111 protein-coding genes (2 of these 111 cut by a window edge) are annotated in these 113,738 nt (G+C 60.6%); 37 read left to right on the top strand and 74 right to left on the bottom strand.

Annotated elements, in window-relative coordinates:
- The 3 genes from ABNT42_RS06965 to ABNT42_RS06955 all read right to left on the bottom strand — a co-directional run.
- Positions 1-945: the start of a YDG domain-containing protein gene (locus ABNT42_RS06965; protein ID WP_348695773.1), read on the bottom strand. The gene continues 6,000 nt to the left of window position 1, outside the view; 945 of the gene's 6,945 nt are visible here — the first part of the coding sequence; the start codon lies at positions 943-945; its stop codon lies off the left edge, out of view.
- Between the two features lie 197 nt (positions 946-1,142).
- On the bottom strand, positions 1,143-3,413 hold the full coding sequence (locus ABNT42_RS06960) for an adenylate/guanylate cyclase domain-containing protein (protein ID WP_348695771.1): 2,271 nt from the start codon (positions 3,411-3,413) through the stop codon (positions 1,143-1,145).
- A 17-nt stretch (positions 3,414-3,430) separates the two neighbouring features.
- Complete coding sequence (locus ABNT42_RS06955; RefSeq protein WP_348695768.1) at positions 3,431-5,050, bottom strand: HD domain-containing phosphohydrolase; 1,620 nt, start codon at positions 5,048-5,050, stop codon at positions 3,431-3,433.
- Positions 5,051-5,251: 201 nt separating this feature from the next.
- On the opposite strand from ABNT42_RS06955, the gene ABNT42_RS06950 reads away from it, so the two are divergent.
- Positions 5,252-6,148 carry an MBL fold metallo-hydrolase gene (locus ABNT42_RS06950; protein WP_348695766.1) on the top strand — a complete coding sequence of 299 codons (897 nt, stop codon included), beginning with the start codon at positions 5,252-5,254 and terminating at the stop codon, positions 6,146-6,148.
- 8 nt (positions 6,149-6,156) lie between these two features.
- Here ABNT42_RS06950 and ABNT42_RS06945 read toward each other — a convergent pair whose 3' ends face one another.
- From ABNT42_RS06945 to ABNT42_RS06905, 9 genes are all read right to left on the bottom strand, one after another.
- Positions 6,157-7,008, bottom strand: coding sequence for a metallophosphoesterase (locus tag ABNT42_RS06945; protein WP_348695764.1), 852 nt, complete (start codon positions 7,006-7,008; stop codon positions 6,157-6,159).
- A gap of 148 nt (positions 7,009-7,156) precedes the next feature.
- Positions 7,157-8,167, bottom strand: a complete 1,011-nt coding sequence (locus tag ABNT42_RS06940) for an inorganic phosphate transporter (RefSeq protein WP_348695762.1) — start codon at positions 8,165-8,167, stop codon at positions 7,157-7,159.
- 37 nt (positions 8,168-8,204) lie between these two features.
- Positions 8,205-8,831 (bottom strand): DUF47 domain-containing protein, encoded by a 627-nt coding sequence (locus ABNT42_RS06935; protein ID WP_155433399.1) that lies wholly within the window; start codon positions 8,829-8,831, stop codon positions 8,205-8,207.
- A gap of 63 nt (positions 8,832-8,894) precedes the next feature.
- Positions 8,895-10,280, bottom strand: coding sequence for a replicative DNA helicase (locus ABNT42_RS06930; protein ID WP_155433398.1), 1,386 nt, complete (start codon positions 10,278-10,280; stop codon positions 8,895-8,897).
- Between the two features lie 122 nt (positions 10,281-10,402).
- A complete protein-coding gene (gene rplI, locus ABNT42_RS06925; protein WP_155433397.1) occupies positions 10,403-10,855 on the bottom strand; it encodes a 50S ribosomal protein L9 in 453 nt (150 codons plus the stop codon).
- A 34-nt stretch (positions 10,856-10,889) separates the two neighbouring features.
- Positions 10,890-11,180: a 30S ribosomal protein S18 gene (gene rpsR, locus ABNT42_RS06920; protein ID WP_155433396.1), complete on the bottom strand. Its 291-nt coding sequence runs from the start codon at positions 11,178-11,180 to the stop codon at positions 10,890-10,892.
- Positions 11,181-11,195: 15 nt separating this feature from the next.
- Complete coding sequence (priB, locus tag ABNT42_RS06915) at positions 11,196-11,501, bottom strand: primosomal replication protein N (RefSeq protein ID WP_161041067.1); 306 nt, start codon at positions 11,499-11,501, stop codon at positions 11,196-11,198.
- Between the two features lie 17 nt (positions 11,502-11,518).
- Entirely contained in the window at positions 11,519-11,905 is a 387-nt protein-coding gene (gene rpsF, locus ABNT42_RS06910) for a 30S ribosomal protein S6 (protein ID WP_348695757.1), read from the bottom strand.
- Positions 11,906-12,109: 204 nt separating this feature from the next.
- A complete protein-coding gene (locus tag ABNT42_RS06905) occupies positions 12,110-13,342 on the bottom strand; it encodes a DUF4214 domain-containing protein (RefSeq protein ID WP_348695754.1) in 1,233 nt (410 codons plus the stop codon).
- Positions 13,343-13,808: 466 nt separating this feature from the next.
- On the opposite strand from ABNT42_RS06905, the gene lexA reads away from it, so the two are divergent.
- Positions 13,809-14,447, top strand: coding sequence for a transcriptional repressor LexA (gene lexA / locus ABNT42_RS06900; protein ID WP_348695752.1), 639 nt, complete (start codon positions 13,809-13,811; stop codon positions 14,445-14,447).
- A gap of 79 nt (positions 14,448-14,526) precedes the next feature.
- Here the strand turns inward: lexA and ABNT42_RS06895 are convergent, their stop codons facing one another.
- From ABNT42_RS06895 to ABNT42_RS06800, 20 genes are all read right to left on the bottom strand, one after another.
- The gene (locus ABNT42_RS06895; RefSeq protein WP_348695750.1) at positions 14,527-15,771 is read right to left on the bottom strand and encodes a cystathionine gamma-synthase family protein; all 1,245 of its coding nucleotides are present in this window, start codon (positions 15,769-15,771) and stop codon (positions 14,527-14,529) included.
- Positions 15,772-15,821: 50 nt separating this feature from the next.
- A complete protein-coding gene (gene purF / locus ABNT42_RS06890; protein WP_348695748.1) occupies positions 15,822-17,345 on the bottom strand; it encodes an amidophosphoribosyltransferase in 1,524 nt (507 codons plus the stop codon).
- Positions 17,346-17,386: 41 nt separating this feature from the next.
- A complete protein-coding gene (locus ABNT42_RS06885) occupies positions 17,387-17,875 on the bottom strand; it encodes a CvpA family protein (RefSeq protein WP_348695746.1) in 489 nt (162 codons plus the stop codon).
- Between the two features lie 24 nt (positions 17,876-17,899).
- Positions 17,900-18,979, bottom strand: coding sequence for an SPOR domain-containing protein (locus ABNT42_RS06880; RefSeq protein WP_348695743.1), 1,080 nt, complete (start codon positions 18,977-18,979; stop codon positions 17,900-17,902).
- A gap of 22 nt (positions 18,980-19,001) precedes the next feature.
- On the bottom strand, positions 19,002-20,324 hold the full coding sequence (gene folC, locus ABNT42_RS06875) for a bifunctional tetrahydrofolate synthase/dihydrofolate synthase (protein WP_348695741.1): 1,323 nt from the start codon (positions 20,322-20,324) through the stop codon (positions 19,002-19,004).
- An 89-nt stretch (positions 20,325-20,413) separates the two neighbouring features.
- On the bottom strand, positions 20,414-21,286 hold the full coding sequence (accD, locus tag ABNT42_RS06870; protein ID WP_348695739.1) for an acetyl-CoA carboxylase, carboxyltransferase subunit beta: 873 nt from the start codon (positions 21,284-21,286) through the stop codon (positions 20,414-20,416).
- 135 nt (positions 21,287-21,421) lie between these two features.
- Complete coding sequence (locus ABNT42_RS06865) at positions 21,422-21,658, bottom strand: hypothetical protein (RefSeq protein WP_348695736.1); 237 nt, start codon at positions 21,656-21,658, stop codon at positions 21,422-21,424.
- Positions 21,659-21,660: 2 nt separating this feature from the next.
- Entirely contained in the window at positions 21,661-21,936 is a 276-nt protein-coding gene (locus ABNT42_RS06860; protein WP_348695734.1) for a BrnT family toxin, read from the bottom strand.
- A gap of 104 nt (positions 21,937-22,040) precedes the next feature.
- Positions 22,041-22,838: a tryptophan synthase subunit alpha gene (gene trpA, locus ABNT42_RS06855; protein WP_348695732.1), complete on the bottom strand. Its 798-nt coding sequence runs from the start codon at positions 22,836-22,838 to the stop codon at positions 22,041-22,043.
- Positions 22,839-22,847: 9 nt separating this feature from the next.
- Positions 22,848-24,080: a tryptophan synthase subunit beta gene (gene trpB, locus ABNT42_RS06850; RefSeq protein WP_348695730.1), complete on the bottom strand. Its 1,233-nt coding sequence runs from the start codon at positions 24,078-24,080 to the stop codon at positions 22,848-22,850.
- Positions 24,046-24,756 (bottom strand): phosphoribosylanthranilate isomerase, encoded by a 711-nt coding sequence (locus tag ABNT42_RS06845; protein WP_348695727.1) that lies wholly within the window; start codon positions 24,754-24,756, stop codon positions 24,046-24,048. Before ABNT42_RS06845 ends, trpB begins: the two co-directional genes overlap by 35 nt.
- 10 nt (positions 24,757-24,766) lie before the next feature.
- On the bottom strand, positions 24,767-25,570 hold the full coding sequence (truA, locus tag ABNT42_RS06840; protein ID WP_348695724.1) for a tRNA pseudouridine(38-40) synthase TruA: 804 nt from the start codon (positions 25,568-25,570) through the stop codon (positions 24,767-24,769).
- An 88-nt stretch (positions 25,571-25,658) separates the two neighbouring features.
- A complete protein-coding gene (locus ABNT42_RS06835; RefSeq protein WP_348695722.1) occupies positions 25,659-28,307 on the bottom strand; it encodes a FimV/HubP family polar landmark protein in 2,649 nt (882 codons plus the stop codon).
- A 235-nt stretch (positions 28,308-28,542) separates the two neighbouring features.
- Positions 28,543-29,670 carry an aspartate-semialdehyde dehydrogenase gene (gene asd / locus ABNT42_RS06830; protein ID WP_348695719.1) on the bottom strand — a complete coding sequence of 376 codons (1,128 nt, stop codon included), beginning with the start codon at positions 29,668-29,670 and terminating at the stop codon, positions 28,543-28,545.
- A gap of 108 nt (positions 29,671-29,778) precedes the next feature.
- Entirely contained in the window at positions 29,779-30,849 is a 1,071-nt protein-coding gene (gene leuB / locus ABNT42_RS06825; RefSeq protein WP_348695717.1) for a 3-isopropylmalate dehydrogenase, read from the bottom strand.
- A gap of 20 nt (positions 30,850-30,869) precedes the next feature.
- Positions 30,870-31,517: a 3-isopropylmalate dehydratase small subunit gene (leuD, locus tag ABNT42_RS06820; RefSeq protein ID WP_348695715.1), complete on the bottom strand. Its 648-nt coding sequence runs from the start codon at positions 31,515-31,517 to the stop codon at positions 30,870-30,872.
- A gap of 59 nt (positions 31,518-31,576) precedes the next feature.
- Positions 31,577-31,708 carry an entericidin A/B family lipoprotein gene (locus tag ABNT42_RS06815; RefSeq protein WP_155433379.1) on the bottom strand — a complete coding sequence of 44 codons (132 nt, stop codon included), beginning with the start codon at positions 31,706-31,708 and terminating at the stop codon, positions 31,577-31,579.
- Between the two features lie 30 nt (positions 31,709-31,738).
- Positions 31,739-33,142 carry a 3-isopropylmalate dehydratase large subunit gene (gene leuC, locus ABNT42_RS06810; RefSeq protein ID WP_348695711.1) on the bottom strand — a complete coding sequence of 468 codons (1,404 nt, stop codon included), beginning with the start codon at positions 33,140-33,142 and terminating at the stop codon, positions 31,739-31,741.
- Between the two features lie 214 nt (positions 33,143-33,356).
- On the bottom strand, positions 33,357-35,318 hold the full coding sequence (locus ABNT42_RS06805; RefSeq protein WP_348695709.1) for a chemotaxis protein CheA: 1,962 nt from the start codon (positions 35,316-35,318) through the stop codon (positions 33,357-33,359).
- On the bottom strand, positions 35,318-36,139 hold the full coding sequence (locus tag ABNT42_RS06800) for a protein phosphatase CheZ (protein ID WP_348695706.1): 822 nt from the start codon (positions 36,137-36,139) through the stop codon (positions 35,318-35,320). The genes ABNT42_RS06805 and ABNT42_RS06800 overlap by 1 nt, the downstream gene beginning before the upstream one ends.
- A gap of 391 nt (positions 36,140-36,530) precedes the next feature.
- Here ABNT42_RS06800 and ABNT42_RS06795 point away from each other — a divergent pair, with 391 nt between their 5' ends.
- From ABNT42_RS06795 to ABNT42_RS06770, 6 genes are all read left to right on the top strand, one after another.
- Positions 36,531-36,998: a universal stress protein gene (locus ABNT42_RS06795; protein WP_348695704.1), complete on the top strand. Its 468-nt coding sequence runs from the start codon at positions 36,531-36,533 to the stop codon at positions 36,996-36,998.
- Positions 36,999-37,074: 76 nt separating this feature from the next.
- The gene (locus tag ABNT42_RS06790; RefSeq protein WP_155433374.1) at positions 37,075-37,719 is read left to right on the top strand and encodes a response regulator transcription factor; all 645 of its coding nucleotides are present in this window, start codon (positions 37,075-37,077) and stop codon (positions 37,717-37,719) included.
- A gap of 201 nt (positions 37,720-37,920) precedes the next feature.
- The gene (locus tag ABNT42_RS06785) at positions 37,921-38,703 is read left to right on the top strand and encodes a helix-turn-helix domain-containing protein (RefSeq protein WP_348696106.1); all 783 of its coding nucleotides are present in this window, start codon (positions 37,921-37,923) and stop codon (positions 38,701-38,703) included.
- Positions 38,704-38,859: 156 nt separating this feature from the next.
- Positions 38,860-39,075, top strand: coding sequence for a hemin uptake protein HemP (locus ABNT42_RS06780; protein WP_348695702.1), 216 nt, complete (start codon positions 38,860-38,862; stop codon positions 39,073-39,075).
- Positions 39,076-39,154: 79 nt separating this feature from the next.
- Entirely contained in the window at positions 39,155-39,484 is a 330-nt protein-coding gene (locus tag ABNT42_RS06775) for a hypothetical protein (RefSeq protein ID WP_348695701.1), read from the top strand.
- Between the two features lie 8 nt (positions 39,485-39,492).
- Positions 39,493-40,692 (top strand): DUF2325 domain-containing protein, encoded by a 1,200-nt coding sequence (locus ABNT42_RS06770; protein ID WP_348695698.1) that lies wholly within the window; start codon positions 39,493-39,495, stop codon positions 40,690-40,692.
- A 12-nt stretch (positions 40,693-40,704) separates the two neighbouring features.
- Here ABNT42_RS06770 and ABNT42_RS06765 read toward each other — a convergent pair whose 3' ends face one another.
- The 8 genes from ABNT42_RS06765 to ABNT42_RS06730 form a co-directional block, all read right to left on the bottom strand.
- On the bottom strand, positions 40,705-42,099 hold the full coding sequence (locus ABNT42_RS06765; RefSeq protein WP_348695696.1) for a sulfite reductase subunit alpha: 1,395 nt from the start codon (positions 42,097-42,099) through the stop codon (positions 40,705-40,707).
- Positions 42,096-43,121 carry an FAD:protein FMN transferase gene (locus ABNT42_RS06760; RefSeq protein WP_348695694.1) on the bottom strand — a complete coding sequence of 342 codons (1,026 nt, stop codon included), beginning with the start codon at positions 43,119-43,121 and terminating at the stop codon, positions 42,096-42,098. Before ABNT42_RS06760 ends, ABNT42_RS06765 begins: the two co-directional genes overlap by 4 nt.
- A gap of 6 nt (positions 43,122-43,127) precedes the next feature.
- Complete coding sequence (locus tag ABNT42_RS06755) at positions 43,128-43,961, bottom strand: DUF4198 domain-containing protein (protein WP_348695692.1); 834 nt, start codon at positions 43,959-43,961, stop codon at positions 43,128-43,130.
- Between the two features lie 9 nt (positions 43,962-43,970).
- Positions 43,971-44,486, bottom strand: a complete 516-nt coding sequence (locus ABNT42_RS06750) for a DUF2271 domain-containing protein (RefSeq protein ID WP_348695689.1) — start codon at positions 44,484-44,486, stop codon at positions 43,971-43,973.
- 28 nt (positions 44,487-44,514) lie between these two features.
- On the bottom strand, positions 44,515-45,162 hold the full coding sequence (locus tag ABNT42_RS06745) for a PepSY-associated TM helix domain-containing protein (protein ID WP_348695685.1): 648 nt from the start codon (positions 45,160-45,162) through the stop codon (positions 44,515-44,517).
- 177 nt (positions 45,163-45,339) lie between these two features.
- Positions 45,340-45,750, bottom strand: a complete 411-nt coding sequence (locus ABNT42_RS06740) for a KGG domain-containing protein (protein ID WP_348695683.1) — start codon at positions 45,748-45,750, stop codon at positions 45,340-45,342.
- A 137-nt stretch (positions 45,751-45,887) separates the two neighbouring features.
- On the bottom strand, positions 45,888-46,088 hold the full coding sequence (locus ABNT42_RS06735) for a hypothetical protein (RefSeq protein WP_348695681.1): 201 nt from the start codon (positions 46,086-46,088) through the stop codon (positions 45,888-45,890).
- A 134-nt stretch (positions 46,089-46,222) separates the two neighbouring features.
- On the bottom strand, positions 46,223-46,678 hold the full coding sequence (locus tag ABNT42_RS06730; protein ID WP_348695679.1) for a VOC family protein: 456 nt from the start codon (positions 46,676-46,678) through the stop codon (positions 46,223-46,225).
- A gap of 176 nt (positions 46,679-46,854) precedes the next feature.
- Between ABNT42_RS06730 and mutS the strand changes: the two genes are divergently transcribed.
- Both mutS and ABNT42_RS06720 read left to right on the top strand, forming a co-directional pair.
- Entirely contained in the window at positions 46,855-49,491 is a 2,637-nt protein-coding gene (gene mutS, locus ABNT42_RS06725) for a DNA mismatch repair protein MutS (RefSeq protein WP_348695676.1), read from the top strand.
- 44 nt (positions 49,492-49,535) lie between these two features.
- Positions 49,536-50,456 (top strand): hypothetical protein, encoded by a 921-nt coding sequence (locus ABNT42_RS06720; protein WP_348695675.1) that lies wholly within the window; start codon positions 49,536-49,538, stop codon positions 50,454-50,456.
- 75 nt (positions 50,457-50,531) lie between these two features.
- Here ABNT42_RS06720 and ABNT42_RS06715 read toward each other — a convergent pair whose 3' ends face one another.
- Positions 50,532-51,074 (bottom strand): peptidylprolyl isomerase, encoded by a 543-nt coding sequence (locus ABNT42_RS06715; protein WP_348695673.1) that lies wholly within the window; start codon positions 51,072-51,074, stop codon positions 50,532-50,534.
- A 98-nt stretch (positions 51,075-51,172) separates the two neighbouring features.
- Between ABNT42_RS06715 and ABNT42_RS06710 the strand changes: the two genes are divergently transcribed.
- From ABNT42_RS06710 to ABNT42_RS06700, 3 genes are all read left to right on the top strand, one after another.
- Positions 51,173-52,294 (top strand): cupin domain-containing protein, encoded by a 1,122-nt coding sequence (locus ABNT42_RS06710; protein ID WP_348695671.1) that lies wholly within the window; start codon positions 51,173-51,175, stop codon positions 52,292-52,294.
- Positions 52,295-52,303: 9 nt separating this feature from the next.
- Positions 52,304-52,780, top strand: a complete 477-nt coding sequence (locus ABNT42_RS06705) for a hypothetical protein (RefSeq protein WP_348695669.1) — start codon at positions 52,304-52,306, stop codon at positions 52,778-52,780.
- A 294-nt stretch (positions 52,781-53,074) separates the two neighbouring features.
- Positions 53,075-53,311 carry a hypothetical protein gene (locus tag ABNT42_RS06700; RefSeq protein WP_155433359.1) on the top strand — a complete coding sequence of 79 codons (237 nt, stop codon included), beginning with the start codon at positions 53,075-53,077 and terminating at the stop codon, positions 53,309-53,311.
- A 148-nt stretch (positions 53,312-53,459) separates the two neighbouring features.
- Here the strand turns inward: ABNT42_RS06700 and bamC are convergent, their stop codons facing one another.
- The 9 genes from bamC to ABNT42_RS06655 all read right to left on the bottom strand — a co-directional run bounded on the left by bamC (position 53,460) and on the right by ABNT42_RS06655 (position 61,704).
- Positions 53,460-54,572: an outer membrane protein assembly factor BamC gene (gene bamC / locus ABNT42_RS06695; RefSeq protein WP_348696105.1), complete on the bottom strand. Its 1,113-nt coding sequence runs from the start codon at positions 54,570-54,572 to the stop codon at positions 53,460-53,462.
- A gap of 140 nt (positions 54,573-54,712) precedes the next feature.
- Positions 54,713-55,588 carry a 4-hydroxy-tetrahydrodipicolinate synthase gene (dapA, locus tag ABNT42_RS06690; protein WP_348695665.1) on the bottom strand — a complete coding sequence of 292 codons (876 nt, stop codon included), beginning with the start codon at positions 55,586-55,588 and terminating at the stop codon, positions 54,713-54,715.
- Positions 55,589-55,672: 84 nt separating this feature from the next.
- Positions 55,673-56,230, bottom strand: coding sequence for a methyltransferase domain-containing protein (locus tag ABNT42_RS06685; protein WP_348695663.1), 558 nt, complete (start codon positions 56,228-56,230; stop codon positions 55,673-55,675).
- Positions 56,227-57,429: a tryptophan--tRNA ligase gene (locus tag ABNT42_RS06680; protein ID WP_348695661.1), complete on the bottom strand. Its 1,203-nt coding sequence runs from the start codon at positions 57,427-57,429 to the stop codon at positions 56,227-56,229. The genes ABNT42_RS06685 and ABNT42_RS06680 overlap by 4 nt, the downstream gene beginning before the upstream one ends.
- Before the next feature lie 7 nt (positions 57,430-57,436).
- Complete coding sequence (locus ABNT42_RS06675) at positions 57,437-58,114, bottom strand: site-2 protease family protein (protein WP_348695658.1); 678 nt, start codon at positions 58,112-58,114, stop codon at positions 57,437-57,439.
- A gap of 149 nt (positions 58,115-58,263) precedes the next feature.
- A complete protein-coding gene (locus ABNT42_RS06670; protein ID WP_155433354.1) occupies positions 58,264-58,887 on the bottom strand; it encodes an L-threonylcarbamoyladenylate synthase in 624 nt (207 codons plus the stop codon).
- Between the two features lie 33 nt (positions 58,888-58,920).
- Positions 58,921-59,805: a protease HtpX gene (gene htpX, locus ABNT42_RS06665; RefSeq protein WP_348695654.1), complete on the bottom strand. Its 885-nt coding sequence runs from the start codon at positions 59,803-59,805 to the stop codon at positions 58,921-58,923.
- 94 nt (positions 59,806-59,899) lie between these two features.
- Complete coding sequence (locus tag ABNT42_RS06660) at positions 59,900-60,733, bottom strand: 3',5'-nucleoside bisphosphate phosphatase (protein ID WP_348696104.1); 834 nt, start codon at positions 60,731-60,733, stop codon at positions 59,900-59,902.
- Positions 60,734-60,819: 86 nt separating this feature from the next.
- Entirely contained in the window at positions 60,820-61,704 is an 885-nt protein-coding gene (locus tag ABNT42_RS06655) for an alpha/beta hydrolase (protein ID WP_348695652.1), read from the bottom strand.
- A 185-nt stretch (positions 61,705-61,889) separates the two neighbouring features.
- Here ABNT42_RS06655 and ABNT42_RS06650 point away from each other — a divergent pair, with 185 nt between their 5' ends.
- Together ABNT42_RS06650 and hslO are read left to right on the top strand one after the other, a co-directional pair.
- Positions 61,890-62,420, top strand: coding sequence for a gamma carbonic anhydrase family protein (locus ABNT42_RS06650; RefSeq protein WP_348695649.1), 531 nt, complete (start codon positions 61,890-61,892; stop codon positions 62,418-62,420).
- Positions 62,417-63,361 (top strand): Hsp33 family molecular chaperone HslO, encoded by a 945-nt coding sequence (hslO, locus tag ABNT42_RS06645; RefSeq protein ID WP_348695647.1) that lies wholly within the window; start codon positions 62,417-62,419, stop codon positions 63,359-63,361. The genes ABNT42_RS06650 and hslO overlap by 4 nt, the downstream gene beginning before the upstream one ends.
- A gap of 54 nt (positions 63,362-63,415) precedes the next feature.
- Here the strand turns inward: hslO and ABNT42_RS06640 are convergent, their stop codons facing one another.
- A complete protein-coding gene (locus ABNT42_RS06640; protein ID WP_348695644.1) occupies positions 63,416-63,757 on the bottom strand; it encodes a hypothetical protein in 342 nt (113 codons plus the stop codon).
- Between the two features lie 128 nt (positions 63,758-63,885).
- Between ABNT42_RS06640 and ABNT42_RS06635 the strand changes: the two genes are divergently transcribed.
- Both ABNT42_RS06635 and ABNT42_RS06630 read left to right on the top strand, forming a co-directional pair.
- Positions 63,886-66,357 (top strand): TonB-dependent receptor plug domain-containing protein, encoded by a 2,472-nt coding sequence (locus ABNT42_RS06635; protein WP_348695642.1) that lies wholly within the window; start codon positions 63,886-63,888, stop codon positions 66,355-66,357.
- Positions 66,357-67,487 (top strand): glycerophosphodiester phosphodiesterase, encoded by a 1,131-nt coding sequence (locus ABNT42_RS06630; protein ID WP_348695639.1) that lies wholly within the window; start codon positions 66,357-66,359, stop codon positions 67,485-67,487. The genes ABNT42_RS06635 and ABNT42_RS06630 overlap by 1 nt, the downstream gene beginning before the upstream one ends.
- Before the next feature lie 6 nt (positions 67,488-67,493).
- Here the strand turns inward: ABNT42_RS06630 and ABNT42_RS06625 are convergent, their stop codons facing one another.
- The 7 genes from ABNT42_RS06625 to ABNT42_RS06595 all read right to left on the bottom strand — a co-directional run bounded on the left by ABNT42_RS06625 (position 67,494) and on the right by ABNT42_RS06595 (position 73,848).
- Positions 67,494-68,039, bottom strand: a complete 546-nt coding sequence (locus ABNT42_RS06625; RefSeq protein ID WP_348695637.1) for a gamma carbonic anhydrase family protein — start codon at positions 68,037-68,039, stop codon at positions 67,494-67,496.
- Positions 68,040-68,041: 2 nt separating this feature from the next.
- Positions 68,042-68,680, bottom strand: coding sequence for a glutathione S-transferase (locus ABNT42_RS06620; protein WP_348695635.1), 639 nt, complete (start codon positions 68,678-68,680; stop codon positions 68,042-68,044).
- A gap of 79 nt (positions 68,681-68,759) precedes the next feature.
- The gene (locus ABNT42_RS06615; RefSeq protein ID WP_348695632.1) at positions 68,760-69,557 is read right to left on the bottom strand and encodes a transporter substrate-binding domain-containing protein; all 798 of its coding nucleotides are present in this window, start codon (positions 69,555-69,557) and stop codon (positions 68,760-68,762) included.
- A 13-nt stretch (positions 69,558-69,570) separates the two neighbouring features.
- Positions 69,571-69,891, bottom strand: coding sequence for a cell division protein FtsB (ftsB, locus tag ABNT42_RS06610; RefSeq protein ID WP_348695630.1), 321 nt, complete (start codon positions 69,889-69,891; stop codon positions 69,571-69,573).
- Positions 69,892-69,933: 42 nt separating this feature from the next.
- The gene (gene eno / locus ABNT42_RS06605) at positions 69,934-71,217 is read right to left on the bottom strand and encodes a phosphopyruvate hydratase (protein ID WP_348695628.1); all 1,284 of its coding nucleotides are present in this window, start codon (positions 71,215-71,217) and stop codon (positions 69,934-69,936) included.
- Between the two features lie 118 nt (positions 71,218-71,335).
- Entirely contained in the window at positions 71,336-72,190 is an 855-nt protein-coding gene (gene kdsA / locus ABNT42_RS06600) for a 3-deoxy-8-phosphooctulonate synthase (RefSeq protein ID WP_348695626.1), read from the bottom strand.
- The gene (locus ABNT42_RS06595) at positions 72,187-73,848 is read right to left on the bottom strand and encodes a CTP synthase (RefSeq protein WP_155433339.1); all 1,662 of its coding nucleotides are present in this window, start codon (positions 73,846-73,848) and stop codon (positions 72,187-72,189) included. The genes kdsA and ABNT42_RS06595 overlap by 4 nt, the downstream gene beginning before the upstream one ends.
- Before the next feature lie 193 nt (positions 73,849-74,041).
- On the opposite strand from ABNT42_RS06595, the gene ABNT42_RS06590 reads away from it, so the two are divergent.
- The gene (locus ABNT42_RS06590; RefSeq protein WP_348695622.1) at positions 74,042-74,389 is read left to right on the top strand and encodes a type II toxin-antitoxin system RelE/ParE family toxin; all 348 of its coding nucleotides are present in this window, start codon (positions 74,042-74,044) and stop codon (positions 74,387-74,389) included.
- Positions 74,386-74,718, top strand: coding sequence for a helix-turn-helix transcriptional regulator (locus tag ABNT42_RS06585; protein ID WP_348695619.1), 333 nt, complete (start codon positions 74,386-74,388; stop codon positions 74,716-74,718). Before ABNT42_RS06590 ends, ABNT42_RS06585 begins: the two co-directional genes overlap by 4 nt.
- Positions 74,719-74,784: 66 nt before the next feature.
- On the opposite strand, the gene ABNT42_RS06580 is transcribed toward ABNT42_RS06585, so the two are convergent.
- Entirely contained in the window at positions 74,785-78,093 is a 3,309-nt protein-coding gene (locus ABNT42_RS06580) for an error-prone DNA polymerase (protein WP_348695616.1), read from the bottom strand.
- A 71-nt stretch (positions 78,094-78,164) separates the two neighbouring features.
- Positions 78,165-78,959, bottom strand: coding sequence for an alpha/beta hydrolase family protein (locus tag ABNT42_RS06575; RefSeq protein WP_348695613.1), 795 nt, complete (start codon positions 78,957-78,959; stop codon positions 78,165-78,167).
- A 112-nt stretch (positions 78,960-79,071) separates the two neighbouring features.
- Between ABNT42_RS06575 and ABNT42_RS06570 the strand changes: the two genes are divergently transcribed.
- Both ABNT42_RS06570 and ABNT42_RS06565 read left to right on the top strand, forming a co-directional pair.
- A complete protein-coding gene (locus ABNT42_RS06570; RefSeq protein WP_348695611.1) occupies positions 79,072-79,854 on the top strand; it encodes a PhzF family phenazine biosynthesis protein in 783 nt (260 codons plus the stop codon).
- 83 nt (positions 79,855-79,937) lie between these two features.
- Positions 79,938-80,414, top strand: a complete 477-nt coding sequence (locus ABNT42_RS06565) for a DUF2844 domain-containing protein (RefSeq protein WP_348695608.1) — start codon at positions 79,938-79,940, stop codon at positions 80,412-80,414.
- Positions 80,415-80,434: 20 nt separating this feature from the next.
- On the opposite strand, the gene coaD is transcribed toward ABNT42_RS06565, so the two are convergent.
- The 5 genes from coaD to ABNT42_RS06540 form a co-directional block, all read right to left on the bottom strand.
- Positions 80,435-81,583, bottom strand: coding sequence for a pantetheine-phosphate adenylyltransferase (gene coaD, locus ABNT42_RS06560; RefSeq protein WP_348695605.1), 1,149 nt, complete (start codon positions 81,581-81,583; stop codon positions 80,435-80,437).
- Between the two features lie 32 nt (positions 81,584-81,615).
- The gene (locus tag ABNT42_RS06555) at positions 81,616-83,016 is read right to left on the bottom strand and encodes an ATP-binding protein (protein ID WP_348695604.1); all 1,401 of its coding nucleotides are present in this window, start codon (positions 83,014-83,016) and stop codon (positions 81,616-81,618) included.
- A complete protein-coding gene (locus ABNT42_RS06550; RefSeq protein ID WP_348695602.1) occupies positions 83,013-83,672 on the bottom strand; it encodes a response regulator transcription factor in 660 nt (219 codons plus the stop codon). The genes ABNT42_RS06555 and ABNT42_RS06550 overlap by 4 nt, the downstream gene beginning before the upstream one ends.
- 69 nt (positions 83,673-83,741) lie before the next feature.
- Positions 83,742-85,238, bottom strand: coding sequence for a DegQ family serine endoprotease (locus ABNT42_RS06545; protein ID WP_348695599.1), 1,497 nt, complete (start codon positions 85,236-85,238; stop codon positions 83,742-83,744).
- 244 nt (positions 85,239-85,482) lie between these two features.
- The gene (locus ABNT42_RS06540) at positions 85,483-85,941 is read right to left on the bottom strand and encodes an Hsp20 family protein (protein WP_348695596.1); all 459 of its coding nucleotides are present in this window, start codon (positions 85,939-85,941) and stop codon (positions 85,483-85,485) included.
- A gap of 243 nt (positions 85,942-86,184) precedes the next feature.
- On the opposite strand from ABNT42_RS06540, the gene ABNT42_RS06535 reads away from it, so the two are divergent.
- Together ABNT42_RS06535 and ABNT42_RS06530 are read left to right on the top strand one after the other, a co-directional pair.
- Positions 86,185-88,065, top strand: coding sequence for a peptidase M61 (locus ABNT42_RS06535; protein WP_348695593.1), 1,881 nt, complete (start codon positions 86,185-86,187; stop codon positions 88,063-88,065).
- A gap of 75 nt (positions 88,066-88,140) precedes the next feature.
- Positions 88,141-88,485 carry a hypothetical protein gene (locus tag ABNT42_RS06530; protein WP_348695590.1) on the top strand — a complete coding sequence of 115 codons (345 nt, stop codon included), beginning with the start codon at positions 88,141-88,143 and terminating at the stop codon, positions 88,483-88,485.
- 43 nt (positions 88,486-88,528) lie between these two features.
- Here ABNT42_RS06530 and ABNT42_RS06525 read toward each other — a convergent pair whose 3' ends face one another.
- The 4 genes from ABNT42_RS06525 to ABNT42_RS06510 all read right to left on the bottom strand — a co-directional run bounded on the left by ABNT42_RS06525 (position 88,529) and on the right by ABNT42_RS06510 (position 91,351).
- Complete coding sequence (locus ABNT42_RS06525) at positions 88,529-90,007, bottom strand: DNA polymerase Y family protein (RefSeq protein WP_348695587.1); 1,479 nt, start codon at positions 90,005-90,007, stop codon at positions 88,529-88,531.
- Complete coding sequence (imuA, locus tag ABNT42_RS06520) at positions 89,937-90,647, bottom strand: translesion DNA synthesis-associated protein ImuA (protein ID WP_348695584.1); 711 nt, start codon at positions 90,645-90,647, stop codon at positions 89,937-89,939. Before imuA ends, ABNT42_RS06525 begins: the two co-directional genes overlap by 71 nt.
- Before the next feature lie 105 nt (positions 90,648-90,752).
- Positions 90,753-91,082 (bottom strand): type II toxin-antitoxin system RelE/ParE family toxin, encoded by a 330-nt coding sequence (locus tag ABNT42_RS06515; RefSeq protein ID WP_348695581.1) that lies wholly within the window; start codon positions 91,080-91,082, stop codon positions 90,753-90,755.
- On the bottom strand, positions 91,079-91,351 hold the full coding sequence (locus ABNT42_RS06510) for a type II toxin-antitoxin system Phd/YefM family antitoxin (RefSeq protein WP_348695579.1): 273 nt from the start codon (positions 91,349-91,351) through the stop codon (positions 91,079-91,081). Before ABNT42_RS06510 ends, ABNT42_RS06515 begins: the two co-directional genes overlap by 4 nt.
- Before the next feature lie 148 nt (positions 91,352-91,499).
- Here ABNT42_RS06510 and ABNT42_RS06505 point away from each other — a divergent pair, with 148 nt between their 5' ends.
- Complete coding sequence (locus tag ABNT42_RS06505; protein ID WP_348695576.1) at positions 91,500-92,744, top strand: putative Na+/H+ antiporter; 1,245 nt, start codon at positions 91,500-91,502, stop codon at positions 92,742-92,744.
- Between the two features lie 74 nt (positions 92,745-92,818).
- Here ABNT42_RS06505 and hrpA read toward each other — a convergent pair whose 3' ends face one another.
- Entirely contained in the window at positions 92,819-96,970 is a 4,152-nt protein-coding gene (gene hrpA / locus ABNT42_RS06500) for an ATP-dependent RNA helicase HrpA (protein WP_348695573.1), read from the bottom strand.
- Positions 96,971-97,025: 55 nt separating this feature from the next.
- Here hrpA and argA point away from each other — a divergent pair, with 55 nt between their 5' ends.
- Positions 97,026-98,336, top strand: coding sequence for an amino-acid N-acetyltransferase (gene argA / locus ABNT42_RS06495; protein WP_348695570.1), 1,311 nt, complete (start codon positions 97,026-97,028; stop codon positions 98,334-98,336).
- Positions 98,337-98,370: 34 nt separating this feature from the next.
- Positions 98,371-98,643, top strand: a complete 273-nt coding sequence (locus ABNT42_RS06490) for an oxidative damage protection protein (protein WP_155433315.1) — start codon at positions 98,371-98,373, stop codon at positions 98,641-98,643.
- A gap of 84 nt (positions 98,644-98,727) precedes the next feature.
- Here ABNT42_RS06490 and rpiA read toward each other — a convergent pair whose 3' ends face one another.
- On the bottom strand, positions 98,728-99,405 hold the full coding sequence (gene rpiA / locus ABNT42_RS06485; protein ID WP_348695568.1) for a ribose-5-phosphate isomerase RpiA: 678 nt from the start codon (positions 99,403-99,405) through the stop codon (positions 98,728-98,730).
- Positions 99,406-99,618: 213 nt separating this feature from the next.
- Here rpiA and ABNT42_RS06480 point away from each other — a divergent pair, with 213 nt between their 5' ends.
- Genes ABNT42_RS06480 through ABNT42_RS06465 form a run of 4 tightly spaced genes read left to right on the top strand, consistent with a single transcriptional unit; the run spans position 99,619 to position 103,037 of the window.
- A complete protein-coding gene (locus ABNT42_RS06480) occupies positions 99,619-99,990 on the top strand; it encodes a response regulator (protein ID WP_348695565.1) in 372 nt (123 codons plus the stop codon).
- A 2-nt stretch (positions 99,991-99,992) separates the two neighbouring features.
- Positions 99,993-100,619, top strand: a complete 627-nt coding sequence (locus ABNT42_RS06475; protein WP_348695563.1) for a chemotaxis protein CheC — start codon at positions 99,993-99,995, stop codon at positions 100,617-100,619.
- Between the two features lie 10 nt (positions 100,620-100,629).
- Positions 100,630-101,595: a diguanylate cyclase gene (locus ABNT42_RS06470; RefSeq protein ID WP_348695560.1), complete on the top strand. Its 966-nt coding sequence runs from the start codon at positions 100,630-100,632 to the stop codon at positions 101,593-101,595.
- An 8-nt stretch (positions 101,596-101,603) separates the two neighbouring features.
- On the top strand, positions 101,604-103,037 hold the full coding sequence (locus tag ABNT42_RS06465; protein WP_348695556.1) for a cytochrome P450: 1,434 nt from the start codon (positions 101,604-101,606) through the stop codon (positions 103,035-103,037).
- A 1-nt stretch (position 103,038) separates the two neighbouring features.
- On the opposite strand, the gene ABNT42_RS06460 is transcribed toward ABNT42_RS06465, so the two are convergent.
- The gene (locus ABNT42_RS06460) at positions 103,039-103,815 is read right to left on the bottom strand and encodes an NAD(P)H-dependent oxidoreductase (protein WP_348695553.1); all 777 of its coding nucleotides are present in this window, start codon (positions 103,813-103,815) and stop codon (positions 103,039-103,041) included.
- 90 nt (positions 103,816-103,905) lie between these two features.
- On the opposite strand from ABNT42_RS06460, the gene ABNT42_RS06455 reads away from it, so the two are divergent.
- Both ABNT42_RS06455 and ABNT42_RS06450 read left to right on the top strand, forming a co-directional pair.
- Positions 103,906-104,802, top strand: a complete 897-nt coding sequence (locus ABNT42_RS06455) for a LysR family transcriptional regulator (protein WP_348695550.1) — start codon at positions 103,906-103,908, stop codon at positions 104,800-104,802.
- Positions 104,803-104,884: 82 nt separating this feature from the next.
- The gene (locus ABNT42_RS06450; RefSeq protein ID WP_348695547.1) at positions 104,885-105,400 is read left to right on the top strand and encodes a hypothetical protein; all 516 of its coding nucleotides are present in this window, start codon (positions 104,885-104,887) and stop codon (positions 105,398-105,400) included.
- A gap of 191 nt (positions 105,401-105,591) precedes the next feature.
- Here the strand turns inward: ABNT42_RS06450 and eda are convergent, their stop codons facing one another.
- Positions 105,592-106,221 carry a bifunctional 4-hydroxy-2-oxoglutarate aldolase/2-dehydro-3-deoxy-phosphogluconate aldolase gene (eda, locus tag ABNT42_RS06445; protein ID WP_348695544.1) on the bottom strand — a complete coding sequence of 210 codons (630 nt, stop codon included), beginning with the start codon at positions 106,219-106,221 and terminating at the stop codon, positions 105,592-105,594.
- Positions 106,222-106,223: 2 nt separating this feature from the next.
- Complete coding sequence (gene edd / locus ABNT42_RS06440) at positions 106,224-108,146, bottom strand: phosphogluconate dehydratase (RefSeq protein WP_348695542.1); 1,923 nt, start codon at positions 108,144-108,146, stop codon at positions 106,224-106,226.
- A gap of 267 nt (positions 108,147-108,413) precedes the next feature.
- Between edd and pgi the strand changes: the two genes are divergently transcribed.
- The 5 genes from pgi to tal all read left to right on the top strand — a co-directional run.
- Positions 108,414-110,063, top strand: coding sequence for a glucose-6-phosphate isomerase (pgi, locus tag ABNT42_RS06435; protein WP_348695539.1), 1,650 nt, complete (start codon positions 108,414-108,416; stop codon positions 110,061-110,063).
- A complete protein-coding gene (locus tag ABNT42_RS06430; protein ID WP_348695537.1) occupies positions 110,060-110,968 on the top strand; it encodes an SMP-30/gluconolactonase/LRE family protein in 909 nt (302 codons plus the stop codon). Before pgi ends, ABNT42_RS06430 begins: the two co-directional genes overlap by 4 nt.
- A 157-nt stretch (positions 110,969-111,125) precedes the next feature.
- Complete coding sequence (gene zwf / locus ABNT42_RS06425; RefSeq protein ID WP_348695535.1) at positions 111,126-112,598, top strand: glucose-6-phosphate dehydrogenase; 1,473 nt, start codon at positions 111,126-111,128, stop codon at positions 112,596-112,598.
- Positions 112,599-112,604: 6 nt separating this feature from the next.
- Positions 112,605-113,459, top strand: coding sequence for an SIS domain-containing protein (locus tag ABNT42_RS06420; RefSeq protein ID WP_155433302.1), 855 nt, complete (start codon positions 112,605-112,607; stop codon positions 113,457-113,459).
- Positions 113,460-113,591: 132 nt separating this feature from the next.
- On the top strand, positions 113,592-113,738 hold the 5' portion of the coding sequence (gene tal, locus ABNT42_RS06415) for a transaldolase (protein WP_348695531.1). It continues 789 nt past the right edge of the window; only the first 147 of its 936 coding nucleotides appear in the window; its start codon is at positions 113,592-113,594; its stop codon lies beyond the right edge, outside the window.

Genomic DNA, 113,738 nt, shown 5'->3' with positions numbered 1-113,738 from the left:
GCCACCGGCAGCGCCGCTGGCATCGACCAAGGCATCCCCCGTCAGCCCCACTTGCGGCCCCAGCACGACGATGTCGCCACCCACGTTCAGATTGCTGCCCACTGCCGTGGTACTACTGCCCTGCTCGAGCAGCGTGGTAGCACTCGACTTGAGTACGATCTTGCCGTTGGCGCCACGCACTGCGCTGTCGGCGCTGATGCGGCCGCGCTGATTAACCAGTGCACCATACACGCCGATACGCCCGCCCTGCGCCACGATCTGGCCCAGATTCAGCGCCTGATCGGCGGCCGACGACACCACCACCTGCACATTCGGATCGCTGGCCTCGAACAGCTGCACGCTATGGCCGGCAGCCAGTATCACTTCCCCGTTGGGCGCCGAAATGATGCCGCGGTTTTCTACCGCCGGCGCAATCAGGAACACCTGTCCACCGGCCGGCGTACGGATGCTGCCGGCATTGCTGACGGCACCGGCCGTTGCAGGGCCGGCGAAATTATTTTTACCAGCCAGAAAATCGTTATTCGACAGCGCCAGACTGGAGGCCACCAGACCGTTCACATCCACCTGCGCACTGGCGCCGAACAGCACGCCGTTCGGGTTAATCAGAAAGACTTTACCGTTGGACTGGATCGCGCCGAGGATGGCACTGGGATCCTGCCCGCCGATGCGGTTCAGCACCCGGCTATCGGCGCTCTGCTGGACGAAGCGTGCAATCTCGTCGGTCGCCAGCGAAAAGCCCTGCCAGTTAAGAATGGCATTCGGCGTATTGGTGATGGTATAGGTCTTGCCTTGCTGGCCGAAACTGGCCTGTCCGGCCACCACAACGGGCGCCTGCAAACCCGCATGGGCCGTGCTGTAACAAGCTGCCACCAGTACCGCGATGAGTTTGCGCCGCATCGGTTTGCGCTGGACGGTGCTGGGTTTGCGTGCATACTCGGTCTTCATGACACCATCCTTGAAACGGGCCACTACGAAACAACCATCCGGCACACGGGCCAGTGTGCTGCGGGCGGGCAGCGCGGCGCGGCGCGCGACTATTCCGGCAGGAACTATTTGCTGCTAGCCATTATATGCTCAAAAAACAGTCAACTAGCTGTTGAAACAACAATTAACTTAGCCCTGAATCAACTATGCGACACTCGCTACTTGGTCTCGAAGGTGGTCACACCATCCCACTCGGCACCGGGCGGGTGCTCAAGGTAATAAGCGATACGCTGGCGATACAGGGTGTACAGGGGTGACTCGGCCGGTAGCGTCTGCAGGCCGGCCGTGGCCGCGTCCCAGCGCTGCGCCCGCACATCGGCCAGCACGTGCTGCCAGCGGGCCAGTTCTTCCTGCTGGGCAGCAGTCTGTTCGCTGAGCAGGCCGAGCGGTTCGAAGATGGCCACCGGCTCGTGCTTGCCTTTGACGCGCACCAGATCCAGCTCGCGATAGGCAAATTCGGCCGCGGCGGCGCGCGTGACGGCGCCCACGGCGATACCGACGCCATACACTTTGGTAATGCCTTCCAGCCGCGAGGCCAGATTCACCGCGTCGCCCATCACCGTGTAGGCGCGGCGGATGCTGGAGCCCATGTCGCCCACATGCATCAGGCCGGAATTCACGCCGATGCCGATTTTCAGCGCCGGCCAGCCACGCGCCAGAAAATCCTGATTCAGCCGGGCTGCGCTGGCCTGCATCAGCAGCGCCGTGGCCACGGCCCGGCTGGCATGGTCCTCAAACGCCACCGGTGCGCCCCAGAACGCCATCACGGCATCACCGATATACTTGTCGAGCGTGCCGCGGTGGCTGCTGCGGATATCTTCCGACATGGCCGTCAGATACAGATTGATGTACTCGCGCAACTGCTTGGGCGTGAGTCCTTCGGAAATCGTGGTGAAGCCGCGCACGTCGACGAACATCACGCTCAGTTCGCGGCTCTCGCCATCCATATTGTATTTTTCCGGATCTTCCGCCATCTCCGCCACCAGTTCCGGCGCCACGTACTCGCCGAAGCGCGACACCAGCGCCTGCCCTTTGCGCACCTCGAAGAAATAGCCCCATGCCACGTTCAGCACAAACACGGCAAACAATACGATGATCAGCATGGCCGAGTTGAACATCAGGTCGTGCGCGTGATACAGGTAGAGGTTGAGGCCGACACTGGCAGCGATCGCCGCTATGCCCAGCAGAATCGAGCGCAGCGGCGACAGCGTCGCCAGTGCCAGCCCCAGTCCCAGACCAAATAGCAGGATCTGGCCCGCTTCCAGCACGAAGGCCATGTAGTGGCGCGATTTGAAGCGCTGGTCGAGGATGGACTTGATAATGTTGGCATGGATTTCCACCCCCGGATATTCGGGATTGACGGGAGTGGCGCGCAAGTCCACCAGTCCCGGCGCAGTCGTGCCGATCAGCACGATGGTCTCTTGCAGCAGTTGCTGCGGCGCCCGCCCCGTCAGCACATCGGCCGCCGAGACGTAGCGGAAAGCACCGCCGGCCGGACCGCCGCGGCCACGGAACTGTACCACCGTGCTCATGGCTTCGCCGACGGGAATCAGGCGCTGCTTGCGCCCCGGCAGCAGGATGGTCAGCGCATCGTAGCCGCCACTATCGAGCTGGCTCTGCGACAGCTGGTCGACCGACTCCGTCAGCAGCGGCTTGACGGCCAGCGCATCCAGATACAGCATGCTGGTGGCCACCGCCAGCGAGGGGTAATAATTGTCGCCCACCTGCTGGATCAGATAGGCATTGCGCACCACCCCGTCCAGATCGGTCACCACGGAAAAACTGCCGGCGCCGGCCGCCGCCTGCTGCAGCACCGGCACATTGGCTTCGTAGCCGGCCGCATTGTAGGCCAGCAGTTCGCGCCCGTTCAGATCGGCCTCGCTGAACAGCGGCGGCGGCAGCGCGCCCTTGACCTGATCCGGCGACAGATTGAAGCCGAGGATCACGGGCTGGCCCCTGAGCGCCGTGGCAAACAGGCCATCGTAATCGAGCGAGCTCTTGAGCGACTGCAGCTTGTCTTTCAGTTGCGGCACATCGCGCAATTCACGCGCCGAGAGTTTTTCCAGCACCCCGTAGCCGGAGCTGGTATCGGGCTCGGGGAAGGAAATATCGTAGCCCACGGCTTTCACCTGATAATGGCCCGTCAGCTGGCGGATCAGCTGGGCCTGCACATTGCGGCTCCACGGAAAACGGCCGAATTCTGTCAGCGCCTTGCCATCGATATCGACGATGACGATGCGGGGATCGAGCACGGGCGCTTCCAGCTTCATGCGCTCGCCGGCCAGCAGATTATCCAGCCGCACCACCGCATCACTCTGCCAGAAGTTCAGCGCATACAGCACGCCGACGGCGGTGACCAGCGCACTGAGCAGCCAGCGCAAGCCGTATTTCGACAGGGTTTTACTCCAGCGGGCAGGCAGGCGCATCATCGGGCTCAGGCTGTGGTTCAGGGCGTGTAGCCGGGGATGCGACTTTCGTCGATGGCATCGATCTGTTTTTCATCCATGTTCTTGCGGGCAAACTCCAGATAGATTTTGCTGCGGATGAAGATGTCGAACAAATCGGGATCGATATGGCCGTTGAGCGAGAAATTGCCGAGGATGTACAGCGCTTCCGACAACATCTTGCCCTTCTTGTAGGGCCGGTCGGCCGCCGTCAGCGCTTCGAAGATATCGGCAATCGCCATCAGCCGCGCCTGTACCGACATCTGCTCCTTGGTCAGCCCGCGCGGATAGCCCTTGCCATCCATGCGTTCGTGATGGCCACCCGCATATTCCGGCACATTCTTCAGATGCTTGGGCCACGGCAGGGCTTCCAGCATCTTGATGGTCATAGAAATGTGGTTGTTGATCTGCTTGCGTTCGTCTTCCGTCAGGGTGCCGTACTTGATGGTCAGGTTCTGCACTTCGTTGTCGCTGAGGAAGCCCTGCTCCTGTCCGTCCGGCCCCGTCCAGCGCCGCTGGGCGATGCTGCGCACCCGCTCCTGATCGGCCGCCGCCATGGCTTCGCCACCCACATTGGCCACGCGGATAAAATCGCGCTCGGCGCGCAGGGCCGCCTGCTCGGCCGCCAGTGCCGCATCGATGGCCACCGCATCGGCGCCCGCTGCCAGCTTGCGTTTCAGCGCGGCGATTTCGGCATCGCGCAACAGCACTTCGAAACGGGTATCGACCGTGGCAATCCGGTCGTAAATGGTTTCCAGCTTGCTAGCCTTATCCACCACGTGTACGGGCGTGGTGATCTTGCCGCAGTCATGCAGCAGACCGGCCAGCCACAGTTCCTTGCGATCGCCATCGCTCATGCGGAAGCCGGCCATGGGCCCCGTTTCCGTGTTGTGCACGGCCTCGGCCAGCATCATGGTCAGTTCCGGCACGAACTGGCAATGCCGTCCCGTGTAGGGCGATTTTTCATCGATGCCGATGTTGATCAGATTGACCAGCGCTTCCAGCAGGTTTTCCAACTGGGCAATCAGACGCTGATTGGTCAGGGCCACAGCGGCCTGCGCTGCCAGCGCTTCGATGAAGCGCTGATCGGTCTGGCTGAAGGCGCGGATTTGCCCCGTCTCGCTATCGATCGCATTGATCAGCTGCAGCACGCCCACCAGCTCGCCTTCGTGATCGCTCAGCGGCACCGTCAGGAAGGATTGCGAGTGATAGCCATTCATCTGGTCGAACTTGACCATGCCGGAGAAGTTGAACACGTCGGCTTTATACACATCCTCGATGTTCACCGACAGGCCGAAGTGGGCCGCATACGCTGCCACCGCGGCCAGATTGCGCTCGCCGGCCGCATCGTACAGAGGCACGCCGGGCGCCGTCACGGGCTGGCCGCTCACGCCGCCCTGATGGATGTTCAGGGTCTTATTGAACAGGATGGCGAATTCCAGCGTGCGCCCATCTTCGCTGGGACGGTACAGGGTGCCACCATCGGCATGGGTCATGCCGCGTGCGACCAGCAGGATACGCTCGAGCAATGCATCGGTATCGTGGCGCTTGCCCAGTTCGACACTAAGTTCGATTAACTGTTCCAGGCGCTGGGCAATCTGGGTCTGATTCAGCTCTTGCATGGCATTTCGTGTCACGGCAGATGAATAGAGGCGCGCACGGCGCAGTCGATATCAGGAGTGTATCTGCGGTGCAAGCTGTTGTATAGGAAGAAATGATTGGCATCATAAATTCGTTGCAAACGTTGTCAGTTTTTCCCTATAGTCTGAAAAAAAAGCTATCATCGCCCGCAGCAACCAGCAAAAAAAATCAGGGAAAGACACATGAAATTCACATTCTGGGGAGTTCGCGGTTCCATCCCCTCGCCCGGCCCGCGTACCGCGCGCTACGGCGGCAACACCACCTGTATCGAAGTGCGCAGCGATGACAACACCCTGATCATCCTCGACGGCGGTACCGGTATCTTTTTGCTGGCGCAATCCCTGCTACAGAATAAAAACGGCCCTATCCACGCGAATATCTTCATCACCCACAGCCACTGGGACCACATCCACGGTCTGCCCTTCTTCACGCCCCTGTTCGTCAAGGATAGCCGGGTGCGCCTGCATGGTGCCACCGACCCCGACACGGGCAACGGCATCGAGCACGTGATGGGCGTGCAACTGCAGAATAGCTACTTCCCCGTCAGCGAAACCCAGATGGATGCCACCATCGAATATCAGACGCTGGAAATCGAGCAGCCGTATGCGCTGGGCGACGCGGTAGTGCGCAATGTGGTGATGAACCACCCGGCCACGGATCTGGGCTACCGCATCGAATCGGGCGGCAAGTCGCTATTCTTCACGGGCGACCACGAACCGCTGTACAACATCTATCCGGAAGGCCATAGCGAACATGCGGCCTATGCACGCTGGATGGCCGAGCGCAATGCCGCCATCGACGCTACCGTACAAGGCGTGGATGCGCTGATTGCCGACTGTTCCTACACGCGCGCCGAATATCCGGCCAAACAGGGCTGGGGCCACGGCACCTTCGATACGGCACTGGCCATGGCGCTGCGCTGCGGCGTCAAGGCACTGTACTGCACCCACCACGAACCGACCCGTAGCGACGATGAACTGGAAGCGGTGTTTGCCGAAGTGATGGCGCGCCACGCCGGCCAGCTGGGTGATCTGAAAGTCTATCTGGCCTACGAAGGCATGACGGTAGAACTGAGCTAAGTACCCTGCTACTGCAGGGTACAGATCACCAGTTCCGGATCGGCATTCAGGCGCACGGGTATGGTGCTGCAGCCGACCCCGCGCGTGACAATCAGGTCGCCATTGCCGGCCACGCCGTAGCGGCCGTGGTATAGCTGGCGCGACAGCGGCCCTTTCGGCCACACCAGCGGGCGGCCATTGCGACGGGCGATCTGGCCGCCATGGGTGTGGCCAGCGAAAGCGATGTGGTAGCGCTGGCCCGAGAGCGTGAGCAGACCGTCGGGCGCATGCACCAGAAAAATCCGCACGGCACCGGCACGGGCAAACGTCATGCGGGGATTCGGTTCGCCCGTCCACGGATCATCCATGCCGCACACCGACACCTGCTGGAACGGCGCGGCCAGACCGACCGCACGGTTGACCAGCATCTGCACCCCGGCGGCGGCAAACATGGCAGCGATGTGACCATCGTCGGTGGCCAGATCATGGTTGCCAAACACCCCGAACTTGCCCAGCGGCGGCTGGCAGGCAGCCAGCCCTGCGCACAGCTGGGCCGCGTGATGGGCAGGGCCGGCCACATAATCACCGCCCAGCAGCAGCAGATCGGGCTGCTCTTGCTGCAGGCGGGCAAACAGCTGATCGAAGATGGCCGGATGGGTGGAAGGTCCTGCATGCAGGTCGGAAGCAAAGGCGATTTTCAGCGGCCGTGCCAGCCGTAGGCGTGGCGGCAGGCTGACATGGTGCGTGCTCACCCCGAGCCGGCCATGCAGACCCAGCCGGTAGCTGACCTGGCGCACCAGTCCGCCCAGCAGCAGCGCATGGCGGCACGATTGCAGCAACTGCCTGCGGCGAGTGTAGAGTTTGCTTCGGGGGATGAACATCGGAATCGGAACAGGTGCCGGCCAGCTGCCATGATAGTGCAAAGCTGGCGGCACCGCTGCGGGCGACTGCCCGCGGCAAGAATGCCGCCGGCCGCTTACCGGCACTTGCGGCCAGCGCAAGCGGTGGTAAGGGGCCGGCGGCAGGCTATTACATGATGTGCTGACCTACCCACCATGCCAGCGCCGCCACGAAGGCCGATGCCGGAATGGTGAATACCCAGGCCCAGACGATGTTACCGGCCACGCCCCAGCGCACGGCCGACATTTTCTGCGACGAGCCCACGCCGACGATGGCGCCGGTAATCGTGTGAGTGGTCGAGACCGGCACACCGAAGTGGCTGGCGATCAGCAGCGTGATGGCGCCACCGGTTTCGGCGCAGAAGCCGCCCACCGGTTTCAGCTTGGTGATTTTCTGGCCCATGGTCTTGACGATACGCCAGCCACCGAACAGGGTACCGACCGAAATCGCGGTGTAGCAGGCCACCACGACCCACAGCGGCGGTTCGGCCGCAGTGGCCGGCACCTGACCGACGGCGATCAGCAGCATCCAGATGATCCCGATGGTTTTCTGCGCATCGTTACCGCCGTGACCGAGGCTATACGAAGCGGCCGACACCAGTTGCAGACGGCGGAACCAGCTATCTACCCGGCGCGGGGTGGAGCGCACAAAGATCCACGACACCACCAGCATGATCAGCGAGCCGAACACGAAGCCCATCAGGGGCGAAATCACGATCCATTTCACGGTCTTCAGCAGGCCGTCGCCGACCAGCGCGCTGGTACCGGACTTGGCCACGGCAGCGCCCACCAGACCGCCGATCAGGGCGTGCGAGGAGGACGATGGAATACCGTAGTACCAGGTGAAGATGTTCCAGACGATGGCGCCCACCAGTGCGCCGAAGATGACGTACTGGTCGACCACACCGGGATCGATGGTGCCCTTGCCCACCGTGCCGGCCACGTGCAGGCCGACCACGAAGATCGCCGTGAAGTTGAACAGCGCCGCCATGGCGACGGCCGCCTGCGGCTTCAGCACGCCGGTCGAAACCACCGTGGCAATCGCATTGGCGGCATCATGGAAGCCGTTCATGAAGTCGAACACCAGTGCCAGGGCAATCAGCAGGCCCAGCACATAGATGCTGATTTGTAGGGTATGCATATTGGACTATTCTTTTGTAGTAGTTATGCGTTGTGCATTATGCGTTTTCAACGATGATGCCTTCGATGATGTTGGCCACATCTTCGCAACGGTCGGTCACGGTTTCCAGAATTTCGTAGATGGCTTTCATCTTGATCAGGTTACGCACGTCCGGTTCGTCGCGGAACAGTTTCGACATGGCGGCGCGCATCACGTGGTCGGCGTCCGATTCCAGACGGTCGATTTCTTCGCAGATCGCCACGATCTGTTTCGAGTTGTCCATGTTGTGCAGCAGAGCGACGGCATCGCGCACTTTTTCCGAGCAGGCCAGCACCAGTTCGGCCAGACGCTTGGCTTCCGGGGTCACCGAATGCAGGTCGTACAGCGACACGGTCTGGGCGGCATCTTCCAGCAGGTCCAGAATGTCGTCCATCTTGGTGACCAGCTTGTGGATGTCATCACGGTCGATCGGGGTGATGAAAGTCTTGTGCAACAGGTCGACCGTTGCGTAAGTGATTTTGTCAGCCTGTTTCTCGATGCTTTCGATCGCGTGCACGCGATTTTCCAGATCATCGAAATTGGACATCAGGCCCAGCATCTCTTTTGCACCTTTGACGCACAGGTCGGCGTGCTGGTTAAACAGGTCAAAAAATTTGCCCTCGGTGGGCATCAAACGTCCAAACATGTGTATTCTCCGTTCATTAAGTACTGCAGATCGTCGCCCCAGGGATACGGGGCTACGTAAAGATTAATCACCCTGATACAGGGCCAGGTTACCGACGTAATTACCAAACTTGGTGTACTGGCCGATCCAGGTCAGACGTACCGCGCCGATCGGGCCGTTACGCTGCTTACCGATAATGATCTCGGCCGTTCCCTTATCGGGCGAGTCGGGGTTATAGACCTCGTCGCGATACAGGAAGATGATGACGTCCGCGTCCTGCTCGATAGCGCCGGATTCGCGCAAGTCGGACATGACGGGACGTTTATTGGGACGTTGCTCCAGCGAGCGGTTCAACTGCGACAGTGCGATCACGGGGCACTGCAGCTCTTTCGCCAGACCCTTCAGGCTACGGGAAATTTCGGAAATTTCCGAAGCACGGTTATCGCCCGGGGTGGAGCCCTGCATCAGCTGCAGGTAGTCGACGATGATCAGACCGAGCTTGCCGCACTGGCGCGACAGCCGGCGCGCACGGGCGCGCATCTCGATCGGATTCAAAGCGGGAGTTTCGTCGATGAACAACTGGGCGTCGTTCATCTTCTGGATAGCATGGGTCAGGCGTGGCCAGTCTTCATCGAGCAGACGGCCGGTACGCAGACGGTGCTGGTCAAGCTGGCCCACCGAACCCAGCATACGCATGGCCAGCTGGGCGCCGCCCATCTCCATCGAGAACACGGCCACGGGCAGGCCCGCTTCGATCGCCACGTTTTCACCGATGTTGACGGAGAACGCCGTCTTACCCATGGAAGGACGACCGGCCACGATGACCAGATCGCCCGGCTGCAGACCCGAGGTCATGCGGTCGAGGTCGATAAATCCCGTGGGGACGCCAGTGATTTCCGACTGGTTTTCACGCGAGTACAGCTCGTCGATACGCTCGACCACCTGGGTCAGCAGGGGCTGCACGGCAGTCCAGCCGGCGGCGCCACGGGCGCCCTGCTCGGCAATGGCGAAAATCTTCGATTCCGCCTCGTCCAGCATCTGTTTGACTTCCTTGCCTTGCGGGCTGAAGGCCTGACCGGAAATTTCGTCGGCCACGGTAATCAGCTGGCGCAGGATGCTGCGGTCACGCACGATTTCCGCATAGCGGCGGATATTCGCTGCCGACGGGGTATTCTGCGCCATCGCATTCAGGTAGGCCAGACCGCCCACGTCTTCCGCCTTGCCCAGCTGGGTCAGGTTCTCGAACACGGTGATCACGTCGGCCGGCTTGGACGCATTGATCATCTTGACGATCTGTTCGAAGATGATGCGGTGGTCGTAGCGATAGAAGTCTTCCGGATGCATCATATCCGCAATACGGTCGAACGCGGCATTATCGCGCAGCAGACCGCCGATGACGGACTGTTCTGCTTCGATGGAATGCGGCGGGACGCGTAGCGAATCGACTTGCGGATCGGAGGGGGCGTTCATGGCGCGAATTATACCTGCTTGTGCAGTACTACAGAATCATGACAAGAAAAAAGCCGGGCGAACCCGGCTTTTTTACACAGATGTTGCAAAACTAGACAGACGTTGCCGTCTGTTCCAGTTTTTTAGGCAGCTTCGCCTACGACAGCAACGGTCACTTCCACCAGAACGTCGGTGTGCAGCGACACGCTCACTGGGTGCTCGCCAACAGCCTTCAGAGGGCCGGTAGGCATACGCACAGCAGCTTTCTCAACAGGGAAACCTGCTTTGGTCAGCGCTTCAGCGATGTCGAAGTTGGTCACGGAACCGAACAGACGGCCGTCAACGCCGGCTTTCTGCGATACGGTCACGGTCATGCCGTTCAGTTTTTCGCCTTGGGCTTGCGCAGCAGCCAGCTTAGCGGCAGCAGCTTTTTCCAGTTCAGCGCGCTTTACTTCGAATTCCGCCACAGCAGCAGCGGTAGCGCGGCGTGCCATTTTTTGCGGGATCAGGAAGTTACGTGCGTAACCGTCTTTAACTTTAACGACTTCACCCAGGTTGCCCAGGTTGACAACTTTTTCCAACAGAATGATTTGCATAGTTCTTCTCCAGAATCTTATCTAGCCGCCGCAATTAAGCGTTGTGCAGATCGGTGTAAGGCAGCAGGGCCAGATAGCGAGCGCGTTTGATCGCGGTGTCCACTTGACGCTGGTACAGCGCTTTGGTGCCGGTCAGACGTGCTGGCATGATTTTGCCGTTTTCCTGGATGAAATCTTTCAGGGTGTCGACGTCTTTGTAGTCAACTTGTTCAACGCCAGCAGCGGTGAAGCGGCAGAACTTCTTACGTTTGAACAGTGGGTTTTGTTGCTTACGCTTTTCTTTCAGCTTGAGCTTGTTTTTGTCGAACTTTTTACCGAATGCCATTTTAGGCTCCTGTATCTAAATTGAGCTGTCTTGGACAGCACTAAAATCAATGATGTGAAACACCAGGCTTTTGCTATTGCGGTTTTTCTTGTTCAGAAAACCGCGGAACTGATACAGCCCTCCCAGTGGCGCCTGATGAAAACTGTTTGAAATCTCGCCAGCAGCAACTGCGGCAATTTCAAACTCGCTCACCCGCGCAATTCCTGCCTCGACTTGTTGCGACCGGTGCTGGAGTACAGCATTCACGATCGGCATGCCGGCCGGGGTGTAGCGCAAGGCTTCCCGTTCGGCGATCAGGGCAATGAACTGGAGCTGATTCAGTTCGCCTCCTTCAGCTCTTAGGCTGCAGGGGCAGCAGCAGCTGCAGGAGCTTCGGCGCGATGCGATTTCGCTGCATCTTCACGTTGTACCGACTTCATCATAGGCGAAGGAGCGGTTTCAGCTTTCTTCATCTTGACGGTCAGGTGACGCAGCACGGCATCATTGAATTTGAAGGCGGTTTCCAGCTCGACCAGGGTCTCGTTGTCGCATTCGATGTTCAGGCAGATGTAGTGCGCTTTAGCCAGTTTCTGGATCGAGTAAGCCATTTGACGACGGCCCCAATCTTCAACACGGTGGACGTTACCGCCACGGCTCGTTACGGATGCTTTGTAACGTTCGATCATGGCAGGCACTTGCTCGCTTTGGTCCGGGTGGACGATAAATACTATTTCATAGTGACGCATGCAAACTCCCTTAAGGACTGTGAATATGCCCACCCTGGCGTCAAGACAGGTGTGGGAAGAGGTAAGCCCGCGACTATAGCAGCTTTTATGACAAAAAGCCAGCCTATGCGGAAGCTGACGACACGGGCAGTTCGACCGCACATTGGTACGCCATTCCGCCAGCGGCGATTGGCGATTTCGCGTACGTTATGCGAACCTATCTACTTAACCAATATAAGGCGTATAACTAAATCCCTGACCGATGATACTAGCGAGTCCTGCCTGATTTTCAGCACTTTCACTCATCGCCGCGAGCACTTCAGCCGAACTCGCCGCTTTACTATCCAGTACGCCGACCCAGAAATCGAAACCGCCTTTTTCCGGCGCACGGTGCAGAATATTCTCGTAGAATTTGGTAATTAACTGCGAATTTGTCGGCGCGTTACCATAGATAGATTTGAATTCCAATGAATTCATAAATCCGCCTGCCACCTCTTTCAACGAGACGCCTTTATCCAGCGCACTCACCCAGAAACCCAAGCCTGCACTATCGGGGGCACGATTAAATGCCGCCTGATATATGCGGTACGCCTGCCCAGCATTTCCCGCCACATCTAGCGCATAGACTGCATCAGAGAATTTCAGGCGCTCAAAATTATCAAGGTAATTGATCCCCTCCGCCCCCGTCTTATCCGTCACCACCACGGTACCGCCGGATCGCGCAATCGAGAAATTGGCCGCTTTACCAGAGTAAGACAAGGTATCCACTCCCGCCCCGCCATCCACATGATAGGTTGCAGCACTACTGTGGAAAGTATCATTTCCGACAGTTCCCACAGGGCTAACATTGATAGAGATCGATTTTTCTTTAGCATCAAAGACATCATTGACTTTGAGCGTAAACGTATCGAGGCCGTAGAAGCCCTGCGCTGGAGTATATTTCCAGGTCGATTCGGCACCTGCAGCACCAAATACCACTGAACCGTTGTGCGCATCAACCTTGACCGAGTACTGGGTCTTAAAAAAGCCATCGAGCGGTTGATAGGTTCCAGTGGCGATTCCGCCCGCAACAATATCAGAACTTTCACCGCGGATAATGAAATCGTAGGCAGGTGGATCTATAAACGCTGGGGTAATTCCGTTGATTTTAAGGCTGACGATATCGGCATTAAACGTCCCCTTGCCATTGCCTGTGAAATATAAAGTCGCGAAGGGCGACATAGTGGAAGGCACCAGACTGCCCGATATGGATACAGAACCAAACGAACCAACATAGTTCGAGCTGATATTACTGCTAGATGTGCCGGAAAACGTCGCCTTTTCAAATTGCGCTGTTGGTCCCGTGTAATTCAGTTGCAGGTTAAATGTAAAACCATTGGTTGGGATATCAGCACTGGAAAAAGAAAGACCGATTTCACCGCTAGCCGTGATGAATTGATTGAATACGATAGTTGACATTATAAATACATTAATTGGCAATTATCGAATTTTAATGCAACAAAGAAATGATGGTAAAACTATATCTCAAAAAGACAACTTGGTAATTCTAGCGCTGACAAAAAATACCAGTACCGCCTTCAGGACAGGCGCTGCGCGACAGGAGCGGAGTGTATGTGGGCGCGCGTTTTTTCACTCTTAGTCTAATTCGGTCTAAAGTGATCTAGAACGGTCTAGTCAGGTCTAGAAACTCCCTTTAAAGTCTAATCCGGTCCAGAAATGTTGCCAATGAATCAATTTTTAGACTTATTTAGACACTATTAGCCAAATCTAGACCGAATTAGACTGAAGCCCAATTCGCCCCCACCCCTACCTCCTGCCCTGGTTCGCGCCAAATTTATTTCGCCCAAAGCAACAAATCCCCTTGCATTTCCCGCCACACTGTACAAAAATACAGACTGTCTATATTCACAGGCCATCGCACTCTATGATCAAGCTCACCGCACGGCAGGAACAGATCCTTAATCTGATCAAGGATGCCATCGAGAACACGGGTTTCCCGCCCACCCGCGCCGAAATTGCCAATGAACTGGGCTTCAAATCGGCCAATGCAGCGGAAGAACACTTGCAGGCACTGGCGCGCAAGGGCGCGATCGAGATCGCTGCCGGCACTTCGCGCGGCATCCGCCTGATCGGCGCCCATGCCGAAGCGGCCATGCCGAAAGTCCCGGCCGCGCTGATGATGTCGCTGCCGCTGATCGGCCGCGTGGCCGCCGGTTCGCCCATCCTCGCGCAGGAAAATCTGGAAACCAGCTACAGCGTCGATCCGGCCATGTTCGCTGCCAAGCCGGACTACCTGCTGAAGGTACGGGGCGAATCGATGCGCGATGCCGGCATCATGGATGGCGATCTGCTGGCCGTGAAAAAAGTCGATAGCGCCAAGAACGGCCAGATCGTGGTGGCCCGCATCGGCAACGAAGTCACCGTCAAGCGCTACCGCAAGACGGGCAGCAATATCGAACTGCTGCCGGAAAATCCCGACTTCAAGATCATCAAGGTCGATCCGGAAGCCGACGAGTTCGCGCTCGAAGGTCTGGCAGTAGGACTGATGCGCACCTGGCACTAAGCCGGCCGCACAAATAAATCGGGGAGGTGGCGCCAGCGTGCTGGTGCCACCTCCCCTTTTTTATGCGTGCTGCGCAGGTTTAGCTGGCGTTCAGCGCATCGGCGAAATCGGCCAGCAGATCGGCCGTGTCTTCGATACCCACCGAAACGCGGATCAGCGATTCGGCAATACCCATGGAAGCGCGACGCTCTGCGCCCATCTCGTAGAAGATGGTGTGCGCCACAGGAATGATCAGGGTACGGGTATCCCCCAGATTCGAGGCCGGAATCGCCAGTTGCAGACGATTCAGGAAGTCGAAGCAGTCGATGCCCTCTTTCAGTTCGAAACTCAGCAGCGAACCATAGCTGCGGAACAGCTCACCGGCCAGCGCGTGCTGCGGGTGCGAAGCCAGACCCGGATAGTAGACGGCCGCAACACGCTCATCGGCTTCCAGCAGACGCGCCAGCGCCAGCGCATTGGCGCAGGTACGCTCCATGCGCAGTGCCAGCGTTTCCGCGCCCACAGCGATGTGGTGCGCCGCTTCCGGTGCCAGCGAAGCGCCGAAGTCGCGCAGGCCCTTGGCACGGATCTGCGCCAGCCCCCACTGCTTGGCTGCTGCCTTCTTGTAGTTCTCGTAGATATTCGGGAACTTGGTCCAGTCGTATTCGCCCGTATCGGTCAGGCTGCCGCCCAGCGCCATGCCGTGACCGGCGATAGACTTGGTCAGCGCATTCACCACCAGACCGGCGCCCACGGCTTTCGGCAGGAACAGGTAAGGTGTGGTCATGGTGTTATCGACGATGTACAGGATGCCGCGCGCGCGGCACAGCTCACCGATGCGCGCCAGATCGGCGATCTGGGTACGCGGATTGGCGATGGTTTCCACAAACACGATGCGGGTGTTGTCATTGATTGCCGCCGCCACCGCATCCACGCTGGTGGCATCGACAAACGAAACGCCCACGCCCTGCGCCATGGTGGTCTGCCACAGGCTGTTGGTATTACCGAACAGGAAGGACGACGACACTACATGGTCACCGGCGCGCAGCAGCGCCTGAAACACAGCGCCGATCGCGCCCATGCCGGTGGCGAAGCACAGCGTACCGACGCCCTGCTCCATCTGGTTCACTTTATCTTCCAGCGCCGAGACCGTCGGATTGCCCTGACGGCCGTAGCGGAAGCCCGGCTCTTTACCTTGAAACACGGAAGCCAGCTGGCGCGCGTCGGTGTAGCCGAAGGCGACCGAGGTATGCACCGGCTTGTGCAGCGAGCCATGCTCGATGCCTTTGCGGCGGTCGTTGTGCAGGATGGTGGTGGTAAAGCCGTAATTCTTTTTGTCGTTCATAAGTACAGATTCAAAAAAAAAAGCCCGGTGCAGACGGCACCGGGCGATTATCAGCCTTCCGTGGCTGCGAGATTCAGATTCAGCTGGGTACGGGCTGCATCCTCAGGCTTGCCGGCCTTGGGGTTGTGGCGCGCATATTCCAGCTTGTCCAGATAGTCTTTCGAAATGTCGCCGGTAACGTACACGCCATCGAAGCATGACGCTTCGAAGTTCTGCAGCGCCGGATTCACATCCGCGATCGCGCGTTTCAGCGCATCGATGTCCTGATACACCAGCGCATCGGCGGTGATTTCACGGCACACTTCTTCATTGGTGCGGCCGTAGGCGATCAGCTCGTCGCGGGTCGGCATGTCGATGCCGTACACGTTAGGGTAGATCACTGGAGGCGCAGCCGAAGCGAAGATGACTTTCTTGGCGCCCGCTTCGCGTGCCATCTGCACGATCTCGCGGCTGGTGGTGCCGCGCACGATGGAGTCATCCACCAGCAGCACGACCTTGTCCTTGAATTCGCTGGCGATGGCGTTCAGCTTCTGGCGCACGGATTTTTTACGCGCAGCCTGACCCGGCATGATGAAGGTACGGCCGATGTAGCGGTTCTTGATGAAGCCTTCGCGGTATTCCACGTTCAGCGCCAGCGCCAGCTGGATCGCGGCGGGACGCGAGGAATCGGGAATCGGCATGACCACGTCGATTTCGCCATCCTTGAATTCGCGCTTGATTTTCTCGGCCAGATATTCGCCCATCTTCAGGCGGGTGGCGTAGACGGAAGCACCGTCGATCACGGAATCGGGACGGGCCAGATACACGAACTCGAACACGCATGGATTCAGCGTCGGATTGTCGGCGCACTGACGGGTGTGCACGTTCATGTCCAGATCGATGAACACGGCTTCGCCCGGCGCGATGTCGCGCACGAAGCGGAAGCCCATGCCTTCCAGCGCCACCGATTCAGAGGCCACCATGTATTCGGTGCCTTGCGGGGTTTCGTTTTTACCCAGGCACAGGGGACGGATACCGAACGGATCGCGGAAGGCCAGCAGACCCACGTCGGCGATCTGCGCTACGGCCGCGTAGCCGCCGCGCACACGGCGGTGCAGCACGGCCACAGCCTGGAAGATGGTGTCCGCATCGATCGAGATGCCGGTGGTGGCCTTCTGGATTTCGTGCGCCAGCACGTTCAGCAACACTTCCGAATCAGAATCCGTGTTGATGTGACGGCGGTCGATCTTGAACATGTCCTGCTTCAGCTGTTCCCAGTTGGTCAGGTTGCCGTTGTGTGCCAGCGTGATGCCGTACGGGGCATTGACATAGAACGGTTGCGCTTCCTCTTCGCTCGACGAGCCAGCCGTAGGATAGCGGCAGTGGCCGATACCCGAGTTACCTTGCAGCGTACGCATATTACGGGTACGGAAGACGTCACGCACCAGACCATTGGCCTTGTGCATGGCGAACATGCTGCTGTGATTGGTCGCAATACCCGCCGCATCCTGACCGCGGTGCTGCAACAGCAGCAGTGCGTCATACAGCAATTGATTGACAGGTTGATGGGAAACGACGCCGACGATGCCACACATGATGTTGCTCCTGGACAGGTACTACAGATGATTTAAAGACTTCAAAAATTCACATGCTGCGCGAGCGCAGCGGGTAACAGAGGTTTGACGTGGTGCGCGAGAGCTTCCGCATACGGGCTCAATCGCGCTTCACGCCAGAAAGGCTGCTGCGGCATCGACGTCATGCCGCACAAAATCACTACCGTCAGCACGATCAGCAGACCGCGCAATAATCCGAACACCACGCCCAGCAAACGATCCGCCCAGCTCAGGCCACCCGCTTCCAGCAAGGCGCTCAGTGCCATCGCCAGCAAGCCGGTCAGAATACGGGTGCCGATAAACAGCGCGATAAACGCCAGTATCAGCCGCAATACTTCGCCCGGCACGGCCGGCGGCAGCATCTGCCCCAGCGTGGCCGCATAGGCATTCGCCACCAAAAACGCCAGTACCCAGCCGGCCAGCGACAGCACTTCTTTCACCAGCCCGCGCATCAGGCTGATCACCACCGAGGCGCCCAGCACGAACAGCACCAGATAATCGAATACCGTCACGCTGTGCAGCCCGCTAACCAGTCGTTACTGTGCTTCCACGCGGCCACTCAGGCCCATGGAAGTCAGTTTGGCGCGGACTTTTTCCGCGTCGTCCTTGTTGCTGAACGGGCCCACGCGCACGCGCGTACGGTCACCGGACGGGGTTTTCTCCGTAAAGGAGCTAATGCCGGCTTTTTTCAGTTTGTCGCGCAGTTCTTCTACCTTGTCATGGTCGGTCAGCGCCGCCACCTGCAGCACGAATTTCTGATTGCCTTCGGCGGCCGGGGCGGCCGGCTTGGCGGCAGGCTTACCTTCCAGTATCGCCAGTGCACGCGCATCTTCCACCGCCTTGGCATCGCCACCGGGCTTGGCGCTCTCGCCGGCCTGCTTGGCCGCCGCCGCACGGGCTTTGGCATCGGCTGCGGCCTTCACTTCAGCGGTCTTGCGTTCTACTTCCAGCTTGTAATCGGCATCCTGACGGGCTTGCGCTTCCGCCTTGGCTTCACGCTCCTGACGGGCGCGGATAATGGCTTCGGAGCGGGCGCGCGAATCGGAACGCAGTTCCGGCTCGGCCTGTGCACTGTCGACGCGCACGGGCGCCACCTTGGTCGCGGCTGCCGCCACCGTTGTGACGGCAGCGCCTTCAGCCGCCGGTGCAGCTGGTGCGGAAATCGTCGGATCGGCCTTGAGCGACAACGCACCGCGGCTGCCCTTGCCCGGATCAACGATTTCTTCCTTGGCATCCAGCGCCGCGCTCTGCGCCACCGCTGGCCCGACCACGGGCGTCATGCCGGAGGCATCACCACGATCTTTCGGCGGAATGCGGATTTCGATATCGGACGACAGCGGCTTGGGTTCGGAATCGAGCACCATGGGCAGACCGATGGCCACGCCCAGCGCCAGCGCCACAGCGCCCACCAGACGGCGACGGGCGCGCTTCTTTTCCGGCAGCATAGGATCATCGGCGTCGCGTTCGCGCCCGCCACGGCCGCGGCTATTGGCCGACGAAGCGCGCTTGGAACGGGCGCGTTCCGTCATCGTCTGCTCGTCGGCGCTGCTATAGTAGCCGCTATCCTGACCAGCAGTATCTTGCTTGTTTTTACCGAGTTTCGAGAACAAGCCCATGCGTGATTTCAGTCCTGTGCGTTCAGTGTAGAGCGGATTTTCGCGCCGCCATAACACCGGCGACGGTAAGGAAAGATCCAAAGACCACAATTCTATCATTCTCCCCGGCCCGGCTGATGGCATTTGCGTAAGCTGCGCCCGGATCATCGAAGGTAGTGATGGTGCGCTCATCGCGTTCCGGCTGCACTGCCTGCACTTTCGCCGCCAGTTCGGCCGCTGTGGCCGAGCGTGGCGAAGGCAGCGTGGCGAGGCACCAGTGATCGACATGTTCCGACATGGCAGCGATCACGCCATCGATATCCTTGTCGTGCATAGAGCCGAACACGGCATAAGTGTACGGGTGATAGCCCATGTTGCCGAGGTTCTGGTTGAGCGCCGCTGCGGCATGGGGATTGTGCGCCACATCGAGGATCACGCTAGGACGGCCCGGCAGCACCTGGAAGCGGCCCGGCAGTTCCACCGTGACCAGCCCCGTACGCACTTCCTGCGCACCCACCGGCAGTTCCAGCTTGAGCGCTTCCAGCGCGGCCAGTGCGGCACAGGCATTGAGGATCTGGTTGGCACCGCGCAGGCTAGGATAGGCCAGCGCATTGCGGCGCTGGCCACGGCCACCGTAGTTCCACTGCTGCTTGTCGCCCGAATAGTTAAAGTCGCGCCCCATCAGCCACAGGTCGGCGCCGATCGCGTTGGCATGGTCGATCAGTGCTTGCGGCGGTACCGGGTCGGAGCAGATCGCCGTTTTACCAGCGCGGAAGATACCGGCCTTCTCGAATCCGATAGCTTCGCGCGTATCACCCAGATAATCCGTATGGTCGATGTCCACGCTGGTGACGATGGCCACATCGGCATCGACGATGTTGACGGCATCGAGGCGGCCACCGAGCCCCACTTCCAGAATCACCACATCCATGCCGGCGCCAGACAGCAGATGCATGATGGCCAGCGTCGTGAACTCGAAATACGTCAGCGGGGTATCGCCGCGCACGGCTTCCACCGCATTGAAGGCGGCCACCAGATCGGCATCGCTGGCCAGATCGCCGTTCACGCGGGCGCGCTCGTTAAAGTCGAGGAAGTGCGGCTTGATGTACAGGCCCACCTTGTAGCCGGCGCGCAGCAGCACGGATTCCAGCATGGCGCAGGTCGAACCCTTGCCATTGGTACCGGCCACCATGATCACGGGGCAGCTAAACGCCAGCTGCAGCCGCTCTTTGACGGCCAGAACACGATCCAGCCCCATGTTGATAACGGTTTCGGCGTGGCGCGACTCCAGCAGCGCTAGCCATTCAGGCAGATTGTCGGGCGTGGTGGCAGGGAGCGATGCAGGGGAAATTGGGGAGCTAGACATGATGATGAACGGAAGACTCAGAATGTAAAACGGCGCGCAGGCCGGATGATACCGGATTGCGCGCCGTTGCGTGGCAAAGCCAGCGAATTTTAGGCGAGAACTTCGGCGGCCTGATTCTGCAGCAGGGCCAGCAGACGAGCGATTTCTTCGCGCATCTTGCGGCGGTCGACGATCATGTCCACGGCACCCTTGGTGACGAGGAACTCGGCACGCTGGAAGCCTTCCGGCAGTTTTTCACGCACGGTGTTTTCGATCACGCGCGGGCCGGCGAAGCCGATCAGGGCTTTCGGCTCGGCAATCACCACGTCGCCCATGAAAGCGAACGAAGCGGACACGCCGCCCATGGTCGGGTCGGTCAGCACGCTGATGAATGGCAGTTTCTTTTCGGACAACTTGGTCAGCATGGCCGTGGTCTTGGCCATCTGCATCAGCGACATCAGGCCTTCCTGCATGCGCGCACCGCCGGTGGCGGTGATGCAGACGAACGGCACTTTCTGTTCCAGCGCTACTTGCGCGCCACGGACGAACCGTTCGCCGACGACGGAACCCATGGAACCGCCCATGAATTCGAACTCGAAACAAGCCACCACCACCGGCAGGCTCATGATGGAACCACCCATGACGATCAGCGCATCGGTCTCGCCGGTGGCTTCCATGGCCTGTTTCAGGCGGTCAGGGTATTTCTTGCTATCTTTGAATTTCAGGCTATCGACTGGCAGCGTGTCCATACCGATTTCGTAACGGCCGCCGGCATCGAACAGGCTGTCCAGACGTTCGCGCGCACGGATACGCATGTGATGGTCGCATTTAGGGCAAACATGCAGGTTCGATTCCAGATCGGTGCGGTACAGCACGGCTTCGCAGGATGGGCATTTGACCCACAGACCTTCGGGCATGGTCTTGCGAGCGCCAGCATCGGAACGCTGGATTCGTGGGGGCAGCAGTTTTTCCAACCAACTCATAAATTCTCCTTACAGCAAACTTGTGGCCGAAGTGTAGCCGTTTCTTGCCCCCCTGTCGAACATTGCGATACATTAATTTTTCGATTTCGTCATGTTTCCGCCGCCGTTTTAGAGTAAATCCCCTACTACACTGGCTCATTCTCTATGGGGGTTATCCACCACATCCAGAGGAATTTTGTGGCCTGTAAAGGCCATATTTCTCAGATACAACTCGATGATCCGCTCTGCTGGCCAGCCAGTCTGCCTTCCGACATCCTCAAAATAGGCGATCACTGTCTTAGGCAAAGTAAGATTAATTTTGCAACATAACTCTTTTATAAATGGATTTGGCATCACCTGCCGCTCATGCCATGGGGTTTCCTGCCTACTCATCATCACCTCCTTAGATACGTGGTCTTCTCACGCGCATTAGCCTTACGTGCAGAATAGATCCGGATGTTATTGAATGCGCGATAACAATAACAAACCAATAATATTCTCCCGCGCGCGCTGACGCCCAAGAGACACATACGCTGTTCCATATCCGGATGCTCGCTATCCGGCCAGCCATAGGCTGATTCATCGTCAAACACTGTCGCCGCCTCATCGAAACTAACGCGGTGCTTGAGCAGATTCAGGCGGGCTTTATTGGGATCAGAGAAAAAACGCACCGCGGCTCCCTTACACCATAGTCAGTGTCCGACTATGGAGCAAGGTGAGCCGCGGAATTTGATGTGCGCCAAACGTGCGCACGGAGAGAGGCTAAACTGAGGAATTAGGCGTCGAGCGCGCTGCGGATACCGGCCACGAAAGTCTCAACGGCGGCCACGGCTTGCTCAGCGCCCACGTTTTCGATTTCCTGAATGATGCGGCTACCGATCACCACAGCATCGGCCACTTCGGCCACAGCACGTGCGGTAGCACCGTCGCGGATACCGAAGCCCACGCCAATCGGCAGCGGCACGTGCTGGCGGATCGCTTTCAGGCGCTCGGCCACTTCCACCGTGTCGATATTGCCGGCCCCCGTCACGCCTTTCAGCGAGACGTAGTAGCTGAAGCCGCCACCGACTTTGGCCACCTGCGCAATCCGCTGTTCGGTCGAGGTCGGTGCCAGCAGGAAGATCAGATCGAGCCCCGCCGCGCGCATGGCCGCCGAGAATTCTTCACACTCTTCCGGCGGGTAATCCACCACGATGGCGCCATCGGCACCGGCTTTCTGCGATTCGGCGATGAAACGCGCCGCGCCGATCCGTTCGATAGGATTCGCATAGCCCATCAGTACGACAGGCGTGTGCTGGTTAGTCTTGCGGAACTCGGCCACCATGGCGAACACGTCCATGATGCCCACGCCCTGCGCCAGCGCCCGTTCGCAGGCGCGCTGGATCACGGGGCCTTCCGCCATCGGATCGGAAAACGGCACACCCAGTTCGAGGATGTTGGCGCCACCAGCCACCATGGCATGCATCAGCGGCACCGTCAGATTCGGTGCCGGATCACCGGCCGTGATGAACGTAATCAGCGCCGTCTTGTTCTGTGCCTTCAGTTCGGCAAAAGTTTGTGCGATGAGGGACATGTCGGCTCCTTAATTGAAATTCAAACCCATACGTTCAGCTACCGTATGCATGTCCTTGTCGCCCCGACCCGACAGGTTGGCCAGAATAATCTGATCGGCTGGCAGCGTGGCCGCCAGCTTGAAGGCATAGGCCAGCGCGTGCGACGACTCCAGCGCCGGAATAATGCCTTCGATATGGCAGCAGTCATGGAAGGCCGCCAGAGCTTCTTCGTCCGTAATCGAAACGTACTGGGCGCGGCCGCTATCCTTCAGATAAGCGTGCTCCGGCCCCACCCCCGGATAATCGAGACCGGCCGAAACGGAATGGGTTTCGATGATCTGGCCGTTTTCATCCTGCAGCAGATAGGTGCGGTTACCATGCAATACGCCCGGATAGCCCTTGGTCAGCGAAGCGGCGTGCTTGTCACCGTCCAGCCCTTCGCCAGCCGCTTCCACGCCCACCAGACGCACCTGCTTTTCGTCGATGTAAGGGTAGAAAATCCCCATGGCATTCGAGCCGCCACCAATACAGGCCACCACGTAGTCCGGCTGGCGCCCCGTCATTTCCGGCATCTGCACCAGACATTCTTCACCGATCACAGACTGGAAGTCGCGCACCAGCATCGGGTAAGGATGCGGGCCGGCCACCGTGCCGATGATGTAGAAAGTATTTTCGATATTCGTTACCCAGTCGCGCATGGCTTCGTTGAGCGCATCCTTGAGGGTTTTCGAACCGGATTCTACGGGCACCACTTTAGCGCCCAGCAGCTTCATACGGTAGACGTTCTGGGCCTGACGCTTGACGTCTTCGCTACCCATGTAGACCACGCATTCGAGGCCGAAGCGGGCGCAGATGGTGGCCGTGGCCACGCCGTGCTGACCGGCGCCCGTTTCGGCAATGATGCGGCGCTTGCCCATGCGGCGTGCCAGCAAGGCCTGACCGATCACGTTGTTGATCTTGTGGGCACCGGTATGGTTGAGGTCTTCGCGCTTGAAGAACACTTGCGCACCGCCCATCTGCTGCGACCAGCGTTTGGCATGGTAGACGGGCGAAGGACGGCCAACAAAGTGCTTGAGTTCGTAACGGAATTCTTCGAGGAATTCGGGGTCTTTGCTGAACTTCTCGTAGGCCTGATTCAGTTCGGCCAGAGCGTAGGTCAGAGTTTCGGCGACGAACGAACCGCCGTAAGGGCCGAAGTGGCCGCGGTTGTCAGGTAAATCGTAATCTTTAGCGTGGAACAGGGGCTGCGCTGGCGCATTCATGATGGGTTGCTCTCTCGATTAAGTCATCTCCGGCACGCACGGCTGCAACAAATGCAGCGATCTTGCGGCCATCCTTGATCCCCTTGGACGCTTCGACACCACTGCTGATATCGACCGCGTAGGGGCGTACCTCGCACACTGCGTCAGTGGCGTTGTGTACGCTCAAGCCACCACTCAAAACGACCCGAGGCGCGAGCTCTTTTGGAATGAGAGACCAATCAAAACCCTTCCCAGCGCCACCGTAGGCGTCCACATAGGTGTCCAGCAACAGGCTGGTGAACCAGGGACCGGCAGCGCGGCATTGTTGCTCGTATTCTAGCAAATCAGCGGGCGATGTGTCAGGTTTGACGCGGAACACCCGCACATAGGGGCGCGCCGCAGCGGCGGCAATGGCAGCCGACTCGGCCACCGTCTCGTCGCCATGCAGCTGGATCAGACCTATCGGGGCGATGGCCACTGTGGCCGCCACTTCTGCCGGCGTGGCATTCACGAACAGCCCCGTGCAGGTAACGAACGGCGGCACCGCCGCGATCAGCGCGGCAGCCTGCTGGGGCGTGACATAACGGGGGCTTTTCGGATAGAACACGAAGCCGATGGCATCGGCACCGGCAGCCACGGCCGCCTGCACATCTTCTACGCGGGTCAGACCGCAAATCTTGATACGGGTGCGTGCCATCTTTTACCTATTAAAACCAGACGAGGGGGCTGTCCACTTCCTGCGGCAACTGCCATTTGAGATCGTAGCCGACACGGGCCAAATACAGGCCGTCTGGCATGAAAGTCGGCGCGGCCTGCGTGCGGTCTTTACTTTCCAGCAACTGTCCCAGCCATTCCGGCTTTTCCCGTCCGCTACCGATGTAGACCAGCGAACCAACCAGATTGCGCACCATGTGGTGCAGGAAGGCGCTGGCCGTGATGGTGAACACGATCAGTTCGCCCTGCTGGCGGATTTTGATGTCGTGCATCAGCTTCATGGGGGATTTGGCCTGACACTGGGCCGCACGGAAGGCGCTGAAATCATGCCAGCCTATCAGCGGCTCCACGGCCTGCTGCATCAGTTCCACGTCGAGCGGGCGGAAGAAGAAACCGGCCCGCCCTGCCAGCAGAGCACTACGCACAGGATGATTGTGCAGCACGTAGTGATAGGTACGGGAATGGGCGCTGAAACGGGCGTGGAAGAAGTCCAGCGCCGTCGGATCACCTTCCAGCTGCTTGGCCCAGCGCACGCTGATGGTGGGCGGCAAAAAGGCATTGGCAGCGCGCACCCACGCATGATCTTCGCGTTCGAGTTCGGTATCGAAGTGCACCACCTGTTCCAGCGCGTGCACACCGGCGTCGGTACGTCCCGCGCAGGTGGTAGCCAGCTTTACCGTGGCAAATTTTTCCAGTGCTTCTTCCAGCTTGTCCTGCACGGTCAGGCCACTCGGCTGCTTCTGGTAGCCCTGCCATGCATTGCCGTCGTACTGGACGCCGATTACTATCCGTTTCAATTGCTGCCCGATCTATTCTCTGAGTCAGCCATTATATACGGGCACAGGCAGGCGCCGTGCAAGGGCAACGGCGCCACCTGACACATGGCTAGCCCAGCTGGGCCAGCATGCCATTGGCTTTGGCGATCTGGCTGGCGTTACCGCCGCGCAGCACTTCTTCCAGCAGTTCGCGTGCGCCTTCCTTGTCGCCAATTTCCTGATAGGCCACGGCCAGATCGAGCTTGGTATCCATTTCCATGTGCTGGGCCGACATCGGCTCGTCGTCTGCGGCCGCGGCCGGCGCTGCAGCCGCGCTAGCGACTTCGGGCAGATCCAGATCGATGCTGGACAGATCGAATTCCTGCGCAGCCGGTGCCGGCGCCGGCGTGACTTCTTCCGCGCTCTTGAGTAGATCGGCCAGATCATCTTCTGCTGCGGCGGCCGCGGCAGCAGCTTCGGCGGCCTGTGCTACGGGCGCTTGCAGGTCGAAGCCGGCCAGATCCAGATCGAGGCCATCGCTGGCGCTCTCGGCAACAGCTGCCGGTTGGCTAGCTGCTGCGTCCGGCAGATCCAGCGTGAAGTCCAGATCGGTCGAGGCCGCTGCAGGTGCTGCCTCGACTGCGCTGGCTGGCAGTTCGATCGCGGCCGGTGCATCGGCCACGGGCTCGAAGCTCAGACCACCCAGATCAAAGTCCATCAGATTACTGTTTTCCGCCGCCACCGAGGCCGGCGAAATAGCCGCATCGGCAGCCTGTGGCAAGGCCGTATCCATGCCCGCGTCAAAATTGCCCATGCCGTTATCGGCACTGGCAGTGTAGCCATCGTCCGCTGGTTCGGCTGCGGCTGGCGCAGCGGCCGAAGTATCAGGGCCGCGCGTATAGAGCGGATTGGTCGGATCCAGCGCCTGCCCCATGGCGGCTGCCTGCGCCCATTCGTCACCGTTGCCACGGGTCAGGCCATACAGTTCTTCCGCCTGTTCCTCGAAGCCACGCGGGTCTTTACGGGCAGTGAAAATCTCCAGCAATTTCAGACGGGCCGGATGGCGCTCCGGATGCACGCGCAGTGCTTCCTTGAGGATCTCTTCGGCTTGCGCATCGCGCCCGTAGGCGATGTAGACATCGGCTTCTGCCACAGGATCGACTTCATTGGTATCGAGCTGGCTGGCCGATGGCGCAAAATTGGAATTGAATACGCTGTTGCTGGTGTCGACACTCTGGCCGCCCGTCTCTTCGATCAGCGATTGCGCCGTCAGAGCCGGATCTTCCACCGCAATGGTTTCTTCCTTAGGCACTTCGAATTTACGCCGGCGCCGTGCAGCGAACAGTGCACCGCCACCGGCCAGCAGCGTGGCGGCAGCAATGCCCACATACTGCAGGTTATCCATCAGGATTTCGAAGATGCTAGGCTCCGGCGCTTTTTTCGGTGGCAGCACCAGCGTACGCTTGGTCTTGACTGGCGCCGAAGCGGCCGCCGAGGCTGAGGCTGAGGCGGAAGCGGAAGCCGAGGCGGAGGCCGATGCCGATGCCGATGCCGATGCCGAAGCTTGGGCCGCAGCCTTGCTCTTCAACGCCATCAGGTTTTCCAGATCACGTACATTCTTTTCCAGTTCCTTGGTGCGCGCGTCGGCTTCTTCCAGCTCTTTCTGCTTGGCGATCTTGTCTTCCACCGCCAGACCGGTCTTGCCCTGTTCCGGCGTGCCGCTGGTGGCTTTCGATAGGGTCAGCTTGTCCTTGGCCGCATTCAGAGCATTCGGTTTTTCTTCCACTTTGGCAGTGATCTTGCCCGTCACATTCTGGCTCAGATCTGCTTCCTTGGCCGGCGTACTCGCGGCCACCTGCCCTGCCAGCTTGGCGCGATAGGCCGCGAAGTCGGCCGCATGGGCCACCACCACACCGCGTGCTTCGCCTTCCGGCGCGCTGCTGCGGATATCCTCGCTGCCAGGCACGGCCAGTATCTGGCCGGATTTCAGACGGTTCATATTGTTGCCAGCAAACGCTTCCGGATTGGCGCGGTACAGCGCCACCAGCATCATGTCGAGCGAGACATCCTGCGGCTTGACCTGACTGGCGATGCGGCTCAGATTGTCGCCGTTCTTGACCGTGTATTCGCTCGCTGGCTGTGTCGATGCTGGTGCGGCAGGTGCTGGTGCAGCGGCAGGTGCGGGTGCAGCGGCAGCCGCCGATGGCGCCGGTGCGGCAGCAGGGGCTGGTGCAGGGGCGGCAGCGCTGGCCGGTGCAGCAGCAGGTGCCGGTGCACTCGGCGCGGCGGGCAGCGGACGCCCCAGATCAACCGGTGCGGCCACCTGCGGCGCCTGCGTGGCGCGCATTTCGGCCGGATCGAGCAGGAAGGTGTATTCGCGGACGATGCGGCCACCATTCCAGTTCAGCTCCATCAGCATGTCGACGAAGGGCTCGTTGATCGGCTGACTGGAACTGACTTTGATCACCTGACGGCCGGCGCGCTGCTCGACATCGAAGCGCAGCGACAGCAATGCGGGATTGAAATCGATATTGGCAACGCGGTAGGCATCGGCCGGCGCCAGCTTGGCCACCAGCGCTTGCGCTTCGTCGGCCGACACGGCCGTCAGTTCGATCTCGGCGCGCAGCGGCTGGCCTAGCGAGGACAGCACCGTCAGCTTGCCCAGTCCGGCCGCATGGGCAGACGCCATCAGCACCGCACTGGCAACCGCGCCAGTGAGAGTTTTCAACGCAAACGAGGCAAAGCGGGAACGATTCGGTACAGGCATAGTGGGCAGCATTAGGTTGTCAGAGGGAAAATGTTACTTTCCCAGATATCCCAACATATCATCATGCTTTCAGGCACGCAAGCTTTGCACGATGTATGACGGGCTAGTTGTCACGTCTATGCCCACTTTAGACGAAAAAAAGGGGTTTTCCCTATGAGAACATAGAGAGAAAACCCCTTCAACTCGGGCGATCGAACGCCCGCCTACAACTGAAACTGTCTGAACGACTGCTTAGTTGTCCAGAACCTTAGTTGTCTAAAACGATACGCAGCATGCGGCGCAGCGGCTCGGCCGCGCCCCACAGCAGCTGGTCACCCACGGTGAAGGCCGACAGGTAGTCCGGACCCATTTCCAGCTTGCGCAGACGGCCCACCGGAATCGTCAGGCCACCCGTCACTGCCGCTGGCGACAGGTCTTTCATCGACGCTTCGCGGGTGTTAGGCACCACTTTGGCCCACTGGTTGGCGGAAGCGATGATGTCGGTGATTTCATCCAGCGGCACATCTTTTTTCAGCTTGATGGTCAGTGCCTGCGAATGGCAACGCATCGCACCGATACGTACGCACAGGCCGTCGACAGGAATCGGCTTGGAACCGAAGTCGGCGCCCAGACCCAGAATCTTGTTGGTTTCTGCGCCAGCTTTCCACTCTTCTTTCGACTGGCCATTGCCCAGATCCTTGTCGATCCAAGGAATCAGGTTGCCGGCCAGCGGTACGCCGAACTGTTTGGTTTCGTCAGCCGTCAGACCGTGCTGGGTGGCCAGCACCTGACGGTCGATTTCCAGAATCGCCGAAGCCGGGTTGTCCAGCAGTGGCTTGATGGCGCTGTTGATGGTGCCGAACTGGGTCAGCAGTTCGCGCATGTGCTGGGCGCCGCCGCCCGATGCTGCCTGATAGGTCATGGACGTCATCCACTCGACCAGATTGTTCTGGAACAGGCCGCCCAGACCGATCAGCATGCACGATACCGTGCAGTTACCGCCGATGAAATTCTTCACGCCCTTGCCCAGCGCGTCTTTGATCACGTGCATATTCACCGGATCGAGCACGATCACGGCATCTTTTTCCATACGCAGCGTCGAAGCCGCATCGATCCAGTAGCCGTTCCAGCCTGCTGCACGCAGTTTCGGGAACACTTCGGTGGTGTAATCGCCGCCCTGGCACGAAATAATGATTTCGCACTTTTTCAGTTCGTCGATATCGGTGGCGCTTTTCAGTTTGGTTTCATTCTTCGCCATCTTCGGGGCATCGCCACCGGGATTCGAAGTGGTGAAGAACACTGGCTCGATGTGGGCGAAATCGCCCTCTTCCTGCATACGCTGCATCAGCACCGAACCGACCATACCACGCCAACCTACCAAGCCTACCAGTTTCATAATTATTCCTTGAGTTTCAGTTTCTTCCCGAACGGGACTGCTGTAGCTTGGCTTTCCCCAGCTGTTGCGGCAGTCAGTCCCGGTGCGTACTTATTTACACCAACTTATTTACACCAGCGCCTTCACGACGGCGTTACCCATTTCTTCCGTGCCCACTTTGGTGGTACCGGCTTCGTAGATATCGGCCGTACGCAGACCTTGCGCCAGCACGGCCTTGACGGCGTTCTCGATACGGTCAGCCTGTTCCGGCTTGTTGAGCGAGAAGCGCAGCATCATGGCCGCCGACAGAATGGTCGCCAGCGGATTGGCGATGCCTTTGCCGGCGATGTCCGGTGCCGAACCGTGCGATGGTTCGTACAGGCCCTTGTTGTTGGCATCGAGCGAAGCCGATGGCAGCATGCCGATCGAACCGGTCAGCATCGCGGCGGCATCGCTGAGGATGTCGCCGAACATATTGCCGGTGACGATCACATCGAACTTCTTCGGTGCACGCACCAGTTGCATGGCGGCGTTGTCGACGTACATATGCTCGAGCGCGACGTCCGGATATTCCTTGTGCACGTCGATCACGATGTCTTTCCAGAACTGGAAGGTTTCCAGCACATTGGCCTTGTCCACGCTGGTCAGGCGCTTGTCGCGCTTCTGCGCAGCCTGGAATGCCACGTGGGCGATGCGGCGGATTTCGCCTTCGGCATAGCGCATGGTGTCGAAACCTTCGCGCTGGCCTTTGAACGGGCCGTCCGGGCATTCGCGCACACCGCGCGGCTGGCCGAAGTAGATGTCACCGGTCAGTTCACGGATGATCAGAATGTCCAGACCCGACACCACTTCCGGCTTCAGCGTCGAAGCGCCGGCCAGTTCAGGGTACAGAATCGCCGGACGCAGATTGGCGAACAGGCCCAGTTGCTTGCGCAGACCCAGAATGGCCTGCTCGGGACGCAGCGAGCGTTCCAGATTGTCGTACTGGTAGTCGCCAACGGCGCCGAACAGCACGGCGTCGGCCGCTTTGGCCAGCGCCAGCGTGGCTTCCGGCAGCGGGTGGCCATGGGCGGCATAGCCGGCGCCGCCGACCGGCGCCGATTCCAGCTCGAACGACTCACCCAGCACGTTCAGTACTTTGACGGCCTGGGCGACGATTTCCGGGCCGATACCGTCGCCCGGGAGAATTGCGATTTTCATGTTGAGATCTTGGTTAGCGTTTAGATGACATTGGCCAGCCATGGCTGGCTAGCCAGATGGCGCTCTTCGAAAGCACGGATAGTGTCGGCATGGCGCAGGGTCAGGCCGATATCGTCGAGCCCGTTCATCAGGCAGTATTTGCGGAAGGCGTCGATCTCGAAGGGATAGGAGACGCTGCCATTGCTGGTGGAAATGCGCTGCTGTTCAAGGTCCACCACCAGACGGTAACCGGGGAAGGCCTTGACTTCATTGAACAGATGATCGATCTGTGCTTCGGATAAAACGATGGGCAGCAAGCCGCTCTTGTAGCAGTTGTTGAAGAAGATGTCGGCAAACGACGGTGCAATGATGGCGCGGAAGCCATACTGGTCGAGTGCCCATGGTGCGTGCTCGCGCGAGGAGCCGCAGCCGAAGTTCTTGCGCGCCAGCAGAATCGAGGCGCCCTGATAGCGCGGCTGGTTCAGCACGAAATCGGGATTGAGCGGACGTTTGCTGTTGTCCATGCCCGGTTCGCCGTGGTCCAGATAGCGCCATTCGTCGAACAGGTTGGGGCCGAAGCCGGTGCGGTGGATGGACTTCAGGAATTGCTTGGGAATGATGGCGTCCGTATCGACGTTAGCGCGATCGAGCGGTGCTACCAGCCCTTCATAAATCGTAAATTTATCCATGATGCTCTATAAGTGGACGGCAGCGCAGAGCGTGCTGCGCGCCGTCATGGGGGTCCGTTTTAATGGCCCGCGGCGCCCTGCACCGCCTGGCCGGCTTTCTGCACATCCTTGCCGATACCGGCGACGGTGTTGCAGCCGGTCAGAGTCAGCGTGGTCATGGCAAGAATAGTCAGTGCGATCAGTTTTTTCATAATGGGGCCTCGTGGGTCGTAAGAGTTGAATTAACGCAGGCTGCGTACGTCAACGAAGTGGCCGGCGATACCGGCTGCCGCAGCCATCGCGGGCGACACCAGATGGGTGCGACCGCCCTGACCCTGGCGTCCTTCGAAATTGCGGTTGGAAGTGGAAGCGCAGCGCTCGCCCGGTTCCAGACGGTCGGCATTCATGGCCAGACACATCGAGCAGCCCGGATCGCGCCATTCGAAACCGGCAGCGCGGAAGATCTGGTCCAGACCTTCGCGTTCGGCCTGTTCTTTCACCAGACCGGAGCCCGGCACCACCATCGCCAGTTTGACGTTGGAAGCGCGCTGCTTGCCGCGTACCACTTCGGCGGCGGCGCGCAGGTCTTCGATGCGCGAGTTGGTGCAGGAACCGATGAACACTTTGTCGATGCGGATATCGCTGACGGCGGTATTCGGTTTCAGGTCCATGTACACCAGCGCTTTTTCGATGGCGTTACGCTTGACGTCATCTTTTTCGTGGTCCGGATCAGGGATGCGGCCATCGATGGCCAGCACCATTTCCGGCGAGGTGCCCCAGGTTACCTGCGGCTTGATCTCGGCGGCATTCAGCGTCACCACCAGATCGAAGCGCGCACCGGCGTCCGAGTGCAGCGTGCGCCAGTATTCGACAGCGCGGTCCCAGTGCGGACCGACCGGCGAGAACGGACGGCCTTTGACGTAGTTGATGGTGGTGTCGTCCACGCCGATGATGCCGGCGCGGGCGCCCGCTTCGATCGCCATATTGCAGACCGTCATACGGCCTTCCATCGACAGCGCGCGGATGGTGGAGCCACCGAATTCGATGCAGTAGCCGGTACCGCCAGCGGTGCCGATCTTGCCGATGATGGCCAGTACGATGTCCTTGGCCGTCACGCCGGCCGGTAGAGCGCCGTCGACCTGCACCAGCATGGCTTTGGATTTTTTCTGCAGCAAAGTCTGGGTAGCCAGCACGTGCTCCACTTCCGAGGTGCCGATGCCGTGCGCCAGTGCGCCGAACGCGCCGTGGGTGGAGGTATGCGAATCGCCGCACACCACCGTCATGCCCGGCAGGGTCGCGCCCTGTTCAGGCCCGATCACGTGAACGATGCCCTGACGCTTGTCGTTCATGTTGAAATAGGTCAGACCGTAGGACTTGGCATTGCTGTCCAGCGTCTCCACCTGCAGGCGCGAAACGGGATCGGCGATGCCCTGATCGCGGCCGGTAGTCGGCACATTGTGGTCGGCCACGGCCAGATTGGCCGACACCCGCCATGGCGCACGGTTGGCGGCACGCAGGCCGTCGAAAGCCTGCGGACTGGTGACTTCGTGCACCAGATGGCGGTCGATATAGAGGATGGTGGTGCCGTCTTCTTCGGCCTTCACCACGTGGGATTCCCAGAGTTTGTCGTAAAGCGTCTTCATCATATTCGTTGAGTACTGCTACTGCCTGTGTGAGTGATCCACTTCGATTATGCCATATTGTGCAACGCAATAGCGGTCGCTGCGGTCGGCCTCGTGAGCTGATGCAGTTCCGCTTATTTGATACACTTTTTATGACTCCTTTTAAAAAATTCCGTGCTGCAATGAAAAAAAAGCCTGCGGGGTCGCAGGCTTAGTGTCTTACTGGCCCCGCTATTTGCTAGGCCGCCATGCGCACATTGCCTCGACACCCGTCCATCAGGAAGGATAGGCCTACCACTAGCACTAGTTCGCCTTCGGCCGAACGTGCAGTACCGGTAATGCCTTCGACGGCAATCGCAGTCATAGGTTTAATCACGAGGTCGGCTGTGCCGTCCACCGCTTCCACCGCCAGAATATACGGTTGTGGCGCTGCAACAACAATACCCACTTTCTCGCGGCAGTCTTCGTAACCGAGCGCACCCGCCAGCGAACGCACCGGCAGCGGACGACCCTGATCTTTCAGCACTGGCGCGCCGCCCACTTCCATGAACTCTTCCGGCAGTTCCACCACGCGCTGTACCACGGCCATCGGCAGTGCCAGTGCAGCACCCGAGGTCGAGACCAGCATGGTCGGTACGATCGACAGCTCGATCGGCAGACGGATGGCGAACTTGGTGCCTTTGCCCAGTTCCGATTCGATATGGATGGCACCGCGGTTTTTCTCCACGGCGGTTTTCACCACGTCCATGCCGACGCCGCGGCCGGACACGCTGGAAGCCACTTCCTTGGTCGAGAAACCGGGCAGGAATACCAGCTGGAAGCAATCGTCCGGCGTCAGCTGGGTCGATTCGGAAATCAGGCCCTTCTGCAATGCCTTGGCACGCAGTTTGACGGGATCCATACCCTTGCCGTCATCCTGCAGCACGATCATTACGCTGTTGGCTTCCTGCCATGCTTTGAGCGAGATATACGACTTGATGGACTTGCCGGCCACCGCACGTTCTTCCGGCGTTTCCACCCCGTGATCGAGCGCATTACGCAGCATGTGCACGAGCGGATCGTACAAGCTGTCCACCACTACGCGGTCGACTTCGGTTTCCGCACCCTCGATGGTCAGTTCCACGTCCTTGCCCAGATCCTTGGCCAGTTCGCGTACCAGTCGGGGGAACTTCTGGAACAGACGGCCGACCGGCTGCATACGGGTCGCCAGCGTGGCGCGCTGCAGCTCGGTGGAATAGCGCGAAGCGCGTTCCAGCGTTTCCGCCAGCGTGGCCATCAGCGTCTGGGCCTGACCTTCGAACTTGAATTGCAGCAGACGTTCGAGCAGTACGGCAGCCTGATTGGCGGCCTGCACGGATTCGCCGGCCACTTCCAGCAGTGCGTCGAGCTTGACGGCATCGACGCGGATCGATTCTTCCTTGGCCGGCGCAGCGTGCGGACGTTCCTCGCGCTTCTCGGCAGCTTCGCGCTTGACGGCGGTAGCAGCGGGACCGGAGCCGGTGGCAGCAGGCGCTGCTGCAGGCGCTGCGGCAGCGGCAGGCGCGGCAGCAGGAGCCGGGGCAGCGACGGCGGCAGCCGGAGCGGCCGCAACCGGTGCTGGTGCGGCAGCGGCCGCCGCGGGACGCGTGTAGGTACCCGGCGGCATCACCGCCTCATACATGGCATCCCAGTCCAGACCGTTAGCAGTCATGGTCGAGGCATTGCCGTCGACGGGTGCAGCAGCCGGTGCGGCAACCGGTGCTGCGACAGGAGCCGCCACCGGAGCCGCTGCAGCAGGTGCCGGTGCCGGTGCGGCAGCAGCAGGTGCCGAGTCGGTCTTGCCGTCGATAGCGTCTTTCAGGATCACTTCCAGATCGTGCGGCATGGCCGGCAGCGTATCCGGTTCGACCCCGTTGTTCAGTTCAGCCAGCTGGTCGGCCACGAAGCCGGATGCCTGCAGCGCCGCTTCGATCGCCAGCGGCGTCACTGGCGCAGCGCCGGTGCGCAGAGCGTCAAACAGATTCTCGGTCAGGTGGCAGGCTGCGACCAGCGCAGGCAGGCCCATAAAGCCCGCACCGCCCTTGATGGTGTGGAAAGAACGAAACACTGCATTCAGTGTTTCCTTGTTGTCGGGGTCGCGTTCAAGCTTGAGCAGATGCTCTTCAACGTTGACCGCAAGATCCATCGCCTCGACGACGAAATCCTTGAGCATATCGTCCATTAGAATCCCAGATCAGCAAGCAAGTCGTCAACACTATCCTGGCTCAGCGCAACGGTCGGGGTCGACGGGCCTTGCATCAGGGTCACTTCTTTCGCGGCTATCTTCTCGCGCAGTGCTGGCGGCGCGTTATCACGCAGCAGCATGGCCAGTTCCTGCTCCACGGTCTTGGTGATGATCACGACTTTCTTGATCAGCTGACCGGTAATATCCTGGAAGTCCTGCGCCATCATGATTTCCAGCAGGCGGGCTTTTTCCGCTTCCGTTGCAGCCGACACGGCAGCGGCAAAGGCTTGCGAATCACCGGCCAGCTGCTTGAACTGTTCCTGGCTCAGTTTGCCGGCGAACAGATCGGCCCAGCGGTCTTCCATGTCCTTGGATTTCTTCGACAGGGCATCCTGTTCCGGCATGCCTTCGTCCAGCGTATTCAGTACCTTGTTCGCGGCCTGTTCGGTCAGCGTGGCGACGTACTCGAGGCGGTCCTGCGCATCGTTGATCTGCGAGGAAGCTTCCGTCAGCGCCTTGTCGTAACCCAGCTCGCGCAGCGAATCGTGCAGCAGGCGCACAATCCCGCCCAGGCGCTCGAACATCGGCTTCTCTTCATCCGCGCCAGCTGCAACAGGTGCGGCCTCGGCTGCGGCCGCAGGGGCTGCAGCGGGCGCAGCCACCGCATCGGCGGGGCGCGCAGCAGCGACTTCCTCGAACAGGCTTTCGAGGTCGTCCTCGGCAGCGGCCGGTGCAGGAGCAGGCGCTGGAGCGGAAGTTTTGCTCTGCGCAGACACTTCATCAAATAATGCGTCGAAATCGTCAGCGGCGTTGGTCATAATCCCTGCTTCTCCATAATTTGTAAAAATGCTGCCCTAAACTTGCTTTACGGGTGATGACTTTCGGCAATATAGCGCACCTGCCTGAGTGTAGCAGGGCACCGCCAGATAATTCAATCCCGTCACGGGGTCGCCTCCCCTGCGCCACGGGTCCATCCCAAGTTTCGTTGTATTTGGTGATACTAACATCGCTTACGGCGACAAAACATGGTTCATGACACAAAAGTAGTGCCCGGATGCAAAAAAAGCCGCGAGTCGGTAGCAAAACCACATCGTCACACAGGGAAATCTTGCCTTCACTTGATAATCATCAACTCTTTACATAGTGGCAATAATGTAAATCGGGGCTAGAATGAAATATCCTGCGGATGGACCTACAAGGAGGCTGATCATGTATCGCAAAATCCTGATTACCACGGACGGCTCGGCCGTTTCCAGCAAAACCGCCTGTGCCGGCGTGGCGTTTGCCGCCCAGATGCAGGCGGAAGTGCTGGTGCTGTTTGTCGCTCCCGAATACCAGTACCCGATCTATGTCGAGATCGTGCCACCCAGCTACCCCAGCGAAGACGACTACCGCGCCGCCATGCTGAAGGCCGGCGAGGAACATACCCGTGCTGTCGTACTAGCCTGCCAGCAGCAATCACTGCCCTGCCGTAGCCTGACGGCGTTCGCCGAACATACGGCAATGAAAATCGTCGAGGTGGCGGAACAGCAACAGTGCGATCTGATATTTATGGGCTCCCACGGCCGCAGCGGCTGGGGACAATTGCTACTGGGCAGTGTGACTAACAAGGTGTTATCCCACACCCGCATTCCCGTTCTCGTACACAGGCTGATCAAAGAACCCGATAGCAAGTAAAAAACTGGAAGTCGATTTTTATAGTAAGATTATAAGATTGGCTCAAATATAATAAATCTTACCTAAAATCAATTTCATGATCCGCATAGTCATCGCCGACGACCACACCATCATGCGTGAAGGGCTCAAGCGCATTCTCGACGGCGCGCCGGATATCGACATCGTGGGCGAGGCCATCGATGGTTTCGAAGTGCTGGGCCACGTGCGTCAGGGTGGCTTCGACCTGCTGCTGCTCGACCTCTCCATGCCGGGCCGCAGCGGCGTCGATCTGATCCGCCAGATCCGCTCGGAAGCCCCCAAGCTGGCCATATTAATCCTCACCATGCATGAGGAAGAACAGTATGCCGTGCGCGCCATCCGTGCCGGTGCGCAAGGCTATCTGACCAAGGAGAGCGCCGGCACCCAGCTGGTCGGAGCGATCCGCAAAGTCGCTTCCGGCCGTCCCTACATCAGCACTGGCGTGGCCGAACAGCTGGCGTTAAACATCATGGCGCCCAATGAAAGCCTGCTGCACAAACAGCTCTCCGACCGCGAGTTCGAAGTGTTCTCGCTGCTAGTGGCCGGCAAGTCCATCACGGAAATCGCCAACAGCCTGCACCTGAGTGTCAAAACCGTCAGCACGCACAAGACCCGCATCATGCAGAAGATGGGCATGAGCTCGCTCTCGGAGATGGTGCAGTACGCTGTGGCTCACCGTCTGCTCTCCCCTTTCAAGACCTGAATTCCCTCTTTTCGTTTAGGAAAATTCCTACACGACGGCGCGTTCTCCTACGGCCAGATTCAGCCGTTGCCGATAGTTCCCACTGGCTTCTGTTGGCATACTGAAATCACTCAGGGCGATGCCTTACCACAGGAGAAGATTATGCTGTCCACACCTACCCCCGAACTGCGCCCTGCCGGCAGCAGCCTGCAATCAGGCGCAATGGAGGCCGGCCGTCAGCGTCAGGGGCGGCTCTGGTCCAACCTGAAGGAAGTGTGCGATCTGCTGCACATACCGGCCGCCTGCAGCGTGAATACGGAAGAACTGCTGTTCCAGCATGTGCAGTTCAAGACAGGCCAGCGCGTCCACACCATAGGCCAGATCTTCGATACCCTGTACATCGTCAATTCCGGCTTCCTGAAAACCGTGCTGATCGACGAATTCGGCAACGAACAGGTGCTCAGCTTCCCCATGAAAGGCGACATGCTGGGCGTGGACGGCATCCATACGCGCCACTACTCATCGGAAGCGGTGGCACTGTCCGATTGCGATGTGATCCTGCTGCCGTTCAAGAAGCTGACGGCACTGGGGCGCGTGCATCAGGAGCTGGAACATCTGATGTACGGCGTGATGAGCCGCGAACTGGTGCGCGAGCAAGCCATGATAGGCATGCTGGGCGCGCTCAGCGCGGAAGCCCGGGTGGCGCGCTTCCTGATGTCGCTGGCTGATCGCTTTGCCCAGATGGGCTATTCCTCCAAGCTGTTCAATCTGCGCATGACGCGCCACGAAATCGGCAGCTATCTGGGGCTGACGCTGGAAACCGTCAGCCGCACCCTGTCGGCCTTCAACGAAATCGGCCTGATCAGCGTGGATCAGCGCACCATCGGCATCAAGGATCCGGAAGCGCTGAAAAATCTGCGCCGTCTGCCGCCCTCGCGCACCCGCGCCAAACAGCAGGCTGCCGCCAAGGCGCGCAGCAACGATAGCGCCCTGGCCACGCTCTAGCCTGCGCACAGAAGTTCCCCCAGCCTTGAGCCCGGCCATTCCGGGCTCTTTTTTTCGCCGCCACCGCGCAACGGTGCGAACAGGCTTGCATTCTGGCGCACTATCCTCAATAATGAACGCAAATGCGAATCATTCTTATTTGAGGACTCCCCACCCATGAGCCAGAACCTCCCCGTCCCCAGCGCCCCGACCCGCGCCAGCAACCAGGTAACAAGCGGCAATCCCTCAGCCAGCACAGCCAGCACGCCGGCGCCACGCCGCGTCAGCAGTGCGGTGCTGATGGGCGACGGTCGCGCCATCGAAATCGAGCATGGCGGCCGCGTCTACCAGTTAAGAATTACCCAGTTGAACAAGCTGATTCTGACGGCCTAGCGCCGCCGCCCAGTCCCCACCTTGCCTCGTCGCCAGCCGCTCGCGCCAGCCAGAGTCTGCCACTTTTCAGGAGCGATACATGGCCCTCGATCGACACGACCCTATTTTCATGGCGCCGCCAGCCGGCCCCAATCCGGAACTGATGCTGTCTGCCGTACTGCATCTGATGTCGCACTACACGGCCAACCACAGCGCCGATGGTGGCTGTGTCAAGCTGGCGGCCGTGATCGAACGCCATCTGAAGGCGCTGGCCAGCCTGCCGGAACTGGCGCCCGTACTGCGTGCCACTTGCCAGCAGCTTACCGAGCAATGGGCCCAGGTGGTGGAGCGCCAGTTGCCGGTGCCGGAACGCAGCAGCTTTCTGGCCCGCTTCATGACGCGCACCCGTGCCGTCGCCAGCGCAGCCTAGGTGCAGCCATGTGCGAACGTCACGCTAGCGGGGCGCATGCGAATGCTGCACCCGTCTCCTCGCGCCGGCGCCGTCTGTGGCAGCTCGAGCATAGCTGCCACTGCCCCCTGATCGGCGTCGGCCTGCCCCTGCCAGTACTACGCAAGCTGGTAGAAAAACTCAGCGGCGGCAAGACCATCGCCGATGATTATGAAATCCATGTGGGCGCGGTCAGTGAATGCACCAGCCGCAACCGCCTGTCGGAAGCGCTACAGAAAGAACTCGACCAGCGTTATGCCACGGTACTACTACGCTACCGCACGGTGCGCAGCACGGAACAGCTATTCTCTCTGTGGCGCGCGGCCATCGCTGCCGGCGACGTGGCTGGCGCCTTCTGGGCTGCACTCACCCATCCCCACTGCACGACTGCGCTGGAACAGCAGCTGTGCCGCGATCTGCACATGGTGCAGCATCAGGCTGGCGCCTGCGTGCGCGCCGACCTAGGTAAGTTCAATGCGCTGGTGGGTGCCCATGCCCGCCTCACGCTGGATCTGGGCAAGGCCCAGCAGCGCGTGCTGGCTTTACAGGCAGAAAAATCCACTCTCGCCACCCAGCACGAAACCCGCATGATGCAGATGCAGGCCAGCCTGATCGGTAAAAATAGTCTGATCGCTTCGCTACAGGCGCAAGTGGAACAGCTCAGGCTGGGCCAGCCGGGACTGGAGAGCCGCATCCGCCTGACGGCGCGGCTGCAACAGATGGAACAGCAGCAGCGTGCCCTGCGTCTGCAAGTGGCCGAGCTGCAGGCTGCCGCAAGCGCGCAGGCTGTCCAGCCGAGTGTGGCGCCAGCAGCAGCGGCGAGCACTGCGGCCGGCACTACCATGCTGGCCGCTGCGGCCGAAGCCATGTGCCTGCAGCAGCGCGCCGTGCTATGCGTAGGCGGGCGCAGCGGCAATGTGGCCAGCTACCGCAGCCTGATCGAACGGGAAGGCGCCCGTTTCAGCCATCACGATGGCGGTCTGGAAGATAATGCCAGCCGGCTCGATGCCAGTCTGGCTGCCGCTGATCTGGTGATCTGCCAGACCGGCTGCATCAGCCACAGCGCCTACTGGCGCGTCAAGGACCATTGCAAACGCCATGGCAAGCGCTGCGTGTTTATCGACAATCCCAGCATTTCCAGTCTGGCGCGCGGGCTGGCACTGGACGACACCAGCCCCAGCGATGCCTGAGCTTCCGGTGCGCTAGTAGACATCACGGCGGTAACGTCCGGCCGCCTGCAGGTCTGCTAGCGCCTGCTCGCCCAGCCCGGCTTGCAGGGCCGCGTGCACACCGGCGGCCATGCCTTCCAGACTGCCGCATACATAGATCGCGGCGCCATCCTGTACCCAGTCACGCAGCCGCTGCGCCTGTTCGGCCAGCACATGCTGCACATAGCGCCGTTCTGCCTGATCGCGCGAATACACTAGGTCCAGCTGCTGCAGCACTCCTTGCGCCTGCCACTGGGCCAGTTCGGTCCCGTACTGGGTATCATAGGCGGCATTGCGTTCGCCGAACAGCAGCCAGTTACGGCTCTGCCCAGCCGCCGCACGGGCTTTCAGGTGGGCGCGCAGGCCGGCGATGCCGCTGCCGTTGCCGATCAGAATAAGCGGACGGGCCTGATTATCTTCTAGCCGGAAGCGCCGGTGCGCCCGCACGCGCAGGGGGATAGGCTGGCCGGCCTGCACCTCGCGCGTCAGCCAGCCCGATGCCACGCCATAGCTGCCATCGGCATGGCGGTGCAAGCGCACCAACAGGTGCAGGCTGCCATCAGCGGGGATCGATGCGATCGAATATTCGCGGGGTCGCTGCGCATCGGCCGGCGCCGCGATCTGCACCAGATCGCCAGATTGCCAGTCGGGCAAAGCGCCCTGCTGCGGCACCAGTTCGAGGTGATACAGGGGCGCACCGGCACTGCCCGGATTGACGCACACGCGACGCTGCAACTGCCACGGCTCGAACGCGGGCGCACTCCAGTCCGGCGCATCGCTGGTACCGGCCAGATGGCTTAGCTGCTGACGCCATGCAGCCAGTGCAGGCTCAGCCATGCGGTCGACTTCGATGCGGGGGAATAAGGCTTGCGCTGCGCACTGCTGTAGCCAGCGCTCTAGCGTGCGGCCAAAGCCGCAATACTGGCGGTAACTGCTGTCGCCCAGCGCCAGCACGGCGTAGTGCAACTGGCCCAGTGCCAGCGCACTCTCGCCAGCATCAGGCCCGTGCGCCGCCATCACCCGCGCCACGAAAGCGGCCGCCACATCGGGCGCATCGCCTTCGCCATAGGTGCTGACGATAAACAGCACGCGCTCGGCCTGCTGCAGCGTGGCCTTATCCAGTTGGGACAGTTCCAGCAGGCGGGTCGCGATGCCCGCCAGTTGCAGGGTGACCGCTGTCTGCTGCGCCAGCTGTTCGGCATTGCCGGTCTGGCTGGCGTGCACCACCAACCAGCTACCAGCAGCGTTTTCTGCGGCAGCCTCGGCGCCGCGCCGCGCCTGCTGGCGCTTGTGCCAGACCGGCAAATAGGCACGCCAGCAGACTAGCGTGTACAGCAGGCCCAGCGTGGCCACCATCAGCCAGCGGGCCGGTTCCAGAGTCCAAATCATTGATCTAACATGCTTACGAAAGCAGAACTAAGAGTTTCACTGTAAGTGCCGTCGGCATGCCGGCACAGCAGCCTTGCGGCCAATCCCTGCTGTTCGGCCAGACGCAGCCCGGCCTGCGGTCCCAGCACGGTGAGTGCGGTCGACCACGCATCGGCCGCCATGCATTGCGGATGGATCACGGTGACCGACGCTAGCGCATTGCTGATCGGCCAGCCGTTACGGGGATCGATGGTGTGTGCATAGCGCTGCCCATCCTGTTCGAAATAGCGCCGGTAGTCACCCGAGGTCGCCACCGACAATCCGTGCAGCGCCAGCACGATGGGGGCCGGCAAAGCTGCGGCCCCGTCCTGCACTGGCGGCTGTTCCAGCGCGACCCACCATGGCTGGCCGTCCGGCTTGACGCCGGCACCGCGCAACTCGCCGCCCACCTCCACCAGATAGTGGCCATAGCCCTGACTCTGCAGGTAATAGGCTAGCCGGTCGACGCCATAGCCTTTGGCGACGGCCGACAGATCGAGCTGCACGGCGGCCGGCTGGCACACACTGCGGGTCGCCGCATCGGGCGCCAGCGATAGCTGCTGCAGGCTGGCACAGGCTGCCGCTAGCTGGTCTGGCGTGGGCGCAGTAAAACCGGCCTGATCGTAACGCCCCGTCGGGCCGAAGCCCCACAGGTTGACCAGCGCGCCAGCACAGGGGTTGTAGGCCCCACCGGAAGCTTGTGCCACCTCCAGTGCAAAGCTCAGCACATCGAAAAACGCCGCCGGCAACACGTGACGGCTACCGGCCGGGGCACGGTTGTAGCGCCCCAGATCGGAGCCGGCTTCCCAGTGGCTCATCTGCGCCACCACGTCATCGAGCTGCTGCTGCAGACCGTGCTGCAAGCTGGCCAGATCGACGCCGGCCTCGGCGGCCAGCCGCACCGACCAGCTCGTGCCCATGCTCAGGCCACTTAAGTCATGCAGCAGCGCCGTTGCCGCTGGCGCTGCGTCACTGATGGCATGTGGCAGCAATACGCGTCGCATGCGGCCTTACTGAGGCAAAATTTCCAGCGTGGCAGCGTAGCTGGCACGACGGGCCGGCATCACCGGCGGTTGACCGGGCACGGGCGCTGCCGCCGCTGGCCAAGTCGTACTGAGCAGATACATGCCGGCAGCCGGCAGCTCGAAGCTCACTTCGCCATTGGCATCGGTGGTTTTGCGGATCTCGCCCAGCGTACCGCGATAGCGCACACCGCCCGGTATCAGGCTGACACCCTGTTGTGCCGCCGGTTTGCCATCCAGCAGGAAACGCCAGGTGGCTTTCTCGCCGCTACGCAGATCGTTGGGGTGGGTGACGGGCACCATTTCCAGACCTACACCGGTAGGCTTGAACACGGCCATGTCGGGCGTACCGGCGCTGACATAGGTTTCCAGCCGGCTGTGCGAGCGGGTCAGTTTGACATCGCTGGCACCGGCCGGCACATCTTGCGCCAGCGTCGCTTCGGTGCCGCGGAAGCGTTTCATTTCGCCGGCCGCATCCTTGTAGCTCCCCATCACCCCCTGCGACACCAGCGCAATGCGATAGGTGCCGGGCTTGGCCAGCTTCACATCGAAGGTGTTGCGCAGCTTGCCGCTACCGATGTTCTGTAGTGCCGGCGTGCTGCCATCCGGTGCCGTGACGACGATGCCATCAAGCTTGAGCGGCTGATGATCGATATCGAACAGGCCTTCGGAAATCGCGGCATCCACCGTCACCCACGGCTCCTTGCCTTCCACCACGGTGGACGATGGCAGCAGCCACGGTTTGTGCGCCTGCGCCTGCAGCGCCACGAGCGACAGGCCCAGTGCGGCCATGGTCAGTAGCGAAGTTTTCAATTTCAGCATGATGTGTCCTTACGGTTTCAGTTGTACCACGACAGCGCCCAGTTCTTCCTTGCCCTGTGCGCTCAGGTTCTGCGCATTTTTCGGCGGCCATTGCAGTGGCACCTTGACGGCCTCGCGGCCACCGGCTTCGCGGGCAGCTTCCACCACCAGCGTGTACTGGCCGGCCGGCAGCTTATCCAGCGTGGCTTTGGCAGCCGGGAAAGTCAGCGTGTGTTCGCCCGGCGCGCGGGTGGCACCGGAGACGCCGTCCAGCGGCAGCTCCACTTCGCGCCCCGCCTTGCGCCACCACTGGCGCAGATCCTTGACCCACTTGGTACCGGCATTGTCTTTTTTGCGGGTGTCATACAGCACGCTCAGATTGGCCACCACTTTCTGGTCAGAATTTTCCAGCCAGGCCGCCAGATAGGGACGGTGGTATTCGGCCACATTCAGCTGTGGCAGTTCCAGTTTGAGCGCCAGATCGGCGCCCATGGCCGAAGCACTGGCCAGCGGCAGGCCCAGCGCGATGGAATACTTTAATTTCATGGATAACCCGTATAAAGGATGGAACAGATTAGTGAATAAACAGCAAAGCGATTAGCAAAGGAATCAGGACACCCAGCCCCACCACAGGCCAGACGGCAGGACGATGGGCGGCATGGAATTTCAAAATCAGCAGCCCCGTCACGCAGAACACCAGACAGGCCACAGCAAATAGATCGATAAACCAGTTCCACACCGGCCCCGTGTTGCGGCCCTTGTGCACATCATTGAGCCACGAAATCCAGCCACGGTCGGTATTCTCGAATTCGGCATTGCCGTCTTCCAGCGCAAAGCGCACCCACGCATCGCCGCCCGCTTTGGGCAGCGCCAGATAAATTTCGTCGACGGCCCATTCCGCCGCACGGCCACCGGCCTGCACTTTCCACGTCGCGCGCAGCCATTGTTCGGCACTGGCCGGTAATGGCTGTTTGGCACCGTCGTGCTGCGCGGCTTCGCTGCGTAATTGATCTAACAGCGGTGCGGGCAGACTGGCTTGCTGGCGCTGGATGGCTGGCTTGGCTTCGATCTGGCTGGCGTGATTCAGGGTAATGCCGGTAATACTGAACAAAAACATTGCCAGCAGACACAGTGCGGAACTGATCCAGTGCCACTGGTGCAGATGTTTCAGCCAGAAGGCACGGCTGGCGTTACGTTGGGGGGCTACGGTGGATACGGTCAATCTCGGTTCTCCTGATTACGCATCAAATGATAATGATTATCATTTGCAATGTCAAACCACATCTGGCTAAAACTTTACCATTGCAATGCCCCGGCAAGCCCCCAGCCCCGACGCTGGACGAAAAAAAACCCTGACGGCATCACCGTCAGGGTTGCTGTGCTTACGTTAAATCAGGCGTCAGGTCTTGCTGCCCGAGCGACCACCCGATGAGCCCCCGGATGAGCTACCCGAGGAGGAACTGCCGGTCGAGCCGCCACCAGACCCGCCCTTGTTACTACGCCCCGTATCGTCATCGCTGCTGCTACGGCTGCCGCCGCTGCCGCTTTGCGACGAGCCGCCCGAAGTGCTCTGGCTGCTGCGGCCATCATTCTTGTGGCTCATGCTGCCAGCACGGCGCGCTTCTTCCGACGTGAATTCATGTGCCGTCCCCTTCTCGTGCGCGGCACGGCCCCCTTCGGCAGCGATTTCGCGCTGCTGTTCCGGGTCCATAGAAGCGAAACCGCGCTTGCTGGTATCGCTCTGCTGACTAGTGGATTTGTTGTCGCTCTGCTTGCTACTGGACTCATTGTTCTGATTCGAGCTTGCCATGATGATCTCCTTGAAAACGGTGTACTGCCGGTTGTGTTGCCAGACCCTGCTTGCGACACAGGTGCAGTCATCGTAGTTCAGGGCCACAGCACACAGAATAGGACTCGACCAGAGCTACCTGTAGGAGTATTCCCGCGCTAGCTGTCGGGTTCGATCAGTGCAGGCAGAAAGGCCCAGCATTCATCCTGCTGGGCCGAAAAGATCACCCTCTCTTTCCCCACCCGCAGCAGCGGCTCCAGCATCGCGGGTAAAGTCTGGCAGGAACGCAAAGCCGGCGGCACAGGGGGCAAAGGGGACAGTGGCGGGACGGTGACGAGCTTCGGCTTACGTGCTGGCATGTGTGCTCCTGACGCTAGGCTCAGGCGCGACTGCGCCTGCTACACCAGCCTAGCGCGCGTGGCGCGCGCTGGCTATCGGAACACGCTGAATGGCGGGGTAGGAACAAACGTAGGGCCGGTCGGCGCGACGCTGATTATTCACATGGCGGCATGGCCTGCTGCATGGCAGCCTGCATTTCCTCCGGCGTGACATCTCGGATATGCGTGGCCAGCGACCAGTAGTGGCCGAACGGGTCCGTCACCTGCGCGTAGCGGTCGCCCCAGAACATATCGGCTGGCGCCATGCGCGACTGCGCACCGGCGGCCAGCGCCTGTGCATAAGCGGCATCCACATCGGCCACGTTCAAGTGCAGCGTTACGGGACTACCTTTGAGCGCCTTGGGGCCTAGCCCACCATACTCGGGAAAGTCATCGGCCAGCATCACGACGGAATCGCCGATCTGTATCGAGGCGTGCATCAGCCGCCCTTCCTTACCCGGCAGACGCATGATTTCGCGCGCGTCGAAGGCCTTGCAGTAAAACTCCAGTGCAGCGGCGGCGCCCTCGCACACCAGATGGGGCGTCACACTATGCAATTTCGGCTGATCCATGGCTATCTCCTCGAACACAGTGGGTGGGAAGCGCTACTTTACACCGGCGCAGCGGCAGCACGTTTGAAATGCTGTTTGCGCCCTAGCAGGCCACAGCAAGCGGGGACGCTAGGGCCGCTTTCCCGTATAATCCTCGCTCCCGCAAGCCCCCATAACAAGCGAATAGATTAGGCCCGATGAGCGTTAAACCAACCGAAAAAGTCACCCCGATGATGCAGCAGTACCTGAGCATCAAAGCGCAATATCCGGATATGCTGGTGTTCTATCGCATGGGCGACTTCTACGAACTGTTCCATGCCGACGCAGAAAAAGCCGCGCGCATACTGGGCATCACACTGACGGCGCGCGGCACTTCCGGCGGCCAGCCCATCAAGATGTGCGGTGTGCCGTTCCATTCGCTGGAAGGCTATCTGGCCAAACTGGTCAAGATCGGCGAATCCTGCGCCATCTGCGAACAGATCGGCGATCCGGCCACCAGCAAGGGGCCGGTAGAACGCAAGGTGATGCGGGTGGTTACACCGGGTACGCTGACCGACGCCGACCTGCTGCCGGAAAAAGCCGAACGCCCGCTGCTGGCCATGTGCATCGTCAGCCAGCGCAAGGTCGCCACGGCCGGTCTGGCATGGCTATCACTGGCCAGCGGCGCGCTGCGCCTGATGGAATTCTCCGGCGATAGCCACACCGTGGCCACCCGCATGCAGCAGGAACTGGAACGTATCGCACCAGCCGAAGTGCTGCGCGGCGATAGCGCCGACCTGTTCGAAAACGAACTGCCCTGCCACGTCAATCGCGTGCCGGACTGGCACTTCGATATCGTCAGTGGCCAGAAAGCGCTGCTCGACCAGCTAGGCGTCGCCACCCTGACGGCATTCGGTGCCGACGGCCTCGGTGCCGCGCTGGGCGCAGCCGGTGCACTGCTGCGCTATGCTCAATCTACCCAGGGCCGCGGCCTGCAGCACGTGCGCAGTCTGACGACGGAAACGGAAAACGAATTCATCGGCCTCGACGCCGCCACGCGGCGCAATCTGGAACTGACGGAAACCATCCGCGGTCAGGAATCGCCCACCCTGTTCTCGCTGCTCGACCACTGCCGCACGGCCATGGGTTCGCGCCTGCTGCGCCACTGGCTGCACCATGCACGGCGCGATCAGGCCATCGCCCGCGCCCGTCAGCAAGCCATCGCCGCGCTGGCGCAAGCGGATGTCACGGGCGCACTGGCACACACACTGGCACAGGTGCCGGACATCGAACGCATCACCACCCGCATCGCCCTGCTGTCGGCACGCCCACGCGATCTGGCCAGCCTGCGCGACGGCGTCAAGCAACTGCCGGATCTGCGTCACAGCATGCGGCGCGCGCTCAGCGATCGCCACGGCCTGCTGGCCGCCATCGATGCCGATCTGGCCACGCCAGAGGCCTGCCTCGATCTGCTGCAACGCGCTATCGCCGAAGAGCCGGCCGCCATGGTGCGCGATGGCGGCGTGTTTGCACGCGGCTATGATGCCGAGCTGGATGAACTGCGCGCGCTGTCGGAAAACGCCGGCCAGTTCCTGATCGATCTGGAGACGCGCGAACGGGCCCGTACCGGCATCGCCAACCTGCGCGTCGAGTACAACAAGGTGCACGGCTTCTACATCGAAGTCACCCACGGCCAGACCACCAAGGTGCCGGACGACTACCGCCGCCGCCAGACCCTGAAAAACGCCGAACGCTACATCACGCCCGAACTCAAGGCATTTGAAGACAAGGCCCTGTCGGCGCAGGACCGCGCACTGGCACGCGAGAAGATGCTGTACGACCAGCTGCTGGCCGAACTGGCACCGTTCATCGGCACGTTGCAGAGCATCGCCCGTGCGCTGGCGCAGATCGATACCCTCAACGCGCTCACCACCCATGCGCTGCGCCACAACTGGTGCGCCCCGCAACTGGTGGACACACCGTGCCTGAACATCATCGAAGGGCGCCATCCGGTCGTAGAAAACCAGATCGAGCGCTTCATCGCCAACGATTGCCGCTTCAGCGACGAACGCCGTCTGCTGCTGATCACGGGCCCCAACATGGGTGGTAAATCCACCTTCATGCGGCAGGTCGCGCTGATTACCCTGCTGGCCTATGTGGGCAGCTACGTGCCTGCCACCAGCGCCACCATCGGCCCGATCGACCGCATCTTCACCCGTATCGGCGCCACCGACGATCTGGCTGGCGGCCGTTCCACCTTCATGGTGGAGATGACGGAATCGGCGGCGATTCTGAACGGCGCCACAGCGCAGTCACTGGTGCTGATGGATGAAGTGGGCCGTGGCACCTCGACCTTCGACGGTCTGGCACTGGCATGGGCGATTGCCCGTCACCTGATCGATACCAGCCGCAGCTTCTCGCTGTTCGCCACCCACTACTTCGAACTGACCCAGCTGCCGGAAAGCCATCCCTCGGCCGCCAATGTGCACCTGTCGGCCGTCGAGCACAAGGACAGCATCGTGTTCCTGCACGCCGTGCAGGAAGGCCCCGCTTCCCAGAGCTACGGTCTGCAGGTGGCCCAGCTGGCCGGTGTGCCGCAGCCCGTCATCAAGGCCGCGCGCAAGCATCTGGCGCGACTCGAGGCGCAGGCGCTGGACGCCACACCGCAACTGGATCTGTTTGCCGCCCCCGTCAACGATGCCGACGACGAGGAAGTAGCACCGGCAGCTGCCGATCCGGCGGCACAGGCGCTGCTGGAAGCTGTAGACGCCATCGATCCGGATGCCCTCACCCCGCGCGAAGCACTGGAGCAGCTGTACCAGCTCAAACGCCTGTCGGCAGCGGTGCAGGCATGAAGCGGCGGCGGTGCCCGGCGCGCGCGCAGCAAGCCGCAGTGGCGATGCTGAGCGCACTCGCGCTGGCGCTGCCGTCGTTCACGGCCAGCGCCAATCCGGCTTCGCCTTTCCAGTTCAGCGTGATCGGCCACAGCTTCAAAAGCGGCGCCGACGAAGCACCGCTGCGGCAGGCCATCGCCAGCGCCAGCCAGCAGGCGCCAGCCTTCATCGTGGCCACAGGCATCAAGTCCAGCAGCGAACCGTGTAGCGACCATCTGTATGCCCAGCGCCGCGCCCTGTTCAACGACAGCAGCGTGCCGCTGGTGCTGTCACTGGCCGGTAGCGACTGGAGCGCCTGCCAGAATTCGGCCGGCCGCTCGGCCGCCATCGAACGCCTGAACCGCGTGCGTGAACTGTTTTACGGCGATGCCGAATCACTGGGCCAGCGCCACCTGACGCTGACGCGCCAGTCCGGCACGGCCAAGTTCCGCAGCTACGCGGAGAACGCCCACTGGCAGGTGGGCAAAGTGCTGTTCGCCACCATTAATCTGCCCGCGAATAACAACCACTACCGCGCCGAAGCGGGCCGCAACAGCGAGTATGAAGACCGGCTGGTGGCCAATCGCGCGTGGCTGAACCGGCTGTTCTCACTGGCGCAGCGGCAGAAGCTGCAGGGGCTGGTGCTGTTTTCCGATGGCGCCGTAACAGCGCCGGAAGCGGGTCTGCTGTCGCTGCTTCCGAGCTTCCGCAACAAGCAGGATGGCTTTGCCGAACCGCGCCGCCAGATCCATACGCTGGCAGAAAAATTCAAGGGGCAGGTCTTGCTGATCGATGCGCAAGGCAGCAATGGCGGCGAAACCGTCATCAACTGGCGTGGCAATGTGGGATATCTGAGTCTGGCCACGGCGTGGACCGAAATCGGCGTCAGCGCGGCAAATACGACGCTGTTCAACGTGCGCGCTAGCAGCGCCGATGTAACGCCATAAAGAACACAGCCAGATCAAGTCCATCTGATCTGGCTGGCTGCAGGCACCTGCAGCCAGGCGCCCTCTCTACAACAATTAGTGGATCGGGTGGATGGCGACGTGATCGCCTTCTTCACCGGCTTCGTCGTCGTCATCGTGGTGATGGCCGTGCGCACCGTGCACGTGGCCGTGGGCGATTTCTTCATCCGAAGCAGCGCGCACATCCACCACCGACAGGCTGAAACGCAGAGCAATACCGGCCAGCGGGTGATTACCATCCAGCACCACTTTGTCATCGGCGATATCGGTCACGGTGAAGATCATCGGTTCTGCATCTTCATCGCTATCCGGCATACCTTCGAACTGCATGCCCACTTCCAGTGGCTCTGGCAGACGGTTGCGCTCTTCCACTTTCACCAGTGCCGCGTCGTAGTCGCCGAACGCATCTTCCGGCTCGATCTGGATGATGGAGCTATAGCCCACATCCTTGCCATCAAGTTCTTCTTCGATCTTCGGCAGGGTGTTTTCATAGCCGCCGTGCAGGTAGACCATAGGCTGACTGCCATCTTCGATCAGGTTGTCCTGGGCATCGGTCAGTTTGTAGTTCACAGTTACGACCGTATTCTTGGCAATCTTCATGGGAATTCCTTTCTTAATTAACCCCGTGATTATACCCTGTCTCACCGCCGCCACTCCCCATAACAGCCGTTCCGCGCGGCGCATGGGTATAATGCCGTATGAAAAAATTACCTCTCCTTGGCGACATCACGCCTGCGCAGTTCCTGCGCGAATACTGGCACAAGAAACCTCTGCTGATCCGTAACGCCGTGCCCGGCTTCAAGCCGCTGCTCAGCGTGGAAGCACTGGGTAAACTGGCTGCTACCAACCATGCCGAATCGCGTCTGGTGACGAATGTGGACGGCAACTGGAACCTGCAGCATGGCCCGCTCGAAGCGCTGCCGCCGATGAGCCAGAAGGAATGGACGGTTCTGGTACAGGGCGTCAACCTGTTCGATGACAAGGCCGATGCGCTGTTACGTCAATTCCGTTTCATTCCCGATGCCCGTCTGGACGACCTGATGGTCAGTTTCGCCACCGATGGCGGCGGTGTCGGCCCCCACTTCGATTCCTACGACGTATTCCTGCTGCAGGCGCAGGGTCAGCGCCGCTGGCGCATCGGCGCGCAGAAAGATCTGACGCTGGTGGAAGGCCTGCCGCTGAAGATACTGGCGAACTTCGTACCGGACGAAGATCTGGTGCTCAATCCGGGCGATATGCTGTACCTGCCGCCGCACTGGGCGCACGACGGTATCGCCATCGGCGACTGCCAGACCTATTCCATCGGTTTCCGCCAGCCCTGCTATCAGGAACTGGGCGAAGCCTTCCTGCAGTTCATGGCCGATTCGATCGACCTGCCGGGCCGCTACAGCGATCCGGACCTGAAACCGCAAAACAAGCCGGCCGAGATCCCTCGCCCTATGCTGGACACCCTGATCGAAGAAATCAGCAAAGTGCGCTTCACCGACGAAGACATCACCATCTTCCTGGGCGAATACATGTCCGAACCCAAGCACAATGTCTTCTTCACGGGTCCGGCCAAGCCGCTCACGTTCGGCAAGTTCAGCGACAAAGCCAGCCAGAAGGGTTTGAAGCTGTCACGTAAGACGCAGATGCTGTATCGCGGCAAACACGTGTTCATCAATGGCGAATCCTTCGGCGTCGGCAAGGCCGACCGTGTCACGCTGGAACTGCTGGCCAATGAACGCCGCCTCGATGGCGCCGCTTTCAGCGCTGCCTCGGACGACGTGCTGGAAGCCCTGTACACCTGGTATCAGGACGGCTGGATCGAACTGCTGTAAGGAGGCAAAATGGAGGCACTGCATACCCCGTTCGACACGCGCAGTGCCTTCCAGCAGCATCTGTCCAGTTGCATAGGCGCTGCACAGCACACGCTTTGCCTGTTCGATCCCGACTTCGCCTGCTGGGAGCTAGGCAATAGCAGCATGGATGCAGCGCTGCGCCGCTTCCTGCACGGCGGTGGCCAGCTCCAGCTAGTGGCCCATCAGGGCCAGCCACTGGAGCGCACCGCACCGCGTTTCCTGCGCCTGATCCAGGCTTACCAGCATCGCGTCGCCCTGCGACGCACCCATCCCGCACTGCGCCAATTAACTGACTCGTTCTGCCTTGCCGACCAGAGCCATCTGGTGCGGCGTTTCCATTCCGATCATTTTCGCGGCGAATACAGTGTGAATGACGGGTCCGAAGTGAAAATCTATCACGATCGCTTCATTACAATTTGGTTAGATTCAGCAGCAGGACTGCTAGCCGGCGCAAGCGAAATTTGAGCATTTTCCCTGTAGAATAAGGCAGTTCGATGCCAATTCCGCGCAAGATGGCGACACTGGGCTTTAGGTCATCATTTGCAATGTTACGGTAACGCAAATAATTGACCGAAACGTCCGTTCGTCCTATTGCGACGCAGTAAAAATCGCTATAATATTTCGTTAGGAAGTTTCCGTTGTCTGGTAGGCACCTTACTAGGTACGAAAGCCTTCGAAGACGACCTAAAATAGAGCGATAATTACCGGTAATTATTAATCGCAACATTGTGTTTAATTTGAATTAACTAAGGAAAACCCATGAAAAAGTCCCTGCTGATCGTTTCCCTGCTGGCTGTTGCTCTGGCTGCTTGCTCGAAAAAAGAAGAAGCTCCTGCTGCTCCAGCTCCAGTAGCTGCTCCTGAAGCTGCTGCTCCAGCCGCTGCTCCAGCTGCTGCTCCTGCTGCTTCGGACGCTGCTGCTGCTCCAGCTGCTGCTCCAGCCGCTTCGGACGCTGCTGCTGCTCCAGCCGCTGCTGCTCCAGCTGCTTCGAAGTAATCAGCTCGATAAAAAAACCGGCCTGCGGGCCGGTTTTTTTTCGTCTGTCACTTTTAAACCGCTGTTATTAGCGCTGTTTAAAATAAAAAAACCGGCATATTAATATGCCGGTTTTTTATTAGGCCGGAGAATACCGGCGCTAGCAATATTACTTCAGCTGTTCATGCAGCAGCGTCAGAATCTTCTCGGCTACCGGGCCGCTATCGGCCTTACCCGCATTGTTCGCCACGGTTACCACGCTGGTGTTGCCTGCACCGGCCTTCACCAGAATGCGATAACGCTGCGCTTCCTTGTCTGCTTCCGACGAACCCCAGCTGAACAGCTTGGAGAAGAAGCCTTTGCTTTCGCCGTTATCATCCACATAGCGCACGAAGTAAGTACCTTGGGTACGGTCACGGTCTTCCACCGTAAAGCCGGCACGGTCCAGTGCCAGACCGACACGGCGCCATGCGCGATCAAAGCCCTCATCCACCTGTACAGCGCGGTCGGCAGCACTGCCCACCAGCACAGCGTGCTGCACCTGTGCAGTGGCATTTTCAACCGTCGTACGGGCTACTGCCACTTCGCTCACATTGCCCAGCTTGGTCATCAGACGGGCCAGGAATTCGGCTTCCAGACCGGGATCATTGGCACCCGACGTCCACGAGGTGGTTTCGTTCTGCGGGCCAGTGACCACTTCTTTGGCGCTGCGGTGGCTGATGTAGATCTCGCTGCTGCCATCGGCGCGACGTTCGATACGGGTGCGGAATTTATCCCGCTCGCCGCTCGAATACAGCGAATCGAACACTTTGCCCAGCGTATTGCGGATGAAGTCCTGTGGAATCTTGGCACGGTTCTCGTTCCAGTCGGTTTCCATCAGGCCGGCAGTCGGCATTTCCTTGGCCAGTACAAAGCCCGAATCTTCCCAGAACTGCTTGAGTTGCGGCCACAGCTGCTCTGGCGTCTGCTTGACCACCAGCCAGCGCTGGTTACCATTGCGTTCCACCTTGATATCGCCCAGTCCGGAAACAGCCACCGTACCGGCCGCTGGCGTGCCCGGCACGATAGCGGCCGTATTGGCGCCATTGCCGCGCGAAGCGTTGTAACCCGACGCGGTGGCGATGCCATTGTTCGAATCCGGCAGCGAATAGCGGTTATCTTTCTGCAATTGGGTCAGATCTGGCGGCACATCCAGCGTGCTAGCCTTTTTGGCGGACTTGTAGTCCACCTTGTCCGTACCGACCACGGAACCAATCATGCCGCAACCGGTCAGGCTAGCCATCAAGGCGCCCACCAGCACAGCGCGTTGCGAGGAAATAGAAACAGTCTTGCGATTAGTCATGTGGTAACTATTTAAAAAGCTGAATAGCAGCAAATCAAAAACGATCCGAACCGTCGTCGGGGCTAAGGTGGCGATATAAATTACAGTACGCCGGATTCTTTCAGCGCTGCACGTACGGCAGCGTGGCAATCCTGCGCCAGCGGTACCAGCGGCAGACGTATGCCAGCAGGCATTTTGCCCATTTCCGCCAGCGCCCATTTCACCGGCACGGGATTCGGCTCGATGAACAGCTTCTGGTGCAGCGGGAACAGTTTGTTATTCCATTCCAGCGCCTTGGCGATATCGCCGGCGATGGCGGCCTTGCACATTTCTGCCATGCCGCGCGGGGCCACATTGGCGGTCACAGAAATATTACCGGCGCCGCCAGCGAGCATCAGAGCCATGGCGGTCGGATCATCACCGGAGTACACGGCGAACGATTTCGGCGCCAGACGCAGCAGATCGTAGCCGCGGCCGATATTGCCGGTCGCATCTTTTACGCCGACGATGTTAGGGATTTCTGCCAGACGCAGGATGGTTTCGTTGCTCATGTCGGCCACGGTACGGCCCGGCACGTTGTACAGTATCACCGGCAGGTCGACCGCTTCGGCGATGGCCTTGAAGTGCTGGTACATGCCTTCCTGGGTAGGACGGTTGTAGTAAGGCACTACTTGCAGAGTAGCATCCGCGCCAGCTTCCTTGGCATAGCGGGTCAGCTTGATCGCTTCGGCCGTCGAGTTGGCACCCGCGCCGGCGATGATAGGAATACGGCCGCGCGCGTGGGTCACAGTGGCCTTGATCAGCGCGCAGTGCTCTTCCACACTGACGGTGGCCGATTCACCGGTCGTACCGGCGATAACGATGCTGTCCGTACCTTCGGCGATGTGCCAGTCGATCAGCTGATTCAAACCCTCGAAATCCAGACTTCCGTCTGCGTGCATCGGGGTGACGATTGCTACGATGCTGCCCTTAATCATAGGTAACCACTGCGTAAAGAATTAAAACAACGATTGTAGTCGATAGGTCGCTGCCGTGGTGCATTCGCGGCGACAAATCAACCGTCAAAATGGTGGCAATAAAGCCGCCATACGGGGGAATTCGGGTTGCACAGCGCAGAGTCGTTGCACCATAGCAGCTTTTGGCGTGTCGATCACACCTTCTTCATAGGCAACAACCTGCAAACCATGGCGCTGCGCCCAGCCCAGCAACTCGCCCGACTGTAACAGAAACGCGGGATTGCTAGGTTTGCCGAACTGTTCATTACCAACGGCAAACGTCTCGTAGATCAGCACGCCATTCGGCGCCAGACTCTCCAGCATGGCCGGCATCAGCGGCCGGTGCAGGTAATTGGTCACCACGATGCCGGCGAAGCGCTGGGGACCGAACGGCCATGGCGCCCCCGCCTCTTCCAGATCGATTTCGGTGGTGGTAATGCCATCGCCTGCCGCGGCCGCCAGCGCTGCCGGATCGCGGTCTACGGCAACCACAGCATGCCCCAGCGCGGCCAGATGACGCGCATGACGGCCATGGCCGCAAGCCAGATCCAGCACGGCGCCGCTCGGTATCAGCGGCGCATAGCGCTGCACCCATGGCGAGATCAGGTCGCTGCTATGGCTCATGTATAGGCCAGTCCCATGGCTTCGCGCACATCGCGCATGGTTTCCAGCGCCAGTTTGCGCGCTGCATCGTTACCGTCGGCCACGATGGCACGTACCAGCGACGGGTCGTCCAGATACTGCTGGGCGCGCTCGTGCATCGGCTCCTGTTCCTTGATGATCGCATCAATCACGGGCTGTTTGCACTCAATGCAGCCGATACCGGCAGATTTACATCCTTTTACCACCCATTCCTGCGTCGGCGTATCGGAATACACCTGATGGAACTGCCAGACCGGGCAACGGGCCGGATCGCCTACGTCGGTACGGCGCACGCGCGCCGGATCGGTCGGCATGGTGCGGATTTTCTTTTCCACCGAGGCTTTATCTTCGCGCAGAGCAATCGAGTTGCCATAACTCTTGGACATTTTGCGGCCATCCAGCCCGGGCAGGCGCGAGGCGGCCGTCAGGCGTGCTTGCGGCTCGACGAGAATCAGCTTGCGGCTGCCTTCCAGATAGCCGAACAGCCGTTCGCGGTCGCCCATGGACAGGCTTTGCGCATCGTCCAGCATGGCCTTGGCCTGTTCCAGCGCCTCTTCCTTACCCTCCTGCTGGTATTCGGTACGCAGTTCGTTGTACAGCTTGGCGCGTTTGCTACCCAGCTTTTTCACCGCTTCCTGCGCTTTTTCCTCAAAACCCTTCTCTTTGCCGTACATATGGTTAAAACGACGGGCAATTTCGCGCATCATTTCAATGTGCGGCACCTGATCTTCGCCCACCGGTACCTGACTTGCGCGGTAGATCAGCACATCGGCCGCCTGCAGCAGCGGATAGCCGAGGAAGCCGTACGTTGCCAGATCTTTGTTGGCCAGATTCTCGATCTGATCCTTGTAAGTGGGCACCCGTTCGAGCCAGCCCAGCGGCGTGGCCATGGACAGCAGCAAGTGCAGTTCAGCATGTTCAGGCACACGCGACTGAATGAACAGCGTGGCCTGCGACGGATCGATGCCGGCCGCCAGCCAGTCGATCAGCATATCCCAGGTGCTGCGTTCGATCACGCTAGGGTCATCGTAGTGCGTGGTCAGGGCATGCCAGTCGGCGACGAAGAACAGGCAAGGCAGTTCGGACTGCATCTTGATCCAGTTTTTCAAAGCGCCGTGATAGTGGCCCAAATGCATGGAACCAGTGGGGCGCATGCCGGAAACTACACGATCGGGGTACATAGAGGGCTCAGCGAAGTAAGAAAATCAGCGGGAACAGCAGCATGTGGAAGATACTCTGCAGAAGATGCATGCCGCCGACGAGGAAATCGGTCAGCAGGCCAAACTGCATCATCAGAATCAAGGCGATGAACACATACATGCCATAACGTTCAATTTGGGCATATTTACGCGCCATAGGCAGCGGCAGCATGCCAGTGACGATACGGCCACCATCGAGCGGCGGCAACGGGATCAGGTTGAATACGCACATGGCCGAGTTGACACCGATACCGGCCTTGCTCATTTCAATGAAGAAGTCATCCTGCGGGAAACCCAGCAGATAGGTCAGCAGCACCCACAGCGTCATCCAGCCCAGCCCCATGGCAAAGTTGGCCGCCGGACCGGCTGCCGCCACGAAGGCCATCTGCTTTTTCGGATTGCGCAGGCGGCCATAGTCCACCGGCACCGGCTTGGCATAGCCCAGGGCAGGCAGATGCAGCAGGCTCAGGATCAGGGGCAGGATAATGGTGCCGAACGGGTGGATATGGCGCAGCGGATTGAGACTCAGGCGGCCCTCGTTGGCGGCAGTAGGGTCGCCGAAATAGCGCGCCACGTAGCCGTGCGCCGCTTCGTGCAGGGAAATGGCAAACAGCACGGGGATCAGATACACCGTGATGGTTTGAATAAGACTGTCAGTTTCGTTCATGAGGGGGATTCTACCAGAGGGCGGACTCAGCCCAAGCAGTACCGTCAGGGGCCGGCACAGATACCCAGTTAATTACCAGACCATGCCAGTGCCAGCTTAGTTCTTGCTTAGTTCTTAGTCCATGCAGCCCAAATTAGACGATTGCGGCGTCACAGACCGAACATCGACGCATCGCCGCGGCCCTGCCGCACCAGTTCGGCCTGCGGCCCCGTCAGATCGATCACCGTGGTGGGTTCCATGCTGCAGGCGCCGCCGTCTATCACCAGATCAACCAGCTTGCCCAGCCGTTCGACGATGGCGTCGGCGTCATTGAGCGCTTCCGTCTCGCCCGGCATGATCAGCGTCGTGCCCAGCAAGGGCTGTTGCAGCACTTCCAGCAAAGCATGCACGATGGCATCTTCCGGCACCCGCAAACCGATGGTCTTACGGGATGGATGGCTGAGCCGGCGCGGCACGCACTTGGTGGCTTCGAGTATGAAGGTGAACGGCCCCGGCGTGGCCGCCTTGAGCAGACGGAACTGCTGATTATCGACCCGCGCATACACACCGATTTCACTGAGGTCGCGGCACAGCAGCGTCAGGTGGTGTTTTTCATCCACGCCGCGGATACGGCGCAGCCGCTCCACTGCCGCCTTGTCATCGAGATGGCACACCAGCGCGTAGCAGGAATCCGTCGGCACGGCGACGATGCCGCCATCGTGCACGATCTGCGCCGCCTGCTTGATCAGACGCGGCTGCGGATTAACGGGGTGAACCTGAAAAAACTGACTCATGATTGCGCTGGCTGTGGCCGCTGTGACGTAAGCTTAAGATTGTACGCTACGCAAGGCGGCAATACGCTGTTCGAACGGTGGATGGGTGGAAAACAGCTCGCTCCAGCCTGCCACATTGCTGATACCGGCCGCCGCGATCGATTGCGGCAATTCACCGGGCGTCATGCCGTTCAGGCGTGCCAGCGCATGCTGCATGGGCACAGTACTACCCAGCAGACGGGCCGAACCGGCATCGGCACGGAATTCGCGCTGACGCGAAAACCACGCCACGATCAGCGATGCCGCCAGACCAAAGATGATTTCGCACACAAATACGGTGATGGTGTAGCCGATGCCGGGACCACGACGTTCGCTATCGTCGTTCTTCAGCAGCATCTTGTCGACAAAGAAGCCCACCACGCGCGCGAGGAATACCACGAAGGTATTCACCACACCTTGAATCAGGGCCATGGTCACCATATCGCCATTGGCGATGTGCGCCACTTCGTGGCCCAGCACGGCTTCCACCTCATCGCGGTTCATGCTTTCCAGCAGGCCCGTGGAGACGGCCACCAGTGCCGAATTCTTGAAAGCGCCCGTGGCGAAAGCATTCGGCTCACCGTCGTACACCGCCACTTCCGGCGTGGCAATGCCGGCGCGCTGGGCCAGCGTGGCCACGGTATTCACCAGCCACAGTTCGGTCGAATTGGCGGGCGAGGTAATCACCCGGGCACCCGTCGACCATTTGGCCATGGGTTTGCTGATCAACAGAGAGAAGATGGCACCAGTAAAGCCCACCACCAGCGAAAACGCCAGCAGGCTGCCCAGTTGCAGCGTATTGCCACTGCCGGGACGGCCAATACCCAGCAGCGATAGCACGATGGAGAGCACCAGCATCACGGCCAGATTGGTCAGAATAAACAGGACGATACGTTTCATTGCGAAGTCTCCCAAGGGGATCAAGGAATTAAGGAATCAGGCGCGCCCGATAGATATGACCAGTCCGGCTGGATTTCAAGTGGTGGCGCGACATTTAGAACCAGTCATGCCAGACCGGTGTAACGCCCGACGGTAGCGGTGGCAGCAGGGCAAAATCCACCCGCGCTTCGCCCGGTGCATGGAAATCCGTGCCGCGCGAAGCGAGAAAACCGTAGCGTCGGGCCAGTTCCGCATATTCGGGATACTGATCCGGCGTATGGCTGCCCGTCACCACCTCGATGGCCGTGCCGCCCAGTTGCTTGAACTCGTCGAACAGCACGCCCTGCGCCATGTCGTTGAATTTATACCGGCCTGGATGGGCAATCACGGCAATGCCGCCCGCCGCACGAATCCAGCCCACGGCATCTTCCAGCGTGGCCCAGCGGTGCGGCACATAGCCCGGCTTGCCTTCCGACAGATATTTCTTGAACACGTCGGGGATGCTGGCGCACACGCCCTGCTCCACCAGATAGCGGGCAAAGTGGGTGCGCGACATCAGATCGGGATTGCCGACAAACTTCAGCGCCCCTTCATAGGCACCGGCAATGCCTACCTTGGCCAGTTCTGCCGCAATCTGGCGGCCGCGGTTGTCGCGGCCGGCACGCGTTGCAGCAAGGCCAGCACACAGCCCCGCATGGGTTTCATCAATCTGCAGGCCGACGATGTGCACCGTTTCCTTGGCCCACGTGATGGAAATTTCCACCCCGCTTACGAACTGCATGCCCAGCGCCTGCGCTGCGGCACGGGCTTCGGCCACGCCATCGACTTCATCATGGTCGGTCAGCGCCCACACATCGACACCGGCGGTGCGCGCCGTCTGCGCGACGGCAGCGGGTGCCAGTACGCCATCAGAAACATTGGAATGACAGTGCAAATCGACTTTTAACACTTTTGACATAAGGAGACATAAATCGCTGCAATGAAGCTTGCATTGTACGCCTCTTGCACATAATTCACTTAGCCTCCGTCATGCCATTAATCCTGCAGGAATTGCTCGATCAGACGGGCCAGCGCTTCCGGTTGGTCATGGTGCAGCATATGCCCCGCATCAGGCAGGATATGACGCTCAACCGCGCGCAAATGCCCCAGACGGAAATCCAGTTCCGTGCGTCCCTCGGCTTCGCCGCCCATCCAGCTCCACATATCGGTCTGCGCCGCTTCTACCCATAGTACGGGCGCCGTGATGGCGCTCCAGCAGGCCAGCACATCTTCCGAGTGATATGGCAATGGGCCATGCTGCTTGTGCGCCGGATCACCCAGCACTTCCCAGCGCCCCGGCGTGGTCTGTGCCGACCAGTGCTGCGCCAGAAACGCGGCGCGTTCGTTGCTTAGACGGGGATTGGTCTTCTGCAGGCGCGCCGCCACCTCGGCCTCGCTGGCGTAGGTACGCAGTGCCGGCGGCGTATGCAGGCCATCGAGCCATGCAGCATAGCGGCGCGGTGTCTGCTCCGGCTTGCTCGATTTGAGGCCGCCACCTTCCAGATTGATCAGCTTGCGTATCCGTGCGGGACGCGCGCCTGCGTACAGGCTGACCACATTACCGCCCATGCTATGTCCGAGCAGGTTGATGGCCTGATCCGGCGCGTAATGGTCGAGTATGGCGTCCAGATCGGCCAGATAATCAGGGAACCAGTAGGTATCGCTACCGCTGCGCTGGGACAGGCCGAAGCCGCGCCAGTCCGGCGCGATCACATGCCAGTCGCCCTGCAAGGCATCCACCACGAACTGGAAAGAGGCGCCCACATCCATCCAGCCATGCAGCATGAACAGCTTGGGCGCGCCCTCGCGGCCCCAGTGCCGCACGTGGCTACGCAGGCCGCGTATGGTCAGAAATTCGGATCGGGAAGGCGTATAAGTCATGGCAGTCCTTGAAAAGACGTAAATTGGCGCAATATCCCCCCGTAAGCAGGAAAAAACAGCTTGCAGGCGGCGCTGCAAAATAATAGCACGACCGTTCGATAGCTGCACAAGCGTAAAATAGCGACATTCTGGCGCGCCTGCACGCAGTCAGCGTCCTTCCGTACCCGCAACCCCAAAGGTTTCCAATGTCTATATATCAACTGGGCGAACACGCGCCCGAGATCGATGCATCGTCATTTGTTGCAGATACCGCCACCGTGATCGGCAAGGTCACTCTGCATGCCAACACCTCGGTGTGGTTCGGCGCCACCATCCGCGGCGATAACGAGCGCATCACCATCGGTGCCGGCAGCAATGTGCAGGAAGGCACGGTGATGCACACGGACATGGGCTACCCGCTGACGGTAGGCGAAAACGTCACCATCGGCCATCAGGCCATGCTGCACGGTTGCACCATCGGCGATGGCGCCCTGATCGGCATACAGGCGGTGATACTGAACGGTGCCAAGATCGGTAAAGGCTGTCTGGTCGGTGCCGGTGCGCTGGTCACGGAAGGCAAGGAATTCCCTGACAATAGCCTGATCATCGGTTCGCCCGCCAAGGCCGTGCGCACGCTGACGGAACAGGATGCCGCGAACATGCGCGCCAACGCAGAAAACTATGTACAACGCGGCCAGCTATTCAAGTCGCAACTGAAAAAGATAGGAACACCATGAGCAACACCGGTCAGGATACCCTGCAAAAATTCATCTTCGAGAACGCTGCCGTACGTGGCGAGCTGATCGACATTTCCGCCACGTGGCGCGAAGTGCAGACGCGCCAGCACTACCCTGCTCCCGTACGCAAACTGCTGGGCGAAATGGTGGCGGCGGCGGCGCTGCTATCCGCCAATCTGAAATTCAACGGCTCCATCATCATGCAGATTCATGGCGATGGCCCAGTGCGCCTGCTGGTAGTTGAATGCGATGCCGAACTGCGTCTGCGCGCCACCGCCAAGCTGGCACCGGATGCCGTGATTGGCGACGACGCTACCCTGACCGATCTGCTGCATGCACATGGCAAGGGCCGCTTCATCATCACGCTGGATCCGGCCGACAAGCTGCCGGGCCAGCAGCCGTATCAGGGCATCGTGCCACTGGACGGCGGCGACGTGGCCACCGTGATTGAAAACTATATGCTGCGTTCGGAACAGCTGGACACCAAGCTGTGGCTGGCAGCGGACGAGCAAAGCTCGCGCGGCCTGCTGCTGCAAAAGCTGCCGCTGCATGGCGGTACGGCCGAAGCCGCGCCTATCACGGCCGACGAAGCACTGGAAACCTGGAATCGCGCCGTGATACTGGGTTCCACCCTGAAGCAGGAAGAACTGCTGAACACCACCATCGAGGTGCTGATGCAACGCCTGTTCTGGGAAGAGACGATCCGCGTATTCGACCCTGTGCACCCAAGCTTCCACTGCAGCTGCAGCCGCGAAAAAGTCGGCAACATGCTGCAGATGCTGGGTCGCGAAGAAGTGGAAAGCGTGCTGGCCGAACAGGGTCAGGTCGCGATCAACTGCGATTTCTGCGGCCAGCACTACGCCTATGATGCCGTCGATTGCGCCCAGCTGTTCATCACGCCTAGCGAAGCGCTGCTGCCCGGCAGCGAGGCCAAGCACTAAGCATCAGTAGTCATCCTTATAAGCATCACCGGCGCGCCCGTTCGTGGCGCGCCACTAGTTCCACAATTTGGCGCAGCGCGTCTCCAGCACATCCACCTTGCCCACCAGCTTGACCGCGTTCACGCTGCGCACCAGATCCACCCGCTCGACGCAATCCGTGCGCAGCATGCGCTCCAGTGGCCGCGTACACACGGTCACACTGCCACCCGTGCTGGCATTGCAGGCAAAGCCTTCCGCCCGCATACGCACCAGCGCTTCTTCCAGCGTCATACCCGGCTGCACCGTCTGCGCCACGTAGTTGCTGAACGCGCCCTGATTCACCGTGGTGCAGCCAGCCAGCGCTGCTAATGCCAGCAAGCCGCACAGACCACGCCAGTGGCGTTTGTGAGTTCCCATCCCGCTCCCTTTCCGTACGTTCCTGTCGCGATACGGCAGTGTAGCGCAATCGCGTCACGCTCCGGTAATAGTTGGTCACTATCATTGCCGACGTTGCAATTTCCACCAACTTGTCTTGAAGGCTAATCATGAATCGATCCTTTTCCACCGTACGTTCGCTCGCACTGACCGTGCCCCTGCTGGCCATGGCGGCCAATGTAGCAGCTGCTGTCGCGGAATTTTCCGGCGAAGCGGCAGCGGCGAATGCCGTCGCTGCCGCCGCACTGGTCGCAGATAGTGGCGCCGGTGCTGCCTCCTTTGCGGCGGCCGATAGCGGCGCACAGAGCGCAGCCGATGCCAGCGTAGGCGCCATGGCCGCACCGATGGCCACGGTGGAAGTTTCGACCCGCAAAACCCGCTCCTCGGTAGCGCTGGGCAAGGCCGATATGCAGAAGATCCTGCCCGGCATCAACCCTCTGAAAGCGCTGCAGACCCTGCCCGGCGTAAGCTTCCAGACCGCCGACCCATGGGGTAATAACGAACAGAATCTGTCGCTGTTCATCCACGGCTTCAGCGGCCAGCAACTGGGCTACACCATGGATGGCGTGCCGCTGGGCGATCAGCAGTACGGCAATTACAACGGCCTGTCGCCACAGCGCGCGGTGATTAGCGAAAACGTCGGCCGCGTGATTCTGTCGTCCGGCGCCGGTGATCTGGCCACCGCCTCGACCAGCAATCTGGGCGGCACCATTGAAACCTTCTCCAGCGATCCGGCCAAGCAGCGCAATCTGGTCGTGCAGCAGACGGTCGGCAGCTACATGACTTCGCGCAGCTTCCTGCGCTACGACAGCGGCGAGTTCGGTAACGGCAACAGCGCCTACCTGGCGGCCACCCACCATGAACAGAAAGCCTGGGACTTCAATGGCCGTCAGGGCGGCAATCAGGTCAACGCCAAATTCATCCACAACGACGACGCTGGCAAGCTGACGCTGTACTTCAACTATTCGGACAAGATCGAACCGAACGAAGACGCTACCGTACACTCGGCCACGGAAAAATTCCAGCCTTACACCCGTCCATTCACCTATCCAGACTTTGCTGCAGCACTGGCCTACCTGTCCGCCACCGGCGCGACTCCTGCAGCAGACGGCAACAACTACCGCAACTACTACAGCGATGCGCAGCGTACCGACTACCTGACCTATGCCAAGTACGAAATGCCGCTGGGCGAAAACACCATCTGGTCGAATCAGATCTACTACCACAACGATGACGGCGTAGGCGTGGTGGTCGGCCCGATCGGCGTGGCCGGTCTGCCCGGTCTGTTCGCCGTGTACTACCCTAATCAGAATCTGAAACAGGTATTCGGCAATTCCGGCTACGCCACCCGCACCACCGAATACGCCATCAACCGCAATGGCTGGCTGTCCACCGTACGCAGCGAATTCGGCAACCACACCATACAGGGCGGCCTGTGGTTCGAGCATAACCGCTCCTCGGCCTATCGCCGCTGGTACGCGCTGGATGTGAACAATCCTAGCTCGCCATACAGCCGTCCTAGCAATCCGCTGATCACCCAATACGGCAGCGAGATCGACAACAAAGTCGTGCAGCTGCACCTGCAGGATGAATGGCGTATGGGGCCGGATCTGGCGCTGCAAGCCGGCTTTAAATCCAGCCTGCAGTTTGCCGATGGCCAGTTCCCCGTGCAACCGGCCAAAGGCGCGATTGCCAATGGCTCGCTGGCTCTGCCGGTCGGTAAGATCGATACCAAAAAATGGCTGCTGCCGCAGGTGGGCGCACGCTGGGATATCAGCGCGCAGGATCAGGCCTTCGTCAACGTGCAGAAGAATATGCGCCAGTTCGTCACCTACGGCGGCGGCGGTGCTTCGCCATGGAGTCTGGCCAGCCAGGCCGCCTTCGATCTGTTCAAGTCGACCGCCAAACCGGAAACCTCGATCACCTACGAACTGGGTCTGCGTAGCAGCCACAATGTCGATCTGGGCGCCATCAGCGCGTTCGATGGTCAGGTCAGCCTGTACCATGTGGACTTCAAGGACCGCCTGCTGACCATCAGCCCGACGCCAGTAATCACCTCCATCATCGGCGGTAATCCCGTGCTGGCCAACGTGGGTAGCGTGAAGACCAACGGTATCGACCTGTCCGGCACGGTGCACATGGGCCGCAGCTTCTCGCTGTATAACGCGCTGTCGTTCAACCGCTCGACCTATTCGGACAACTACAGCAACGGCAAGGATCTGGTGCCGACAGCCGGCAAATCGGTACCAGCCAGCCCAGAGTGGATGAACAAGACGGTGGCCACGCTGAATTTTGCCGACACCGAGTTCCAGCTGATCGGCGATTACGTGGGCAAACGCTACGCCACCTACACCAATGATCTGGATGTACCGAGCTACTTCCTGATGAGCCTTGGCGTGTCGGGCAAGCTGCCTTTCCTGAACAGCAATCTGGTGAAGAATGCCCGCTACCGTCTGAACGTCACCAATCTGGCCAACCGTGAAGGACCGCTGAATGTGGTGGTGGGTGCTGCCAGCGGTACGTACAATACCTATCCGATCGCACCACGTCAGGGCTTCCTGACTCTGATGGCAGACTTCTGATGAGTGAAATGAAACTGCATGCGCGCCTGTCACGGCGCGGCTTCCTCGCGGCGGCGGGCGCTACGGCCGGCAGCGCGCTGCTGCCGGCTGCGCCAGCCAGCGCTGCCGCGCAAGGCACGGCCAGGCCGCTGGTGTTCGGCCACCGCGGCGCCAGTGCGCTGCGCCCCGAGCACACGCTGGCCGCATATGCCAAGGCCATCGCCGATGGTGCTGACTATATCGAACCGGATCTGGTCAGCACCCGTGATGGCGTGCTGGTAGCGCGCCACGACGCCTACGTCAACGAAACCACCGACGTGGCGACAAGGCCGGAATTCGCCAGCCGCAAAACCCGCAAGACTATCGATGGCGAAACCCACGAAGGCTGGTTTGTCGATGACTTCACGCTGGCCGAACTGAAAACCTTGCGCGCCATCGAACGACTGCCGCAACTGCGGCCGCAAAGTGCCAGCTACAACGGCATGTTCCAGATCGTGACGTTCGAGGAGATCATCGACTTCGTGGCAGCGCAGGCGGCCACGCAAGGCCGTGTGATCGGCATCGTACCGGAACTGAAAAGCTCGACCTACTTCAGCAGCGTGGGACTGCCGCTGGAAGAGCGCTTCCTCTCCATTCTCGCAGCGCACGAGTACACGCGGCGCAATCCGGTGGAGATCCAGTCGTTCGAGGTGAGCAATCTGAAGTATATGCGTGGCAAACTGGGGCAGCGCGCTAACCTGCGCCTGATGCAACTAGTGGTGAACGAACCGGTACGGCCGATGGACGTGGCCAAGGCAGGTGGTACGCTGACCTACCGGCAGATGTGCACGCCGGCCGGTCTGCGCGACATTGCCGCCTACGCTGATGTAGTGGCACCACCTACCCGCGCCATCATCCCGCTGAACAAGGATGGCACACTGGGCAGCCCTACCTCGCTGGTAGAAGATGCGCACCGTGCTGGCTTGCGCGTGGAACCATGGACCTTCCGTCCCGAGAACCACTTCCTTGCGGCAGAGTTCCGCAGCGATGGCGGACCTGCGGCACGCCATGAAGCGGGTTCGATTGCGGAAATGCAGCGCTACCTCGCCACCGGCATCGACGGTTTCTTCACCGACGATCCGGCACTGGGACGGGCCGCCATCGGCGCCTGACTGTAACTATTCTGGCGACTGCACGGTCGCCAGATAGTTGTTCTTCACGCGCACATAATGCTCGGCCGAATAGCGCAGGTAAGCGATTTCTTCAGCCGTCAGTGCGCGCACTTTGGCAGCAGGGCGGCCTACGTACAGATGGCCGCTTTCCAGTACCTTGCCGGGCGAGACCAGACTGCCCGCGCCCACCATCACATGGTCTTCGATCACCACGTCATCCATGATGATGGAACCCATGCCGATCAGGCATTCGTTACCGATGCGGCAACCATGCAGCAGCACGGAGTGGCCGATGGTGACGTAGTCGCCGATGATCAGCGGCGAGCCTTCCGGCTTGTCGGGACGGCGGTGCGACACGTGGCACATGCTGAAGTCCTGAATATTCGTGCCTTCGCCTACCACGATGCGGTTCACATCGCCGCGCACCACCGCGTTACACCACACCGAACTATGCGCTCCCAGCGTCACATCACCGATCACCTGCGCCGTCGCATGCAGATAGACCTCGGCCGCCAGTTGCGGCGCCGTGTCGAGATAGCGTTGCAGCGGCATGTTCAGGCTCCAGTCGCCACAGGATACGTGCCATCGCCATATGGCGCGGCGCTAAACGCCGGCAGCTTTTCGGCCTGCTGCGAAAACGCTTCCAGTCGCGGATAGCGGCTCGCCACCACCACATCGCCCAGCATCTGCTGGGTGAACTGCCACGTCACGGCCGTCATCACGCTGGCATGGTCGGGCTTCTGCAGTTCCAGTGGCTGCTTGGCCAGTTCGGCTTCGAGCGCGTCGAACGCTTCCAGTAACTGCGTGGTGACGCGTGCCACCCACGGCTGGTGCATTTTTTCCAGTGGCCGCACTTTATGTTCATACACCAGTTGCACCGCCTTGTCGCAGGCCGCCAGTGCCACGCCGAGCACACGCAGCGAGCGCAGTAGTTCGGTTGGCATCGATGGCGTCATGCGATAGGCCGGCATGGCCAGCGCTTCGGCGTACTGGATGATCAGGGTAGAGTCCATCAGCACCGTGCCGTCGTCGGCCACCAGCGTAGGCGCTTTGACGATGGGATTGATGGCGCGGAACTGGTCATAAGTGCTGAACACGGAGAGCGACTGGTGCTCGAATTGGAGTCCCATCAGTTGCAGCGTCACGGCCACGCGGCGGACGTAGGGCGAATCGAGCATGCCGATCAGTTTCATAATAGCTCCGGTAGAGGGTCAATAAGGGAAAGGAAATGCAGGCCAGCGGGGCTGCCGGATGACATCAGGCGCAGCACACTCACTGAGTCTTGCGGTATTTGTTGACGTAGTCGCCCAGATGCAGGCGATTGCTATCGAGCCAGTTCCATAACGACTCCACCTGTTCGGGGTGGGCACGATAATAGCCGGCGTTGAAGGCCATCCAGACGCGCGTGTTGATCAGCGGCTGCTGCAGTTGCACGATGCTGCCGCCGTAGCGCTTCAGCGTAGCATCCAGATGGCCGGGTCTGACCAGATTGGTCACCACAGCATCCACCCGCCCCAGCTTGAGTTTAGCCAGATTGCGATCGAGATCGCGTGCGCCATCGTCAACCACCAGCCCCATTTCGCGCAGGCGTCCATTGATAGGGCTACCCTGCGAGGCACCCACGGTCTTACCGCGCAGGTATTCCTGCGGATTGCTATTGGCCGGCACGCGGTCTTTGGCGCGCACCAGCACCACCATGGTATTGGGCATGGCGCGGTTGCGATCGACGTTGCCTTCGCGGTCGCGTGGCAGGGCAATCTCGGGCGAGTAACTAGGCTGCTCGCCGATCGGCGTCATATCGATATCGCCCGCTTCCAGTGCCATCTTCAGGCGCGCGGCAGGCAAGCGGATCAGGGTAGGAGGACAATTAAAGCCGCTGCCCTGCACGGCAGCGCGGATCAGATCGACGGAAGCGCCGGCCGGCTCCGGCACCACTTCGCCCTCGCCCAGCCAGTATGGCGGGCGGTGCTGGTCGATATAACCGACGCGCACGGGAACACAGCCGCCGCCACTGTAAGCCAGCGGTGCCTGCAGCACCAGCAACAACAGTAAGGCGTAGCGCATCAACATGGCAATCTAGGCCTCAGCGGGATTCGGGACGGGGTGCCAGTGGTGGCAGCGGGGTAGCCTGCCCTTTACCGACGATCTGGATGAAAATCTCGTTCTGTTTAATCATGCTCAACTCGTAGCGGGCCCGTTCTTCCACGGCTCCCGTACCATCTTTCAGGTCCATCACTTCGGAGTTGAGTTTAGCATTGCGGGCGATCAGCTCCGCATTCTTCTTGTGCGCGGCATTCACCTGCGCTTCGAAATCGGCGACGCGCAGCCAGCCGCCCTTCCCCAGCCAGAGCGGGTACTGGATCAACAGCAGCAAGGCTGTGAGGGCGATGGTAATCAGGCGCATAACTGGAAAGCGGCCGGCGGGGAGCCGGCCGCACTATCTGAATTACTTCAGATTATAGAACGCATCACGGCCTGGGTAGGAAGCGATGTCGCCCAGATCTTCTTCGATACGCAGCAGCTGGTTGTACTTAGCCATGCGGTCGGAACGCGACATCGAGCCGGTTTTGATCTGCAGGGCGTTCAGGCCAACGGCGATATCGGCGATGGTCGAATCTTCGGTTTCGCCGGAACGGTGCGAGATCACGGCGGTGTAGCCGGCGCGCTTGGCCATTTCGATCGCTGCGAAGGTTTCGGTCAGGGTGCCGATCTGGTTAATCTTGATCAGGATCGAGTTAGCGATGCCTTTGGCAATGCCTTCTTTCAGGATCTTGGTGTTGGTGACGTACAGATCGTCGCCCACCAGCTGAACTTTTTTGCCCAGTTCCTTGGTCAGAATCGCCCAGCCTTCCCAGTCGCCTTCGTGCATCGCATCTTCGATCGAGATGATCGGGTACTTGTCGCACCAGGTGGCCAGCAGGTTGGTGAATTCGGTCGCGGTCAGCGACAGGCCTTCGCCTTCCAGTTCGTATTTGCCGTCTTTATAGAACTCGGAAGCAGCGCAGTCCAGACCGATCGCCACTTGCGTGCCTGGCTCGTAGCCAGCTTCTTCGATCGCCTGGATAATCAGCTTGATGGCTTCTTCGTGGTTAGCCAGCGAAGGAGCAAAGCCGCCTTCGTCGCCCACTGCCGTGTTCAGACCCTTCTTGTGCAGGATCTTTTTCAGGGTGTGGAACACTTCCGCGCCATAACGCACGGCTTCCTTGAACGACGGTGCGCCCACTGGAATGATCATGAATTCCTGGATGTCCAGGTTGTTGTCGGCGTGTGCGCCGCCGTTGATCACGTTCATCATCGGCACTGGCAGTTGCATCGCGCCCGAACCGCCGAAGTAGCGGTACAGTGGCAGACCAGCTTCTTCAGCAGCAGCTTTAGCCACGGCCATCGATACAGCCAGCATGGCGTTGGCGCCCAGACGGCTCTTGTTCTCGGTGCCGTCCAGATCGATCAGGGTGCGGTCGAGGAAAGCCTGTTCATTGGCGTCCAGACCCATGATGGCTTCGGAGATTTCCGTGTTGATGTTTTCGCAGGCTTGCAGTACGCCCTTGCCGAAGTAGCGCTTAGGATCGCCGTCACGCAGTTCGATGGCTTCGCGCGAACCGGTCGATGCACCCGACGGTACAGCAGCACGGCCCATCACGCCCGATTCCAGCAGCACGTCGCATTCGACGGTAGGATTGCCGCGCGAATCGATGATTTCACGGCCGATAATGTCAACAATAGCACTCATGTCATTCTCCAAAGTTAGGCGATACGATGTCGCACCGGATGCTCGCGCATCTTGTACGAGTCAGGATAACGGGAATTTCCCGCACACCCGACCTGTCTGGTGTGCGGGCTTGTTGCTTTTAGTTGAAGCTGTTCTCCAGGAAGCCAGCTTTCTTGGTGATGCGGTCCAGTTCCATCAGGGTAGACAGCAGCTCGCGCATGCGGCCCAGCGGTACGGCGTTCGGACCATCCGACAGCGCTTGCGCTGGATTCGGGTGGGTTTCCATGAACAGACCGGCCACGCCCACGGCCACCGCAGCACGCGACAGCACCGGCACCATTTCGCGCATACCGCCCGACGAAGTACCGTTACCGCCCGGCAGCTGCACCGAGTGGGTCGCATCGAATACCACCGGGCAGTTCGATTCGCGCATGATGGCGAGCGAACGCATGTCCGACACCAGATTGTTGTAACCGAACGAAGCACCGCGCTCGCAGGCCATGAAGTTGTCTTCGTTAAGGCCCTTGGCACGGGCAGCCAGACGGGCTTTGTCGATCACGTTCTTCATATCGCCGGGCGCGAGGAACTGGCCCTTCTTGATGTTGACCGGCAGACCGGACTGGGCGCAGGCGGTGATGAAATCCGTCTGACGGCACAGGAAGGCCGGCGTCTGCAGCACGTCGACGACGGCCGCCACTTCGGCGATTTCTTCCACATCATGCACGTCGGTCAGCACCGGCACACCCAGTTCGCGTTTGACGTCACCCAGAATCTCCAGACCTTTGTCGCGGCCCGGACCACGGTAGGAAGTACCGGAAGAACGGTTAGCCTTGTCGAAGGACGATTTGTAGATGAAGGGGATGCCCAGTTCGCTCGTCATTTCCTTCAGCGCGCCTGCCGTATCGAAGGCCATCTGGCGCGATTCGATCACACAGGTGCCAGCGATCAGGAAGAAGGGCTGATCCAGACCGACGTCAAATCCGCACAGTTTCATGCTGCATCTCCTTGTACGGCGCCAGCGGCCTTGTGAGCCAGTGCAGCCTTGATGTAAGACGTGAACAGCGGATGGCCGTCACGCGGGGTCGATTTAAATTCCGGGTGATACTGCACACCCATGTACCACGGGTGAGCGTTGTCTCCGCTGCGTGGCAATTCCATAATTTCGCACAGGTCTTCGGTCGGCGTACGCGCTGCCACGATCAGGCCAGCCGCTTCGACGCGTGGCAGATAGTGGTTGTTGGCTTCGTAGCGGTGACGGTGACGCTCGGTCACCACGGCGCCGTAGATTTCTGCCGCCAGCGTACCGGGCTTGATGGCGCAAGTCTGCGCGCCCAGACGCATGGTGCCGCCCAGATCGGAATTCTCGTCGCGCTTCTCGACCTTGCCGTCGGCGCCCTGCCATTCGTCGATCAGTGCAACCACTGGCTGTGGCGTTTCCAGATCGAACTCGGTGGAGTTAGCGCTGGTCAGGCCAGCCTTGTGGCGCGCGTATTCGATCAGCGCGACCTGCATCCCGAGGCAGATGCCGAGGTAAGGGATCTTGTTTTCACGGGCGAACTGGGCCGCCATGATCTTGCCTTCCACACCGCGCTTGCCGAAGCCGCCCGGTACCAGAATCGCATCGTACTTGGACAGTTCGGCGCAACCGGTGGTCTCGATCTCTTCCGAGTCGATGTACTCGATGTTGACCTTGCATTCATTGTGGATGCCGGCGTGACGCAGCGCTTCCGTCAGCGATTTGTACGACTCGGTCAGTTCCACGTATTTGCCGACCATACCGATCGAGACTTCCGACTTCGGATGTTCGAGGGTGTAGATCAGTTTGCTCCACACCGACAGATCGGCCGGTGCCGGGTTCAGATCGAGCGCGTCGCAGATGATCGCGTCCAGACCCTGGTCGTGCAGCATCTGCGGCACTTTGTAGATGGTGTCCACGTCCCACACGGAGATCACGGCCTGCTCTTCGATATTGGAGAACAGCGAAATCTTGGCGCGTTCATCTTCCGGAATGCGGCGGTCGGCGCGGCACAGCAGAGCATTTGGCGAAATACCGATTTCGCGCAATTTCTGCACCGAGTGCTGGGTCGGCTTGGTTTTCAGTTCGCCAGCGGAGGCGATGTAAGGCACCAGCGTCAGGTGCACGAAGGCCGAGTTCTTACGGCCAGCGCGCAGGCTCAGCTGACGTGCTGCTTCCAGGAATGGCAGCGATTCGATATCGCCCACCGTGCCACCGATTTCGCACAGCGCGACATCGTAGCCTTCCGCGCCACGGCGGATGTAATCCTGAATTTCGTTGGTGATGTGCGGAATCACCTGCACGGTCTTGCCCAGATACTCGCCGCGGCGTTCCTTGCGGATTACCGATTCGTAGATCTGGCCAGTGGTGAAGTTATTCACCTTTTTCATGCGGGTGGAGATGAAACGCTCGTAGTGGCCGAGGTCGAGGTCGGTTTCCGCCCCGTCGTCGGTGACGAACACTTCACCGTGTTGCATAGGACTCATCGTGCCCGGATCGACGTTGATATACGGGTCGAGTTTGAGCATGGTGACTTTGAGGCCGCGCGATTCGAGGATCGCAGCGAGAGAGGCGGCGGCTATCCCTTTACCAAGGGAAGACACGACGCCACCAGTGACGAAGACAAATTTGGTCATTGCAGATGGTGCCGAACGGCACATGCGGGAAATTGAAATTATAGCCTAAAACGCGCAAATCTTCAGCATCCCGCCCTGAAAAAACCTCCATTCCCTCGCAAGTAACTATTGGTGAGTAGCGTTTATTTGACCAGAATTCAGGTGTGCGCTCGATGCCTATATAGAATTTGATAGAATCATCGACGAGGCAAACATGCATGACAAACCTATAGTTTGGATAGGCACCTCCCTCAAGGATTTAACCGATGACATCTTATTCCCCGCTGAGGCGAGACGGTACGCAGGAGTTCAGTTACGCAAAATTCAACGCGGATACGAGCCCGATCACTGGAAGCCGCTCGAAGAACTTGGCGCCGGAGTAAAGGAAATCCGTATCAGGCTGCCTGATGGCGCTTTTAGAGTTATGTTTGTGGCCAAATTCGCCGAAGCGGTCTATGTACTGCATTGCTTTAAGAAGAAAGCGCAAAAGACCAGCGAACATGACAAAGAGATTACCAAGCAGCGTTACAAGGCTATCTTCAGGATAAGGGGTACGTTATGAATTCTGAGCCAGTCATCACCCATGTCACTCCCGCTGATGGGAATGTTTTCGCCGATCTCGGATTTGAAGCCGCAGAGGCCAGCAAACTGCTCGCCGAAACTGATGCTGCCATTTTCGCAAAATTATCAATCAAGCACTCTCTAATGACGGAGTTAGCAGAGTGGATGCAAGAAAAAAACCTACAGCAGGTTGATGCAGCAGCCATACTCGGAATTCCGCCTCCTCGCGTCTCTGATCTTATAAACAGGAAGAGCGCCAAATTCACCATTGAAGCGTTGATCGACATGCTAGCGAGAACCGGAAAACAGGTTCAGGTATCGACCCGCTAAAATCCACCCCGCTTACAGCCCTGCTTTGCGGCATTCGCCAGTTGACGGCTGCAGCCACCATTAAACTCAGTGAAAATCGCGGCTAACGGACTGCAAGCGCCCCATCAGGTGGGACATATCGACCAAGCGCTTGGCTACCAGATGGCAGACCATGCCTTCGCGCTGCCATACACCATACACGCCGAGCAAGGCCGAACCGAGCGCTTCGCGGCGCTGCTGTTCGAGCAGCGCCGGCCAGACGATCACATTGATATTGCCCGTTTCGTCTTCCAGCGTCACGAACAGCACGCCTTTGGCCGTGCCGGGCCGCTGGCGTACCGTCACCATGCCGCAGGCACGCGCCAGCATGCCGTTGGTGTACTGGTTCAGGGTACTGGCCGGCAGGAAGCGCTGAGCCAGTAGCCGTTCGCGCAGCAGCGCCAGCGGATGACGCCCCAGCGTCAGGCCATGCGAGCGATAGTCGCCGACAATATTTTCGCCTTCCGACGGCGCAGCCAGCTGGGGCAGCGCTTCGTCCGGCGCCGTGGGGCGCAGAATATCCTTGTCCGGCACGGCGCCCACGGCCTGCCACAGTGCCTGCCGCCGGTGTCCGGCCAGCCCCGCCAGCGCATTGCCCGCCGCCAGCACCTGCAGATCATGCCGGTCCAGATCCGCCTGCCGCGCCAGTTCGGCCACGCTAGGCCAGTACTGCGCCGCGCCGAATGCTTCGAGCTGCCCGCGTTCAGGCAGTCGCCCATCCGTACGCGACGGCCCTACGGCACACGCCTCCTCTGCCATACGCGACCGCTCTACGGTACACTCCTCCTCCGCCATACGCGACCGCCCCGCCGTACGCGCCTGCACGATGCGCCTAGCAGCCGCTTCGCGCATGCCCTTCAGCATCAGCAGGCCCAGCCGCACCGCCGGCTGCTGGCGTTTGCCAGCCGCTTCTTCCAGCGTGCACTCCCAGTCGCTATAGGCCACATCCACAGCGCGCACCACCACGCCATGACGGCGTGCATCCTGCACCAGTTGCGACGGACTGTAGAAACCCATGGGCTGGCTGTTCAGCAGCGCACACAGGAAGGCGGCCGGTTCATGGCATTTGAGCCATGAGCTGGCATAGGTCAGCAGAGCAAAGCTGGCCGCGTGCGATTCGGGGAAGCCGTATTCGCCAAAGCCCTGTATCTGGCTGCAGATAGCCGCAGCAAACGCCTCGTCATAGCCATTCTTGCGCATGCCATCCATGATGCGCTGCTGATAGCGGTCGACGCCGCCCTTGCGCTTCCATGCGGCCATGGCACGCCGCAACTGATCGGCATCGCCCTCGGTAAAATCAGCCGCGATCATGGCAATCTGCATGACCTGCTCCTGAAAGATCGGCACGCCCAGTGTGCGTTTCAATGCTTCATCAAGGCCGCGTGGAGAATCAATCGGCGCCTGCCCCGTACGCCGCTGCAAATACGGGTGCACCATGCCACCCTGTATCGGCCCCGGCCGCACCAGCGCCACTTCGATCACCAGATCGTAGAACACCCGTGGCTGCAGGCGCGGCAGCATACTCATCTGCGCGCGCGATTCGATCTGGAATACCCCCACCGTATCGGCCACACACATCATGTCGTAAGTAGCCTTATCCTCGGCGGGAATGTCCTGCATGCGGAAACACTGGCCACGCTGCTGGCCGACCAGATCAAGCGCGCGGCGCAAAGCCGTCAGCATGCCCAGCGCCAGCACATCGACTTTCATCAGCCCCAGCTCTTCCAGATCATCCTTGTCCCACTGGATCACGCTGCGCCCTTCCATCGTGGCTTTCTCGATCGGCACAAGACGCGACAGCTTACCTTGTGCAATCACGAAGCCACCCGGGTGCTGCGACAGATGACGGGGAAAACCCAGCAAGGTCGTGGCCAGCGTGGCCCATTGCTGCGCCAGCATGGAATCGGGCGCCAGCCCCACTTCGGCCAGCCGCCCCAGCAAATCAGCCTTGCCATCAAACCAGTGATGCGCCTTGGCCACCTGCTCGACGATGGCCAGATCCACTCCGAGCGCCTTGCCACTGTCGCGCAGTGCGCTGCGCGGACGATAGCTGATCACCACAGCGGCCAGCGCAGCCCGCTCGCGGCCATATTTATCGTAGATGTACTGGATCACTTCTTCGCGTCGCTGGTGCTCGAAATCCACATCGATATCGGGCGGCTCATTGCGTTCGCGCGACATAAAGCGCCCCACCAGCAGATGGCCCCGATCCGGATCAACTTCCGTCACACCGAGGCAGTAGCACACCGCCGAGTTGGCCGCCGAGCCACGCCCCTGACACAGTATGTTCTGCGAACGGGCAAAGCGCACAATGTCATACACGGTGAGGAAATACGGCTCGTACTTGAGTTCGGCGATCAGTGCCAGCTCTATCTCGATCTGTGTAAGCACCTTGGCCGGCACGCCCTGCGGGTAGCGCCCACGCGCACCACGCTCCACTTCCTGTCGAAGATAGCTGGCCGAAGTATGACCGTGCGGCACCACTTCATGGGGATATTCGTAGCGCAGTTCGTCCAGATTGAAAGTACACATGGACAGAATGCGTAAAGTCTCCTGCAGCGCAGGCAAGGGATACAGATTAGCCAGCCGCAAGCGGGGGCGCAAATGCTGCTCGGCATTCTGCGCCAGCGCGTAGCCGCATTCGGCCACGGACTTGCCCATGCGTATGGCACACAGCGTATCGAGCAGCGGCTTGCGCGAACGCACATGCATGCACACATGCCCCAGTGCCACGACCGCCATGCCATGCTGCAGCGCCACCTCGGCGATGCTTTCGCGGTGCGCATCATCCAGCGCGCGCTGCAACAGATTGAGCCCCATCCACGCACGCCCCGGAAACGTACGCTCCATCCATGCCGCCTGTGCGTGCAGGGCATCCACATCTTCCGGCTGGAACACGGGATACTGGGGCAGCAGAATCAGCAAACAATCGGGCAGCCCCTGCAGATGGGCATACTGCGCCGACGGCGCCGCCAGATCGGCCGGCGTGAGCAGATAACTGCCTTTGGCCACCCGATTGCGTGCAATCGTGATCAGTTCGCACAGATTGCCGTAACCATTGCGGTTCTGCGCCAGTGCAATCAGCGATAGCGCCACCCGCCCATCGGCCTCGCGCAAATGGAAATGGCTGCCTATGAGCAGCGGCAAATCATGCTCTTTGGCCTGTGCGTGAGCGCGCACTACGCCCGCCAGCGAGCATTCATCCGTGATCGCCAGCCCCGCATAATCGAGCTGCACGGCGCGCGCCACCAGTTCTTCGGCGTCGGAAGCACCTTGCAGAAAGGAGAAATTGGTCAGGCAGAACAGCTCCGCATAGGCAGGCAGGCTCTGCGCCGACACCGGTGGCAGGCTGGACATTTTCAATAAAATACTGTGTTTATGTACAGTATTTTACACAATCTGCCGCCATACTCAAGGGCGCGACAGCACTATTTGTGCTGTGCCACCATCACGTCCTTGATTGCCTGTATAACCACCTCGGGCGATGCCGTCTGCATCTGATGATCCGAATCCACCACCACGGTTTTCGCTTGCGGATACATGGCGCGCACGGCAGCAAACGTCTGCGGGTCGCTATTCACCACACCGAGATCGATCGGCACGGCGGTAGCGCCCTTGGGCTGATTAACCAGTCGAATCATGGGCAGCTTATCGATATTCCCCTGCGCCAGCACCTGCTGGCCCGTCTGATCGATCGCGTTAATTTCGCGCCGCACGGAATTCGAGAAGAACAGCATGGCACCCAGACGGGTCAGGGCGGGAAAATCCTCCGGCTTCTTGATCACGCCGGGGTACAGCGCATCAACCAGCACGATGCCTGCCACTTCCTCCGGATGGCGCTTGGCGAATAGCTGCACATACAGCCCGCCCAGCGAATGCCCCACCAGAATATACGGCGGTTTCAAGCCTTCATGCTGCAGGTTGTGGCGCAGTTCTTCCACGATGTTCAGGCCATCGCGCGCGGCCGGCGTGCTCTCGCTCTTGCCATAGCCGGGGCGGTTGTAGGCAAACACGGATGCCTGTGGCGCCACGCCTTCGATCACCTTGTCCCATTTATCGAGCGTGACGCGCGAACCATTCTCAAACACCACCGTATAAGGTGCAGTGGAATGTTTAAGTGTCAGATACTCGACCTGACGGCCATCGATCAGCGTGGTGGCCGCCAGCGCCGCCATGGCCGGAGCTGCAGCGAGTATGCTCAGCACAAACAGGACGTTACGCATTATGATATTCCTCCGATAAGTTATCGGAAGATATTCTTGCATCGACGCACATTCGAAGTGGCAAGGATGCGATGAAGTGCCAAATCAAAGGATCAGAATGCCAGAAACCAGCGTGCATCAACTCTTATGCTTCGGCCTACAGGCAGGCGGCGGCAATCCCGCGCTCGTCATTCAGCATGACCAGCGCGACGTCGCCCAGCGCCAGCAATTCGCACGCGATCAGCGGCAGCCCGCCTGCGTCTTCATCGACCGTGGTAGCGACGGCGTCATCACGCTGGACTATTACTACCCCCATGCGCGTAGCCCCCTGTGCCTGCATGCCACGCTGGCCGCAGCCCGTTTGCTGCTCACGCCGCAGCAAACGCAGCAGCAAATCCGTACCGCCATGCACGCCCAGTCCCTGACGCTCAGCCTGCGCGATGATCTGGTATATGTGCGGCTCGCGCCACAGCGCTTGGCGCAGCCCGCCATCGCCGCCGATCTGCCGGCACGTCTGCTGGCCAGCCCCGGCCTCGTGCTACGCTCGCCGCCCGTGGTCGCGTCCGTCGGCAGCCCGAAACTGCTGCTGCAAGTGGCCGACCGCTGGACGCTGCAAGCGCTTACCCCCGATCTGCCCGCCATCATGGCCTGGGGTAAGGCCAATGGCGTGAACGGCTGCTATGTCTGGTGCCGGCGCGCCAATGGCACGCTGGAGGGGCGCAACTTCAATCATCTCGATCCGGCCATGGAAGATCAGGCCACCGGTGTTGCCGCTGGCGCACTGAGCCTGCATCTGGGCCAGCCGATCGCGCTATTTCAGGGCGCGGCGCTGGGTCAGCCCTGTTTGATCCGCACCGAACTCGATGGCAATGCCGTACTCGTCGGCGGTCGCGCCGAGTATCTGCAGCCAGCTTGAGGTAACGATTGCTTACATCTCGCTAACGGCAGAAAACAGCGTTGCGCCCTACACTGGCTCCATCTTAGGCACAGGAGCACATCATGCGCCGCGCACTGTTACTCATGCTATTTCTCTCCGTCCTGCAAGGCGCACTGGCCTATGCAGCGCTGGGCAGTTCGCCTTCGTCGTTCGAGCAGAACGGCATCCAGATGGCAGCGCGCAGCATCATGCCGCGCAGCGCCGACAGCATTGCCGTCTATACGGTCAGCCAGAACCGGCTGGCCAGTGGCACCGTGGTGCGCGAATATGCCAATCTGCAGGGCATCGTCTTTGCCGTCAGCTGGAACGGCCCCACCCTGCCCGACCTGCAAAGCCTGATGGGCGAGCAGTTCACCATGCTCAGTAATCACAGCAATCCGGAGGCTGCCCGTGCCGGCACGGGCGCGCCGCAGCGCCAGCTGGCACTGTCGCCGTCCGATATGATGATGGTGGCCAGCAGCCACCAGCGCAATTATGTGGGGCGCGCATGGATACCGGCCGCCCTGCCGCCGGGCTTCAATACCGCCGTGATCGAATAGTCTAGTCTCGCTGCGCAGGATTAGGCGGCAGCCAGCTGCGCCATCTCGCGCTGCATATTTTCGATCGCGCGCTCGTTGTACTGTTCGGCGAAATAGGCGTTGCCGAACAGCTGGCCCGTTTCCGCCTTGCGGCACATATGCGCCAGCGCAGCGCGCCGCTCCTGCCGGTACTTTACATCGGGCAGATGGATGTATTCCTGCCGGATGGCGCGCGCATAATTGCCATACACCTCGTCATCCTGCCCCAGTATGGCCAGATCGACGCTGAGCAGCACGTCCTTGAGGCGGTGCTCGACATGGGCTTCCTGAAAATGGTCGGTGGCGCGGATCAGCGCGGCCGCATCTTCGCGCTCCTGCCCCAGATGGCAATCGAGCCACAGGCGCGCGCTGGCTTCTTCCGCCGTCATATCGCTGCCCAGCCCAGCCGGACCATATTCGGCATCGTGGAACCAGAAGGCCTGCTTGACAATGGCCACATCGGCCGGATCAGGGCGGGTATTGGCAGCCCACACGCGGATTTCACACAGGCCGTGCACCAGATGATCGAGATTGTGATAGTGCCGTTGCGGCCCGCCATACATGGTGGCGCCCGTCAGGCGCACAAACCAGTCATCGGCATGGGCGATCGCGGTGGCATCGATGGTGTCGTAATCCCACAGCGCTTCCCACTCGCGCCGCAGCCAGCTCAGTACCCACGCATGGTAGGCCGGTGCAGGCACGAATTTCTTCATGATCCAGTTCCAGCCTATCGGCCCTTCCAGCGCCTTGACGAAGCTGGAACTGACCGAGCCGAGGTCACGGGGCGGCATCACGAAAATGGTCTTGGCGCCCTGCAGCACATCCACATTGGTCTGCTGGATCAGGTTTTCGTAATCGAAATCGGCCGTGGTACGGATACCACGGATCAGGCAGTGCACGCCCTGCTTCTTGGCTGCGCGCGCCGTGTAATCGCCCTTGACGATCACCACCTGCACATTGTCCCAGCCTTGCTGGGCGCAGCTCAGCGCAATGATGCTCTTACGTTCTTCGGCGCTGAAACGGGGCTTCTTGGCGGGATTCTCGGACAGGAATACCACCACTTGGTCTGCCAGCGAACGGGCTTCGTTGATCACCCACATATGCCCATTGGTGATGGGATCGAAGGTGCCCGAAAAGCCGATTTTTTCCATGAACCGCTCCAACGCCAGATAAAACTGGCATTTTAGACCGGACTCGCCTTCACAGTGTCAGGAAAATCGACCTTGATCTTCAGCCCGCCCAGCCGCTCGGAGCTATCGAGGCTCAGCACGGCCTGATGGCGCTCGGCGATGGAACGGATAATCGCCAGCCCCAGACCGCTACCGCCGGCCGGACTACCGGGCACACGGTAGAAGCGGCTGAACACCCGTTCGCGCTCCTCGGGCGCAATGCCGGGACCGGAATCTTCCACGCTGAGCAGAATACGTCCCGGCTTTCCGCCTACGCCTTCTGTGCGGCGCAGATCGATATCGACAGTGCCGCCTGATGGCGTGTACTTGATGGCGTTATCCACCAGATTGCGCAGCAGGATAATCAGCGCATCGCTCTGGCCCGACACGCTCACTTCATCTGCATGGTGTACGCCCAGATCGATCTGGCGTGCCTGCGCCAGCCCCGTCATGTCACCCAGCGTACGGCGTACCAGTTCCGTCAGATTGACGGGTTCCAGCGTCATTTCCTGCTGGGCGCCTTCCTGTCGCGCCAGCACCAGCAACTGTTCCACCAGCCGCGTGGCACGTTCGATACCGGCCGTCACGCGCGCCACGGCCACGCTACGCGCCGCATCATCCTGCGCCCGCTCCAGACTGAGCACCTGCAGTTTCAGTGCTGCCAGCGGCGTGCGCAATTCATGCGCCGCATCGGCCACAAAGTGCTGCTGCGCCTCGAACGCCGTACGCACCCGGCCGAACAGCAGATTGAGTTCCTGCACCAGCGGCAGCACTTCATCGGGCAGATCGTTTTCCGACACGGGCGACAGATCGTCGGCCTGGCGCGCCGCCACCTGCCGCTTGACACGCGAGACGGGCGCCAGCGAACCACTCACTACCCACCACACCACCAGCATCAGCACTGGCGCCATGATGGCAATCGGCCCCACCGTACGCAGCGCCAGCGTACCGGCCATGCGCTGGCGCACCGCCATATCCTGCGCTACCTGCACAGTCTGGTTACTGGTCTGGACGGAGAAAATCCGGTAAGTCGTGTTATTGGCTTTGACGTTGGAGAAGCCCAGCACGGCGCGCTGGGGCAGCGCAGCGCGCGACAGTGAGCGGAATACCTGCGCACCATCCGGCGTCCACACCTGTACCACCAGATCATCGTTTTCCGGATCGGCAGCCGTGTCGGCTGCCTTGTTGGTCAGCGTAGCGCTGGAACGCAGCGCCATCGCCATCTGCTGCATGTGGTAATCGAAAATTTGATCCGCATCATTCAGCGCGCTGCGGTAGGCCACCATGGCCTGCGCGATGGCCGCCATGGTAATCGCCGCCAGCAGGAACCATAATAGGCGCCCGCGCAGCGAGTGCGTCACCACCGGTACCTTGGGCAAGGGCGGCATACGCACTTTGACCTTCATACTCTTCATAGTTTGGGAACCATATAGCCCAGACCACGCACGTTCTGTATCAGCTCCGCACCGAGTTTCTTGCGCAAGCCGTGGATATACACTTCCACCGCATTGCTATTCACTTCATCCTTCCAGCTATACAGCTTTTCTTCCAGCTGCTGGCGTGACAGCACGATGCCGGGACGGGCGATCAGCGCTTCCAGCACGGCCCATTCGCGCGCCGACAGATTCACCTGCTTGCCATCGGCCAGCACTTCGCGCGTCTGCGGATTGACGCTCACATTGCCGTGCTCGAACACAGGTTCGGCACGCCCGGCCGAACGTCGCAGCAGCGCACGGATGCGTGCCAGCAGTTCGTCCAGATCATAGGGTTTCAGCACGTAGTCGTCGGCGCCGGCATCGAGGCCGGCAATCCGCTGCTCCTTGGCGTCGCGCGCGGTGGCGATCAGCACCGGCGTGAGCTCCTTGCGCATGCGCATCGAGCGCAGCACTTCCAGACCGTCCTTGCGCGGCAGGCCCAGATCGAGCAGTACCAGATCATAAGTCTGGGTCTGCAGCGCCGTATCAGCCATGGCACCATCCTTGACCCAGTCTACTGCGTAGTGCTCGGCCCTGAGCAGGTCGAGCACTACTTCGCCGATCATCGTATCGTCTTCCACCAGCAGAAGTCGCATCTTGTTATTTCCTTTCTGTTTTTGTGTTGCGTTCTGCCGGCCCGCGTTCGGCCTGCGAAACCCTGCCTATCAGCCCAGACGCACAGGAATGAAGATTCTATCCTCGCCCCGCTGGATCAGCAATGCTACCGATTTGCCGGACTTGTCCACCACTTCGCGCACCTGATCGACGCTCTGCACAGGGCGGCCGTTCACCGACAGCAGCACATCACCGGGCTGCACGCCGGCGGCGGCAGCAGCGCCGCGGGCATCTTCGATCACCAGACCGGAACTGATGCCGGTCTGGCGCTTCTCGATGTTTTCCAGTGGCCGCAGCGACAGACCCAGACGTACCTTGCCGCTAGCCTGCTCGTCACGCTCGTTCTCGGCCACCTGCGCCTTATCGTTGGCATTACCCAGCGTCGCCTTGATGGACTCCAGTTTACCCTGACGCCAGACTTCCAGCGTCACTTTGTCGCCCGGCGTAGCCAGACTGACTATCACCGGCAGATCGCCCGAGCTGACGATTTTCTGGCCATTCAGCGTGCGGATCACATCGCCCGGCTTGAGGCCAGCCTTGTCGGCAGGGCCGCCCTTGTCCACCCTCGAGATCAGCGCACCTTCCGGTGTAGCCAGATTGAAGGAGTCAGCAAAGCCCTGATTGACTTCTTGCACCGTCACACCCAGCTTGGCGTGGGTGACTTTGCCGGTGGCGATAATCTGATCCTTGATCTTGTTGGCCACATCGATAGGAATGGCGAACGACAGCCCCTGATAGCCGCCTGTCTGGCTGTAGATCTGCGAATTGATGCCGACCACTTCGCCACGGGTATTGAACAGCGGGCCGCCCGAGTTACCGGGGTTCACGGCCACGTCGGTCTGGATGAAGGGCACATTCCCGTCCGGCAGCGAACGGCCTTTGGCACTGACCACGCCCGCCGTCACGGTATTTTCCAGCCCGAATGGGGAGCCGATGGCCAGTACCCACTGGCCCACTTTCAGATCATTCGATTTGGCCAGCGGTACCACGGGCAGATTTTTCGCATCGATCTTCAGCACCGCCACATCGCTCTTCGGATCGGAGCCCAGCACCTTGGCGCGGAATTCGCGGCGGTCGGTCAGCTTCACCGTCACTTCGCTGGCGTCGCGTACCACGTGGGCATTGGTCAGGATGATACCGTCGTTACTGACGATGAAGCCCGAACCCATGCCATGGGTGGGCACGCGCTGGCCACCGCGCTGCTGCGGCATCTGGAAGCGGCGGAAGAATTCAAAGAAAGGATCATCGGCAAATGGATCACCGCGGCCGGCCTGTTCGTTATAAGAAGTGCGAGTACTGCCCGTCACGCTGATGTTGACCACGGCTGGACCATTGTGATCGACGATCACACTAAAGTCCGGCAAGGTGATATTCGGTGCTGGCACGGCCGCCGGCGCTGCAGCTGGCGCGCCCGTTGGCGCGGCCTGAACGGCAGTTGGGGCGGCGGCTACAGCATTTCCTTGCTGCACTGCGACAGCGCCACCCACGCCGATCACACCCAGGACGGCCACTGCCAGGGCTGCACGTTTGAGAGTAGATTGAGACATAGTGAGACTCCTGCAATGAAGGTTGCGATTAAGCTTACAAATAAGGTTGGTCAACGCTGCCAATATGCGGCAGCAAACTTAGATGCGTCTTAACTTTTTGCAGGTCGGCCGCAGCGCGGGCGTAGCACTTGCCACGCGCCCGCAGGCCAACGCAGCACTGGCCGCACTAGTGATGAAACTAGCCGGCCAGTCGGGAAATTCTAAACTATTGCGAGACAATAGTTTAGCCAGTTTTAAGCCGGTTTTAAGCGGCTGCGCGCTGCTCCAGCGCCGTCACATTCGGACCGCCGTCGATGACGATCTTGCGTGGTTTGAGAGCTTCCGGGATTTCGCGTACCAGTTCGATGGTCAGCATGCCGTTATCGAAAGTCGCGCCCGTCACCTTGACGTGGTTGGCCAGCTGGAAGCGCTGCTCGAAATCACGAGCCGCGATGCCACGGTGCAGATAGGTGCGCGAAGTCGTGTCTTTCTCTTTGCGGCCTACCACCTGCAGCGAATCACGCTCGAAAGTGATATCGATTTCCGAACGGTTGAAGCCGGCCAGTGCCATCACGATGCGGTACTGATCGTCGCTCACCAGTTCGATGTTGTAAGGGGGATAGCTAGGGGCTGCATCGCCGCGTTGCGCGTCATTCAGCATTTGGGCCAGACGGTCAAAACCGATAGCGGAACGATACAGTGGGGTCAGGTCGAAGTTACGCATGATAGATATCCTTTTCAAGTTAAGCGATATGGTCTGGTGGCCCCCATCTGGGCGACCACTGACTCCGATATAGGATGGTTTTAGCGGCTTTCAAGGCCTTGAAAAATGTCCACGCCATCCCCAGCCAGCCACTTTTTTTAAAATTTTTTTGAAAAAAGTCGTCGCCTCGGCTGATACGCTTTGCAACATTTCATCTGTTTCCTACGTGCTACACTCGGTTTTTACGTTTTTTGACCTGAGACCATGTTCCTGCCTCGTGCCATCCTCGCTACCCTGCTCGCCTGCGCCTACCCTGCCCACGCCGACAGTATTTCCGACCAGCCCTATCCGGGCACCATCGTGCTGAAAGTGGACGCCACCAATACGGCCCAGCAGATTTTCCGTGTACGCGAAAGCATTCCGGCCCAGCCCGGCAAACTCACGCTGCTGTATCCCCAGTGGGTCGTGGGCAATCACGGCCCTAGCGGCACGCTGAGCCAGTTCGCTGGTCTGAAAGTTTTTGCCAACGGCCAGCAGATCGACTGGGTGCGCGACACCGTCAACGTGTACGCTTTCCATATCAACGTGCCGCAAGGCGCCAGCAGCGTGGACGTGGAGTTCCAGTACCTGTCGCCGACCGAACCGGCACAGGGGCGCACCACCATGACCAATGACATCCTCGGCGTGCAATGGCAATCCGTCACGCTGTATCCGGCTGGCTATGACAGCCGCAAAATCACCATGCAGGCCAACCTGACCGTACCGAAAGACTGGCAGTACGGCACGGCGCTGGAGACCGCCCAGCGCAGCGGCGACGAGATCGCCTTCAAGCCGCTCGATCTGGAAGCCATGATGGATTCGCCCCTGTTTGCGGGACGCTATTTCCGCCGCATCGACCTTGATCCGGGCGCGCGCATCCCCGTGCATCTGAACGTGGTGGCCGATTCGGCCGACCAGCTGGAAGCCACGCCGGAACAGATCGCGCCACACCGAGCGCTGATCCAGCAAGCGTATAAACTGTTTAACTCGCAGCACTACAAGCACTACGATTTCCTGTTTGCTATCAGCGACGAATTCGGCGGCATCGGCCGCGAACACCACCAGTCCAGCGAAAACGGCGTCAAGCTCGGCTACTTCACCGACTGGTCCAAGCACGAGGCACGGCGCGAACTGCTGCCGCACGAATTTGCCCACTCGTGGAACGGCAAGTTCCGCCGTCCGGCCGACCAGAATGTGCCGAACTTCAACACCCCGCTGCAGAACTCCCTGCTGTGGGTGTATGAAGGCCAGACCCAGTACTGGGGCGCCGTACTGGCCGCCCGTTCCGGCCTGATCAAAACCGAACACACGCGCGACCTGATCGCTGCTACCGCCGCCCGCTACGACAACATCAAAGGCCGCGAATGGCGCGCCGTGCAGGACACCACCAATGACCCTATCGTCAATGGCCGCCGTGCACAGGGCTGGAACAACTGGCAGCGCGCCGAAGACTACTACTCGGAAGGCCAGCTGATCTGGCTGGATGCCGACACCCTGATCCGCGAACTGTCGGGCGACAAGCGTTCGCTCAACGATTTCGCGCGCCGCTTCTTCGGTGTCGATGATGGCGTCAACGTGGCCAAGCACTACACCTTCGAAGACGTGGTGCGCGAACTGAACGCCGTCCAGCCGTATGACTGGGCGACTTTCCTGCGCAGCCGTCTGGACGGCCATGGCCCGCGCGCGCCGCTCGATGGTCTGGCCCGCGCCGGCTGGAAACTGGTGTACACGGAAAAACCCACCGACTTCCTGAAAGCACTGGAAGAACAGAGCAAATCGGCCAACTTCCAGTATTCGCTGGGCTTCTCGGTGGGCGCGGAAGGCAAGCTGGAAGCCTTCCAGTGGGAAGGTCTGGGCTTCAAGGCCGGCCTGTCGGGCGGTAGCACGCTGGTGGCCGTGAATGGCCGCGCCTACAAGCCGGAAGTGCTGCGCGCTGCCATCACGGCGGCCAAGACCGGCAAAGACCCGATCAATCTGCTGATCAAAAAAGGCAATCTGTACCAGAACTATGCTTTCGACTATCACGACGGTCTCAAGTATCCCCGTCTGGAGCGCATCAGCGGTACGCCGGACCGGCTGGAAGCCATTCTGCAGCCGCTGAAATAAGCGGGACGCTGCGCCACGGCCGCCATATGCGCGGCGGTGGCGCAACGCAGCGTCAATCTGGTGTATGCTGGCGCCATGAACCAAGACACCGACATCCATCTCAGCGGCCCCTTCGAGGCCATCGACGGCAGCGGCCGTACCCACAAAGTCAAAGCCATCCGCATTTTCGATGAAGGCTATGGCGCGATCGACGTGTATGTCGATTTTGCCGGCCCCATCAGCGGTCTGCACAAGGACGCCGGCCTGATCGCCGCTGTGCAGGCGCAATTGCGCAAGCTCGGCTACAACGGCCCCAGCGTCACGGCTGGCGACAGCGTACTGCAGGAAAACCGCCTGCTGGTGCTGGAAGCGCCTGATGCCTTTAACGCTTTCGCGGCCAGCAAAGGCTGGAAAGACCTGTCCGAAGAATACGGCGATTAATCTACTAACCGTCTACTAACCGTCTACTAACCGCTGGCTGCACTCAGGCGAAAAAGCCGTGCAGATACCAGCGCGCCTGCGCCGGATCACCACCGCTAGGCCGTTCGCGGTATAGCCAGTAATGGGCGTGATCCGCCCCTTCCGCCATAAAATAATCGCGCGTCTGCAAAGACTGCCACCACCCTGCTTCGATGCGTTCGCCCGCTGAAATGATTTTCAGCGGCGAGCCATAGTAAGGCCGGTGCTCGCGCATCAGCAGGGCGATCGGCTGGGCCAGCAGCCATGCTGGACGGGGCAAGGCCGGCACGTCGGGCGGTAGCTGGGCACGCGCATCCGGCGCACGGATTTTCTGCTGCACGCTGACCCACTGGTTGGCATGCTCGGGGCGGTAATCGGCCAGTGGCGCCGCCTGCAGCACATTCTCCGCCCCCAGCCGCGCCGTCAATACTTCTAGCAGGCGCTGCCAGTCCTCCTTGCTGCCGCCCGGTTCGGGAAATAGCGATTCGCTGGGCGGCGCCATCGGCTGCACCTGCGGCGCTTCCAGACACAGACCGATCACAGGCGCATCGAGCTTCTGCCGCCCTAGCCGCTCTTTTAGTAAGCGCAGCAGATGGGCATCGCGCCACGTCGGCTCGGCCAGCACCACCTCGATCACCGTAGGCGGCCCCGCCTGCCGGCCCCGCTCATGTTCGAGCAGCAGACGCACCCGCTCGACAGCAAACTGGTGCGCCGTCAGCCAGCCTGTCAGTTGCTGCAACAGACGCTGCACGCCGAATATCAGGGCCGAAGTCTGCTCCACCCGATCGAACAGTTCGATGCGGGCACGGAAGCTGGCCGGTGGCTGCAGCCACTGGTACAGCTCGGGGCGCATGCCGGCGGCATCGTCCAGCATATCGAGCAAAGCGCGGCCGCAGCGGCGCTGCAGACCGGGGCGCGGCAACTGGCGCAACTGCCCCAGTGTCAGACAGCCTATGCCTTCCAGCCATGCCAGATAGGGCCGCGCGGGCGGCAGCACGCTCACATGCAGGCCATCGATCCGGCGCAGCAAACTGGCCATTTTCAGTGCCCGCCCGCCACCGCTGCGCGCCAGCAGCCACGCCCCGCGCGCCGTCGGCGCGCAGCCCAGAGTGGCGCTAAAACCCAGTGCACGCAAGCTGCTGCGCACGCGCCGGCACAGCGCCAACGGTCCGCCAAACAGACGCAGGCTAGCGCCCACATCGAGCAGCAGCGTCGCCTCCTCCACCAGCGCCAGTTGCGGGGTAAATTGCAGCAGCGCCAGCGCCACCGCCTGCTGTGCATCCAGTTCCAGCTGCGGCGCGCGCTGCTGGAACTGGGCATGGGGCAGCAGCATCAACGCGCCGCCGCGCCGCATGCCCGCCTGCACACCGGCCTGCCGCGCCAGTGCCGACATGGCCACCACGCGCTCCTGCTCCAGCACCACCGTGCACAGGTCAGCTGACCAGCGCGGACAGAAGACTTCGAGTGGCAAGCGCGGCAGGTGTAGAGCGATCCAGAGACGCATGGCGTTGAAACAGAGTAGGTGTCAAAGGTAAAAACAGCGGGGTATCACGTTGCGGCCCGCGTCGCTTGACGAAACCGATCTCGATGCCGCCCGGTGCCGTATGCAGTGCCAGCCGCAGCGGCGCGGGTGAAGCATCCTGCGCTGCTGCCAGCGGCCTGAGCAGACAGAACAGCGTATCACCCGTCTGCGCCGCCAGATGCAAGCGGCGCAGGGTTTCAGCGCGTGCATGGTTCTGCCACAGCAGCAGCGCCCCGCAACAGCCGCTGCGCAGCACCTGCTCGGCCGCCCACAGTGCATCGGCGCTACGCGCCCCGCTGCGTATCCACACCAGTTGCGACGGTTCCAGCCCCAGCGCTGCCAGCGCCAGCGCCTGCGGCGCATGGGGTGGCTGCAGCAGCACGATGGGGCGCCGCCCGAGCGCCTGCAAAGCAGGCCGCAACAGGCGCAACTCGCCCATGCCGTGCTGCTGCAGCAACAGGTCGATCAGCACGCCCTGCGGCCAGCCGCCCCCGGGCAGCTGGCTGGACAGAGCGGCAAAGCCCGTGTCGATGCAGCGCCCGCTGCTGCGCGCCAGTTGCGACGCCAGCCAGAGCGAGGGGTGGACTGTTTCCGGCGAAACAAGGGATGCGGCGCGGCTCATGGGGATGGGAGTAATCAGGCAAAATACTGTATATGCATACAGTACATTTTCCGCTGAGCTTAGTCAATGGCTATCTGGCTTAGCCGGCCTGCGCTAGCGGGATCGCTAGGTGACGCGCAATAGTCGGCGCGTCAGTAGCGTCTTCCTGTCACGCCGCACATCGGCAATGATATGAACGTAAACCACTCCCTGCCGGACTTCGTAAATGATGCGATTCATCCCCGACAGCACCTGCCGGTATTGCACAAGATTCAGCTTTTCGAGTTCATCAGGAATGGTCCCAGCCTCAGGAAAGTGCTGCAACTGGCGGATGGTGTGTTTGATCAGGGTGTAAGTGCTAACCCATGTCTCGGAGGAAAAATTCTTGAGTAAATAGGCTTTCAGGTCTTTCAGATCCTGCTCAGCAGAAGCAAGGAGAACGACGCGATGCGTCATACCTCATCGGCCTTATCAAGGTCGGCAAACACCTCTTCAGCATCACGGAACTTGCCCTGCTCGATTTCATGATTCCCCATCGCGAGCAGTTTAAGTAAAGCCAAGGTCTCCTCCTGCTCTTCATAGCTCTTAACGTCCATGACTACCAGTTTGGCTTCACCGTTCTGGGTAATCAGTAAAGGCTGACGATGCTCCGTGAGGTCCTTCACAATCTCGGCCGTATGGCTTTTGAGATAGCTGATAGGTTTTACCTGTGTGGAAAATTTCATGTTTAGCCTCGACAACAGAGAAAACAGGACTAATTTCAGTCCTAATTCGGACTAGGATACACCATCCGCTCCGGCACACTCCTGTAGCGTACGCGGCTTGCTGTAACATGCCTATCTAGCCATTTAAATCATTGGACAAGGATCAACTTTGCACACCGTACAACTGCTGGGCGCCATCCTGTTTGGTCTGGCACTGCTGCATACTTTTGCTGCTAAATCCATCGAACAACTGGCGCACCGCCACCCGCGCCATGCGGGTCTGTTCCATCTGCTCGGCGAAGTGGAAGTGGTGTTCGGCTTCTGGGCTATTGTGCTGATCATCAGCATGGCCATCGTTGGTGGCGGCGAGAGTGCCATCGCCTACGCTGAGTCGCGTCAATACACCGAACCGCTGTTCGTGTTCACCGTGATGGTAGTAGCTGCTTCGCGCCCCGTGCTGGCCGTGGTGCAAAGTCTGCTCGGAGGGCTGGCGCGCCTGCTGCCGCTACGCACCGAGCTGGCGCTGGTCTGGTTCGGCCTCGCGCTGGTGCCGCTCAGCGGCTCGCTGATCACCGAACCGGCCGCCATGACACTGGCTGCGCTGATGCTGGCACCGCTGGTATTCCGCGATGATATGCCCGAGTGGGTGAAATATGGCGCCCTAGGCGTGCTATTCGTGAACGTTTCGATAGGCGGCACGCTGACTTCCTACGCCGCGCCGCCTGTGCTGATGGTGGCCAGCACGTGGCACTGGGACAGCGCCTTCATGCTGCAGCACTTCGGCTGGCGCGCCGCGCTGGCCGTGCTGTTCAACGCCACGGTGATTACCGCCGTACTGGCGCGCCACCTGCGTCCGCATACCAATAGCGATAGCGAAAGCGCGCCCGTGCCGCTGCTGGTGAGTGCTGTGCATCTGGCGTTTCTGGCGCTGGTGGTGGTGTTCAGCCATCACCCTGTGCTGTTCCTCGGCCTGTTCATGCTGTTCCTCGGTTTCACTATCGCCTACCAGCGCTATCAGCAACCGCTGATCATCAAGGAAGGCTTGCTAGTGGGCTTCTTCCTCGCGGGGCTGGTGGTACTGGGCGGGATGCAGCAATGGTGGTTACAGCCCATCGTGGAAAGTCTGGCGCCCACCGCGCTGTTCTTCAGCGCGCTGGGGCTGACAGCCATCACCGATAACGCTGCCCTGACCTATCTCGGTTCACTGATACAGGGCATCAGCCCGCAATCGCAATACATGCTGGTGGCAGGCGCTGTGGCCGGTGGCGGCCTGACGGTGATCGCCAACGCGCCCAATCCGGCCGGTGCCGCATTGCTGCGCCATGGCTTCCGCGATGCCTCCATCGGCGCCATAGGCCTGCTGCTGGGCGCACTGGCACCGACGGCGGTGGCAGTGCTGGCCTTCCTGCTCTAAGCCCATCATCCACAAAAAAAGGGCGCGGCTGCTTCGCTGCAGTCGCGCCCTTTCCGCTTAGTCCTGCAGCACCATCAGCGCTGCATCGACTCCCAGACTTTTTGCAGGCGCTTGACTGACACCGGCATCGGCGTACGCAGCTCCTGCGCAAACAACGAGACGCGCAGTTCTTCCAGCATCCAGCGGAATTCCACCATCTTCGGATCGGTATTCCGCCCGGCCGATTTATCGCGCGCAGCGCGCTGGTAAAGCTGCGCCGCCTGCTGCCATTCCGCCATCTGCTTGGCATCACGCGATGGATCGCCGCGCAGCTTTTCGATGCGCACATTCATCGCCTTCAGATAGCGCGGGAAGTGGGCCAACTGGCTGTACTCGTTATCCATCAGGAAGCGCTTGTTCACCAGTCCCTGCAACTGCGCCTGCATATCGCTAGCCACCGCAGCGGGCAAGCCTTGCAGACGCTTGGGCATGCCGTGGAACTCGGTCAGCACCTGCGACAGCAGACGCGCAATCTCGTTCACCAGCAGCACCAGCCGCGACTTGCCCTCGTCCTTGCGCTTGGCAAAGCTGGCGGCATCGAGTGGCAGCGGGTCCTGCAAGCAAGCGATGTCGAGCGCCTTCTGGATGATCTGTTCGCGCAGTTCCTCCTGCGTGCCCATGCTCATGAACTGCATGCCCATCTGCTGCAGATTCGGGATGCTCTTCTCGATGAATTTAATCTGATCCTTCATCTGCAACGCGAACAGACGACGCAGACCGGCACGGTGAGTACGCGCTGCCACGGTCGGATCATCGAACACTTCCAGATCGCAGTGCGTCCCTTTGTCCACCAGCGCAGGGAAGCCGATCAGCGTCAGCTTGCCCTGCACGATTTCCAGCAGTTCCGGCAGCTCGCCAAAAGTCCAGCTAGTCAGGCCATTGAGCGTGATGCCGTTAGCGGTACTACCGCCGTTTGCTGCACTGCTAGCCGAATTACCAGCAGCATTGCCAGCACCCGCCGTCGGCTGCGCCTGACCGGCTTTGGCACCAGCAGCTCCCGCCGCACCGCCGGCCTTTGCCGCTGGCTGAGCCGCAGCCGCGCCATACTGCACTGGTGTTTTCGCCGGCACCTTACCGCCGCTGGTGCTGAGCGCACGCATGCTGACACCCTGCCCGCCATTGGCTTCGGCCATTTTCTGGAAACTCTCGCGCGCCTGCGTGCCGAATTCGGCCTGCAGCGTCGCCAGATTACGCCCCATGTCCAGCTGGCGGCCATGCTCGTCGATCACCTTGAAATTCATGAAGTGGTGCGCTGGCAGCGTCTCCGGCTTGAAGTCACTGGTCAGCACCGAGATGGTGATCTGGGCGCGGATATCGGCAATGATGGCGTCGATCAGATCACCACGGCCAAAGCTGCCCGCCTCCTGCACACGCTCGCAGAAGCGCGCTGCGTAGTCAGGCAGCGGCACGCAATGGCGGCGCAGCTTCTGCGGCAGAGACTTCAGCAGCAGATGCACTTTCTCCTTCAGCATACCGGGCACCAGCCATTCACAGCGCTCGCGCGGCAACTGGTTCAGCGCATACAGCGGCACGGCCATGGTCACACCATCGCGCACGCTGCCCGGTTCGAAGTGATAGGTTAGCTGCAGTTCCAGCCCCGTCACCGCCATGGTTTTCGGGAACAGGTCGGTGGTCACACCGGCTGCCTCGTGGCGCATCAGTTCATCGCGGATCAGGTACAGCAGCTTGGGATTATCCAGCGTGGCCTGCTTGTGCCACTTTTCGAAACCGGCGCCGTTGACGATGTCGGCCGGCAGCAGCTTGTCGTAGAAGGCCGCAATCAGTTCATCGTCCACCAGCACGTCCAGACGGCGCGACTTGTGTTCAAGGTTCTCGATTTCCTTGACCAGCTTGTGGTTGTGCGCGAAGAACGGCGCACGGGTATCGTAGTCGCCGCCCACCAGCGCATCGCGAATAAAGATTTCGCGCGCTTCGCTCGGGTTGAACTGGCCGTAATTGATGCGGCGCTGACTGTACACCACCAGCCCGTACAGGGTAGCCCGCTCGGAAGCGGTGACCTGTGCGGCGCGCTTTTCCCAGCGCGGCTCGCCCCACGATTTTTTCAGCAGATGGCCACCCACTTTTTCCAGCCACTCAGGCTGGATCTGCGCCACGCAGCGCGCATACAGACGGGTAGTATCCACCAGCTCCGCCGCCATCACCCACTTGCCGGGCTTCTTCAGCAGCGAGGAACCGGGCCAGATATTAAACTTGATGCCGCGCGCACCGAGGTAGCCAGCACCTGGTTCATCGTCGCTCTTGAAGCCGATATTGCCCAGCAGGCCAGTCAGCAGCGCCAGATGCAGGTTCTCGTAAGTAGCCGGTGCTTCATTGAGACGCCAGCCCTGCTCTTTGACGATGGTCAGCAACTGGGAATGCACATCGCGCCACTCGCGCAGACGCAGTTGCGACAGGAAGTTCGTGCGGCAGTTGTCCATCAACTGGCGGTTGGTCTTCTTGTGTTCGATGGCGTTCTCGAACCACTTCCAGATTTTCAGGTAGCTGAGGAATTCCGATTTCTCGTCGGCGAACTTCTTGTGCGCCTCGTCGGCTGCCTGCTGGTGCTCCATGGGACGGTCACGCGGGTCCTGCACGGACAGCGCCGAGGCGATGATCAGCATTTCATCGAGACAGACGTTATCCTGCGCCGCCAGTATCATGCGGCCCACGCGCGGATCGAGCGGCAGCTTGGCCAGCTTTTTGCCCAGTGGCGTAATCTGGTTGTATTCGTCTACCGCACCAAGCTCCTGCAGCAGCTGATAGCCGTCGGCAATCGCGCGCGCCAGCGGCGGCTCGATGAAGGGGAAAGTCTCCACATCGGCCAGATGCAGCGTCTTCATGCGCAGAATCACGGAAGCCAGCGAGGAGCGCAGAATTTCCGGCTCGGTGAACTTGGGCCGCTGCAGGAATTCCTGCTCGTCGTACAGACGGATACACACGCCATCGGCCACCCGGCCGCAACGGCCAGCACGCTGATTGGCCGCCGACTGGGCAATCGGCTCGATCTGCAATTGCTCGACCTTGTTGCGGTAGCTGTAACGCTTAACGCGCGCCAGACCTGCATCCACCACGTAGCGGATACCGGGCACCGTCAGCGAAGTCTCGGCCACGTTGGTGGCCAGCACGATGCGGCGGGCATTGGTGGTTCTGAATACACGCTCCTGCTCTTCCGCTGACAGACGCGCAAACAGCGGCAATATCTCCACATGGGGCGGATGGTGCTTGCGCAGCGCTTCGGCTACATCGCGGATTTCCCGCTCACCCGGCAGGAACACCAGCACATCGCCACTACCGATACGCGCCACTTCATCCACGCCATCGACTACGGCATCGATCAGGTCGCGCTTCTCGCGCGCGGCTGCCGTGCGCTGGCCCTTGCCTTCGGCATTGGCTACGGCCGGATTCGGCACGTCGCTATCAATCGGGCGATAGCGTACTTCCACCTTGTACAGGCGGCCCGACACTTCGATCACGGGCGCCGGTTTTTCCGGCGTGCCGAAATGGCGCGCAAAGCGGTCGGCATCTATCGTCGCCGACGTAATAATCACCTTCAAGTCAGGACGGCGCGGCAGCAGCTGCTTCAGATAGCCGAGCAGGAAGTCGATGTTCAGGCTGCGCTCGTGCGCCTCGTCGATGATGATGGTGTCGTAGTTCTTCAGCAGCGGGTCGGTCTGGGTTTCGGCCAGCAGTATCCCGTCCGTCATCAGTTTGACGGACGCGCCGCGCGTCAGCGTATCGGCAAAACGCACCTTGAAGCCCACGTGCACGCCCAGCGGCGCACCGAGTTCCTGCGCAATTCGCTTGGCCGTCGACGAAGCGGCGATACGGCGTGGCTGGGTATGACCAATCAGGCCCTTCTGGCCGCGCCCCAGCTCCAGACAGATTTTCGGCAGCTGGGTAGTCTTGCCGGAACCCGTTTCGCCGCTGACGATGATCACCTGATGGCCTTGCAAAGCCTCGGCAATCTCGTGACGCCGGCCCGAAACGGGCAGATCCTCGGGGTAGCTAATCTCCGGCAGCGGGTTGCGGAACAGCCGCTCCGCTTCGCGCGCGGCCTGCTCCTCCGGCGTCAGCTTGGGACGCTGCGCAGGCCTCTGGCGGGGTGGCTGATCCGGCTTGCGACCTTGCGGGGAGCGTTCTGCGGGGCGATTCTGCGGGTTTTTAGGCTGATTACGGACGTCTGACATTGTTTTTTACAAAGGTTTTGGCGCGGAAGTCGCGCACCGAATTATAATGCGCCTAATGGAAAACCCTACCCAATTCGTCCACTGGCTGCGCTCCGTCGCGCCTTACATCCACGCCTTCCGTGGCAAGACCTTCGTGGTCGCCTTCCCCGGTGAACTGGTCAGCGCTGGTGCACTGCAAGTGCTGGCCCATGACCTGTCGCTGCTGCACGCGCTCGACATCAACGTCACCGTGGTTTATGGCTCGCGCCCGCAGGTAGCCGAACAGCTGGCCCTGCGTCAGGTGGAAGGCCGCTTCCACAACGGCGTGCGCATCACCGACCCGGCCGCGCTCGAATGCGCCAAGGAAGCCGCCGGCGAACTGCGCCTCGATATCGAAGCGGCGTTCAGCCAGGGCTTGCCGAATACGCCCATGTCGCATGCGGCGATCCGTATCATTTCTGGCAACTTCATCACGGCCCGTCCACTGGGCGTGATCGATGGCGTCGATTTCGAGCTGACGGGCGTCACCCGTAAAGTCGATGCTGAAACCATCCACTCCATCCTCGGTTCGGACGGTCTGGTACTGCTGTCGCCGCTGGGCTTCTCGCCTACCGGTGAAGCCTTCAACCTGACCATGGAAGACGTGGCCTGCAGTGCGGCGATTGCTCTGCACGCCGATAAGCTGATCTTCATTACCGAAACCCCGATGATGACGGATGCGGGCGGCACGGAAATCCGCGAACTGTCCTCGCATCAGGCCGAGGCCGTGCTGATGGCCGGTTTCCTGCCCGATTCGACGGCGTTCTACCTCAAGCACTGCGTCAAGGCCTGCAACAACGGCGTCGAGCGTTCCCACATCGTGCCGTTCGAGATGGATGGCTCGGCCCTGCTGGAACTGTTCACCCACGATGGCGTGGGCACCATGATTTCGCATGACAATCTGGAATCGCTGCGTCAGGCCACCATCGAAGACGTGGGCGGCATCATCAAACTGATCGAACCACTGGAAGCGGACGGCACGCTGGTCAAACGTGGGCGCGAACTGATAGAACGGGAAATCGACTACTTCTCCGTGATCGACCACGACGGCGTGATCTTCGGCTGCGCAGCGCTGTATCCCTTCCCCGAACAGAAAATGGCGGAAATGGCCTGCCTCACCGTCAATCCGGAAGTACAGGCGCAGGGCGACGGCGAGCGCATACTCAAGCACATGGAGAACCGCGCCCGTGCCATCGGCATCACCAAACTGTTCGTGCTCACCACCCGCACCGCCCACTGGTTCCAGAAACGCGGCTTTGTGCCCGCCACCGTGGATGCCCTGCCTAAAGACCGGCAGCGCATGTACAACTGGCAGCGCAAATCCCAGGTTCTGATTAAAACCTTATAATGGCGTTTTACGTTCAGCTTTAGGAGTGTCGCAAATGGCCCGCACCGTGCAATGTATCAAACTTAACAAGGAAGCCGAAGGCATGGACTTCCCGCCATATCCGGGCGAACTCGGCAAAAAGATTTACGAATCGGTGTCGAAAGAAGCGTGGGCTGCATGGCTCAAGCACCAGACCATGCTGGTCAACGAAAACCGTCTGAATCTGGCCGACCAGCGCGCCCGTAAATATCTGGCGCAGCAGATGGAAAAGCACTTCTTCGGCGATGGCGCCGATGCAGCAGCCGGCTACGTGCCGCCTAGCGCTTAATTTAAGCAAAAGTCGCGTCCGCCCTTGCAGCGGACGCCATCCTGCGGGCGGCCTAGGCCGCCCGCAGTCATTTCCAGCCCTGTTTTAGAACTTCAGGGTTTTCACACCTTCGGCCATGCCCAGCAGGCAGACATTGGCGCCACGGGCAGCGAACAGGCCGACGGCGATCACGCCGACGATCTGGTTGATCTGCGCTTCCAGTGCCACCGGATCGGTGATGGCCAGACCGGCCACATCCAGAATGTTGCCGCCGTTATCGGTCACGAACGCTTCGTCCGTACCGGCTTTCAGGCGCAGCTTGGGCGTGCCGCCCAGTTTGGCCAGTTCGCGCGCCACGGCATTGCGTGCCATCGGCAGCACTTCCACCGGCAGCGGGAACTTGCCCAGTACGTCCACCAGTTTGGAGCCGTCGGCGATGCAGACGAACTGGCCGGACACGGAAGCGACGATCTTCTCACGCGTCAGCGCAGCACCACCACCTTTGATCATGGCGCCAGCGGCATTGATTTCATCGGCACCGTCGATGTACACAGCGATCGAAGGTACTTCGTTCAGGTCGAACACTTCGATGCCATGGCCGCGCAGACGGGCAGCGGTGGCTTCCGACGAGGCTACTGCACCCTTGATGCGGTGCTTGATCAGCGCCAGTTCGTCGATGAAGAAGTTGGCGGTGGAGCCGGTGCCCACGCCGATGATTTCGTTGTCTACCACGTAGGCAATGGCGGCACGGGCTACGGCTTGTTTCAGTTCGTCCTGAGTCATGATCTATCTATTCGAAGAGATGGGTAAAAAAGGGGATGGGCGCTATTTTAACGGATCAGGCTAGGTGCGCCCGAATTACCAATGAGAAACCAATTGCATATTGCGCAAAAGTAACGTGGCGCGCCTGCCGCACCGGCCGTCACAAGCTTGCCATTCATGCACGTGAATATGCGAGAATCAACGCTTATCCACTCGCCCGCCGAGGATAGCGCAATGACGTCTCCCAAGACCATATTGATCGTCGATGACAGCCGGGTTTCGCGCATGATGGCGCGCAACTACATCGGCATGCTGCATGCCGACTGGACGATCGAGGAAGCCGGCAGCGGCGAAGAAGCCCTGCTCAAAGCCCGCAGCGCGGCACCCGATCTGATCCTGATGGATGTGAATATGCCCGGCATGGGCGGCATGGCGGCCGCCGAGCAGTTGCGCCACGAATGGCCGCGCGTACCGATTTCGCTGCTGACAGCCAATGTGCAGACGGCCACGCGCGAGCGCGCCACGGCGCTGGGGCTGGGTTTTGTCGAAAAGCCCATCACGGAAGCGCGCATCGCCACGCTGCTGGCCACACTGACGGCGGCCTGACCATGTTTGCCCTGTCCGAACTGGAAAATGATGCGCTGATCGAGATCTTCAATATCGGCGTGGGTCAGGCGGCGGCTTCCATGAGCGCCATCGTCAATGAGCCGGTGGCCATGTCGGTGCCGTCGATCAGCTTTTTGGAACGTAGCGAAGCGGCGCGCCTGCTGGACAACCGCGATCCGGAAGTGGAGCGCATCTGCGGCGTAAGCCAGCATTTCGTCGGCGCCTTCGATACGCAGGCCATCCTGATGTTCCCCGAAGATAAAAGCCTCGAAATCGTCCGGCTGATGGTGGGCGAAGCCGTACCGCTCAAGGAACTCACCGAGATGGAACAGGAGGCCATGTGCGAGATCGGCAACATCATCCTGAATTCCTGCGTGGGCACACTGGCGAATATCTTCCACCACGAACTGCATGGTTCGCTGCCGCGCTATCACGTCGGCACCAGCGATGAAATCATGATCGCTTCGGGTAGCCAGTCCGATACCGTGGTGTTGATGCTGCATATCGACTTCGTACTGGAGCGCCATCAGATACAGGGCTATGTTGCCTTCGTGCTGGATGTCACGGCACTGCACGATCTGAAGGATCAGATCAACCGCTACATCGCCCGTGCGATGGGACAGGAGTGAGGGACGCATCATGCCGAACTCGCCGCCCGAACATCGTCTGCGACTGCTGCAAAGCGTGCTGTCGTCCATCAGCATGGGTGCCATCGTGCTTGATCCGGCACGCCATATCGTGCTGTGGAATAGCTGGATGCAGCAGTATTCCGGCATCGCGACGGAACAGGTACTAGGCCAGCCTTTCCTTGACGTCTGCCCCGAACTGCAGGGTGGCCGGGTGGAGATGTCCATCACGCAGGCGCTGAACAACAACTTCCCTTCGCTGCTGTCGCAGACGCTCAACAAGGCGCCATTCGCGCTGTATGCCGATGCCATGGCGCGCGAACGGCAGGAGCGCATTCAGCAGGCCATCGAAGTCAGCCCCATCGCCGTGGCCGGTGCCGAACGCCATTGCCTGATCCAGATCAGCGATGTCAGCATCGCCGTCGGGCGCGAAAAACTGCTGCGCGAACAGGCGCTCGTGCTGCGTTCGCAAACCTTTGCCGACGGCCTGACGGGCATCGCCAACCGGCGTCACTTCGATGTGGCGATCGACCGCGAACACCGGCGCGCGCGCCGCAGCGGCCAGCCGCTCTCGCTGCTGATGATAGACATCGACCACTTCAAGCCCTACAACGATCACTACGGCCACCAGAAAGGCGATCAGTGCCTGATCCGCGTAACGGCTGCCATGTCGGCCATCCTCAAGCGCCCATGCGACCTGATGGCGCGCTACGGTGGCGAGGAATTCGGCATCATCCTGCCCGATACCGATCTGCCGCAGGCGCAGCGCGTGGCCGAAGCCATCCGTGCCGCCGTGCAGGCGCTGGAGATTCCGCACGGACGGCATAGCAATTCCCAGCACGTCACTGTCAGCATCGGCATTGCCACGCTGGACGTGGATACCCAGCACGATATCGAAATGCTGATCGGTGCGGCCGACCGCGCACTGTATCAGGCCAAGCATCAGGGGCGTAACCGCAGCGTCAGCTGCAGCACTTAGGACAGTAGATGATCGAACAGGCTCTCGGCAATCCTCCCGCTTTACGCAGCATCGCAGATCTGGCCGGCCCGCGCCCATGGCCACTGGCCGGTAATCTGGGCCAGATCCGGCCTGAACGCATCCACCAGCACATTGAACGCTGGAGCCAGCACTATGGCCCCATCTTCCGCATCCAGTTCGGTGCTACGCCCATCGTCGTCCTGTCCGGTCACGAACTGGTCAACGCGGCGCTGCGCGACCGTCCCGATGGATTCCGCCGCCCGTCGATTACCGCGCAGGTGTCGGACGAAATGGGCGGCCGCCCCGGCGTGTTCATGGCTGAAGGCAGCGTGTGGCGCGACCAGCGCCGCATGGTAATGGCCGCACTGGCACCGCACGCCATCAAGGCGTATTTCCCCTCGCTCGTCAAAGTGGGGCTGCGCCTGCAGCAGCGCTGGCAGCAGGCCGCCCAGCAGCACAGCGAGATCGACCTGTGCGAAGACCTCAAGCGCTACAGCGTCGATATCATTGCCGGTCTGGCCTTCGGCACCGACGTCAACACCATCGATGGCGGCGAAGATGTGATTCAGCGCCACATGGACGTGATCCTGCCCGAAGTGGCACGCCGCTCGGTGGCGCTGTTCCCCTACTGGCGCTATGTAAAGCTGCCGCGCGACAGGCATCTGGAACGCAGCGTGCAGCACCTGAGCAGCGCCGTCGACGCGCTGATCGCCAGCGCACGCCAGCGCCTGCAGGATGAACCGCAGCGGCGCGAACATCCCGCCAATCTGCTGGAAGCCATGATCTGTGCGGCCGATCAGGGCGGCAGCGGAGTCGATGATATCGCCGTGGCAGGTAATGTCACCACCATGCTGCTGGCCGGCGAGGACACCACCAGCAATACGCTGGCGTGGATGCTGTACCTGCTACAGCAGCATCCGGCGGCGCTGGAACGGGCGCGTGCCGAAGTGCTGCGCGTGGCACCCGATCCGGCCGCCTTCAGCATCGAGCAGATGGATAGTCTGGACTACCTCGACGCCTGCGCGCAGGAAGCCATGCGCCTCAAGCCGGTGGCGCCCTTCATTCCGCTCGAAGCGCTGCGCGACAGCGTGATCGGCGACGTGCAGATCCCCAAGGGTGGCCTGATCTGGTGCGTGATGCGGCACGACAGCGTGAGCGAACAGCATGTGCCGCATGCGGCTGCATTCGATCCCGAGCGCTGGCTGCAGCAAGGCAGCGGCGCCATGAACAAACAGCTGTCCATGCCCTTCGGGGCGGGCCTGCGCACCTGTCCCGGACGCTATCTGGCTCTGCTCGAAATCAAACTGGCCAGCGCCATGCTGCTGAGTAGCTTCGATATCACCATGCTGGGCACGGAAAGCGGCGCCGAACCAGAGGAGCGCATGGCCTTCACCATGTCGCCCATCGGCCTGCGCATGCGCCTCGCCGCGCGCAGCCACTAGGCTAGCCAAGGTGGGCGGCGAAGCCGCTCTGCCCTGCGGCCACCTCGTCCTTCAGTGTTAGTGCGGGAATCAGATAGTCGCCACGGTTCTGCGCGCGGTAAGGTATGGGCGCTGCCGTTGCCAGCCCATCCAGCCGCTCTGCCAGCTCCTGCTGCACACTGGCGTAGCGCTGGGCATCCATGCGGCTGGTGCGGTAGATCACCAGCGGCGGCAGCACGGCAAAACCCGGATAGAACAGCATGCCATGCTGGATGGGGAACAGAATATCGTCGATCGGCCCATTGATGCCGCGTGCGCTGTAGTGCGACTCCCAGCCACCCGTGGTCACCACCAGCATGGCGCGCTTGCCCGCCAGCGTGCCTTCGCCATAGCGGTCGCCCCAGCGCGTATCCGAGTGTTCGCCCACGCCATAACCGAAACCGTAGGCATACACGCGGTCAAACCAGCCCTTCATGATGGCCGGCATGGAGAACCACCACAGCGGAAACTGGAAGATCACGGTATCGGCCCAGCGTAGCTTGTCCTGCTCTGCAGCGATATCGGCACTCTGCAAGCCGTTGGCATAGGCATACTGGGAATCACGCGAGGCGTCGAAGCGCTGCCCCTGCGGGCCGCCGACGATATCGTCAGCATCGAACTGCGCCTTCCACTGCATGGCATACAGGTCAGACACCTGCACCTGATGGCCGGCCGCCTGCAGGTGGCTCACAGTGAAATCCTTCAAAGCGCCATTCAGCGACTGGGCTTCTGGATGGGCATAAACAATCAGTAAATTCATGGTCTGGCTCCGGCTGGTTGATAGTAAGGCTACAGCTTAGGGCGCCATGAGGTATATTAGAAATGAATTCCCAGTATTACAGGTATAGCCATGATTAATTTGCGCAGCATCGACCTCAACCTGCTGGTGACGCTGGACATTCTGCTGGCCGAGCACAATGTCACGCGCGCGGCAAAACGCCTGCACTTCTCCCAGCCATCGGTCAGCGTCCATCTGGCGCGCCTGCGCGAAATCTTCGGCGACCCGCTGCTGCTACCCGGACCGCGCGGCATGCAGCCAACCGCCCGCGCCGAAGCGCTACGCGAGCCGTTGCGGCAGGCGCTGGCAGCACTCGAACATGCGGTAGCACCGGGCGTCGCTTTCGATCCTGCAGCTGCCAGCAATATCTGGCGCCTTGCCGCTACCGACTATGGCGAATCCACCATCGTGCTGCCGGCGCTGGCCGCCATTCGCGCCGCCGCACCGGCTAGCCGTATCGCCATCGTGGAACTGGCGCCGTCGCGCATCAGCCGTCAGGCCGAACAGGGTGACATCGATCTGGCATTCCACACCGAGACAGAAGCGCCGGCCGGCATGCGCCACCGCCTGCTATTCGAAGAGCGCTACGTGCTGGCCGGACGGCACGATCACCCGCGCCTGAAGCGGCGCCCTAGTCTGAGCCAGTTCTGTGCGCTGGATCATGTCATCGTCTCGCCCAATGGCGGCGGCTTCTACGGCGTGACCGATCAGGCCCTCGCCGCAGCCGGCCTGACGCGCCACGTGGCACTCTCGGTACCGCACTTCCTGTTTGTCATGGCAGCACTGGCACAAACCGATCTGGTGGCCATGCTGCCGGAACGGCTAGTACGAGGCAATCCCGCCCTGCGCAGCGTCGCGCCGCCGGTAGAAGTACCGGGCTTCCGCATGGCCATGCTTTGGCACGAACGGGTACATCGCGACGCCGCCCACCAGTGGCTGCGCGAACAGATAATGAGCGCCATTCGCTAGATCGATGGCAAATGGCCGCTTGCATTTGGCGCTAAGGCGTTATACTGCTGCGCAGCAAGCACCGCTATACAGAAGGAAAGTTATGAAAATGTTGTCCCGCGCTGAAGCCAGCGTGACTGAAGAAATCCAGCGCCAGTTTCCGCAACTGCAGCAGATCCGCGAACTGGCCGGTGACGGCGGCCTGCAAGGCATGGCTATCTCCGTCTTTGACCACTGGCTGGAAGACGAGAGCGAATGGCACCTGCTGGACTGCTACGAAGGCGCCGAGCGCGAACGCCGCAACCGCCTGTTCGACCAGCACTGGGGCGCACTGTACGACCTCACCCCGATCTACACGGTACGCTACCGTGGCCGCTGGCCGGCCAAGGCCAAACTGGAGATCAAGCGCTACAACGATAAGGCCGGCTATCTGCGCCAGTGCCGCTATAGCGATTACGGCGTGCCTACCCAGTTCATCATCATGCCGGAACTGGGCTGCATCTATGCGGCCGGCTGGGACGATACCAACATCCTGTACTACCGCGACGCAGCACTCGCCGCGCCCGTCCTCAAACTGGCCACCGAAGCGGGCCTGCACTGCCTACCCCAGCAGTCCTAAACCGCGGGGTCAGGTCGGGCAAAGTGCAGGTGTCAGGTCGGGCGAATGTGCAGGCTCGAGCGTAGCTGATGCTGTTTCGCAATTTGCCCCGTTGCCCGACCTGACACCTGCATCTTGCCCGACCTGACCCCAGAATAAAAAAACGTGGTGTGCCGCCGCAGCGGTCACACCACGTCCAAGGGAGTCGGTGCTTAGATCGAGCGCAGGCCGCTGGCAGCTTTGGCCAGATCGGTGATGCGCTGCCAGTCGCCAGCGGCGATGGCGTCTTTCGGCGTGAGCCACGAACCGCCTACGCAGGCGACGTTTTTCAGCGCGAGGAATTGCGAAGCCGTGTCCTGCGAGATGCCGCCGGTCGGGCAGAAGGTTACGTCTGGCAGCGGACCACCAATGGCGTTCAGCATGCCTACGCCGCCGGCTGGGACGGCCGGGAACAGTTTCAGCTGGCGGAAGCCCTGCTCGCGCGCTGCCATGATTTCCGATGGCGTCATCACGCCCGGCAGCAGCGGCAGGCCGCTGCTCTTGGCCGCAGCGATCAGCGCAGGGGTCAGGCCCGGCGATACGCCGAACACGGCACCCGCATCGCGCGCAGCAGCAAATTCGTCCGGCTGGGTCAGCGTGCCCACGCCGACGATGGCGCCTTCCACTTCCGACATGGCCTTGATGGCGCCCAGACCATGCTTGGTGCGCAGCGTGACTTCCAGCACACGGATACCGCCAGCGACCAGCGCACGTGCCAGCGGCACGGCGTGTTCAGGTTCATCGATCGCGATCACGGGGATCACGGCGGAAGTGCGCATAATGTCGAGCAGAGTCATGGTCATGATTAGGCTTCTTTCTTCATCGAGAAATCTTCGTCGGAACCCGGTACGGTATTACCTACCGGATCTTGGTCGTGCAGGCCTACCGTGGTAGGAATCGGCGACGGCAGCGGGAAGGTGGTGGCACCTTTCTCGGCTTCGCATACGCTGTTACGGAACATGGCGAACAGTTCGCGGCCCATGCCCACCTGATTCGGCGACAGGTCGGCGCTGGCCATGGAACGGGCGTGCCAGGTGGCGCTATCGACCAGCGCTTCCAGCGTGCCGGTATTGGCGCACAGGCGGATGATGTCGCCATCACGCACCAGACCGAGCGGGCCACCGGCCAGAATTTCCGGCGATACGTGGATCGCGGCAGGCACTTTGCCCGAGGCACCCGACATACGGCCATCCGTCACCAGTGCCACATGGCGGCCCGCATCCTGCAGGTTAGCCAGTGCCGGCGTCAGTGCGTGCAGTTCCGGCATGCCGTTGGCGCGCGGGCCCTGGAAGCGGATCACGGCGACGAAGTCGCGATCGAGCTTGCCGGCCTTGTAGTCGGCCATGAAGGCTTCCTGCGAATTGAATACCAGTGCCGGCGCTTCGACCGTGCGGTGCTCGGGCTTCACAGCCGAGACTTTCATCACGGCGCGGCCCAGATTACCCTTGACCAGCACCATGCCGCCGTCGGCCGAGAATGGCGCGCCAGCTTTGCGCAGCACTTTCTCGTCGCCCGATTCCTGCGGAGCGTCTTTCCACACCACGCCCTGACCGTTCTCGCCGAGGAATGGCTCGGCCGCGTGAGCGCGCAGGCCCTTGCCCAGAATGGTGGTCACATCGTCGTGCAGCAGACCGGCATCGAGCAGTTCGCGAATCACGAAGCCCGTGCCACCGGCTGCATGGAAGTGGTTCACGTCGGCGTCGCCGTTCGGGTAGATGCGGGTCAGCAGCGGCACCACGCGCGACAGTTCGTCGAAGTCGTTCCAGTCGATCACGATACCGGCCGCCTTGGCGATCGCCACAAGGTGCAGCGTGTGGTTAGTGGAGCCGCCCGTGGTCAGCAGCGCCACGATGGCGTTGACGATGGACTTCTCATCCACCACATGGCCAACCGGCAGATATTCGTTCGATTGCGCCGTGATCACGGCAGCGCGGCGTGCCGCGGCCTTGGTCAGTTCGTCGCGCAGCGGGGTGTTCGGGCTGATGAAGGCCGCACCCGGCAGGTGCAGACCCATGACTTCCATCAGCATCTGGTTGCTGTTGGCGGTACCGTAGAAGGTGCAGGTGCCGGCGCCGTGATAGGACTTGGCTTCGCCTTCCAGCAGTTCTTCGCGACCGACTTTACCTTGCGCGTACAGTTGGCGGATCTTGGCTTTTTCCGAATTCGACAGGCCGGTGGTCATCGGGCCGGCCGGCACAAACACGGCTGGCAGGTGACCGAAGTGCAGCGCGCCGATCAGCAGGCCCGGTACGATCTTGTCGCACACGCCCAGATACACGGCCGAATCGAACATATTGTGCGACAGCGCCACGGCAGCCGCCATGGCAATCGCATCGCGCGAGAACAGCGACAGTTCCATGCCGGGCTGCCCCTGCGTTACGCCGTCGCACATGGCCGGAGCACCACCGGCAAACTGGGCTACCGCGCCCACTTCGCGCACAGCTTCCTTGATCAGTTGCGGATAGCCTTCGAACGGCTGGTGGGCCGACAGCATATCGTTATAGGAGGAGATGATGGCGACGGAAGGCTTCTTCACTTCCTTCAGTACCAGTTTGTCGTTGGCAGGGAATGCCGCAAAACCGTGCGCCAGATTGGTACACGACAGCGCGCCGCGCTGTACACCTTTGATACGAGCCGCTTCGAGGTGGGCCAGATACGCGCCACGCGAAGGTTTGCTGCGCTCGATGATGCGCGCGGTGACGCTTTCTAGGACTGGATGCAACGCCATGATCGTTCCTTATGAATGAATTCCGTGAAATTTTACTACAAATTTCAGCGCTGGCTAGCCTTTTATTTACCTTTAAACGGCTGATTCGCGCCTAAAAACGACGCAAACAGCGCCGATAGGCGACATGACGGCACTAAACCACCCCTTTCTCGATAGGAAAAACACAAGGATTTTACGTAAACGTAGTGAATTTACCTGTTTTTCCTGTATGATATTCCGCATCACCTCCATCAGCTCACCCAATCAGCTCTCACTACGCCGACTATTATGCGCCAGCCAGCTCTGACCTCTACCTCCAGCTTTCTAGCCCTTGCCAGCCACGCTACGGATGCCCGCAACTGGCAGATGCGCCAGCTGTTTGCCGATGACGCCCAGCGCTTCCCTAAACTGACCGTGGACGCCGCCGGCCTGTTCCTCGACTATTCGAAGAACAGGCTCGATAGTCGCACGGTAGAACTGCTGCTCGATCTGGCGCGCGAGCGTGGCGTAGAGCGCCTGCGCGATGCCATGTTCGCTGGCGAGAAAATTAATCTTACCGAACAACGCGCCGTGCTGCACACGGCTCTGCGTATGCCGCGCGGCAAATCGCTGGTAGTCGACGGTCAGGATATCGGCCGCGATGTACACGCCGTACTGGATCAGATCAAGGATTTCACCGACCGCGTACGCAGCGGCGCATGGCTGGGCTACACGGGTAAACCAATCACGGACGTAGTCAACATCGGCATCGGCGGCTCCGATCTGGGCCCGAAAATGGCCGTGCTGGCACTGCGCTCCTACAGCCACCCGCGTCTGAAAATGCACTTCGTCTCCAACGTCGATGGTCACGATATGGACGCAGCACTGGCGCAGGTGAATCCGGAAACCACGCTGTTCATCGTCGCCTCGAAAACCTTTACCACGGCCGAGACCATGCTCAATGCGGGCACGGCGCGCCACTGGTTCCTGCAGTCGGCCACAGAAGCCGATCTGCCGCGCCACTTCGTCGCTGTCTCGACCAATAAACAGGCGGTCAGCGCGTTCGGCATCGATACCGCCAATATGTTCCCGTTCTGGGACTGGGTAGGCGGCCGCTATTCGGTATGGTCGGCCATCGGTCTGTCGCTGGCACTGGCCGTGGGCTTCGGCTACTTCAACGACTTCCTCGCCGGGGCGCACGCCATGGACGAGCATTTCCGCAGCACGCCGCTGGAACAGAACATGCCGGTGCTGCTGGCCATGGTGGGCTTCTGGAACCGCCAGTTCCTCGATGCCGGTTCGCTCTCGATCGCGCCCTACCATCAGGACCTGAGCCGCTTCCCCGCCTATCTGCAGCAGCTCGACATGGAAAGCAACGGCAAGCGCGTCACCCGTGGCGGCGCCGTGGTCGATACGCCAACCTGCCCTGTCGTATGGGGCGAGTGCGGCACCAACGCGCAGCACGCCTACTTCCAGCTACTGCATCAGGGTACCGATGTCACGCCTATCGATTTCATCGCAACCCTGCGCGCCACCCATGATCTGGCGGGCCACCACGATGCACTGCTGGCTAACTGCTTCGCCCAGTCGGAAGCCTTCATGAAAGGTAAAACGGAAGACGAAGCGCGCGCCGATCTGCAGGCGCTGAAGCTGAGCGCCGATGAAATCGAAGCGCTGCTGCCGCACAAGGTCTTCCCCGGCAACCGTCCTTCCAACACCATCCTGATGGACCAGCTCACTCCGTCCGCACTGGGCGCGCTGATCGCTCTGTACGAGCACAAGACCTTTGTACAAGGCGCGATCTGGGATCTGAACAGCTTCGACCAGTGGGGTGTAGAACTGGGCAAGGTACTGGCCAAGAACATTCAGGCCGAACTGACGGGCACCGTACAACCGGAGCGTCACGACAGCTCCACCAATGGCCTGATCGTCATGGCCAAGGCGGCGCAGCACCTATGATTACCACGCTCCCGCACAGCGACCTCGGTGTCGCCTTCGACACCGTGATGCAGACGGGCGAATGCCCGCTATGGCACCCGCAGGAACAGGCCGTGTACTGGGTCGACATTCCCGCCTTCACGGTCCACCGGCTAGACCCTGCCAGCGGCGCGCACCGTGCCTGGAAACTGGACAGCGAACCGGCCACGCTGGCGCTGTGCCAGCGCGGTGGCCTGATCGTGGCCATGCGCAGCGGCTTTGCCCACCTCGACACCAGCAGCGATGCCGTGCGCCTGACGCCGATCGCCTCCGCACCGTACGACACCAGCATCGCCCGCTTCAATGACGGCCATGTGGATGGCGCGGGCCGCTTCTGGGTCGGCACCATCTACGAGCCGCGCGACAAGCCGGCTGCAGAGATGTATGTACTGGAGAAGGGACACGTGCGTCTGGCATGGTCGGGCGGCGTGACCAACTCCAACGGTCTCGGATTCAGCCCCGACTACCGCAGCCTATACCACGCCGATACCAGCGCCCATCGCGTGTCGCGCTACGATTTCAATCTGCACAGCGGCACCGTGAGCAACCAGCGTACGCTGATGCAGTTCTCGGCCGATAAAGCGAATAACTACGGCGGCCGCCCTGATGGCGCGGCAATCGATAGCGAAGGCAACTACTGGGTCGCCATGTTCGAAGGCGCCCGCCTCGTCAAGCTGTCGCCGGAAGGCACGCTGCTGGGTGAACTGCCACTGCCGGTGCGCTGCCCCACCATGCTGGCGTTTGGCGATGCCGACCTGCGCACCCTGTACATCACCAGTGCCGGCGCGCGTCCGGCCGAAGAACTGGCAGCCTACCCGCTCAGCGGCAAACTGCTGCGCGTACGCGTGGACGTGGCGGGCCGCACGGAAGTGCCGTATTTGGAATAAACTTTGACATCCTGACCGACGGTAGCAGCCGGACGTGGGCCACAAGCATCACCTCCGGCACTTTGTAGTAAATTTTCTTGCAACTCAACAATTCGTGTAGTAAATTTACACCTGCAGTCCTTTCTTTGCACTCTACTTACTGCGAATTCACACTATTATGGCTCTTACCGATTTTGATCTGGTTCTGTTTGGCGGCAGCGGCGATCTGGCGATGCGCAAATTGCTGCCTGCGATGTTTGCCCGCGATGTGGCCAACGATCTGCCGGCTTCGGCCCGCATCATCTGCGTGGGCCGCGCCGACGCCAGTCAGGAAGAATTCCTGCACACCATAGAAACCACGTCGAAACCGCATATCAAGGCGACTTCGGTCTCGGCAGCCGCATGGGCCAAGTTCACTGCGCGGATTACCTACGTATCGCTGAACGCCACCGATGCCGGCACCTATCACACCCTGGTCGATGCGCTGCGCAAGGACGATGCGATCACCAAGGTCTACTATCTGGCCACGCCGCCGGCGATCTTCTCGCAGATCTGCGAGAACCTGAAGTCCAACGGTCTGGTCACGCAGAATTCGCGCGTGGTGCTGGAAAAACCGCTGGGCCGCGATCTGGCTTCGGCCAAGCAGATCAACGCCGAAGTGGGCAAAGTGTTCGAAGAATCGCAGATCTACCGTATCGACCACTATCTGGGCAAAGAGACGGTGCAGAATCTGCTGGCTCTGCGCTTCGGTAACATCCTGTTCGAGCCGCTGTGGCGCCGCGAATGGATCTCCGACGTGCAGATCACCATCGCCGAAAAACTCGGCGTGGGCAACCGTCTGGGCTACTACGATACTTCGGGCGCGCTGCGCGACATGTTGCAGAACCACCTGCTGCAGCTGCTGTGTATCGTGGCGATGGAACCACCGACCTCGATCGCACCGGATGCCGTACGTGACGCCAAGCTGCACGTACTGCGTTCGCTGAAAAAATTCACCCCCACCACGCTGGCACAGAACATCGTGCGTGGCCAGTACCGCGCCGGCCACGTGGATGGCAAGGCCGTACCAAGCTACCGCGACGAGCCGGATGCGCCGGAACACTCGCGCACCGAAACCTTCGTCGCCATGAAGGCGGAAATCGATACGTGGCGCTGGGCCGGTGTGCCGTTCTACCTGCGTACCGGTAAGCGCATGGCCGACAGTCTGGCCGAAATCGTGGTGCGCTTCAAACAGATCCCGCACTCGATCTTCGCCCAGCCGACCAATAGCTTCCAGCCGAATTCGCTGGTGATCCGTCTGCAGCCGGACGAAGGCCTGCGCATGAATCTGATGGCCAAGACGCCCGGCGACGGTATGCGACTGAAACAGGCCGAACTGGAACTGGACTTCCGCGAATCGTTCAAATCCCCGCGCATGGATGCTTACGAGCGCCTGCTGCTGGATGTACTGCGCGGTCAGCTGACTCTGTTCATGCGTGGCGACGAACTGGAAGCGGCGTGGGAATGGGTAGAACCTATCCTCAACAACTGGGAATCGGACGACAGCTTCCCGCTGCCATACGCCTCCGGCACATGGGGCCCGGCAGCCGCTTCGGCCCTGATCGGTCGCGACGGCCTGCAATGGCGCGAAGAAGTTCTGCCGGAAGACTAAGGTTCTATGCTGCTCGATTCGATCCGCACCCAACTCGACTCGCTCTCCAAATCGGAGCGCAAGGTAGCACTGGCCGTGCTTGATAATCCCGGCCAGACGGTCAGCCAGAACATCACCGCACTGGCCAAAAGTGCGCAGGTGTCCGAGCCGACCGTGGTACGTTTCTGCCGCACGCTGGGCTACGACGGCTGGCACGAGTTCAAGCTGAAACTGGCGCAGGGGCTGGCACTGGCCCTGCCCGGACTGAACGAGCAGCCCACGCAGGACGATCTGGCGGCCGATCTGGTCAACAAGATCTGCAGCCGTTCCATCAACACCCTGCTCGATCTGCGTAACAACCTTGATCCCGAAGCGATCCAGAAGGCGCTGGACATTCTGTCCAAAGCCAACAAGATCGAGTTCTACGGTCAGGGTACTTCCGGCATCGTGGCCACGGACGCCCAGCACAAGTTCTTCCGCTCGGGCGTGCCTACCGTGGCCTATGCCGACCCGCACATTCACAGTATCGCCGCAGCGCTGCTGCGCACGGGCGATGCGGTAGTGGCCATCTCCCAGCGCGGCAACAGCCCGTCGCTGGTGCGCTCGATCAAACTGGCGCGCCGTGGCGGTGCCGATGTGATCGTGCTGGCCCCCTCCGGTACGCCGCTGGCCGATCTGGCCACCGTGCTGATTCCTATCGATCTGATTTTCAACATCGATCCCTACACGCCGATTTCGGCCCGTCTGGCCTATCTGGTGGTGATCGACGTGCTGGCCGTGGGGCTGGCACTGCAGCGCGGGCCGGACTTCCGCAAGAAAATGCAGAACGCCCAGAAAGCCCTGCAGGAGTTCGACCTGCAGTTCGACTCCTTCATCCGCTGACGTTGCAAGAACGGCAAACTGGCGTTTATTGTATGGCGATATAGCGACTATATCGCCATGCTTGCTTTGCGCTAGCTGTTAGCTTGAGTACAATAAGGCGACCTATTGTCCTCACATTGAATGGCAGCGCACATGAACCAGCTCGAACAGCTCAAGAAATTCACCACCGTGGTAGCCGATACGGGCGACTTCCAGTCGATTCAGGCCTACACCCCGCGTGACGCCACCACCAACCCATCGCTGATCCTGAAGGCGGTGCAGAAAGAAGAATATCAGCCG

Origin of the sequence: Duganella fentianensis (assembly GCF_964031615.1) — a bacterium.
Lineage (GTDB): Bacteria > Pseudomonadota > Gammaproteobacteria > Burkholderiales > Burkholderiaceae_D > Rugamonas > Rugamonas fentianensis_A.
This window is presented reverse-complemented; position numbering and strand designations above follow the sequence as displayed.

Bases quoted from the DNA above. Each gene is read 5' to 3' on its own strand.
- ABNT42_RS06960 (WP_348695771.1), bottom strand. From the start codon at position 3,413: ATGATGCGCCTGCCTGCCCGCTGGAGTAAAACCCTGTCGAAATACGGC.
- ABNT42_RS06955 (WP_348695768.1), bottom strand. From the start codon at position 5,050: ATGCAAGAGCTGAATCAGACCCAGATTGCCCAGCGCCTGGAACAGTTA.
- ABNT42_RS06950 (WP_348695766.1), top strand. From the start codon at position 5,252: ATGAAATTCACATTCTGGGGAGTTCGCGGTTCCATCCCCTCGCCCGGC.
- ABNT42_RS06945 (WP_348695764.1), bottom strand. From the start codon at position 7,008: ATGTTCATCCCCCGAAGCAAACTCTACACTCGCCGCAGGCAGTTGCTG.
- ABNT42_RS06940 (WP_348695762.1), bottom strand. From the start codon at position 8,167: ATGCATACCCTACAAATCAGCATCTATGTGCTGGGCCTGCTGATTGCC.
- ABNT42_RS06935 (WP_155433399.1), bottom strand. From the start codon at position 8,831: ATGTTTGGACGTTTGATGCCCACCGAGGGCAAATTTTTTGACCTGTTT.
- ABNT42_RS06930 (WP_155433398.1), bottom strand. From the start codon at position 10,280: ATGAACGCCCCCTCCGATCCGCAAGTCGATTCGCTACGCGTCCCGCCG.
- rplI (WP_155433397.1), bottom strand. From the start codon at position 10,855: ATGCAAATCATTCTGTTGGAAAAAGTTGTCAACCTGGGCAACCTGGGT.
- rpsR (WP_155433396.1), bottom strand. From the start codon at position 11,180: ATGGCATTCGGTAAAAAGTTCGACAAAAACAAGCTCAAGCTGAAAGAA.
- rpsF (WP_348695757.1), bottom strand. From the start codon at position 11,905: ATGCGTCACTATGAAATAGTATTTATCGTCCACCCGGACCAAAGCGAG.
- ABNT42_RS06905 (WP_348695754.1), bottom strand. From the start codon at position 13,342: ATGTCAACTATCGTATTCAATCAATTCATCACGGCTAGCGGTGAAATC.
- lexA (WP_348695752.1), top strand. From the start codon at position 13,809: ATGATCAAGCTCACCGCACGGCAGGAACAGATCCTTAATCTGATCAAG.
- ABNT42_RS06895 (WP_348695750.1), bottom strand. From the start codon at position 15,771: ATGAACGACAAAAAGAATTACGGCTTTACCACCACCATCCTGCACAAC.
- purF (WP_348695748.1), bottom strand. From the start codon at position 17,345: ATGTGTGGCATCGTCGGCGTCGTTTCCCATCAACCTGTCAATCAATTG.
- ABNT42_RS06880 (WP_348695743.1), bottom strand. From the start codon at position 18,979: ATGGGCTTGTTCTCGAAACTCGGTAAAAACAAGCAAGATACTGCTGGT.
- folC (WP_348695741.1), bottom strand. From the start codon at position 20,324: ATGTCTAGCTCCCCAATTTCCCCTGCATCGCTCCCTGCCACCACGCCC.
- accD (WP_348695739.1), bottom strand. From the start codon at position 21,286: ATGAGTTGGTTGGAAAAACTGCTGCCCCCACGAATCCAGCGTTCCGAT.
- ABNT42_RS06865 (WP_348695736.1), bottom strand. From the start codon at position 21,658: ATGAGTAGGCAGGAAACCCCATGGCATGAGCGGCAGGTGATGCCAAAT.
- trpA (WP_348695732.1), bottom strand. From the start codon at position 22,838: ATGTCCCTCATCGCACAAACTTTTGCCGAACTGAAGGCACAGAACAAG.
- trpB (WP_348695730.1), bottom strand. From the start codon at position 24,080: ATGAATGCGCCAGCGCAGCCCCTGTTCCACGCTAAAGATTACGATTTA.
- ABNT42_RS06845 (WP_348695727.1), bottom strand. From the start codon at position 24,756: ATGGCACGCACCCGTATCAAGATTTGCGGTCTGACCCGCGTAGAAGAT.
- ABNT42_RS06835 (WP_348695722.1), bottom strand. From the start codon at position 28,307: ATGCTGCCCACTATGCCTGTACCGAATCGTTCCCGCTTTGCCTCGTTT.
- asd (WP_348695719.1), bottom strand. From the start codon at position 29,670: ATGAAACTGGTAGGCTTGGTAGGTTGGCGTGGTATGGTCGGTTCGGTG.
- leuB (WP_348695717.1), bottom strand. From the start codon at position 30,849: ATGAAAATCGCAATTCTCCCGGGCGACGGTATCGGCCCGGAAATCGTC.
- leuD (WP_348695715.1), bottom strand. From the start codon at position 31,517: ATGGATAAATTTACGATTTATGAAGGGCTGGTAGCACCGCTCGATCGC.
- ABNT42_RS06815 (WP_155433379.1), bottom strand. From the start codon at position 31,708: ATGAAAAAACTGATCGCACTGACTATTCTTGCCATGACCACGCTGACT.
- leuC (WP_348695711.1), bottom strand. From the start codon at position 33,142: ATGATGAAGACGCTTTACGACAAACTCTGGGAATCCCACGTGGTGAAG.
- ABNT42_RS06805 (WP_348695709.1), bottom strand. From the start codon at position 35,318: ATGGACGATATGCTCAAGGATTTCGTCGTCGAGGCGATGGATCTTGCG.
- ABNT42_RS06800 (WP_348695706.1), bottom strand. From the start codon at position 36,139: ATGACCAACGCCGCTGACGATTTCGACGCATTATTTGATGAAGTGTCT.
- ABNT42_RS06795 (WP_348695704.1), top strand. From the start codon at position 36,531: ATGTATCGCAAAATCCTGATTACCACGGACGGCTCGGCCGTTTCCAGC.
- ABNT42_RS06790 (WP_155433374.1), top strand. From the start codon at position 37,075: ATGATCCGCATAGTCATCGCCGACGACCACACCATCATGCGTGAAGGG.
- ABNT42_RS06785 (WP_348696106.1), top strand. From the start codon at position 37,921: ATGGAGGCCGGCCGTCAGCGTCAGGGGCGGCTCTGGTCCAACCTGAAG.
- ABNT42_RS06780 (WP_348695702.1), top strand. From the start codon at position 38,860: ATGAGCCAGAACCTCCCCGTCCCCAGCGCCCCGACCCGCGCCAGCAAC.
- ABNT42_RS06775 (WP_348695701.1), top strand. From the start codon at position 39,155: ATGGCCCTCGATCGACACGACCCTATTTTCATGGCGCCGCCAGCCGGC.
- ABNT42_RS06770 (WP_348695698.1), top strand. From the start codon at position 39,493: ATGTGCGAACGTCACGCTAGCGGGGCGCATGCGAATGCTGCACCCGTC.
- ABNT42_RS06765 (WP_348695696.1), bottom strand. From the start codon at position 42,099: ATGATTTGGACTCTGGAACCGGCCCGCTGGCTGATGGTGGCCACGCTG.
- ABNT42_RS06760 (WP_348695694.1), bottom strand. From the start codon at position 43,121: ATGCGACGCGTATTGCTGCCACATGCCATCAGTGACGCAGCGCCAGCG.
- ABNT42_RS06755 (WP_348695692.1), bottom strand. From the start codon at position 43,961: ATGCTGAAATTGAAAACTTCGCTACTGACCATGGCCGCACTGGGCCTG.
- ABNT42_RS06750 (WP_348695689.1), bottom strand. From the start codon at position 44,486: ATGAAATTAAAGTATTCCATCGCGCTGGGCCTGCCGCTGGCCAGTGCT.
- ABNT42_RS06740 (WP_348695683.1), bottom strand. From the start codon at position 45,750: ATGGCAAGCTCGAATCAGAACAATGAGTCCAGTAGCAAGCAGAGCGAC.
- ABNT42_RS06735 (WP_348695681.1), bottom strand. From the start codon at position 46,088: ATGCCAGCACGTAAGCCGAAGCTCGTCACCGTCCCGCCACTGTCCCCT.
- ABNT42_RS06730 (WP_348695679.1), bottom strand. From the start codon at position 46,678: ATGGATCAGCCGAAATTGCATAGTGTGACGCCCCATCTGGTGTGCGAG.
- mutS (WP_348695676.1), top strand. From the start codon at position 46,855: ATGAGCGTTAAACCAACCGAAAAAGTCACCCCGATGATGCAGCAGTAC.
- ABNT42_RS06720 (WP_348695675.1), top strand. From the start codon at position 49,536: ATGCTGAGCGCACTCGCGCTGGCGCTGCCGTCGTTCACGGCCAGCGCC.
- ABNT42_RS06715 (WP_348695673.1), bottom strand. From the start codon at position 51,074: ATGAAGATTGCCAAGAATACGGTCGTAACTGTGAACTACAAACTGACC.
- ABNT42_RS06710 (WP_348695671.1), top strand. From the start codon at position 51,173: ATGAAAAAATTACCTCTCCTTGGCGACATCACGCCTGCGCAGTTCCTG.
- ABNT42_RS06705 (WP_348695669.1), top strand. From the start codon at position 52,304: ATGGAGGCACTGCATACCCCGTTCGACACGCGCAGTGCCTTCCAGCAG.
- ABNT42_RS06700 (WP_155433359.1), top strand. From the start codon at position 53,075: ATGAAAAAGTCCCTGCTGATCGTTTCCCTGCTGGCTGTTGCTCTGGCT.
- bamC (WP_348696105.1), bottom strand. From the start codon at position 54,572: ATGGCTAGCCTGACCGGTTGCGGCATGATTGGTTCCGTGGTCGGTACG.
- dapA (WP_348695665.1), bottom strand. From the start codon at position 55,588: ATGATTAAGGGCAGCATCGTAGCAATCGTCACCCCGATGCACGCAGAC.
- ABNT42_RS06685 (WP_348695663.1), bottom strand. From the start codon at position 56,230: ATGAGCCATAGCAGCGACCTGATCTCGCCATGGGTGCAGCGCTATGCG.
- ABNT42_RS06680 (WP_348695661.1), bottom strand. From the start codon at position 57,429: ATGTACCCCGATCGTGTAGTTTCCGGCATGCGCCCCACTGGTTCCATG.
- ABNT42_RS06675 (WP_348695658.1), bottom strand. From the start codon at position 58,114: ATGAACGAAACTGACAGTCTTATTCAAACCATCACGGTGTATCTGATC.
- ABNT42_RS06670 (WP_155433354.1), bottom strand. From the start codon at position 58,887: ATGAGTCAGTTTTTTCAGGTTCACCCCGTTAATCCGCAGCCGCGTCTG.
- htpX (WP_348695654.1), bottom strand. From the start codon at position 59,805: ATGAAACGTATCGTCCTGTTTATTCTGACCAATCTGGCCGTGATGCTG.
- ABNT42_RS06655 (WP_348695652.1), bottom strand. From the start codon at position 61,704: ATGACTTATACGCCTTCCCGATCCGAATTTCTGACCATACGCGGCCTG.
- ABNT42_RS06650 (WP_348695649.1), top strand. From the start codon at position 61,890: ATGTCTATATATCAACTGGGCGAACACGCGCCCGAGATCGATGCATCG.
- hslO (WP_348695647.1), top strand. From the start codon at position 62,417: ATGAGCAACACCGGTCAGGATACCCTGCAAAAATTCATCTTCGAGAAC.
- ABNT42_RS06640 (WP_348695644.1), bottom strand. From the start codon at position 63,757: ATGGGAACTCACAAACGCCACTGGCGTGGTCTGTGCGGCTTGCTGGCA.
- ABNT42_RS06635 (WP_348695642.1), top strand. From the start codon at position 63,886: ATGAATCGATCCTTTTCCACCGTACGTTCGCTCGCACTGACCGTGCCC.
- ABNT42_RS06630 (WP_348695639.1), top strand. From the start codon at position 66,357: ATGAGTGAAATGAAACTGCATGCGCGCCTGTCACGGCGCGGCTTCCTC.
- ABNT42_RS06625 (WP_348695637.1), bottom strand. From the start codon at position 68,039: ATGCCGCTGCAACGCTATCTCGACACGGCGCCGCAACTGGCGGCCGAG.
- ABNT42_RS06620 (WP_348695635.1), bottom strand. From the start codon at position 68,680: ATGAAACTGATCGGCATGCTCGATTCGCCCTACGTCCGCCGCGTGGCC.
- ABNT42_RS06615 (WP_348695632.1), bottom strand. From the start codon at position 69,557: ATGTTGATGCGCTACGCCTTACTGTTGTTGCTGGTGCTGCAGGCACCG.
- ftsB (WP_348695630.1), bottom strand. From the start codon at position 69,891: ATGCGCCTGATTACCATCGCCCTCACAGCCTTGCTGCTGTTGATCCAG.
- eno (WP_348695628.1), bottom strand. From the start codon at position 71,217: ATGAGTGCTATTGTTGACATTATCGGCCGTGAAATCATCGATTCGCGC.
- kdsA (WP_348695626.1), bottom strand. From the start codon at position 72,190: ATGAAACTGTGCGGATTTGACGTCGGTCTGGATCAGCCCTTCTTCCTG.
- ABNT42_RS06595 (WP_155433339.1), bottom strand. From the start codon at position 73,848: ATGACCAAATTTGTCTTCGTCACTGGTGGCGTCGTGTCTTCCCTTGGT.
- ABNT42_RS06590 (WP_348695622.1), top strand. From the start codon at position 74,042: ATGCATGACAAACCTATAGTTTGGATAGGCACCTCCCTCAAGGATTTA.
- ABNT42_RS06585 (WP_348695619.1), top strand. From the start codon at position 74,386: ATGAATTCTGAGCCAGTCATCACCCATGTCACTCCCGCTGATGGGAAT.
- ABNT42_RS06580 (WP_348695616.1), bottom strand. From the start codon at position 78,093: ATGTCCAGCCTGCCACCGGTGTCGGCGCAGAGCCTGCCTGCCTATGCG.
- ABNT42_RS06575 (WP_348695613.1), bottom strand. From the start codon at position 78,959: ATGCGTAACGTCCTGTTTGTGCTGAGCATACTCGCTGCAGCTCCGGCC.
- ABNT42_RS06565 (WP_348695608.1), top strand. From the start codon at position 79,938: ATGCGCCGCGCACTGTTACTCATGCTATTTCTCTCCGTCCTGCAAGGC.
- coaD (WP_348695605.1), bottom strand. From the start codon at position 81,583: ATGGAAAAAATCGGCTTTTCGGGCACCTTCGATCCCATCACCAATGGG.
- ABNT42_RS06555 (WP_348695604.1), bottom strand. From the start codon at position 83,016: ATGAAGAGTATGAAGGTCAAAGTGCGTATGCCGCCCTTGCCCAAGGTA.
- ABNT42_RS06550 (WP_348695602.1), bottom strand. From the start codon at position 83,672: ATGCGACTTCTGCTGGTGGAAGACGATACGATGATCGGCGAAGTAGTG.
- ABNT42_RS06545 (WP_348695599.1), bottom strand. From the start codon at position 85,238: ATGTCTCAATCTACTCTCAAACGTGCAGCCCTGGCAGTGGCCGTCCTG.
- ABNT42_RS06540 (WP_348695596.1), bottom strand. From the start codon at position 85,941: ATGCGTAACTTCGACCTGACCCCACTGTATCGTTCCGCTATCGGTTTT.
- ABNT42_RS06535 (WP_348695593.1), top strand. From the start codon at position 86,185: ATGTTCCTGCCTCGTGCCATCCTCGCTACCCTGCTCGCCTGCGCCTAC.
- ABNT42_RS06530 (WP_348695590.1), top strand. From the start codon at position 88,141: ATGAACCAAGACACCGACATCCATCTCAGCGGCCCCTTCGAGGCCATC.
- ABNT42_RS06525 (WP_348695587.1), bottom strand. From the start codon at position 90,007: ATGCGTCTCTGGATCGCTCTACACCTGCCGCGCTTGCCACTCGAAGTC.
- imuA (WP_348695584.1), bottom strand. From the start codon at position 90,647: ATGAGCCGCGCCGCATCCCTTGTTTCGCCGGAAACAGTCCACCCCTCG.
- ABNT42_RS06515 (WP_348695581.1), bottom strand. From the start codon at position 91,082: ATGACGCATCGCGTCGTTCTCCTTGCTTCTGCTGAGCAGGATCTGAAA.
- ABNT42_RS06510 (WP_348695579.1), bottom strand. From the start codon at position 91,351: ATGAAATTTTCCACACAGGTAAAACCTATCAGCTATCTCAAAAGCCAT.
- hrpA (WP_348695573.1), bottom strand. From the start codon at position 96,970: ATGTCAGACGTCCGTAATCAGCCTAAAAACCCGCAGAATCGCCCCGCA.
- argA (WP_348695570.1), top strand. From the start codon at position 97,026: ATGGAAAACCCTACCCAATTCGTCCACTGGCTGCGCTCCGTCGCGCCT.
- ABNT42_RS06490 (WP_155433315.1), top strand. From the start codon at position 98,371: ATGGCCCGCACCGTGCAATGTATCAAACTTAACAAGGAAGCCGAAGGC.
- rpiA (WP_348695568.1), bottom strand. From the start codon at position 99,405: ATGACTCAGGACGAACTGAAACAAGCCGTAGCCCGTGCCGCCATTGCC.
- ABNT42_RS06480 (WP_348695565.1), top strand. From the start codon at position 99,619: ATGACGTCTCCCAAGACCATATTGATCGTCGATGACAGCCGGGTTTCG.
- ABNT42_RS06475 (WP_348695563.1), top strand. From the start codon at position 99,993: ATGTTTGCCCTGTCCGAACTGGAAAATGATGCGCTGATCGAGATCTTC.
- ABNT42_RS06470 (WP_348695560.1), top strand. From the start codon at position 100,630: ATGCCGAACTCGCCGCCCGAACATCGTCTGCGACTGCTGCAAAGCGTG.
- ABNT42_RS06465 (WP_348695556.1), top strand. From the start codon at position 101,604: ATGATCGAACAGGCTCTCGGCAATCCTCCCGCTTTACGCAGCATCGCA.
- ABNT42_RS06460 (WP_348695553.1), bottom strand. From the start codon at position 103,815: ATGAATTTACTGATTGTTTATGCCCATCCAGAAGCCCAGTCGCTGAAT.
- ABNT42_RS06455 (WP_348695550.1), top strand. From the start codon at position 103,906: ATGATTAATTTGCGCAGCATCGACCTCAACCTGCTGGTGACGCTGGAC.
- ABNT42_RS06450 (WP_348695547.1), top strand. From the start codon at position 104,885: ATGAAAATGTTGTCCCGCGCTGAAGCCAGCGTGACTGAAGAAATCCAG.
- eda (WP_348695544.1), bottom strand. From the start codon at position 106,221: ATGACCATGACTCTGCTCGACATTATGCGCACTTCCGCCGTGATCCCC.
- edd (WP_348695542.1), bottom strand. From the start codon at position 108,146: ATGGCGTTGCATCCAGTCCTAGAAAGCGTCACCGCGCGCATCATCGAG.
- pgi (WP_348695539.1), top strand. From the start codon at position 108,414: ATGCGCCAGCCAGCTCTGACCTCTACCTCCAGCTTTCTAGCCCTTGCC.
- ABNT42_RS06430 (WP_348695537.1), top strand. From the start codon at position 110,060: ATGATTACCACGCTCCCGCACAGCGACCTCGGTGTCGCCTTCGACACC.
- zwf (WP_348695535.1), top strand. From the start codon at position 111,126: ATGGCTCTTACCGATTTTGATCTGGTTCTGTTTGGCGGCAGCGGCGAT.
- ABNT42_RS06420 (WP_155433302.1), top strand. From the start codon at position 112,605: ATGCTGCTCGATTCGATCCGCACCCAACTCGACTCGCTCTCCAAATCG.